Raw genomic sequence first — 111,161 nt, 5'->3', positions numbered from 1 at the left:
GCCAGCGCGGTGCCCGGGTCGCCGAAGGCGATCTGTGCGCGCAGCGCGGCCGGGTCGGTCTCCGAGCTCGCCCAGTAGTAGTGGTTGATCAGGCCGAGGTCGGCCGCACCGGTGTTGACCGCCTCCAGGATCGCCCCGTTGCCCTGCATGATCTGCGGCTCGTTGGCGATCAGCCCCTGCAGCCACGCCCGCGCCGCGTCCTCGCCCTGCAGCACCCGCAGCGCGGTGACGAACGCCTGGAACGAGGCGTTGGTCGGCGCGATGGCCACCTGCCCGCGCCAGCGCGGGTCGAGCAGCTCCTGGGGGTCGCCGGGCACCTGGTCGGCGGGTACCTCCTGGCTGTCGTAGGCCACGACCCTGGCTCGCCCGGTCAGCCCGACCCAGGACCCGTCGGTGGAGCTGAACTGCCGCTCGACCGCGCCGGTGATCTCCGCGGGCAGCGGCGCCAGCCTGCCCTGCGCGGCCAGCGCGCCGAGGGCGCCCGCGTCCTGGGACAGGAACACCTGCGCGGGCGTCGCGTCCCCCTCCTCGAGCAGCTGGGCCGCCATCTCGGTGGTGGAGCCGTAGCGGGTCTCCACGGTGATGCCGGACGCCTGCTCGAACTGCTCGATCAGCGGTCCGACCAGCTCCTCGTCGCGACCGGAGTAGAGCACCAGGGTGCGCTCGCCCTCCGCGGCGGGGCTCGGCGCGGCGGCCTGCTCGGCGGCGGCGCCGCCGCACGCGGTGAGAGCGAGGACGGCGAGCGCCGCGGCGGCGCCGGACAGCACTCGGGGACGGGACGCGCGCATCGGCGGACCTCTGGTCTGTTCGTTGGTTTTGCCGGATCCGTCCGGCCGTATCGCAGGGCAGGCTAACCTTCACGGCAGACCGAGTGATGTCCCGAGAATTGAGGGGGTCGGCATGACCGGCACCGGTGGCGCCCGGCCCGACCCGGCCGCCGTCCTGCTCGTCGACGACCACCGCGTCTTCGCCGACGCGCTCGCCATCGGCGTCGCCGCCCAACCCGACCTGACCTGCGCCGCGGTCGCCTACACCGCCGCGGCGGCCCGCGCGGCGCTGGCCGGTGCGGCCATCGACGCGGCCATCGACGTCGCCCTCGTCGACCTCGACCTGCCCGACGACAGCGGCATGCGCCTGGTCGAGGAGTTCGCCGCGCGCCGGCCGGTGATCGTGCTCACCGCGCACCCGCGGCTGGACCTCGCCCGCCGCGCGGCGGCCGCGGGCGCGGCCGGGTTCCTGGCCAAGGACGCGCCGCTGCCGGAGATCCTGGCCGCCGTCCGCGCCGCGCTGGCCGGCTCGGCCGTGCGGTCGTGGGAGACCGACACCGACGTGCACCTCACCGCCCGCGAGCTGGAGGTGCTCAGCGGGCTGGGCCGCGGTCGCGACGCCACCCGCATCGCCGCCGACCTGGGCATCTCCGTGCACACCACGCGCGACCACATCCGCGCGCTGCTGGCCAAGCTCGGCGTGCACAGCCAGCTCGACGCCGTCGTCACCGCCGACCGCCTGCGGCTCATCGCCGTGGGCACCGCGATCTGACCGGCGCCGGTCCGGCATGGTCCGCACCACGCTGCGGCGCCTCGCCGCGGTCACCGTCCTGGCCGCGCTGCTGCTGGGCGGGCTGGTCGCGCTCGGCGTGCGGCTGATCGGGGAGGCCGAGGGCGAGCGCACCGCGCAACGGGTGTCGACCCAGGTCGCCGCCGCGGTGCTGGTCCGGCTGGCCGAGCACGACTTCACCGACGTCACCCCGGCCGACCGCGCGGCGCTGGTCGCCGACCTCGCCCCGTTCGTCGACTCCGGGATGGTGTTCCGGATCAAGGTGTGGCGGGTCGAGGGCGACCGGGTACGCGTCGTCTTCTCCGACGAGGAGCGCATCGAGTCCGCGCTGCGCCCGTTCGACGCGGAACTGGCCCGCAGGCTCGACGCGGGCGAGGCGGTCGTCCTCCCGGTGCCCGACGACGCCGAGCACCGCTTCGAGTCCGCCCGCGCCGACGACCTGCGCGAGGTCTTCATCGGCTTCCGGGACGCCGCCGGCGAGCCCGCCCGGTTCGAGATCTACGTCCCGGTCGACGTCGAGGGCACCGTCGGGCACGCCATGGGCGTGCTGCTCCCGCTCGCGCTGGCCGGGGTGCTGCTGCTGGCGCTGACCATGCTGCCGCTCGCGGTCGCGATCGCCCGCCGCGTCGACCGCGACCGCCGCGAGCGCCAGGACGCCCTGCACTACGGCCTGGCCGCCGCCGAGCTGGCCCGCCGCGACCTGGCCCACGAGCTGCACGACGACGTCATCCCCCACCTGGCCGGTGCCGGTCTGCTGCTCGACACCGCGGCCACCGCGGAGCCCGCGCGGGCGGGCGAGCTGGTCGCCGACGCCCGGGCCCGCATCCGCGACAACGTCCGCCGGCTCCGCGCCCTGCTCGCCGACCTGGCCCCGCCCGCCCTCGACCCGGCCTCGGCGCCCGACGAGCTCGCGCGCCTCGTCGCCGGGCTGGCCGGCGACGGCCCCCGGATCGCCCTCGACGTCGCCGACGACCTGCGACTGGGCCCCGCCGCCGCGGCGCTGGTGCACCGGGCCACCGGGGAGCTGCTGCGCAACGCGCTCGCCCACAGCGGCGCCACCGCCGTCCGGGTCGTCGTCGGCCCGGAGCCGGGCGGCCTCGTCCGGGTCACCGTCACCGACGACGGCCGCGGCTTCGACCCCGCGGCGCCCTCGCGGCCCGGCCACATCGGCCTGCTGCTGGTCCGCAGGGCGGTGGCCGAGGCGGGCGGCCGCCTGAGCGTGCGCAGCGGCCCCGGCACCACCGTCGACCTGCTCGTCCCGGCCGAGGCGCTCCCCGCTGTGCCGCCCGCGGTCAGCGCACCGGTTCCGGGACCGCCACCGGCGCGCTCGTCAACGTGACCGAGGTGCCCTGCCCGCCCTGCTCGATGTGCATGGTGGCCACGCAGGTGCTCATCATGTGCAGGCCCCGGCCGCGGTGGCCGGGGTCGGGCGGCACCGGCCGCCACCGGCCGTGGTCGGCCACCGTCACCACCACCAGCCGGTGGCCGTCCTCGACGACCACGTGCGCCCGCACCTCGACGTCCCCGGGCTCGGGCTGCTGGCGGTAGGCGTGGTCGACGACGTTGGAGACCGCCTCGTCGACCGCGGCGACGACGTCGTCGAGGTCGTCGTCGGGCCAGGACCACTCGACCAGCCAGTCGCGGAGCGCCCGGCGGACCGCGCGGGGGGCGCTGGGCAGCGCGGGCCGGACGACGTGCAGCTCGTGGTCCGGGGTGGTGACCGGGGCCGCGGCTCGGTCCGGGGTCGAGGAACAGTGGCCCTCGGTCATGCAGACTGCTCCGGGCACGCCATTTCGCCGGTCTACCCGGAGCCCGAGCCGATCAAGCGAGACCCGCGTCACACCACCCGTGCGGTGCCGTCCCGGGCGACGGGCTACCGCACTCGACCCGCGGGCGTCGCATCCGCGAGGGTGGCGTTGCGCTCCAGGTACCGGGCCAGCCCGTCGGGGTCGTCGAAGGCCTGCGGCCGCAGCACCAGCCGGTGCACGCCCAGCTGCCGGTAGCGGTCGACCGCGCCGGCGTCGACCGGCTCGAGGGGCATCGCGGTGATCTCCAGCTCCCCCAGCCGCCCGGGGCGCTCCACCTCCCCGGCCGCGCGCCGCAGCCCGGCGAGGTCGCCGGCGATGTCGTCCGGGGTCCCGTTGCCGTAGAAGCCGTGGCCGCGGCTCACCGCCCGGCGGTAGGCCCCGGCGCTGCGCCCGCCGACGACCACCCGCAGCCCGGTCGGGCGCGGGTGCGCGTCGACACCGGCGAAGTCGACGTGGCGGCCGTGGAACTCGGGGGCAGGGGCGTCCCACAGGGAGGCCATGGCGTCGAGGTACTCGTCGGTGCGCGACCCGCGGTCGGTGAAGGTCGCGCCGACCGCGGTCATCTCCGCGGCGAGCCACCCGGCACCCACCCCGAGCACGAACCGGCCGCCGCTGAGCGCGTCCAGGCTCGCGGCCTGCTTCGCCAGCACGAGCGGGTTGCGCTGCGGGAGGATGATCACCGCGGTGCCCAGCGCGATCCGCGAGGTGACCGCCGCGACGTGCGCGAGGTGCACGAGCGGGTCGACGATCGGGGTCCGCGCGTCGAGCTGCGCCCCCTCGCCGGTGGGGAGCACGACGTGGTCGTGCGCCCACCACGAGCCGTAGCCCAGGTCCTCGGCCAGCCGGGCCAGCCGGGAGGTCGCGTCGAACCGGGTGATCGAGTTGAGGCCCTGCACCCCGAGCTCCACCTCAGCCCCCCGCCCGGCTGATCTCGACCACGGCCTTGCCCGGCACCCGGCGCCCGCGCAGGGCCTCGGCGGCCTCCGCGGTCCGCTCCCACGACCCCCGCCAGCCGATCTGCGGATCGAGGCGGTGCGCCGCGACGAGCGCGAGCAGGTCCTCGATGTCGGCGCCGAAGCCGCGGTGGCCGGTGTCGACGGTGAAGACCTCGACCGCCCGCCGCCCGCCCCGGCGCCGCTCGGCCTCGAAGTCGATCGTCGTGGGCAGGCCGGACGCCTGCCCGACGGCGAGCGCGACGCCGTCCTCGGCGAGCACCGCCACCGCGGCGGCCAGCACCGGCCCGCCGACGTTGTCGATGACGCCGTGCACGGGGGCCAGGTCGGCGGGCACCGCGGAGACGATCACGTCGGCGGCGCCCAGCTCGCGCAGACCGGCCGCGCGGGCGGGCGCGCCGACCTGGGCCACGACGTGGGCGCCCGCCGCGGCGGCGAGCTGCACCGCGTAGCGCCCCACCCCACCGGCCGCCCCGGTCACCAGCACCCGGCGGCCGAGCACCGACCCCAGCCTGCGCACGGCGCGCAGCGCCGTCACCCCGGCGGCGGGCAGGGCCGCGGCGACGGCGTCCTCCACGCCGTCCGGGACGACGGCGAGGTCGTCGGTCGCCACCGCGCGCAGCGTGGCCAGCGCGCCGCCCATGGAGAACGAGCTGACCCGGGTGCCTGCCGGGGGACCGGAGCCGTCGGCGGCCGCGGTGACCACCGTGCCGGCGGCGTCGACCCCCGGCACGGCCCCGACGGCGTACATCGCGTCGGCGTAGGCCACGTCGAGGAAGTTCAGGGACGCCGCGGAGACGGCGAGGAGGGCCTCGCCGGGGGCGGGCACCGGGTCGGGGAGTTCGGTGCGGCGCAGCGCGGCCGGCGCGGTGGGGTCGTGGACCAGAGCGAGCATGCGTCCAGGCTGCGCCGCTGCTCAGGGCCTGTCGAAGACCCGTTCGGATAACCTGGCGGAATGCCAGGTCCGGGGGATCCGCACGTGCGCGACCTGCGGTACTTCCTCGCGGTGGCCGAGGAGCTGAGCTTCACCCGGGCCGCCGCGCGGATGCACGTCTCCCAACCCGCGCTGTCCAAGCAGGTGCGGGCGCTGGAGACCCGGCTCGGCGCGGAGCTGTTCACCCGCGGGCACCGCAGCATCGCGCTCACCGCCGCCGGGACGGCGCTGCTGCCCCGCGCGCGGGGCATCGTGGTCGAGTGGGAGCGAGCGGGCGCCGAGGTGCGCGCGGTCGCCGGAACCACCCGTCGGACGATCACCGTCGGCTTCCACACCCGGATCGGCCGCGGGCTGGTCCCGGCCATCACCGCCGCTCTGGCGGAGCGGATGCCCGGCTGGCGGCTGCGGTTCCGCCAGGTCGACTGGGGCGACCCGAGCGTCGGGCTGCGGGACGGCTCGGTCGACGTGGCAGTCGGCTGGCTGCCGGTCCCGGGTCCGGGCATCGCCCACCGGGTCGCGGCCACCGAGGCGCGCTGGGTGGCGCTGCCGGTCGAGCACCGGCTGGCCGGTCGGGACGTGGTCCCGTTCGCCGAGCTGACCGGTGAGCCGTTCGTCGCGCTGCCCGCCTCGGCCGGCCCGATGCGCGAGTTCTGGTTGGCCGCCGAGCAGCGGCGGGCACCCGCCGCGATCGGCGCCGAGGCCGCCACCGCCGACGAGGCGTTCGAGGCCGTCGCCTCCGGCCTCGGCGTGGTCCTGCTCGCGGCCGGCAACGCCGCCATCTACCGGCGCGACGACATCGTCTGCCGCCCGGTCCCCGACCTGCCCGCGTGCGAGCTGGCCGTCCTCTGGCGCGCCGACGACCGCCGCCCGGCGGTCCGCGTGGTGACCGACGCCTGCTGTCGGTCCGTCGCCACCGACGCGGCAGCGCGTGATCGTCGCCCTGGCGGCGACAGCCCCTCAGGCCTCTGACGCCGAGCGCGGGGCGGGCTCGGGGGTGCCCGCGCCGGTCCGGACGAACAGGAAGCCCGCGGCCAGCGCGATCGGGAACATGATCACGCCGTACACCGCGGCCGGCACCGCGAGCCGCTCGTTGCCCAGCACGCTCAACGCCACCGCGATCGCGAGGGTGCTGTTGTGGATCCCCACCTCGAACGACGAGGCGATCGCCTGCCGGCGCCCCACCCGCACCAGCCGGGGCAGCAGGTAGCCCACGGCCAGGCTGCACACGCAGAACAGCGCCGCGACGAGCCCGATGTCGGCCAGGTAGCCGCCGATCGACTCGCGCTCGGCCAGGATCGCGCCGACGATCACCGCCACCAGCACCACCGCCGACAGCACCCGCACCGGCCCCTCCGCGCGCTCGGCGAAACCGGGCGCCATGCGCCGGACCACCATGCCGATCGCGACCGGCACCAGCACCACCGCGAACACCTGCAGCGTCTTGCCGAACTCCAGACCGACCGCCCCGGCCGCGGCCGGCGGCTCGAGCACGGCGACCGCCAGGTTCACCACCAGCGGCAGCGTCAGCACGGCCAGCACGGAGTTGATCGCGGTCAGGGTGATGTTGAGCGCGACGTCGCCGCGGAACAGGTGGCTGAACAGGTTGGCCGTCGTACCGCCGGGGGAGGCGGCGAGCAGCATCATGCCCACCGCGAGCAGCGGGTCCAGCCCGAGCGCCACGACGAGCCCGAGGCAGATCGCCGGCAGCAGCACCACCTGCGCGGCCAGCGCGACCCCGACCGCGCGGGGCTGGCGGGCCGTGCGGCGGAAGTCCTCGGTGGTGAGCGTCAGGCCGAGCCCGAACATGATCACCGCGAGGGCGACCGGCAGCCCAACGCTCGTCAGGACCGAGTCCACGGCGCGCCTCCGTAACCCCGCCCGGGACGGGCGGTTCGCCCGGATCCTGCCTGGTCGCCGGGTCCGGGGGAAGGTCGAATGCTGTGCATCCGCAACGGTGGCGGCGGGGTGCTCCTACCGGGCGGTTCTTGCGGGGTGCCGGGGTCTCCGGCGGTCGCTTTGCAGCGGTGCCTGCGTGCTGGGCTTTGTGCGGTGGGGCCTGCGCTGCCGGGCTCCGTTCCTGCCTCCGGCGGCGCCTACGCGGCGGGCGACCTCCGATCGAGCAGGGGGTCGCCCCTGCCGTCACGTCGACCCGCTCAGGTTGGCACGGCCACCGGCGCCCCCGCCGGGTTGGCCGGATGGCTGGGTTTCGGGGGGCGGTGGGGGCACCGGTGTCCGTGCACGCTGCGCGTGCCGACGTGACGGCAGGGGCTTCGGGACCGGGATGGGCACCGGTGCCCACGGGGTCAGCGCGGAACACGGGACACACTCCGGCCGGGGTTGGTGTTCTGTGTTGGTCGAGTCGAGTCGAGGCGTCCGGGTGGTCCGGTTCTGGGGTGGCACCGGGGTTTGCGATCTTTGTCGAGCCACGCGGGCGGAATGAATTCAGGTAGTCCGTCGCGGGCGATGCGTACGAGCCATTCCGTGGAGTGGATCTCTTGGTGGTGCGTCCAGCACAGCATGACGAGGTTGTCGGTTTGGTGTGGCCGCCGCGGGCCCATTCTTTGATGTGGTGGATTTCGCACCAGCTGGGTGGGCGGTCGCAGCCGGGGTGGGCGCATCCGTGGTCGCGGGCGACGATCGCGCGGCGGATCGCAAGCGGGATGGTGCGGGCTTCTCGCCCGATGTCGAGGGGTTGGCTGTCGCCGTCGAGGACGATGGGGATGACCTTGGCGTCGCAGCACAGTGCCCGGAGTGCGGCGGGGGTGGGGGTGCCACCGAGGTCGAGGCAGGCGGCGCGGGCGCGGTTCTCCAGGTCGGTCAGGGCCATCGTGATCGCCACGCGGGGGCGTTCCCCGGCGGTGGTGGGGAGGATGGTGTCGCCGTGGGTGGCGGCGAACCCGCAGATCTCGGTGAGGGCGTCGGCGTTGCGTTCGGCGGCGCTGCGCGGGTCTTGGGCGGTGCTCGGGGTGGCTTTGGCGTCGATGACGGTGGCGATCATGGCGTAGCGGACGGGGTCGGTGAACACTCCGCTGATCTTCCCGCCGCCCCCGGGCAGTGGGGTCAGGCGTAGCTCGTTGACCTGCACGGGTTCCCGCTCGTCGGGTTCGGCGCCGTCCTGGTCGTAGGCCCGCACCAGTTCGGCTCCGAACCTGGCCAACTCCGTCGGGGTGCAGGTGTCGGCGACGGCGGCGATCTGTTCTTCGATGCCCGCCCAGGCGTAGGGCGGGATCCGCCGCGCCGCGGGCGAGTCGAGGAGTCGGGCGATCAGATCGACGTGCTGCAAGCTTGCCGCACCGCTGCTGAACGCCGCAGCCATCGCGGGCAGCACCGGCGGCAGCACCTGCCCCTGCAGATCCACTCGGGCGGCGACGTGCTCGGCAGCCCGCACGATTTCCCGCGCCCGCCCCCGATCGACAGTCAGTACCGAGGCCACCGCGGAGTCGGGTCGCCGGTGTCCGGCGGCGGCGAACGCGCCGCTGCGCTGCAACACGGCCACGGCCTCGACCTGCACCTGCGATATGGCCTGGGTCAATTCCCGGGTAGCGGCGAGTGCGTTCAGCGCGTCTTGATCGGAACCGTTCTCGCGCAGTCCGGCGGCGACCGCGCGAATGCGGTCTGCCGTGGCGGCGAGTTCGGTCGGGGTCATGCCTTGATTCTACTCGAACATTTGTGTGGAGTCGAGGAGGAATCGGGCCCACTGGATAGTCGCCGCGCTCGCAGGTGAAGCGTTCACAATCGCAACCGGCACCTCGGATCGGGGACGGCCGCCAACGCAACCCCACTATTCGTTGTTACCGCAACGGAACCACCTGCGCACCGAACCCGCCCTGCTCAACGAGAGTGAGTCAGTCGACGAACGCCAAGGGAAGCGTCCTCGGCGACGCGCGGGCTCGGCCCGGCCGTGGACGGGCACCGCTGAGGTGCGCAGCGCCGACGCCGACGTGCGGGTTGATCACAGTGCTGGAGCGGGTGAGCCGGGCGCATCGCACGCTGGTGATCCTGCGGATGGACTCGGCCTGAGCGGGCTCAGGGCGCTGTCGGGGCCGTGGGCGTCGCGGGCGTCAGCACGGCGTCGACCAGGAAGACCGTCGCGTTCGCGGACCGGACGTTCCCGCGGCCCACCGCGGTGGTGCCCTCGTCGGTGCTGGTGTGGGTGAGCATCTCGGGTGTGCCGCCCACCGTCACCTCGCCCCAGGCCGGCTGGGTCGTACCGCCGGAATCCCCGACCGCCCGCTCTACCGGAGCAGCGCCAGGAGTTGGGCGGTGTGGCCAGGCAGCTCCACCTCGGCGAGCCCGGTGAGGATGTCCCGCAGCGACAAGGGCTGGTCGACGAGGACCTTCCCGCCGGACAGGAGTCGGGTGGGCACGAGCGTGTCGAGCTCGCGCTCGCTCAACGCCGGTCCGCCGAAGGCGCACAGCGCCTCGCCCTGGAGTCGGATGCGGTCGCGCAGGCCCGCGCGGTCGCCGGTGAGTGCGATGACGTGGTCGAGGGTCCAGGGGTCCTGGGCGAGGCGGTTGTCGTAGGTGGTGTTCGCGCCGGAGGCGATGCCGGCGGCGGTGGCGAGGGCCGCGGCGCCGACGAGGGAGACGTGGGCCAGGATCCGGTCGGTGTCCCAACCGCCGTCCGGTGGGGCGGGGGCGTCGGCCGCGGTGGTGGCCGCGTCCAGGAGGGTGCGGTAGGCGTCGCGGAGCGCGGTGGTGTCCATCGTCGTCCTCACAGCTCGTCGGGCAGGCGCACGCCGGGGCCTCCGACGTGTATGCCGAGGGGCCGCCTCGGTGCGGACCCCCGTCGTCCATGTCGACTCCCCGGTCGGTGCAACCAGTGGGTTGCGAATGAACGTATGGCAACTGGTCGGTTGCGGCAAATCTCCTGGAGGAGGGTGCGAAGTTCGGCTAATCGGCTTACGCTTGGTCTGCACCGCCCCTGACCCCGGCGGAGACCGCGTCCCGCTCCCGCGAAGGGGTCCCGCCATGGCCCAGCTCCCCGGTGACTCGTTCCACTGCACCCTCTGCCCGGTCGGCGATGTCGACGTGCTGCGGATCGTCGGCGACATCGACACCCTGACCACGTCCGCGTTCACCGGCGCGCTCGCCGAGGCCCTCGCGCGCGGACCGCGGGACGGGCCCGGCCAACTGGTGCTCGACCTGGGCGGCGTCGGGTTCGTCAGCGTCGCCGGGATGCGCTCGATCGTCGAGGCCGCCCAGGCCGCGGCCGAGGCCGGCATCGTGTTCCGGGTCGCCGGGCTGGCCGCCCTGCAGCGCAGCCTCGCCGAGCTCATCTGGCCCGGAACCCTGCGGCACGGGTTCCCGACCGCGCAGGACGCCGGCGCCGCCCCCTGACCGGCGAGGGCATGTTTCCCGGCGGCCCGGATCGGCCATCCGGGGAGATGACGCTCTTCAGCCGGCCGCTGCCCCGATTCGACGCCCCGGTGGTGGACGGCGGGCTGGAGGCCGAGGTCCGCCGGACCTCCGGCGTGCCGACGAGCTGACGGCCGTGGCGACGTCGAACGCGGCGCCGGTGGCGCTGGTGCTGCGCGCCCTCGGGCTGGGCGACCTGCTGGTCGCGGTGCCCGCGCTGCGGGGTCTGCGCAAGGCCCGTCCCGAGCACCGGATCGTGCTGGCCACACCGGCGCCGCTGGTCGGGTTGGCCGAGCTGACCGGGGCGGTGGACGAGGTCCTGCCCACGGCCGCCCCGCACGAGCTGCGTCCGACGTGGGACGGCCCACCGGACCTGGCGGTGAACCTGCACGGCGCCGGACCGCAGAGCCACCACGCCCTCGACGCCCTGCGCCCGCGCGCCCGGATCGGCTTCGGCGGTCCGCCCGGCTGGGACGGACCGACCCACGCACAGGTCTCGGCCGGGCACCCGCACGAGCGGGAGCTGTGGTGCACGATGCTCGCCCACCACGGCATCCCCGCCGACCCCCTCGACCTGCGGCTGGATCCGCAGGCGCGGGCGGCCCCGGCGGTGGTGGTGCACCCGGGGGCGGCGTTCGGGGCCAAGCGGTGGCCCGCGGAGCGGTTCGCCGCGGTCGCCGCCGCGCTGGAGGGGCCGGTGCCGGTGGTCGTCACCGGCTCCGCCGAGGAGCGGGAGAGCGCTCAGCGGGTGGCCGGGGCCGCGGGCCTGCCCGCGGAGCGGGTGCTGGCCGGGCGCACCTCGATCCGCGAGCTGTGCGACGTCGTGGCCGGGGCCGCGCTGGTGGTCAGCGGCGACACCGGGATCGCGCACCTGGCCGCGGCGTTCGGCACGCCGTCGGTGGTGCTGTTCGGGCCGGCCGAGCCGCGCCGGTGGGGCCCGCCGCCGGGCCCGCACCGGGTGCTGACCGCCCCGCAGCTGCGCCGCGGCGACCCGTTCGCCGACGACCCGGACCCCGCGCTCCTGGCCGTCGGGGTCGAGGAGGTGCTCGACGCGGCGGCGCGGGTGCGCCGCTGACAGCGGTCACCCCCGCTCGTCACACCTGCATGCTGACCTGCCGCCAGGCGCCGTCGCGCCAGGCGACGCTGCGGGCCCCGCCGTCGGCGACGAACCGGGCCGCGACCTCGTTGGCCGAGCGCAGCGCGTCCGGCAGCGGCGCGGCGGCGCCCAACCGCGCGGCGAGCGCGCCGGCGAAGGCGTCGCCCGCCCCGCACGGGTCGCCGTGCGCGACGGCGGGTGCGGGCACCGGGTGGGGGTCGAGCCCCGCGCGCACCAGCACGGCGCCCTCCGCCCCCACGGTCACCGCGACCGCGACGCACGCCCAGCGCTCCAGCAGCGCGCCACCGGTCCCGCTCGCCGACCCCGTCGAGTGGCCGGCCGCCCGCCGGGCCTCGGCCAGGTTCGGGGTGGCCACCGCGACGCCGGGGACCGGCGGCGCGCCCTGCGGGTGCGGGTCCCAGACGACCGGGGTGCCGCGCTCGACGGCGCGGGCGAGCGCGTCGCGCACCGACGGGTCGGCGGTCATCCCGCGGCCGTAGTCGGACACCAGGACCGCGCCCGCACCGGCCAGCGCGTCGGCCAGGCCGGCGGGCGCGAACCCCTCCGCGGTCGGTCGGCCCGAGCCGGTGTCCGTGCGCAGCAGCGGCCGGTCGCCGTCGAACCACCGGCGCTTCACCGGGGTGCCGCCGGTGGCCGGGGCGGCCACCAGCCGCAGCGCGGGCTCCAGCAGCTCGCGCAGCCGCGTCCCCCCGCCGTCGCCGTCCAGGGCGGTGACCAGCGTGACCGGGACGCCGCGGGCGGCCAGCAGCGCGGCGGCCAGCGCCGCACCGCCGGGACGGTCGGTCTCGTCGGCGACGTCCAGCACGGGCACCCCGGCGTCGGGACTGGTCCCGCGCACCTTCCCCACGACGTCCACGTCGAGCAGCGCATCGCCGACCACCACGACCGGCCGGGCGCTCACGCCTGCTCCGCGGGGCTGTGCCGGACCCGGTCGACGATGGCGGTGGTGGAGTGGTCGGACAGGTAGTCCAGGATGCGCACCTCGCCGCCCTGCGCCTCGATCACCGGGGTCTCCGGCAGCATCTGGGCGGTGTAGTCGCCGCCCTTGGCGTAGACGTCGGGGCGGGCCTGCTCCAGCAGCGGCACGGGGCTGTCGGTGTCGAACCAGGTGACCAGGTCGACCGCGGCCAGCGCCCCGATCACCCCGGCCCGGTCGGCCAGCGGGTTGATCGGGCGGGTCGGACCCTTGAGCCGCGACACGCTCGCGTCGCTGTTCAGCGCCACGACCAGCAGGTCGCCCAGTTCCCGTGCCTGCTGCAGGTAGGCCACGTGCCCGCGGTGCAGCACGTCGAAGCAGCCGTTGGTGAACACGATCCGGTCCCCGGCCGCGCGGCGCTCGGCGAGCACCGCGAGCAGGTCGGCGTGGTCGAGCAGCCGCCCGCGGTCGACCGTGGCCAGCCGGGCGACCAGCGCCCCGGTACCGCACACCGCCGTCGCCGGCCGCCCGACGACGACGTCGGCGGCGGCCTGGGCCAGCGCGGTGGCCGGACCGGGGTCGACGTCGCAGGCCCGGGCCGCGGTCCAGGCCGCGGCGAACTCGTCGCCCGCCCCGCAGGCCCGCGCGGCGGGCGCGGGCGCGGCGGCGGGCGCGCGCCGCGGCGGACCCTCCGGCGGCAGCCACAGCACGCCGTCGACGTCCAGGGTGAGCAGGACGTGCCCGCCCCCGGCCGCCGACACCAGCCGGTGCTGCCGGGCGGCCCCCCAGGACGCGCGGTCGTGGTCGGGGACCGGTTCGCCGAGCAGCCCGGCGGCCTCCTCGACGCTGGGGGTGACCGCGTCCGGGGCCAGCTCGGCCCAGCGGCCGAGCTCGTGGGCGTCGACGACCAGCAGCGGGATCCGCTCCCGGGCCCGGCGCACCCGGCGCCGGACCGGCCCGTCGAGGGCGCCGAGCCCGTAGTCGGCGACCAGCACCGCGTCCCACGGCTCGTCCAGGGCCGTGCTGGCCTGGTCGGCGAGCGCCCGGGTGACCGCCTTGTCCGGGGCCGGGGGCAGCACGTCGTAGCGGGCCACCAGCTGCTCGTCCGGCTCGCCCGCCAGCACCCGGTGCTTGGCCGCGGTCGGCCGGGCCGGATCGATGACCCACCGGTCGGTCCGCACCCCCGCCTCGGTGAGTGCGCGGCGCAGCGTGCGGCCCGTCCGATCGTCGCCGACGGAGGTCACCAGCTCGGTGCGGGCGCCCAGGGCGGCCAGGGCGGCGGCGACGTTGGCCGCGCCGCCCGGGGCGGTGCGGCGCCTGCCCACCTCGACCACCGGCACCGGGCCGTCGCGGCCGGTGCGGTGGACCTGGCCGCTGTCCCAGCTGTCCAGCAGGGCGTCGCCGAGCACCAGCACCCGGGGCGCGCGCTCGGCGATCAGGCGGGCCAGCCGCGGCTCGGCCGGGTCCAGGCGGACCGCCCGCTCGTCGGTGGGCGCGGCGGTCACGGCCACGACGGCTCGACGGACGGGGTGACCACCAGCTCGCGCAGCTCGACGCCGGCCGGGCGGCCCAGCGCGAACAGCACGGCCGCCGCCACCTGCGCGGGGTCGTTGAGCACGGCGTCCGGGCCCGGCTTGTACTGCTCGGTGCGCCCGTCGAAGAACGCGGTGTCCATGCCGCCGGGCACCAGCAGCGTGACCCCGACCTCGCCGGCCAGCTCGGCGGCCAGCGCGCGCGTCATGCCGACCACGCCGAACTTCGACGCGCAGTACGCGCTGGCGTCGGGGAGCGCGCGCAGCCCCAGCGTCGAGGCGACGGTGACGATCCGGCCGCGGGTCTCCCGCAGCGCCGGCAGCGCCGCGCGGACCACCGCCGCGGTGCCGAACAGGTTCACCCGCACGACGTTCTCCCAGTCGTCGGCGGGCACGTCCTCCAGCCGCCCGCAGGCGTCGGTCCCGGCGGCGGTGACGACGCCGTCCAGCCGGCCGGCGCGCTCGATCACGGAGGTCACGGCGGCCTCGGCGGCGCGGGTGTCGGCCAGGTCGGTCACGGCGGTGAGGGCGTCGGCGAGCGCGGGGTCGGATTCCCGCGGGTCGACGCGGTCGAGCAGCAGGGGGGTGCCCCCGGCGGCCGCGACGGCGCGGGCGACGGCCCGGCCCAGGCCGGACGCGGCCCCGGTTACCAGCACCGTGCCGACGGATGGTGGGGCGGTGGGGGTGGCCCCCGGGTGCGTGCGGATGTCGGAGGAGGTCGAAGTGGTCAAGAGCTGTCTCCGCTCGGTCGTCGGGGATCGTCGGGTGGTCAGGACGCGGCCAGCGGGGCGCCGGTCTGCCGCGCGGGCAGCGCCGCCTCCAGCGCGCGGCAGAGCATGTGGATCGCGGCCAGGTGCGTCTCCTGCACGGTGGCCGTGTCGCCGGGCACGCTCACCGCATCGGTGCACAACCGGGCGAGCGGGTTGGGACCGGGGCCGGTCAGCGCCCAGGTCAGCGCCCCGCAGCCGCGCCCGGCCCGCGCGGCCTCGAGCAGGTTGGGGCTGCGCCCGCTGGTGGACATCAGCAGCAGCACGTCCTCGGGACGGGCGTGGGCGCGCACCTGGCGGGCGTAGACCTCGTCGTATCCGTAGTCGTTGGCGATCGCCGTCATCGCCGAGGTGTCGCCGTGCAGGACGATCGCCGGCAGCGGCACCCGCTCGCCCTCGAACCGGCCCACCAGCTCCGCGGTCAGGTGCTGCGCCTGCGAGGCGCTGCCGCCGTTGCCCGCGGCGAGCAGCCGTCCGCCGGTGGTCAGCCGGGTGGCCAGCTCGGCGCCCCACCGGGAGAGCGTCCCGCTCGCCGCGCGCAGCGCGGGCAGCGCCGCGGCGAGCCGGTCGACGTGGTCGATGAGCAGCTGGGGGCCGTCCTGCACGGCCGTCGGGGGGGTCACCGGTCCCACCCGTCCGCCCCGGCGCCCGCCAGGTCCGCCTCGTGGTCCAGCCCGCGGTCGACGTGGGCGCCCTGGCCGACCAGCACGTCGCGGTAGACGGCCTCGGTGGCCGTGGCGATGCGCGGCCAGCTGTAGCGGGCCAGCGCCCGGTCGCGACCGGCGATGCCGAAGGAGTCGCGGGCGCTCCGGCTGCCCAGGAGCTCGCGCAGCGCCTGGGCGAGCGCCCGGGGCCGCCGCGGCGGGACGTGCACACCGGTCACCCCGTCGACCACGGTGTCGCGGATGCCGCCGACCGCGGTGCCGACCACCGGCCGCCCGCACGCCATGGCCTCCAGCGGCACCATCCCGAACGGCTCGTACCACGGCGCGCAGACCACGACGTCGGCCGAGCGCAGCAGCGCGGGCACGTCGGCGCGGGCCACGGCGCCGAGGAAGCGCACCCGGTCGGCCACCCCCGCCCGGGCCGCCACGCGGCGGAGCCGGACCAGCTCCGGGTCGGTGGTCGGGTCCTGCCCCGGCGGTGGACCACCGCCGACGAGCAGCTCGGCTTCGGGCACCCGGGCCAGCGCGGCGATCACGTCGTCGACGCCCTTGCGGGGCACCAGCCGTCCGACGGTCACCACCCGGGGCCGGTCGCCGCGGGCGAGCGCGGGGCCGTGCGGGGTGAAGGTGTCGACGTCGACGCCGCAGGGCACCACCGAGATGTGCCGGCGGGACCCGCCGAGGCGCAGCAGTTCGAACACCTCGTCCTCGCAGGTCGCGATGATCCGGTCGGCCCGGCGGGTGATCACCTGCTCGGCCGGGGTCCGCCCGTTCGGGCTGGTGTCCTGCTCGCCCTGGTGGCGGCGCTTGACGTGGCCGAGCGCGTGGAAGGTCTGCACCAGCGGCACGTCCAGCCCGCGCACCGCGGCCGACGCGGCCAGCCCGGACATCCAGAAGTGGGCGTGCGCCAGGTCCGGTGGATCGGCCCGCCACGCCCGCTGCAGCTCCTCGGCCAGCTGCGGCACGTGGCCGACCAGCCGGTCCTTGGGCAGCGGTCTGGCCGGACCGGCGGTCACGTGGTGCACCTCGACGCCGTCCATGTCGACGACGTCGGGCAGGTCGGGGTCGTCGCGGCGGGTGTGCACCCGCACCCGGTGCCCGGCCGCGGCCAGGGCCCGGCTCAGCTCCCGGACGTGCACGTTCTGCCCGCCGGCGTCCGGTCCTCCCGGTCCGGCCAGCGGGCTCGCGTGCTCGGACACCATCGCGATGTGCATGCTCAGCTCCTTGCGGGGACGGGGTGGGTGGACCCGGCGGAGGCGGGGTGGCGGAGCGGGGCGGACGCGACCTCGGGCAGCAACGCGTCCCAGTCGGCCAGGAACCGGTCCAGCCCGTAGCGGCGCAGGACGGCGTCGCGGGCGCGCCCACCGGCGGCGGTCGCGGCGGCGGGGTCGGCCATCAGCTCGCGCAGCCCGGCGCGCAGCCGGGCCGGGTCGGTGGAGCGCACGCCGACGCCGTCGGGGACGGCCTCGGCGGCCTCGGTCGTGTCCAGCACGACCACCGGCATGCCCAGCGCCATGGCCTCGAGCAGCGACAGGCCCAGCGACGTCCACCGGGCCGTGTGCAGGTAGGCGCGGCGGCGGGCCAGCTCGTCGTGCAGGCGGTGCTGCGGCAGGTCGGCGACGGCCCGGACCCGGGCCGCGACCGCCGGGTCGACCCCGACGTCGCGCAGGTGGTCGGGCAGGGCGTCGACGCCGATGCCGAACACGTCGATCGGCGCCGCCGCGGCCAGTCCGGGCAGCAGGTCGGTCCCGGTGATCCGGCCGCGGCGGACCGGTTCGTTGATCACCGCGGCGGCCGCGTCCAGCTCACCGGTGTAGCGGTGGCCGGGGTCGATGATCCCGTGCTCGACCACCGCGGTGCGGGTCGAGCCCGCGTCCCACATCAGCGCGTTGAACGGGGTGACGTGCACCAGCAGCAGGTCGTCGCGGTCGGCGACGGGGTGCCGGCTGGTGGCGGCGTGCCCGCGGGGGGCGTTGTGCTCGAGGTAGAGCGCGGGCACGTCGCGGCCGGGGACGCGGCCCAGCCAGCGGGCGGCCAGCTCGATCTCCTCGGGGCGCTGCAGCACCACGACGTCGACGTCGGCGTCGGCCAGGTCCTCCGGCGCCACCTCGACCGCGTTCGCCGGCCAGTCCCACGCCGCGGGCCTGCCGCCGCCCCACGGGCCGCGCTCGGGCAGCGTGGGGATGAGGTAGTCGTGCCCGCCCTGGACGAACGAGGTCGTCCAGGAGCCGTGCACGTGCCAGATCAGGATGCGCACGCGGGAACCTCCGGGTCGTCGATCAGCTGCTCGACGGCGGCCAGCACGTCGGTGGGGCGCACCCCCGCCAGGCAGGGGTGGCCGGGCACCGGGCACTCCCGGGCGCGGGTGTCGCGGCACGGCGCGCCCTGGTCGCCGAGCAGCACCTGGGGCACCCGGTGGGGGCGCCAGCGCACCGCGGGCACGACCGGCGCGAACAGCGACACCACCGGGGTGCCGACCGCCGCGGCCAGGTGCGCGGCCGCGGTGTTGCCCACCACCACCGCCGACGCCCCGGCCAGCACGCCGGCCAGCTCGGCGAGGCCCGTGCGCCCGCCCAGGTCGGTGCCGCGCCGTCCGGCGACCTCCGCGGTGAGCGCGCGCTCGTCGGGACCGCCGGTGACCAGCACCGGGCGACCCGCGGCGACCAGCAGCTCGACCGCTTGCGCGGCCAGCGGTGCGGGCCAGCGCCGGGCCGGTACCGCGGCCCCTGGGTGCACCACGACGTAGGGCCCGGCCGGGCGCAGGTGGGCGACGTCCGGGGGTCGGCGCACGGCGAGCGCGCCGTCGTCGCCGGGCGGGGCGGGGAACCCGGCGGCCCGGGCGATCGCCAGCATCCGCTCCGGCTCGGGCTGGTCCTCGTCGAGGGTCTCGCCCGGGCGCAGCCGCACGTCCAGCAGTGAACCGGGGTAGTCGACCGACGCGCCGGAGATCCGCCTGACCCCGGCCAGCCGCAGCGCCACCGCCGTCGGCAGCGGGGACTGGTGGAACGAGGTGAGCACGACGGCCTCGTCGAACCGGCGGGCGGCGATCGTCGCGACCACCTCGGCGAAGTCCTCCGGTCGCAGCGGGGGCGGGTCGCCGAGCACCCACGGGCAGGCCCAGGTCAGCACCTCGTCGACGCCGGGCAGCAGCCGAGCCGCCGGCGCGCCCGCCGGTCCGCACAGCATGGTCACCGAGGCGCGGGCGGCGATGGCGCGGACCGCGGGCCCGGCCAGCAGCACGTCGCCCGCACCGTCCAGCCGGACCACCAGCGCGCGGCTCATCCGGCGGCCCGCACCGGGTCGGCCGCGCCGTGGAGCAGGTACTCGACCGCGCTGACCAGGTCGGGCCGCACGACGGGGGCCCTGCGGATCTCCTCGGGCCGGGTGACCGCGGTCGGCACCAGGACGGCCGCGGCGCCGATGGCCAGCGCGGCGTCGACGTCGGCGCCGATGTCGCCGACCACCGCCATCCGCTCCGGCGCCACGCCCAGCTCCTCCGCGGCGTCGAGCAGCATCCCCGGGCGCGGCTTGCGGCAGCGGCACCCGTCCTCGGGGGCGTGCGGGCAGTACCGCACCGTGTCGAACGGACCGAGCAGCCGCTCGACCTCGTCGAAGACCGCCGCGGCGGCGTCGGGGCTGATGAGCCCCCGACCGATCCCGGACTGGTTGCTCACGATCCCGATGGGTATGCCCGCCGCACGCACCATGGCCAGCGCCGCGGGTGCGGTCGGCATCACCTGGACGAGACGGGGGTCAGCGCAGTAGGGCACGTCGAGGACGAGCGTGCCGTCCTTGTCGAACAGCACGGCTTCGTACCCCGGGCGGCGGGGAGCGGAGCTCATCACGTCGACCGTGTCGCCGCCCCCGACTGCTTCAAACGCGCGCGCGCTGACTACTACTCAGAGTAGGGGTTTGCTACGAATCGTGACTGGCTGCAACGGAACCGAGAACCGGGGCCTGACCAGGCAGGGAGCTCCGTGCGCCGGCCCGGACCCGGACAGTCCGGACAGGACGGTGCCGCGAGTGCCCGACGGCCCTGGTCGGACGGGATCGGGAGATCGCCCCCGGCGCGTGTCCGGCGACCGCGGCCCCGGCTCTACCATCCCGTGGTGCACGCCAGCGACGACCTCGATCCGTTCGGCCACCTGGACACCTCGGCGCTGCCGCCGCGCCAGCAGCGGATCCTGGTCGCGATCCGGGACTTCGTGGTCCGCCACGGGTACGCGCCGGGCACGCGCGAGATCGGCGACGCCGTCGGCCTGCGGTCGGCGTCGTCGGTGTCCCGGCACGTGGCGAGCCTGGAGGAGAAGGGCTTCCTGCGGCGGGGCGCTGCCGTGTGCCGGCCGATCGACGTGCGGCTCTTCCTGCGCGAGCCCGGGCAGCGGGCGGCCGCGGCCGACTCGGTGGCCGTCCCGGTGGTCGGCGACATCGCCGCCGGCTCCCCGATCGTGGCCGAGCAGCACGTCGACGACGTCCTGACGCTGCCCCGCGAGCTGGCCGGGCGCGGCACCGCGTTCGCGCTGCGGGTGCGCGGCGACTCGATGGTCGACGCGGCGATCTGCGACGGCGACACCGTCGTGGTGCGCCAGCAGTCGGAGGCCCACTCGGGCCAGATCGTCGCCGCGATGATCGACGGCGAGGCGACGGTGAAGGTGTTCCGCCGCCGCAACGGGCACATCTACCTGGAGCCGCGCAACCCCGCCTACGACGTCATCGACGGCGACGAGTGCGTCGTGCTGGGGATCGTCGTCTCGGTGCTGCGCAGCATCTGAGGGGAGGGGACCACTAGGGTCACGCTCCGTGGTGAGCGAGGCGCTGACGGCGTGGCTGCACGAGTCCGACCCGGCGCTGCGCTGGCAGGTCGAGCGCGACCTGCTGGGCGAGGAGCCCGGCGTCTGGCGGGCGACGCGAGCGCGGGTCGCGACCGAGGGCTTCGGCGCGCGGCTGCTCGCGCTGCAGGACCCGGACGGCCGGTGGGCCGGTGGCGCGTACTTCCCGGCGGGCCACGACGAGGCGGCCGAGGACGGCCAGCCCTGGACGGCGACCACCTGGACGTTGAACTCGCTGCGGGAGTGGGGCCTGGACCCGGCCGTCCTGCGCGAGCGCCGCACGGCCGAGCTGCTCGCCCAGAACTGTCGCTGGGAGTACGACGACCTGCCCTACTGGGGCGGCGAGGTCGACTGCTGCATCAACGGCTGGACGCTCGCGAACGGCGTGTGGCTCGGCGTGGACGTCACCGCCGTCGCCGACTGGTTCGTCGAGCACCGGCTGCCCGACGGCGGCTGGAACTGCGAGTGGGTCGAGGGGTCGACGCGCTCGTCGTTCCACTCGACGCTCAACGCGCTCAAGGGCCTGCTGGCCCACGAGGTCGCCACCGGCGGCACCGACGCCACCCGCGCCGCCCGGCGCTCCGGGGAGGAGTACCTGCTGCGGCGCGGGCTGTTCCGCAAGCTCTCCACGGGCGAACCGGTGGCGCCCTGGGTCGACCACTTCGCCTACCCGTTCCGCTGGTTCTACAGCGTGCTCAACGCGGCGGAGTACTTCCGGGAGGCGTCGCTGCGCGACGACGTGCCGCCGGACCCGCGGCTGGCCGAGGCGATGGAGATCGTCCGGGCCGCCCGCCGCCCCGACGGCACCTGGCTGCAGGACCGCAGGCACCCCGGGCGGGTGTGGTTCGAGGTCGACGCGGCGGCGGGGGAGCCGTCGAAGTGGCTGACCCTGTCCGGGACCCGGGTGCTCGGCTGGTGGGACTCCCGCACGCCGTAGGGGCGCCTACCTCCGGGTGATCGTCAGTGGGTGCGGGCTGAGCGCGGCGAGGCCGTCCTCGCCGTCGAGCACCTCGCCCGGCGCCGCCACCCCGACCACCGCCGACCGCCCGTCGACGAGGCGGGCCGCCACCTCCACGACGATCGGCGCCGAGACGGCGTAGATGTCGCGCCCGCCCGCCGCCACCCGGCGCTCCTCGGTGCCGCGGCGGGCGACGACCTCGACCAGGAACCGCTGCGCGGAGCGCCCCGAGTCGTCGACCGCGCGCGGCGGCGGGGTCGCGGGGTCGCGCAGGTCCTCCAGCGCGGCGAGGTCCAGGTAGGTCCGGATGGTCGACGCCGGGAGGTGCCGGGCCATCGTGATGATCTCGGAGAAGGAGGTCGCCACCACCTGCCGCGGCCCGAGCGGGTCCGGGAACGGCCAGGTCCGGGCGGGTGGCGAGAGCGGAGCCGGGGCCAGCCGACCATCGCTGACCACCAGCCGCGGCGCGGTGTTGCGCCGTCCGGTGGTGCGGGTGCCAGCGGTCGGCCACCACCGGTCCAGCCCGATCCCCACGGTGATCTCGTCGGCGCCCTCCCAGCCCGCGGTGGCCGCGGTGGCCAGCAGGTCGGGCAGCCCGCCGTAGAAGGCCGCGGCGGGGACGACGGCGACACCGGCCGCGCGGGCGCCCTCGTCGGCGTCCCGGTAGAGGGCCTGCACCGAAGACTGCTCGGCGGTGACGTCGAGGTAGTGGGCCCGGCCGGCGACGGCCGCCGCGGCCACCGGCCCGGCGGTGTCCGCGAACGGGCCGGCGCAGTTGACGACGGCCGCGGCGCCGGCGAACGCCCGCCCCAGCGCCACCGGGTCGTCGACGGCCGCCGGGCGCGCGTCGAGGTCGGGGGAGTCGGCGGCGAGCGCGGCGAGCCGGTCGGGGTCGCGCCCGGACAGCACCGGCACGAGCCCGCGCCGGAGCAGCTCGGCGGTGACGAACCGGCCGGTGTGGCCGTAGGCCCCGTACACGACGACGGACCGCGCGGGCTGGTCCCGCCGCGTCGAGGGGGCCGGGCTGGGGAGTCCTTCCACGCCGATGAGCCTGGTCGCGGGCGTGCGCGGGCTCCACCGCCGGACGCGACGTCTCTCGTACAGTTCCCGACATGCGCCGGGTAGCGCTCGTCGTGCACGAGCACACGATGCTGTTCGAGCTGGCGATCGCCGCGGAGGTGTTCGGCGTGGACCGCGCCGACCTGTCCCCGAGCGGGCGGTGGTACGACCTGACGGTCTGCACGCCGGACGGGGCGCCGTCGCCGTGGCTGCCCGACGTCCCCACTGCGGACCTCTCCGCGCTGCGCGACACCGACACCGTCGTCGTCCCCTCCACCAGCGACCCGGACGCCGCACCCGACCCGGCCCTGCTGGCCGCGCTGGTCGCCGCGCACGACCGCGGCGCGCGCGTCGTATCGCTGTGCACGGGCGCGTTCCTGCTGGCCGCCGCGGGCCTGCTGGACGGGCGCGAGGCCGCGACCCACTGGCAGCACGCCGACCAGCTGGCCGCCCGCCACCCGCGCGTGCGGGTCCGCGACGACGTCCTCTACGTCGTCGACGGGCGGGTGCTGACCTCGGCGGGCAAGACGGCCGCCCTGGACCTGTGCGTGCACCTGGTGCGCGCCGACCACGGCGACGCCGCGGCCAACGGCCTGGTCCGGCGGTTGGTCGGGCCGGGGCCCCGGACCGGCGGGCAGGTGCAGTTCATCGCCCGCCCGCACACCCCGGACGGCCTCGCGACGGCGCTGGAACGGGTCCGGGCGCGCCTCGACCGCCCCTTCTCCGTCGCCGACCTCGCCCGCGAGGCCGGGCTGAGCAGCCGCCAGCTGGCCCGGCGCATGCGCGCCGAGGTCGGGACCGGCCCCCTGTCCTGGCTGCTCCAGCAGCGGCTCGCGCTGGCCAGGGAGCTGCTGGAGGACACCGACGCCAGCGTCGAGCAGATCGCGGCGCGCTGCGGCCTCGGCACCGCCACCACCCTGCGCCGGCACTTCCGGCGCAGCGTCGGGACCAGCCCGACCGCGTACCGGGCCGCGGTCGACCGGGCTCGGCCGGCGGCCCGTGGCCACTAGTCTCGGACCGGTGGACGACTCGCCCCCGCCTCCCGGGGACCGCCGACCCGGCGTGAACCGCCCGATCCTGCTGGGAATCCTGCTGCTCGCCGCGGGTGTCCTCGCCCTCGACCAGCTCACCAAGTGGTGGGCGGAGTCGACGATGGCACCGGGGGAGGCGACGCCGGTGCTGGGCACGTTCATCCAGTGGCGGTTGATCTACAACCCGGGTGCCGCCTTCGGCCTGGCCTCCGAGCTGACCTGGATCCTCACCTGCATCGCCGCCGTCGCGGTCGTGGGGCTGGCGGTGTTCGCCCCGCGGGTCGTCACCGTGAGCTGGGCGATCGGGGTGGGGGCGCTGCTCGGCGGCGCCACCAGCCACCTGGGCGACCGGTTGCTGCGCGAGCCGGGGTTCGCGCGCGGCCACATCGTCGACTTCATCGACTACAACGGCTGGTTCGTCGGCAACGTCGCCGACATCGCGCTGGTGGGCGGGGCCGTCTACCTCGTGCTGCTGACGTTCCTCGGGATCGACCACCGCCCCGCGGCGGAGCCGGTCGCGCAGAACTGACGGTGGTCGGCGTTAGCCTCAGCAGATGACCAGCGTGATCACGACGTCCGCCGAGCTGCGGAGCCTGGTGGCCGAGCCCCACCCCGCGGTCGCAGGCAAGGCCGTCTCGCGCATCGACGACACCTCGCGGCGGTTCCTCGAGTCCAGCCCGTTCTTCCTGCTCGCGACGACCGCCGCCGACGGCACCTGCGACGTCTCGCCCCGCGGCGACCCGCCCGGCCGCGGGGCGCTGGTCCTGGACGAGCACACGATCGCCATCGCCGACCGCAAGGGCAACCGGCGCCTGGACAGCCTGACCAACATCCTGCAGAACCCGCGCGTCGGCCTGCTGTTCCTGGTCCCCGGGTACGGCGACACGCTGCGGCTCAACGGCACGGCGCGGATCGTCACCGGGGCTCCGTACCTGGAGCGGATGGCCGTGCGCGGCAGCGTCCCGGTGCTCGCGGTCGAGGTGCTGGTCGAGGAGCTGTTCCTGCACTGCGCGAAGGCGTTCGCGCGCTCGTCGCTGTGGAACGCCGCGAGCTGGCCCGAGCGCGCGGCGGTGCCCACGGCGGGGGAGATCGTGCGGGGTCAGCGCGGCGCCGAGGTGTCCGCGGCGGCCGTCGACGAGATGCTGGCCCGCGACGTGGCGACCAACCAGTACTGATCCCGCGGCCGTCGGTGCCCGCACCCCGCGGGCCGCCGGCTCACAGCGGCTCGACGACCTGCGCCTCGTCGGGGATGCCCACCTCGACGGCGTCGGGCGGACCGCCCGAGCGCGACCACCCCCGGTACCCCCGGAAGGCCATCGGGAGCCCCTGGGCGACGCGCGCGTCGGCGGCGTCCATGACCTGGACGTGCACGTGCGGCTGGGTCGAGTTGCCCGAGTTGCCGCACTCGCCCAGCTCCTGCCCGACCGCGACGGCCTCGCCCTCCCGCACCCGGACCGTGCCGGCGCGCAGGTGGGCCAGCAGCACGTACCCCGCCCACCGGCCAGTTCCACGATCACGTGGTTGCCGGCGACGGCGCCGCGCCCGCGCGGACCCGCGACGCCTCGGTCAGCGCGTAGGGCAGCAGCGCGAGCTGCGAGCGCCGCGCCTCGTGGTCGGTCTCGCCGTCGTGCGCGGTCACCACCCGCCCGGCCGCGGGCGCCAGCACGGGCAGCCCGAACGCGTAGAACCGCTCGGGCGGCTCGGTGGCCAGCACGGTGCGATCCAGGTGCCGCGGAACGGCAGCTCCAGCACGATCCGGTCGGCGGACATCGCGGCCCCTCGGCGTCGTCTGCCTGGTGTCGTCTGCTCGGGCCGACGCTACCGCCGCCGCGGCCGGGGCCCACCCGCACGACGGACTCGGGCCCGTCCGCGGGAGCGAACCCGTAGGTTGCCGGTGACGGGGTGATGCGGACGGCCAGGAGGACGTGGATGGAGCCGGTGCGGTTCGGGCTGGTCGGGTACGGCTTCGGCGGGCGGTACTTCCACGCCCCGCTGATCGCCTCGGCGGCGGGGTGCGAGCTGGTCGCGGTGGCGACCGGGTCGGCGCAGCGGCGGGAGCAGGTGGCCGCGGAGCTGCCCGGCACGGCCACGGTGGCCGGGCTGGAGGAGCTGGCGGCCGCGGGCGTGCGGGCGGTGGCGATCTCGACCCCCGCCGACACCCACACCGCGCTCACCGAGCGGGCCCTGCGCCTCGAGCTGGCCGTGGTGTGCGACAAGCCCTTCGCGCTGGACGCCCGGGCCGCCCGGGGCAGCGCCGAGCTGGCCGAGGAGCTCGGCCTCGCGCTCAGCCCGTACCAGAACCGGCGGTGGGACTCGGAGTTCCGGACCGTGCGCCGGCTGGTCGAGGAGGGTGCGCTGGGCGAGGTGACCCGGTTCGAGTCGCGGTTCGAGCGGTTCGCCCCGCAGGCCGGCCCGCCCGCCGCGGGCGGCGGCACCCTGCTCGACTTCGGCAGCCACCTGGTCGACCAGGCGCTCGTGCTGCTGGGCCCGGTCGAGTCCGTCTACGCCGAGCTCCGCCGCCGGGAGTCCGGCCTCGACGACGACGTGTTCGTCGCGCTCACCCACCGCGGCGGCGCGCGCTCGCACCTGTGGGGCAGCTGGAGCCAGGCCGCCCCCGGCCCGCGCTACCGGGTCACCGGCACCACCGGCAGCTGCGTGATCGTCGACGGCGACGGCCAGGAGGAGGCCCTGGTCGCCGGCCGGACGCCGGACGACGATACCTGGGGGACCGAGCCGCCCGGGTTCCGCGCCCGGCTGCACCGCGGCGACACCGACGAGCCGCTGCGCCCGGAGCGGGGTCGCTGGGACACCTTCTACCCGGCGTTCGCCGCGGCGGTGCGGGGCGAGGGCCCGGTGCCCGTCGCCGCGCGGGACGCGGTGGCCACCGCGACCGTCCTGGACGCGGGGGGGGGCCGGCCCCCCGCCCGGGCGGGCCGCCGCGGCGGCGGGGGGGGGGGGCGGCCGGCGCCCGCCGCCGCGCGGGCCGGGCTCCCCCCCGCCCCCGGCCTGGCCGCGGCGCTGCGCCGCGCCACCACCGGGGAGGTCGTCCGGATCGGCGGTTGAGCGGTCCTCGCCGGCGCCCGGCGATCCGACCGATGAGTTCCGCGCCGCACTACCGTCTACCCCGCTGAGCCCACGGCCGAGGCCCACTGGAGGACCGTCCGGATGACCCGAGCACTCGACGCGACCCGCGGCGCCGACGCCACCGCCGACGCCACCGCCGACGCCACCGCCGACCTGGAGCAGTTCCGCGGCGAGCTGATCGGCTACTGCTACCGGATGCTCGGCTCGGTGTTCGACGCCGAGGACGCCGTGCAGGACACGCTGGTGCGGGCGTGGCGGGCCCACGACCGGTTCGACGGGCGCTCCAGCCTGCGCACCTGGCTGTACCGCATCGCCACCAACGTGTGCATCGACCTCGGCAAGGCCCGCGGCCGGCGCGCCCTGCCGATGGACCTCACGGCGGCCTCGACCGCCGACGCCCTGGTCGGGGACCGGCTGCCGGGCCGGACGTGGGTGGAGCCGGTTCCCGACGGCCGCGTCCTGCCGCCCGTCCCGCAGGACCCGGCCGAGGAGGTGGCCACCCGCGAGTCGGTCCGCCTCGCCTTCGTCGCGGCCCTGCAGCACCTCCCGGCCCGCCAGCGGGCCGCGCTGATCCTGCGCGACGTGCTGCGGTGGTCGGCCGCCGAGGTGGCCGAGCTGCTCGACTCGTCCACCGCCGGGATCAACAGCGCGCTGCAGCGCTCCCGCTCGACGCTGGCCGAGCGCGGTGGCGGCTCCGGCGACGGGCTTCGCGGCGACGGTGGAGGCGGGGACGGGCAGCACGCGCTGCTGGCCCGCTACGTCGAGGCGTTCGAGCGGTTCGACCTCGACGCGCTGACCGCGCTGCTGCACCTCGACGTGACGCTGTCGATGGCGCCCTACGCCACCTGGCTGCACGGGCCGGCCGAGCTGCGGCGGTGGTGGTCGGGGCAGGGCAGCGGCTGCCAGGGTTCGATGCTGTGCCGGGTCACCGCGAACGGTTCGGCCGCGTTCGGCCAGTACCGGCCGGGCGGGGTGCCGTGGGCGCTGCAGGTGGTCGAGGTGGCCGACGGGCGGATCTCGAGCATCACCTCGTTCCTGGACACCGAGCGGCTCTTCCCGCTCTTCGACCTGCCCCCGCGCGTCGAGGCCTGAGCGCCGGGCCGGTGCGGCCCCCGCGGGGGGCCGCACCGGGTCCGTCAGGACTTCGGGGGCATCCGGATGGCGCCGTCGAGGCGGATCGTCTCGCCGTTCATGTAGTCGTTGGTGAGCACCTCGACCGCCATCGACGCGTACTCCTCGGCCTTCCCGAGCCGGTTCGGGTAGACCACGCTCTGGCCGAGCGCGGCCTTGAACGCCTCGGCCCGCTCGCCCTCGCCGTAGATCGGGGTGTCGATCAGGCCCGGGGCGATCGTGTTGACCCGGATGCCGTGGCGGGCCAGGTCGCGGGCCAGCGGCAGGGTCATGCCCACCACGCCGCCCTTGGACGCCGAGTACGGCGTCTGGCCGATCTGGCCGTCGAAGGCCGCGGCCGATGCGGTGTTCAGGATCGAGCCCCGGGAGGTGCCGTCGGCCAGCGGCTCGGTCTTCGCCATCGCCGAGGCGGCCAGCCGGGTGCAGTTGTAGGTGCCGACCAGGTTGACCCGCAGCACGAACTCGAAGGTCTCCAGCGGGATCGGCTCCAGGTCGCGGCCGATGACCCGGCCCGCGCGCCCGAGGCCGGCGCTGTTGACCAGCACCCGCAGCGGGCCGAGCTCCGACGCCGCCTCGACCGCGGCGCGCACCTGCGCCTCGTCGGCCACGTCGGCCTTGGCGAACACGCCGCCCACCTCGGCGGCGACCTTCTCGCCCTTCTCCTCCTGCAGGTCGAGCACGACGACCTTCGCCCCCCGCTGGGCCAGCAGTCGCGCGGTCGCCTCCCCGAGCCCGGACGCGCCGCCGGTGACGATGGCCGAGGCCCCCGTGATGTCCATGAACGCTCTCCTCCCCACAGCGGCCGCGGTGCCACCGTGAACTCCCTGCATTCTCGGGGCCAGCGCGCCGATCGGCCCGCGTGCCGTCGGCCACACCGAGTCGGCGCCGGGCCGAGCCGCCTACGGCAACCGCAGGCGGGTCACCACGGCGCGGTGGTCGCTGCCCTCGACGTCGTGCACGGTGAACGTCTCCGCGGCGATGCCCGCGGTGCTGAGCACGTGGTCGATCTGCGGCCCGAACAGCTGGGTGCGGTCGGTGGGGCTCCACGTGGGCACCAGACCCTCGCCGCGCTGGTCGGCGGCGTCGGAGCAGCCCGCCATGCCCGAGCGCAGCGCGGAGTGGTCGAGGGTGGCGTTGAGGTCGCCGGCCACGATCGCCGGGGTGGCGGCCGTGCACCAGCGCGAGAGCAGCGCGAGGTCGCCCTCCCACTGGCGCAGCTGGCCGCGCAGCGGCGCCGCCGCGTGGTAGGCGACGAACCGCAGGTCGCCCAGCTCGCCGCCGGTCGCCTCGACGTAGGGGAAGTAGGCGGGCTCGTCGCCGGTCCGGAACGTGACGTCGCCGAGCCGCTCGGACACCAGCGCGGTGACGCTGTTGACGTCCTCCGCGTCGGTCGAGGCCTCGACCCGGTAGCCGAGGGGCTCGACCAGCGGCGCGAGGTCGACGCGGTAGTCCTCGCCCGCCTCGGGGATCGAGACCAGGTCGGGCCGCTGCTCGGCGACCAGCGCGGCGAGCGCGGCCGGGTCGGCGTGGCCCTCGAAGGTGTTGAACGCGAGCACGGTCAGCGGGGTGCCGGTGGTGGGCAGGGGGTCGGGCACCACCCGGGGCAGCACCATCGCGGCCCCGACCAGCACCACGGCGACCACCCCCGCCAGCAGCGGCGCCACGAACGGCCGCACCGGCCGGACGAACCGCCACACCATGGCCAGCACGAGCGCCGCTCCCAGCCCGCCGACCAGCGTCCACGGCCGGAACGCCAGCAGCTGGACGAACGGGGTGCGCCGGTCCAGGCCGAGCAGGTCGGGCAGGGCCACCCCGGCGAAGGCCAGGGTGCACAGCAGCGCCGCGACGTGGGCGAGGACGGCTCCGGGCCGCAGCCGGCGACGGGGACGGGGCCGGCGGTGCCGGGGAGCGGCCGGGCGCAACTGGCCGGGTGGTGCGGTCATCGCCGTCGATTCTGCCCGATCGGGGGCGCGCGCCTACGTCACCTGTCCCGGATCGGGCGGGACGGGGAGCCGGGGCAGGACCGGTCATCCGCGTCATCCCCGTGACGGCTGCGTTGCCTAGCGTTCCGGTGTAGGTCGGGAGCCCGGTGCGCGGCTCGGCGCTCCGACCGCCGACCGCACGCGATGGTCCCGGAGGCGTCATGACCGGCTCGACCGAGGTCCAGCACGGCGTCCTGCTGCTGCACTGCCCGGACCAGCCGGGCATCGTGCACGCGGTGTCCGAGGTGCTGGTGCAGGAGAAGTGCACGATCGTGCAGAGCCAGCAGTTCGGCAGCTCCACCACCGGCTCCTTCTTCATGCGCGTGGAGTTCGCCCACATCGACGGCACGCCGCTCGACCTGCCGGCGCTGCGCGGGCGGATGGAGGTGGTCGCCGAGCGGTTCGCGATGACCTGGCGGCTGGCCGACGCCGCGCGCCGGCAGCGGGCCGTGATCATGGTGAGCCGGTTCGCGCACTGCCTGAACGACCTGCTGTTCCGCACCTCCATCGGCGAGCTCAACCTCGACGTCGTCGCGGTCGTGTCGAACCACACCGACCTGCGCCGCATCGCCGACAACTACGGCGTGCCGTTCCGCCACATCCCGGTCACCCCCGACACCAAGGCCGACGCCGAGGCCGCGCTGCTCGACCTCGTCCGGGACGAGGGCGTGGAGCTGGTCGTGCTGGCCCGCTACATGCAGATCCTCTCCGACGGGCTGTGCCGCAGGCTGTCCGGCCGGGCGATCAACATCCACCACTCGATGCTGCCCAGCTTCAAGGGCGCCCGGCCCTACCACCAGGCCCACGCCCGCGGCGTGAAGTTCATCGGCGCGACCGCCCACTACGTCACCGCCGACCTGGACGAGGGCCCGATCATCGAGCAGGAGCTGATCCGCGTCGACCACTCCCTGAGCCCCGAGGAGCTCGCCGCGCGCGGGCGGGAGGCGGAGAGCCGGGCGCTGGCCCGCGCCGTGCGCTGGCACACCGAGAACCGGATCGCCGTGGTCGGCAACCGGACGGTCGTCTTCCCCTGACGGGCCGTCTCCTTCTGATACGTCCGCCGCGGCCCGGAAGCCGCACACTGCCCGGATGCGCACCATGCGGGTGATCCGGCTCGTCGTGCACGTCGGGACGCGCCAGCCGGTGCTGGTGCTCGGGGAGGCCGACGGCGAGCGCTGCCTGCCGGTGTTCCTGCGCCGCCCGCAGGCCGACGTGATCGCCGTCGGCCCGCGCGGTGCCGAGGACCCGCTGCTCCCGCAGGACGTGCTGGTGCCCGTGCTGCGCGGGCTCGGCCACCGCCTCGACGGGGCCGAGCTGACCGAGCTGACCGACGGGGTGTTCAGCGCCGTGCTCGTCCTCGACGGCGACACGCGGGTAGCCGTGCTGCCCAGCGACGCGCTGGCCGTCGCCGTGCGGGAGCGGCTGCCGATCGCCGTGGCCGAGGACATCCTCGACGCCGTCGGGCAGCCGGTCGAGGAGGTGTTCCCGAACGGGACCGGCGCGCCGGCGCAGCAGCAGGTCGAGGAGTTCCGCAGCTTCCTCGACGGCGTCACGCCCGACGACTTCGGCGCCCCCGGCCGGTGAGGCCGCGGCTCAGCGCACCGACCGGATCCGGAACACCAGCACCGCCCCGGCCAGCCCGACCGCCCCGGCGACGCCGTAGAGCACCGGGTAGCCGCCCAGCCCGGTGACGATCGGGGCGGCGACGACGGGGGCGATCACCTGCGGCAGCGAGCTGGCGATGTTGAGCACGCCGAGGTCGCGGGCGCGGTCGGTCGAGCTGGGCAGGACCTGGGTGAGCAGCGCGAAGTCGACCGAGGTGTAGGTGCCGAAGCCCAGGCCCAGCACGGCGGCGGCGACCAGCACGCCGGTCCAGGTCGGCCAGACGGCGATGGTGAACGCCGCGCCCGCCATCAGCAGGCCGCCGCCCGTCACGAACACCCGGCGGCGCCCGACGCGGTCGGACCACATCCCGGTGAGCACGACGGCGATCAGCATGAAGCCGAGGTCGACCGCGGTCGCGATCAGCACGCCGGTCGCCGGGTCGGGCACGCCGACGGCGTCCTTGAGGTAGAAGAACAGGTACAGCAGGGCGATCGAGTTGCCGAGGTTGATCAGGAACCGGGTCAGCCAGGCCCAGCCGAAGTCGGGGTACCGGCGCGGGTCGACCCAGAAGCCGCGCAGGAACGCACCCCAGTTCCAGGGCGGGCGGTGCGCCGGGTCGAGCGCGGTGTCGCGGCGCAGCAGCAGGTACGGCACGGCGGCGATGAGCATGAACGCCGCGCAGGCGAGGTAGCCGGCGGTGGTGCTGCCGGCCAGGACGGCCAGGCCGGTGCCGACGGCGACACCGACGATCAGCGCGAGGCCGACGTAGCCGGCGGCGGTGCCGCGCTGCTCGGGCGGCACCTGGTCGGGGACCCCCGCGCTGAGCGCCGCGGCCGAGGCGTTGAGCAGGGTCTGCGCCAGGCACCAACCGATGATCACCACGGTGATCGTCGGCGAGACGGCCAGCACGCCCAGCGCCACCGCGCCGCCGACGAACCCGATCGCCATCCACGGCGCGCGCCGCCCCCACCGCGAGGTGGTGCGGTCGGACAGCGCCCCGAACAGCGGGTTGGCGACCAGCGAGAACGCCGCGCCGAAGCCCAGCACCACGGCCAGCGCCGCCTCCTTGTCCGCGGGGGCGAGCGCCTCGGTCTGCTGGGGCAGCAGGATCTGGATGGCCCCGAAGAGCCCGACGTGCAGCCCGACCCAGGCCAGGGAGAACGCGCCGATCCAGCCGGCGCCCACCCGCCGCGTCGGCTCCGCGAGGGCGTCGGGAGGACCGGTCTCCGGCGTCAGGCTCATGGCTACCCCCGTCGTCGGGCGCACCGTATCCCGACGGGGGTCACGGCCCCGCGAACTGATCGCGTCCGGGCCCGGGCCACGTCGCAGGGTCTCCGTGGTCCTCGCAGATGCGGTGGCCCCTGCGAGAGCCACGGCGACTCTGCGAAGAGCGCGACGCCGGATGGGCGCGAACGTCTGTCGCCGCGTGAGAAGGTGCGGGGAACCGTCGATGATCGAGGAGGCGCGATGAGCGACCGGAACCCGACCGCCGAGCAGGCCAACAAGGACCGCGTGGGCGCGGCGTTCGAGCAGTGGGCGAACGGCACCGGCACCCCGTTCGACATCCTCGCCGACGACGCCACGTGGACGATCACCGGCAACAGCCCGGCTGCGGGCAGCTACGCGGGGCGCCAGGCCTTCCTGGACGCGGTGATCGGACCCTTCAACGCGCGGATGTCCGCGCCGCTGCGCCCGGTCGTGCGGGGTCTGTACGCCGACGGCGACTGGGTCATCGCGCTGTTCGACGCCGCTGGGACGGCCGTCGACGGGCAGCCCTACCGCAACACCTACACCTGGTACATGCGGCTCGCGGGGGAGCGGATCGTCGAGGTGATCGCCTTCTTCGACTCGATCGAGTTCACCGATCTGTGGACGCGGGTGGCGCCGCGGTGACGTCGGGGCGCGACCGGCTCCGGTGCAGCAGCCAGGTCACGACCGCCGCGGAGACCATGCAGATGCCGACCACCCACAGCCCGAGCCGGTTGTCGCCGGTGGCGTCGGACAGGGCGCCGGTGACGTAGGGCGCGGCGAAGCCGGACAGGTTGCCCAGCGAGTTGACCAGCCCGATGCCGGCGGCCGCGGCGGCGCCGGTCAGGTAGGCGGTGGGCAGCGACCAGAAGCCGGGCAGCGCGGCCAGCACGCCGCAGGCGCAGATCGTCACGGCGACCATCGCCAGCCACGGGTCGGCCAGGTAGAGCGCCACCGGGATGGCCAGGCCGCCGACCAGCGCGGGCACCGCGACGCGGATCGTGGGGTCGGTGGCCCGTCGCGTCCAGACGATCATCGCGATCAGCCCGACTGCGTACGGGATGGCGTTGATCATGCCCTGCTGCACGGTGGAGAACGAGGTGCCGTACTGCTCGGAGAACCCCTTGATGATCGTCGGCAGGAAGAAGCCCAGCGCGTAGAGGCCGTAGACGATGCCGAAGTAGACCCACGACAGCGCCAGCACCCGCGGGCTGCGCAGCGCGCCGAGCACGGACTTCGGGCCGGCCTCGGCCACCTGTTCGCTCTCCGCGGCCAGCGCGCGCTCCAGCGCGTCGCGCTCGGGCTGGGGCATCCAGCGGGCCTGGGCGGGCCGGTCGGTCAGCAGGAACCACACGACGAAGGCGAGCAGGATCGCGGGGATGCCCTCGAGCAGGAACATGACCCGCCAGCCGGAGAGCCCGAACCACCCGGCGGCGTGCTGGATGATCAGGGTGGAGACCACGGCGCCGAGCGCGGTGGAGACCGGGATGGCGGTCATGAACCAGGCGGTCATCCTGGCCCGCTGCGCGGCCGGGAACCAGTAGGTCAGGTACAGGATGATCCCGGGGAAGAAGCCGGCCTCGGCCACGCCGAGCAGGAACCGCAGGACGATCAGCACGGTCGCGTTCGGGACGAACGCCATGGCCGTGGCGACCACGCCCCAGGTGATCATGATGCGGGCGATCCACCGGCGGGCGCCGAAGCGGTGCAGCAGCAGGTTGCTGGGCACCTCCAGCAGCAGGTAGCCGACGAAGAACACCCCGGCCGCGACGCCGAACAGGGTGGCCGACAGGCCCAGCTCCTCGTTCATGCCGTTCGGGCCGGCGAAGCCGATGTTGACCCGGTCCAGGTAGTTCACGAAGTACAGCAGGATCAGCAGCGGGACGAGGCGCCGACCGGCCCGGCGCACACCGGAGCGGACGAGGTGCTCGTCGGACCCGACGGCGGTGTCGGAGTTCATGGTCGCGCTCCCTGGTCGGCGGCGGTGCCGGGACGAGGATGACCGAACGGTCGCGCGCCCGCCGGGTGGAGGGCGCGGCTGATTTGCACGACGTTCTTCGTGTTAATTAGGCTGCCGTTGTGGACGAGGACGGGCGGGACGCGGCGCACGCGGCACTCGCCGCCCCGGCCCGCCGCGCGCTGCTGCGGGCGCTGCGCGACAGCGACCGGCCGCTGGAGCTGCGCGAGCTGGCCGCCGCCACCGGGTCGCACCCCAACACGGTGCGGTTCCACCTCGCGGCGCTGACCGGGGCGGGGCTGGTGACCGGGCGCGCCGAGGCGTCCGGCGCGCGGGGCAGGCCGCGGATGCGCTACCGCCCCGCGGCCGCGCCGGCCGCGCTGGGGACCGGCTACGAGCTGCTGGCCGCCGCGCTCGCCGCCGGCTGGGACCGCGCCGACCCCGACCCGGTCGCGGCCGCCGAGCGGACCGGCCGGGCCACCGCCGCCCGGCTGGTGCCCTCGCGCGAGCCGGAGGACGGCTCGTCGGAGCTCGCCCCGCTGGTCGGCCTGCTGGCCGAGCTCGGCTTCGCCCCGGACGTCCCCGGCCCGCCGGACGAGGGCCCGACGGAGATCCGGCTGCACGCGTGCCCGTTCCTCTCCGTGGCCGCGGCCCACCCCGAGGTCGTGTGCACCCTGCACCTGGGCCTGCTGCGCGGGGCGCTGGACCGCCTCGGCATCGCCGCCACCGCCCCCGAGCTGCGCCCGTTCGTCGACCCCGGGGTCTGCGTGGCCCGGATCGTCCCCACCCCCCGAGGAGATCGCTGATGAGCGAGCATGCGAGCCAATCCTGGACACAGCGCGTGCGCGAAGCGCCGGCCGAGCCCTGCGAGGCCGTGCGTTGAGCTGGTCGGTGCTGGTGCAGGTGGCGGCGCCGTTCCTGTGGTGCGGGGCGGTGCTGGGCATCTCCTTCCTGGAGGCGCCGCTGAAGTTCCGGGCGCCCGGGATCACCGTGGCGCTGGGCGTCGGCATCGGGCGCCTGGTGTTCCGCGCGCTCAACGCGCTGGAGGCACTGCTGGCCCTCGTCCTGACCGCCGCCGTGCTGGCCGCGCCGACGGCCCCGGCGGTGCCGCTCCTGCTGGGCGGGCTCTGGGCGCTGCTGCTGTGGCAGGTGCTGGTGGTCCGGCGGCGGCTCGACCGGCGCGCGGTGGCGGTGGCCGCAGGCACGGGGGCACCGGGGTCGCGCTGGCACCTGGTCTACATCGGACTGGAGGCCGTCAAGGTCGTCGCGCTGCCCGTGCTCGGCGGGTTGGCGTTGGCCGGGGCGCTGTCGTGACCGCGGAGCCGGTGCCGGGGGTTGGCCCGGAGCCGGCGGTTCCGCGAGGCGGGGTCACGGCCGCAGGACGACCCGGCCGCGCAGGCCCCCGGCCTCCAGCAGCGCGTGCGCCCGCGCGGCCTCGGTCAGCGGCAGCTGCTCGGCCACTCGCGGCGTCAGCCGGCCCGCGGCGGCCAGCGCGGAGAGCTCCCGCAGCCGCGCGCCGTCGGCCGGCACCTCCTGCACCACCACCCGGGTGCCGCGGATCGGCGGCGGCGCGAACGGCGCGACGAGCGCGACGAGCGTGCCACCGCCGCGCAGGGCGTCGTGCGCGGCGATGCCCAGCACGGCCGCGTCGACTACGCGCTCACCGCGCTCGGCGAGAGCCTGCTGCCGGTGCAGCTGGCGGTGAAGCGGTGGGCCGAGTCGCACATCGCCGAGGTGCACGCCGCCCGCGACGCCTACGACACCACGGATCGGTAGGGATCCTGTCGGGGTCGCACGGCATGCTGGCGCCATGGCCTACGTCTTCGACGCCGAGGTGATGCTGTGGGACGCTCGCAAGGACGAGACCTGGACGTTGATCAGCCTCCCGGTCGACGACGCCGAGGAGATCCGGCACCGCACCGAGGGCATGGCCAACGGCTTCGGCTCGGTGCGGGTCACGGCGACCATCGGCTCGTCGACCTGGCAGACGTCGATCTTCCCGGACGCCGGGCAGCGGACCTACGTGCTGCCGGTCAAGAAGGCGGTGCGCACGGCGGAAGGGCTCACCGCGGGCGACACCGCCCGCGTCGCGGTCGAGCTGCGCGACTTCTGACCCGGGCTCAGCCGAGCTGCGCGAGCTGGCGGCTCATCGCGACCAGCCCGCCGTCCTCGTCCCACAGCTCGACCTCCTCCTCGACCAGGCCGTGCAGCAGCGCCCGGCTGCGGATGCCGGCCTGCAACCAGCCCGGCCGGGGCGGGCGCCGCAGGTGCACGGTGAGCTCGAGGGTGGACATCCGCACGCCGTCGAGCACCCCGAGCACGGCGGGCGGGAAGCAGTCGACCACCAGCGGCACGGCCGCCAGGTCCGGGTCGCGCCCGTCGGCGAACCGGACCCAGCCCCGCACCCCGGCGCCCCCCGTCGGCACCAGGCGGTAGTCGAAGCGCCGCCGGACGCTCGCCGAACCCACCACCTCCGGCCCCGACGGGGCGCACCCCCGCGGCCGGGGCAGCGGCGGAGCGGACGGGGCGAAGTCGGGCGGCCCGCCGTCCGGACCGCCCAGGGTGACCAGGGTCCGCACCCGCTCCTTGCCGCCCTGCACCAGCGCCACGCCCGCCGTGCTCGTCGTCCGGCCGCGCTTGACGACCTCGACGTCCAGCCGGGCCGGGCCGACCAGCCCGGGGCGCAGGAAGTGGGCGGTCGCGGTGATCGGCTCGATCCCGGGCAGCGCGCAGGTCGCGGCCCGCAGCGCCAGGCTCATCAGGTAGCCGCCGTTGGGCACGCCGCTCAGCGAGACCCAGCCGTCGCCGACCCCGGCGGTCCAGCTGAGCCCGCCCGCGGGGCGCAGCTCGGTGTCGGCGTCGAACCGGTGGGGCGTGGTCGTCATGGGGTCATCGTCGCGCGGCCCGGGCACCCCGGGGGCACCGCCGCAGCGGTGCCCCCGGGGTGCGTGCCCGTCAGCCGGCCGCGACCCGACCGGACACCGGCGCGTACCCCGCGGGCCGCGCGGCGACGGTGCCCCCGCCCTGGGTGCGGCTGCGCAGGCGCGTCGCGTAGCCGAACAGCTCGACCAGCGGCACGACCGCCGTCACCACCGCGGTGGCCCCGCGCCGGCGGGAGTCGGTGATGCGACCGCGGCGGGCGGCGAGGTCGCCGAGCACGCCGCCGACCGTCTCGGCGGGCACCGTGACGGTGACCTCGGCGACCGGCTCCAGCCGCACCATCCCGCACGCCCGCAGCGCCTCGCGCAGGCCCAGGCGGCCGGCCGCGCGGAACGCCGTCTCCGAGGAGTCGCGCACGTGGGTGCGGCCGTCGGTCAGGGTGACCCGCAGGCCGGTCACCGGGTCGCCGCCGAGGGGGCCCTCGGCGAGGGCGTCGCGGCAGCCCGCCTCCACGGCCCGGACGTACTCGGCCGGGACGTGGGCGCCGGTCACGGTCGCCGCGAACTCGAACTCCCCCGCGTGCAGGGGCTCGACGTCCAGCACGACGTGCGCGAACTGGCCGGGCCCGCCGTCCTGGCGGACGTGGCGGTAGAGCAGCTCGGTCACCCCGCGCACCACCGCCTCGCGGTGGGCCACCCGCGGCCTGCCGACCGCGACGTCGAGGCCGTGATCGCGCCGGATGCGCGCCACGGCGACCTCCAGGTGCAGTTCGCCCAGCCCGGACAGCAGCGTCTGGCCGGTCTCCCGGTCGGTGCGCACGGCCAGCGACGGGTCCTCGTCGACCAGCCGGGCCAGCGCCGTGGCCAGCCGGTCGAGGTCGGTGCCCCGGCGGGCCTCGACCGCGACCGAGACCACGGGTTCGGGCCGGTCGGGCGGTTCGAGCAGCACGGGAGCGCCGGGGTGGCACACCGTGGTCCCGGGGCCGGCCGCCTTGAGGCCGGCCACCGCGACGATTTCGCCCGCGACGGCCCGGTCGACCTCGACGAACCGGTCGGCCTGCACCCGCAGGACGCGCCCGACCCGCTCGGTGCGCCGCGAGACCGCGTCCAGCACGACGTCCCCCTTCCGCAGCGTTCCCCTGTAGAGCCGCAGTGTGCACAGGCGCCCGCGCTCGGACGAGCCGACCTTGAACACCAGCGCGACCAGGTCGGCGTCCGGGTCGGCCGGCAGCGCCGGGGCGTCCAGCGGCGAGGGCAGGTACGCCACCACCGCGTCGAGCAGCGGCTCGACACCGCGGTTGCGGTAGGCCGAGCCGCAGAGCACGACCAGGCCCTGGCCGTCCAGGGTCAGCTCGCGCAGCGCCGCCGCGAGCGTGCCGGGGGAGACCTCCGGTCGCCCGGCGTACTCCTCCAGCGCGCCGACGTGCAGCTCGGCCACCGCCTCGGCCAGGGCGCGACGCCGTCGCCCGGCCTCGGCCAGCAGCTCGGCGGGCACCGGGCCCTCGACGGCGGGGCCGCCGTCGTCCGGCCAGACCAGCGACCGCATCCGGACCAGGTCGACCACGCCGGTGAACGCACCCTCGCGGCCGATGGGCAGCTGCACCACCAGCGGCCGCGGGTGCAGCCGCTCGCGGATCGAGTCGACCGCGGCGTCCAGGTCGGCGCCGACGCGGTCCATCTTGTTGACGAACGCGATCCGGGCCACCCGGTGCCGGTCGGCCTGCCGCCACACCGCCGCGCTCTGCGGCTCCACGCCGGCGACGGCGTCGAACACCGCGACCGCGCCGTCGAGCACCCGCAGCGAGCGCTCCACCTCGGCGGAGAAGTCGACGTGCCCGGGGGTGTCGATCAGCGTGAGGCGGTGGCCCGCCCAGTCGCAGCTGACCGCGGCCGCGAAGATGGTGATCCCGCGGTCGCGCTCCATCGCGTCGAAGTCGGTGACGGTGGTCCCGTCGTGCACCTCGCCGCGGCGGTGCACGGCGCCGGTGGCGAACAGGATCCGTTCGGTGGTGGTGGTCTTGCCCGCGTCGACGTGGGCGAGCACGCCGAGGTTGCGGACGCGGGACAGGGCTGTCGCGGTGGTTGCGGCGGTGGTTGTGGCGGTGCGCATGGCCTTGGGGTCCTTCTGCCGGATCCGGGCGGGAAGCGCGATGGACCGGGGCGACGCCGGAGGCGGCCGCGGGTGCGGCGGTGGACCTACCGGGTCGTCACGGCGTCCGGTGCCGGGCGCGGAGCCGGCGACCGGACGACGGGGACACCAGGATCACGTCACGACGGCACGGGGCGACGGCGGCGGCGCTGCGGTGGCGCACGGCCGGCTCCCCTCGGTCGTCGGGCCCCGCGGCGGCGGGGCGTGATCGTGGCCGAAGCGTAGGGAGCGCGCCGACCGCGGCCAACCGGTTTCCCGCACCCGGTGAACCCGTCAGGAATCGAGAAGCACCGGTCCACGGGGCGCCCCTAGCGTCATCCGCACCGAACCGGAGCCGACGACCGGTCGCCCCGCCTCCGCGCGACGGGCGGCCGGTACCCGGTGCTGCTCGACCACAGGGAGACCCCGATGAACCGGAGCAAGCGGATCCGCCAGTTCCACCGCTGGACGTCGATCGTCTTCACGGTGACGGTGCTCATCGACACCGTCGCCGCCGTGACCCTGGAGGCGCCCCCGACCTGGGTGTTCCTGCTGCCCGTGCCACCGGTGCTGCTGCTCATGGCGACCGGCCTGTACATGTTCGCCCTGCCCTACACCGCGAAGCGGCGGGTCCGGTCGGCCTGAGCGGCCCGGCGGTCCGGGGCGCCGCCAGCAGGCGGCCGGTGTCGCCCCCCGACCCTGCTGGCGACGCACCCCCGGACCACCCGGACCGGGGCCACCCGCGCCCGATCCCCCACGGTGCGGCGGCCCTCCTCCGCCGGCACCCCGATCGCGGCCCGACCAGTATCGACCGGGTGACCCGACCCGCGACAGGACAGCAATCCGGCGCAGCGGGGCGGGTTTACCCTCACTCGAAGAGACCTCCCGCCCGGCCCCTGTCGTCCGTCCGTCTCCGTCCGATAACGCCGGGTGACCGACGACCGACGAACCGCACGTGCACCCCAATCGCGGAGGCCGCCACAGCGCACCCGGCCGAGTGCCGTTCGGCCAGCGGCTGGCACTGGTGCTCGCAGTCGCCGGCGCCACCACCGTGGCCGTCGAGCTGCCCGCCGCGCTGACCGAGCCGTTCTTCCTCGGCGTCACCACCGTCGTGGTGCTCTCGTTCGTCGGGTTGGGCTACTACCTGTCCGCCGAGCACGCCGAGCGGCTGTCCGGCGGGTGCTTCATCGCGGCCGCGGCCGGCTGGGTGGTGCTCAACCTCGACGTGCACCGGCCGTGGGGCGCGCTGCCGGCGTGGGTGCTCGGCGGGGTCGTGCTCGGCACCGCGATCGGCTGGGGCGTGCTGCGCTACGGCCGCGCCCGGCTCGACCGCGGGGCGCGCTGGTGGGTGGCGGCCTGCGCGGTCGGGACCGCGGGCTCGGCCGCGGCCGTCGTGCTCGTCTCGCGCCCGGAGTGGCTCGGCTACCCCGCGGAGGCGTTCTGGCCCTCGCTCTGGGCCGACCCGGGGGCGCTGCTGGTGGCCCGGGGCGCGCAGGCCTGGGCGCCGTGCGCACCGCTGAACGGCTCGCGTTCGAACGGGCGCGCGAGCAGTTCCGCCGCGACCTGCACGACGGCGTCCAGCAGACCATCGCCGCCGCCCGGATGGACCTGGACGGCATCCTCGACCCGGACGCGCCCGTCGACGTGGCGGTGGCCGACCTGGACGGCAAGCTCACGCTCGCGCTCGAGCAGATCCGCAGCCTCAAGCGCGGCGCCCTGCCGCCGGAGCTGTCCGCCGGGCTCGGCACGGCCGTCGAGCGCACCATCGCCGAGCTGCGGATGAACGCGACCGCCCGGATCGGCGTCGACCAGCTGGGCGTGCTGACCCTTCCCGTCTACTACCTGGTCCGCGAGGCGCTGACCAACGCCCACAAGTACGCGGGCGAGGCCGCGGCGCAGGTCATGGTGGCCGCGCAGGGCGGGTTCGTCGAGGTCACCGTGCGCGACAACGGCACCGGTGGGGCGGCCGTGCGGCCGGGCGGCGGGCTGGCCGGGCTGCGCGACCGCGTGGTCGAGCTGGGCGGGCGGCTCGACGTGCACAGCCCGCCCGGGATGGGGACGACGCTGCACGCCGTCATCCCGGTCGTGGCGGCCTGATCCCGGCGGTGGAGGGGCGGTAGAGGGTTAGCCCTCCTTGTCGGCCTGCCGTCGTGGCCCGACCATGCCAGGGTGAGCACGGCTGCGGCCGCGGCGCCCTCGGAACAGCCGCGGGCGCCGTCCAGGGCGAGGTGGCGCACCGCGGGTGTCGGGACCGCGGTGGCACTGGTCGCGCTGCTGATCCAGCTGCCCCTGCTGCCGACCCACCCGTGGTTCGTGCTGGTCACGATCGGGGTGGCCGCGTCGGCGAGCGTGCTGGCGTGCTCGTTGGCGCTGTCGGGCGAGCGGGTGAGCGGGGCGGCGTTCGGCGCGGCCGGGCTGGCCTGGTTGACGTTCGCCCTGGACGTGTACGTGCCGTGGGGGCCGGTCGTGTCCTGGGTGGCGACCGGGATCCCGGCGGTGGCGCTGGGCCTGGGCGTCGTGCACTACGGCCGTCGCCCGCCGTCGACACGGCTCGAGCGGGTGTTCCCGCTGGTGGGGCTGCTGCTCGCGGTGGGCGTGCGGATCGCGATGGTGCCGTTCGTGGACCCCGTGGACATCGGGTTCCCGGCGGAGGGTTGGTGGCCGGCGCCGTGGGCCGGGACGCTGCCCGCGGTCACCGCGCTGGAGGTCGCGCGCGCGACGCTGTGCCTGCTGGCCGGCTACGTGGCCGTGCTGGGCTGGCGGGCCGTGCACCCGCCGGGTGGCGCCCGCCGCCGCCACCAGCCGATCCTGCTCGCCGGCACCGGCATGGCCATGGGGGTGACCGCGGTGCAGCTGGTCTCGCTGCTGATGGCCGGCTCGGTCGACCGCCGCACCTCCGCCACGACGACCGGTGCCCTGGTGGTCGCGGTGCTCGTCGGCATACCGCTGCTGCGAGCGGCCCGGCGCTGGTTCGGCGCAGGCTCCGCGCACCGGCTGCCCCGGGTGCGCACGCCCGAGACGGTCTCGGCCTACATCCAGGAGGTCACCGCCGACCCCACCGCCGAGCTGCTGTACTGCTCGCCAGACGGCGGCCTGCTGGACGCGACCGGCCACCGCCGCAGCGCCGCGGAGGAGACCCGACCGGGCCGGTTCTGGGCGCTGGTCCCGGGGGCCGACGGCGCCCGCATCGCGCTGTTCACCGGCCGGAGCGAGCTGGGCGACGACGACGAGGCGCTGCGCGAGTGGCTGCGCGCCGCCGCGCTGCTGGCCGAGAGCGTCCGCCCGACCGTGCTGCTGCGCACCCGGCTCGCCCGGCTGACCGCGCTGCGCGTGGCCGAGGAGCTGGCCCGCACCGAGGAGCGCGAGCGGTTCCGCCGCGACCTGCACGACGGCCTGCACCAGACCATCGCGGCCGCCCGGATGGACCTCGACGGCCTGCACGAGGTCGCCCTGGAGGGCGCCGAGGCGGTGATCGCGGGCCTGGAGGCGAAGATGACCGTCGCCCTCGACCAGGTGCGCTCCCTCGGCGGCGTCGCCGCGCCCCCCGAGCCGGACGCCGAGCTGGACACCGCGATCGACGGCGCCGCCACCGCACTGCGCCTCGCGCCCAGGGTCGTCGTCACCGGCACCCGCCTCGGCGTCCTGGCCCTGCCGGTCTTCCTGCTCGTGCGGGAGGCCCTGACGAACGTGGCCAAGCACGCCGGACCCGCCGCCGCGGTGGAGGTGCGCGTCCACTCCGACGGGCGCACCGTCGAGATCGCGGTGTGCGACGACGGGCGCGGCGGCGCGGTGATGGGCGTCGAGGGCGGGTTCGGCGGGATGCGCCGGCGCGTCGAGGAGCTGGGCGGCACCCTGGTCCTGGACAGCCCGCCCGACCGCGGGACGACGCTGCGGGCCAGCATCCCCTGCGTGTAGGCCGCTCAGGCCGCCGCGACCACCTCGATCTCCACCAGCCACTCGCTCACCAGGGTCTGCACGACGATCGCGGTCGTCGGCACCGCCCGTCCGCGCAGCGCGACGCGCCGGGCCTCGGCGTTGGCCCCGGCGTGCGCCGGGTCGGTGAGGTAGCTGGTGAGCCGGACGATGTCGTCGACGGTCATCCCGGCCGAGGCGAGGATCGTGGCGATGTTGGCCCAGATGAGGTCGAGCTGCTCGGCGAGGGTCGAGCCGGGGGTGCCGTCGGGGTGCAGGCCCATGGTCCCGGCGACGTAGAGCACGCGCTCGTGCCCGCGGACCTCCATGGCGTGCACGTAGTCGGCGCTCGCGGGGTAGATGCCGTCGGACGGGTTGTGCGCGATCGTCTCCACGGCACGACACTGGCGGTGCCGGCGACGACCCGCCAACGGTTTTCCCGCTCGCCGGTCCGGGTCGTCCGCCGGTGGCTCGGCGCGCGGCCCGGTCGGAGGGCCGGGCGCGACTCGGGCGGCGCGGCCCGGGCCGCCCCGAACCGGCGAACACCAGCGGAAATCGCCGAATGCCTGATCGGTCCACCGCTGATTGCGCACGCAATCGTCGGTACCTGACCTCCCGGTGCGGACCGACCGCGCGCATTCGCCTTTCCGGCGTAGTGTCGAGAGCGCACGACGCTGGTCCGTTCGCGGACGAACTCCCCGGTAGCGGTCCCGTGCGACGTCCGTCGCGGCCACCGTCGCCGTTGCGGCCGATCCGCGCGCGACATTCCCGGAATCGCGGTCGCGTCATTCATCCCGGGCCGTTCCCCGGCTTCCGCCCGGCGAAAGCGGCGTGGTGGCGCGCGCCACCGCGTTCGTACGTTCTCGACGTTCCACTCCGTCATCCGGAGCCGTTCCGCGCCGCGAGGGGAAGCCCGAGATGTTCGAATCGATGATCGATCCCACCGGGGGGTGGGCCGCGTCCGCCACCGACGGGGCGCCGCGCGCCGCGCGTCCCGACCGGCTCGACGGGCTCACGGTCGGGCTGCTGGCGAACACCAAGCGCAACGCCGAGGCCTTCCTGGAGGCGGTGGGCGAGCTGCTGGCCGGCGAGCACGCCACGGCGGGCGTGGTGCGGCGCACGAAGGCGAGCATCGTCGACCCGGTCCCGGCCGCGACGCTGGCCGAGATGGTCGAGCTCTGCGACGTCGTCGTGATCGGGGTCGGCGACTGCGGCTCCTGCAGCGCGTCCGCCGTCGCCGACGGGATCGCCTTCGAGGCCGCCGGGGTGCCCGCCGCGGTCATCTGCTCCGACGCCTTCCGGGTCACCGCCGAGGCCATGGCCGGTCTGCGCGACAGCCCCGGCTACGAGTTCGCCCTCACCCCGCACCCGGTGGCCCCGCTGGACGCCGACGGCGTGCGCGAGCGGGCCGTCGCCGTGCTGCCCCGGCTGGTCGGCCTGCTCACGGGGGCGTCCGCGGTCCCGGAGCGGGCGGTGGCCGGGTGAGCGCGGGCACGACCACCGACGACGCCGTCCTCCTCGACCACGCGCGCGCGGCGGCCGAGCACGCGTACGCGCGGGGGTGGACCGACGGGCTGCCCGTCGTGCCCGTCACCGCGTCCGTGCTGGAGGAGTTCCTGGCCGCGACGCCACGGGCGCGCGACGAGGTCGTCGCGCGGATGCCGAACCTCGGCCGGGAGGCCACCGTCGAGCTGGTCGCGGTGAACGCCGCGATGGCCGGCTGCCGCCCGGAGCACCTGCCCGTCGTGCTGGCCGCGTGGGACGCGCTGATGGCCCAGCGGGTCGTCACCGGCGGCGCGTGGCAGTCCACCAGCGGGCCGGCCCCGCTGATCGTCGTGAACGGCCCGGTGCGCACGGCGCTGGGCATCAACTCCGCCGGCGGCGTGCTCGGTCCGGGCTTCCGGGCGAACGCGACCATCGCCCGCGCCGTCGGCCTGGTGGTGCGCAACGCGTTCGGCGTGCGCCCGCACGAGCTGGAGCAGGCGACCCAGGGCGTGCCCGGGCGGTTCACGCTGTGCATCGGCGAGAACGAGGAGGAGAGCCCCTGGGAGCCGCTGGCCGTCGAGCTGGGGCTCCCGCCCGGCTCCGACGCGGTGTCCGCGCTGCTCCTGCGGACCTGCGAGTTCATCGACAACCGGCACACCGACGACCCCGAGCGGCTGCTGTGGGACATCGCCGACACCGCCGCCCGCACCGGCGCGGCGATCGGGCACCGCTCCTCGGCGGGGCTCGTGCTGGGCGTCGAGCACGCCCAGCACCTGGCCGCCGCGGGCTTCACCAAGGCCGACGTGCAGCAGTGGCTCTACGACCACGCCGTGCGCACCCGCGCCGACCTGGACCGGGCGGGCAAGGACGAGAGCGGCCCCGACGCCGACCCCGACGAGCCGGTGCACCTGCTGCCCGCCCCCGAGCAGATCCCGATCGTCGTCGCCGGCGCCCGCAACGCGGCCATGTCGATGCTCGTCCGGCCGTTCGGGTTCACCGGGTGGTCGCGCACCGCGCACCCGGTCCAGCTGCGCTGACACCCCGCCCAGCCGCGTCGCCCCACCACGTCGCCCCACCACGTCGCCCCACCACGTCGCCCCACCACGTCGCCCCACCACGTCACAGCCGACGAACGGAGTCCCGACGGTGCCGAGCCCCCCGCTGCTCGAGGTCGACGACCTGCAGGTCAGGTTCCCGACCCCGGCCGGCCCGATCGACGCCGTGTCCGGCGTGTCCTTCAGCGTCTCGCCCGGGGAGACCGTCGCGGTGGTCGGCGAGTCCGGCTCCGGCAAGAGCGTGTCCGCGCTGGCCGTGCTGGGCCTGCTCGGGGCGGGCCGGGTCGCGGGCGGCTCGGTCCGCTTCCGCGGCGAGGAGCTCGTCGGCGCCGCCCCCGACCGGCTGCGCCGGCTGCGCGGCGCCGACATCGCGATGATCTTCCAGAACCCGATGAGCTCGCTGGACCCGCTGTTCACCGTGGGCGACCAGGTCGCCGAGGCGCTGCGGGAGCACCGCCGGACGCCGCGGAGGACGGCGAAGGCGCGCGCGGTCGAGCTGCTGCGCGAGGTCGGGCTGCCCGACCCCGAGCGGCGGGTGCGCTCCTACCCGCACGAGCTGTCCGGCGGCCAGCAGCAGCGGGTGATGATCGCCATCGGGCTGGCCTGCGAGCCCGCCCTGCTGATCTGCGACGAGCCCACCACGGCGCTGGACGTCACGGTCGAGGCGCAGATCCTCGACCTGCTGCGCCGCGTGCAGCGCGACCACGGCACCGCGCTGCTGTTCATCACCCACGACATGGGGGTGGTCTCCGAGCTGGCCGACCGGGTGCTGGTCATGTACGCGGGACGGGTCGTCGAGCACGGGTCGGTGGCCGAGGTGCTGGGCGCGCCCGGCAACCCGTACACCCGGGCGCTGATCGACTCCATCCCGACGCCCGCCACCCCGCGCGACGTACCGATGCCCGCCATCGCCGGCAGCGTCCCGCACGCCTCGGACATGCCGTCGGGCTGCCGGTTCCACCCGCGCTGCCCGCGGGTGCACGACCGGTGCGCGACCGAGCCGCCGCTGCACGACATCGGGCCGGGTCGGGCCAGCCGCTGCTGGCTGCACGCCGCCGGGACCGCGGGGTCGACCGTGGCGGGGGTGCGCGGTGTCGGCTGAGCCGGGAGCCGGCGCGGCGGGGGCGGTGGCCGTCACCGATCCCGCCCCGCTGTTCGAGGCCCGCGACCTGGTCAAGCACTTCCGGTCGCGGGGCAGCACGGTGCGCGCGGTCGACGGCGTCTCGTTCACGATCCCGCGCGGGCGCACGGTCGGGCTGGTCGGCGAGTCCGGCTCGGGCAAGTCGACGGTGGCCCGGCTCGCGCTGCGGCTGCTGGAGCCGACGTCGGGCGAGCTGAGCTTCGACGGCGTCGACCTGCGCGGCGCCGGGCGCGGCGAGCTGCGGGCGCTGCGGCGCCGGATGCAGATCGTCTTCCAGGACCCGTTCGGCTCGCTCAACCCGCGCATGCGGGTGCTCGACGCCGTGGGCGAGCCGCTGTCGGTGCACGGGCTGGCCCGCGGCCGGGCCCGCCGCGACCGGGTAGTCGAGCTGCTGGAGCGGGTCGGGCTGAGCGCGAAGGACCTGACCAAGTTCGCCCACCAGTTCTCCGGCGGGCAGGCCCAGCGCATCGGCATCGCCCGCGCGCTGGCCACCGACCCCGACCTCATCGTCTGCGACGAGGCGGTGTCCGCGCTGGACGTCTCGGTGCAGGCGCAGGTGCTGAACCTGCTCAAGCGGCTGCAGGCCGAGCTGGGACTGTCCTACCTGTTCATCGCCCACGACCTGAACGTCGTGCGCTACATGTCCGACGAGGTCTGCGTCATGTACCTGGGGCGGATCGTGGAGCGCGGCGACGGCGACGCCCTGTTCGCCGACCCGCGCCACCCCTACAGCGAGATGCTGGTCTCGGCCGTGCCGGAGTTCGACCCGGCGAACACCGGGCGGGCGCGCCCGGCCCCGCGCGGGGAGGCGCCCAGCCCCAGCCGGCCGCCGTCGGGCTGCCGGTTCCACCCGCGCTGCCCGCGCGCCTTCGACCGCTGCTCCACCGACGAACCGGTGGTGCACCCGGTAGCGCCGGGTCGGACCGCGGCCTGCCACCTGCTGGAGGTCGACCGGTGACCCTCTACGTGCTGCGCAGGCTCGGGTACGGCGCCGTGGTGATGCTGCTGGTCACCGTGTTCGTGTTCGTGATCATGCGGCTGGTGCCGGGCGACGCGGTGAGCCTGCAGCTGCAGGACACCGGGGTCAGCGCCGCCGAGGCCGATGCGCTGCGCGCCGACTTCGGCCTGGACGCGCCGGTGTGGACGCAACTGTGGCTGTGGCTCGGCGACGCCGCGCGCGGCGACCTGGGTACCTCCTTCTACAGCGGCGCCCCGGTCACCGAGCTCTTCCTGGAGCGCGTCCCGGTGACCGTGCAGCTCGGGTTGCTCGCGATGGTCATCGGCGCGCTGCTGGGTGTGGCGTTCGGCGTGGTCGCGGCGCTGACCCGCGGCTCGCTCGTCGACGGCGGGGTGCGGCTGTTCGCGGTGGCGTTCCTGTCGGTGCCCAACTTCGTCGTCGCGCTGCTGCTGCTCACCGGGCTGGCGATCTGGTTCGCCTGGTCGCCGCCCATCGTCTACACCGGACCCGGCGAGGACGTCACCGGCTGGCTGCAGCAGATCGCGATCCCGGTGCTGGCGCTGGGCACCGGCGGCATGGCCGCGATCGCCCGGATGACCCGCTCGTCGATGCTGGAGTCGCTGGGCTCGGACTACATCCGCACCGTCCGCGCCAAGGGCGCCCGGCAGCGGACGGTGGTGCTCAAGCACGCCCTGCGCAACTCCACCACCGCGGTGCTCACGCTGCTCGGCCTGGAGCTGGCCACGGTGCTGGGCGGCACCGTGATCCTCGAGCAGATGTTCGCCATCCCGGGCACCGGACAGCTGATCTACCAGGCCGTCCTCGACCGCGACTACCCCGTGGTGGTGGCCTGCACGATCTTCTACGCCGGCCTGTTCGTGCTCACGATCATCGTCCTCGACCTGCTGTACGCGCTGGTCGACCCGCGCATCCGGACCGGGAAGGCCCTGTCATGAAGGCACCGTCATGAAGGCACCGTCATGACCACCACGGTCCCCACCTCGGCGGTCGGCAGGACCGCCCCGACCGGCCTGCGGGCCTTCGTCCGGGCCCAGCCGCTGGGCGCGACCGCGCTGCTGCTGATCACCGTGTTCGTGCTGGCCGCGGTCCTGGCGCCGGTGCTGGCCCCGCACGACCCGCTGGAGCAGTTCCGCCGCGACATCCTCGCCGAGCCCTCCGCGCAGTTCCTGCTGGGCACCGACGACCTGGGCCGCGACGTGCTCAGCCGCACCCTCTACGGCGCCCGGACCTCGCTGCTGATCGGGGTCTCGACCACGGCCGTCAGCCTCGTCCTGGGCACCGCGATCGGCGTCGTGTCCGGCTACCTCGGCCGCGGCGTCGACGTGGTGGTCCAGCGCGTGATGGACGCGGTGCAGGCCGTCCCCGGCATCGTGCTGCTGCTGTTCATCGCGGTCATCCTGGGCCCGTCGGCGCGCAACACGGTGATCGCGCTGACCGTGGTGATCACCCCGTCGTTCAACCGGATCGCCAGGGCCGAGACCCTGCGCATCCGCCAGGAGCCCTACGTCGAGGCGGCCAGGGCGACCGGGGCGGGGCTGCCCCGGATCATGGCCCGGCACGTGCTGCCCAACCTGTTCGCCCCGGTGCTCACGCTGGGCAGCCTGATCTTCGCCGGGGTGATCATCGCCGAGTCGGCGCTGAGCTTCCTGGGCATCGGCGCACCGCCGCCCACGCCGTCCTGGGGGCTGATGCTGTCCGAGGGCGTGCGCTACGTGACCCGCGCCCCCTGGCTGATCATCGTGCCGTCGGTGCTGCTGTCGCTGGCGGTGTTCAGCTTCAACCTGCTCGGCGACGCGCTGCGCGACCACCTCGACCCCCGCCTGCAGCGCCCCGTCGGCGAGGCGTCCGGGCGCGTGTGGGGCCGCAAGCGCATCCCGACCGGGCTCGCACCGAGCCTCGCGAAGGCCGCGGAGGACGAGCCGGACTCCCGATGACCGATCGAGACAGGAGCAGCGTGGAGATCTCACTGGAGGGCAGGGTCGCCCTGGTCACCGGGGCGGGCCCGAACATCGGCAGCGGCATCTCGTTGGCGCTCGCCCGCTACGGGGCGTCCGTGGCCTGCAACGACATCGACGCCGGGGCCGCGAAGGCGTCGGTGGAGCGCATCGAGCGCAACGGCGGCACCGCCGTCGCGGTGCCCGGCGACGTCACCGACGAGGAGCAGGTCCTCGCGGCCATCACCCGCACGGTCGACCGGTTCGGGAAGATCGACATCCTGGTCAACAACGCGGCCGTGCTGGGCGGGCGTGGCGTGCTCGACGAGAGCACCGAGTTCTTCAAGCGGGCCGTCGAGGTGGCGGCGATGGGCAACTTCCTGTTCACCAAGCACGTCGGGCGGCACATGGCCGAGCGCGGCATCCGCGGCTCGGTCGTGGCGATCTCCTCGTCCAACGGCTGGTCGGGCTCGGCCGGGGTGATCGCCTACGCGTTCCACAAGGGCGGGGTGAACAACTTCGTCCGGGCCGCGGCGATGGACCTGGCGCCCTACGGCATCCGGGTCAACACCGTCACGCCCACCGCGCCCACGCCGGACAACCCCGACCTCATCGCCGCGCAGGGCCCCGGCGGGGTGCTGGAGCGCCCGCGCAAGGCCGGCATCGGCGGCGCCACCGGCGACGAGGAGTGGCGACGGCCGTCGCGCTGGACTGGCGAGCGACCGCCGATGGTGCCGATGGGCACCACCGGCACCCCGACCGACCTGGGGCACATGGTCGCCTGGCTGTGCTCGGACTACGCCCGCCTCGTCACCGGCTGCGACTTCGTCGTCGACGGCGGCGCGCGGGCCAAGAACTTCGCCTACCACCCCGCGCCCGGCGCCGACCTCGTCGGCCCCGCCCCGCTGATCCCGCTCGACGTGACCGGGGACCTCGACACCGACGTGAACCGGGAGATGCCGTGAAGCGACGCGCGCTGCTGGGTGCCGCCCTCGCCGCCGTGCTGGCGCTGTCCGCCTGCGGCGGCGGTGGCGGCGGGGACCGCAGCGCCCCGGCCGCCGACGCCGGGCCCCCGCGACCCGGCGGGACCCTGGTGATGCAGCTGCCCGCGGAGATCACCAACGGGCTCAACCCGCTGGTGTCCAGCGACCCCACCGCGATGACGCTGATCTCGGGCTCGGTCTACGGCAAGCTCGTCGAGTTCAGGACCGGGCCCGACGTGCGGGGCCTGGAGGTCGTGCCGGACCTGGCCGAGTCCTGGGAGATCAGCCCGGACGGCCTCACCTACACGTTCAACCTGCGCAAGGACGTCAGGTGGCAGGACATCGCGCCGGTCGACGGGCGCCCGTTCGTCGCCGACGACGTGGTCGCCACGTTCACCGCGCTCAAGCAGGCCACCCGCGTGCACCAGTGGATGGTCCAGCCGGTCACCTCGATCGAGGCGCCCGACGCGCACACCGCGGTGTTCCGGCTCAGCCAGCCCTACGCCCCGCTGCTGGAGTACCTGGCCTACCACTTCAACATGATCCTGCCCAGGGAGGGGATCGAGGGGCAGTTCGACCTGGCCACGACGGCCATCGGGACCGGGCCGTTCATCCTGGCCGAGCACACCCCGAACGTGGAGTGGGTGCTGCGCAAGAACCCCGACTACCACGTCCCGGACCGCCCCTACGTCGACGAGATCCGCCGCCCGATCATGACCGATACCGCGGCGGTCACCGCGGCGCTGCGCAGCGGCCGCCTCGACGTGGGCACCACCAGCGACGTCAACGTGGCCGACGAACTGGCCAGGGCCGGCGGGTTCGTCGTCGAGGAGACCCCGGGCGCGCCGATCAGCTTCTACATGAACCCCACCGTGGAGCCCTTCGACGACCCGCGGGTGCGCCAGGCCGTCATGCAGGCCATCGACTGGCAGGGCATGGGCGAGAACATCCGGGGCAACTTCAACCTGACCTCGCTGCTGCGCCCGGACACCAGCTCCGCGGCGCTCACCCCGGACCGGGTGCGGGAGCTGCGCCCGTTCGACCCGGAGGGGGCCAGGGCGCTGCTCGCGCAGGCCGGCCTGCCCACCGGCTTCGCCACGAGCCTGGTGGTCCAGCGCGTCGACGACGAGGACGTGCGCGAGGCCCAGTGGATGCAGGCCGACCTGGCCGAGGTGGGCATCCAGATGGAGATCGAGGTGGTCGACCCGGGCACCGGCATCGCCCGCCGCCGCGACCACCAGTTCCCGATGGCCAAGGCGCTGCGCGGGGTGCACCTGCCCGACCAGGTCTGGCGCGACTTCCAGAAGGAGTCGATCGAGAACTACGCGCTGATCGACGACCCGGAGCTGGAGGCCATGCTGGCCGAGTCGCGGGCGGCGCTGGACCCCGCCGCGCGCGACGACGTCTTCCGCCGCATGCAGGAGCGGATGGAGACGGTGATCCGCCAGGCCGAGTACCCGATCCAGAAGTTCGACTACTCGATCCAGAACGACCGCGTGCACGACCTCTGGCCCAGCCCGATCTACCAGGGCAAGCGCCTGGCCGACCTCTGGCTCTCCGAGGACTGACGGGTGGGGGCTAGAGCGGGGGGAGCTCTTGGGGTTGCCCGACCAGGGGGGCCAGCGGGTCGCCCGCCTCGCGGACGCGGTCGAGGGCGGTGCGCAGCGTCCAGCGGTCGGGGCGCAGGTCGGGGTCGTCCAGCTCCTCCCAGGTGATCGGCACCGACACCGGGGCGCCGGGGGCGGGACGGACGCTGAACGGGGCCACGAGGGTCTTGTTGATCGCGTTCTGGGTGTAGTCCAACCGGGCCCGGCCGCGTCGCCGCTCGCGCTGCCACTCCCAGCTGACCAGGTCGGGCACGGTCTGCCCGATCGCCCGCGACACCTTCTCCACCCAGGTCCGGGTCTCGGCGAACGTGTAGCCGGGGCGCACCGGCACCCAGATCTGCACCCCGCGCTGCCCGGTGACCTTGGGCGCCGCGGCCACCCCGAGGTGCTGCAGCGCCGTGCGGTACAGCCGGGCGAGCACCAGCACGTCGGCGAAGTCGCTGTCGGTACCCGGGTCGATGTCGATCAGCGCCCAGGTGGGCCGCCGCACGTCGGGCAGCGCGGAGGTCCACGGGTGCAGTTCGAGCGCGCCGAAGTTGGCCAGCCAGACCAGTGCCGCGACCCCGTCGGGGACCGCGTAGCACTCCGTCTCGCCCGGGTCGGCGGCGTCGTTGTGCCAGCGCGGCAGCCACTGGGGCGCGTGGTCGGGGACCTCCTTCTGCCAGAACCCGGGCCGGCCGACGCCGTCGGGGTAGCGGTGCATGTTCACCGGCCTGCCCACGAGGTAGGGCAGCATGTGCGGGGCGATGGCGGCGTAGTAGCGGACGAGCTCGCCCTTGGTCACCGGCGGCTCGCCGTCGCGGCCGGGGAACAGCGGCTTGCCGAGGTTGGTGAGCTTGAGGTCGCGGCCGCGCACGGTCCAGCGGCCGCCGCGGCCGAGTTCGTCGAGCGCCGCCAACTCCTCTTCGGACGCCGCCCAGGCGGCGGTGGGCTCGCGACCCAGCCGGACGGACGCCTCGGCCGCGGGCACCCCGCTCTGCCAGAGGGCGTCGGGCGCCGCGGCGACCTCGTCGTTGGTGCGGCCGCTGAGCACCGAGCGCGGGTGCTCCTCGGGGTCCCAGCCGGGTTCGGCGGCGTCGTCGTCCTTGTGCAGGAGCAGCCAGTCCTTCTCGCCGTCGCGGCCGCGGCGGACCAGCACGAACCGGCCGGCGAGCTTGTCGCCGCGCAGGTCGAAGTGCAGCTCGCCGCGGGCGACGGCGGCGGCGGGGTCGTCGGTGCCGGACGGCTCCCAGCTGCCGGTGTCCCAGACGATCACGTCTCCGCCGCCGTACTCGCCGCGCGGGATGACGCCCTCGAAGTCGATGTACTCCAGCGGGTGGTCCTCGACGTGCACGGCGAGCTGGCGGGCCTTCGGGTCCAGCGTCGGGCCGCGCGGCACCGCCCAGCTGACCAGCACGCCGTCGAGCTCGAGGCGCAGGTCGTAGTGCAGGCGGCGGGCGCGGTGGCGCTGCACGACGAACCGGCGCCCCGGCGGGGGCGGCTCGCCGCCCGCCGGCTCCGGGGTGACGTCGAAGTCGCGCTTGGTCCGGTACGGGGCCAGCCGCTCCCGCACCGCTCCGCCGCTGCTCATGGCGGGGGAGTACCCGCTCGACCGCGGATCGTGCGCGGCCCGGCCGGTCGTCAGGGCGCCTCCTGCCGGGTGAGGCGTTCGATCGACGGGACCCCTTCCGCGCCGAGGCGCAGGGCGAACCGCTCGGTCCGGGTCCGGTCGGCCTGGTGGGCGTTGCGCGGGTGCAGCGTGACGTCGAGCCGGATCACGTCCGGCTCGGCCTCCGGTCGCGCGAACCGCAGGGTGGAGAAGCCCGGGCACCGGTCGGGCAGCGAGGCGAGGCACCTGGCGACGTCCGACCGGTCCGGGGCGTCGCCGTCCGGTGGGGTGAGGAGGTCGGCCATGGCGACCAGGGGCGCGCCGGGCTCGTAGTCGTCGGTGCCGCCGATCGAGCGCCAGAGGCCGACCACCCGGTCGAACACCCCCAGGCCGTGGACGAGCGACATGGGTGAGGCCACCACCTCCAGCAGGGACTCGGTCTCGGCGAAGCCGACGTAGCTGCGGTGGATGTCCCCGCCGACGGTGATGGTCGGGCGCCCCATCCGCCCGCGCAGCAGCTCGCTCCACAGCCGGTGGTACTGGTGGCCGTAGTCCTCGATGCCCCGGTCGGGGACGAGGCCGAGCCGGTCGGCGAGCCCGCGGTGCAGGTGGGCGGGCCGCTTCAGCGCCGGCTGCGCCATGACCAGGACGAACACCTCCGCCGCCGCGGCCACCTGCAGCACGCGATCGAGTTCGGGTTCGTCGACGAAGGCGGACCAGCCGGGCTCGTCGTGCTTGCGCACGCGACGGGTGCGGGTGTCGAGCAGCACGACCTGCACCGGGTCGAGGCGGATGTGCTGCACGACGCGGTTCAGCGGAGCGTGCGCGCCGTGCGGCGGCACGGTCGCGGTCGGGGGGCGCTCGGGGTCCGGGCGCTCGCCCAGGGTGATCCGCCCCGTCGCGCGGTCGCGCTCGGTGCGGGTCTGGAACGAACCGAACAGGTCGAACGCCCCGCGGCTCCAGTCGTCCCACTCGTCGGGGTGCACCGGCAGCAGGTTCTGGTGCGAGGTGTCGGTGGGCGCCCGCTGCGGGTCGAGCGGCCGGGCGGCTTCGCCCTCGTCGCTCGCGCCGGGGGCGTTGCGCTTGGCCGCGTTGACCGCCGTCCGGCCGATGTGCGCCCACGAGTGGTGCGCGGTGACCGACCGGTGCGGCCAGTTGTTCCAGAACTCGTGGTCGTCGGGCAGGAACCAGGTGGGGCCCGCGGCCAGCAGCGGGCGCAGGCCGGGGCGCCCCTGGCCGCCCCAGGTGGTCCAGTACTCCTGCAGGTAGTAGGTGCGGGGGGTGTGCCGGGCGAGGGTGCCGTAGTGCCACCAGGGTGCGTCGAGGTAGACCGCGTCCCCGCACAGCCACGTCAGGTCGGGCCCGGGTCCCTCCCCGAACACCCGCGCGTAGCCCGACGCGAACTCGTCGGCGCGATCGGTGTCGACGTCGTAGCAGGAGGCCGCGAACACCGTCAGCTCGCGACCGGGGGCCAGGGCGGTGGGCAGGGTGCGGACCAGGCACGTCGCCGTGTGCGGCGCGTCCCGCACCTCGACCGAGGCCCGGTACCGGCGATCGGGTTCGAGCCCGTCGCGGACCTCGCAGTGGGCGTGGAAGAACCGGTTGCCGAACGGCCGCCCGGTGGTCTCGCGCTCGGCCTCGATGCCGAACCACCGCAGCTCGACCGACCCGCTCCAGACCACCGCACCCCCGTCCACCGTGGTCAGGACGATCTCGGCCACGGTCGAGTCCTGCGGGAGGTCGTGCAGGTAGCACCCGATCCACAGGTCCGCGCCGTCCGGGAACGCGTCCTTCTGCACGACCAGCACCCCCGGGCGCAGGTCGTCGACGGGCTCGACGGGTGCGCGCAGGCTGCGCAGGAACGCCCCGGGCGCCACGAGGTGACCGCTGTCCAGCGCGGCTTGGCCGTAGCGGAAGAGCCAGCGCTGGAACCGCGTCCTCAGCGGAGTCCCGCCGGGAGTCGTGCGCCGCGGCGGCGCACCGGTCCTCGTCGTCCCCACCATGGCGGACACCTCCGTGAGCCGTGCGGCATCGGTACGGGCGTAGGACCGCCGCCCGGGCCGGGCGGATACCCGGCCCAGCCGGTTCACCCGTCCGCGCGGGAACCGCCGTCGCCGCTCGCGTCGTCCCCGAGCACGGCGAGCAGCCCGGCCAGCGGGGCGGAGTCGTGGTCGGGACGCCAGAACGCGGCGAGCCGCACGGTGCGGTGCGCGCCGCGGATGGGGCGCAGCACCACCCCGTGCCGGCCCAGCGCCCCCACCGACGACGGCACGACCGCCAGGCCCAGCCCGGCGGCGACCAGGCCGAGCACGGTCTGGAACAGCCACACCCCGCGCTGGGCCACCCGGGGGGCCAGGCCGGCGTCGGCGAAGGTGGCGGTGACGGCGGCGTGGATGCTGGGCAGGTCGTGCTGCTCGGGGAGGATGAACGGCTCGTCGCGCACGTCGAGCAGGTCGACGGCCTGCGCGCGCGCCGCCGGGTGCCCCTCGGGCAGCGCCAGCAGCAGCGACTCGTCGGCCAGCCGGCGCCGGGCCAGCGCGGCGTCGGCGACCGGGAGGTAGAGCACGCCGAGGTCGACGCGGCGCTCGTCCACCGCGCGCAGCAGCGGGTCGGGCGGCATCTCCCGCAGCGCCAGCTCCACGTCGGGGTGGCGCTCCCGGAACCGGCGCAGCAGGTCGGGTAGCACGCTGTTGACCGCGGACGGGACGAACCCGATCGCCAGCCTGCCGGTCGCGCCCTCGCCGATCCGGCGGACCATCCGGGCGGTGTCGTCGAGGTCGGCGAGCAGCCTGCGGGCCTCGGGCAGCAGCGCGGCACCGGCCGCGGTGAGCCGGATCGCCCGCTGCGAGCGGTCGAACAGGACGGCGCCGAGGTCCTTCTCCAGCTGCGCGATCTGCTGGCTGAGCGGCGGCTGGGCCATGTGCAGCCGGGCCGCGGCCCGGGTGAAGCTCAGCTCCTCGGCGACCGCGACGAAGTAGGTGAGCCTGCGGAAGCGCATGCGGTATCCATATCGCACAGCTCTGAGTCGCAACAGAACAGATGTTGGACATCTCGGTCGCGCGGTGCTGTGCTGGGACCATGACCGCTCCCGTCACCCCGACCCGCCCGCTGGTGCGCGAGGTCGCCGAGGCGCTGGCGCCCGTCCGCGACGGCGCCACGCTCATGGTCGGCGGCTTCGGCCTGGTCGGCGCCCCGCTCACGCTGATCGAGGGCCTGCTGCGGTACACGTCGGTCGCCGGCCTCACCGTCATCAGCAACAACCTCGGCGAGCCCGGCCGCGGCCTGGGCCGGCTGCTGCTGGAGGGCCGCGTGCGCAAGGCCGTGGGCTCCTACTTCACCAGCAACCCCGACGTCGTCGCGGCCTACCAGGCCGGCACCCTGGAGATCGACCTGCTGGCGCAGGGCACGCTGTCCGAGGCGATCCGCGCGGGCGGCGCCGGCATCGGCGGCTTCTACACCCGCACCGGCTGGGGCACCGCGCTCGGCGAGGGCCGCGAGGAGCGGGTCATCCGGGGCGAGCCGCACATCTACCACGAGAGCCTGCGCGCCGACGTCGCGCTCGTGCGCGCCCGCAAGGCCGACGAGCTGGGCAACCTCGTCTACGCCAAGACAGCCCGCAACTTCAACCCGGACATGGCCACCGCGGCCGACCTGGTGATCGCCGAGGTCGACGAGGTGGTGCCGGTCGGCGCGCTGGACCCGGAGGAGATCGTGACCCCGCACCTGTTCGTGGACACCCTGGTGCTGAGCGGAGCCACCCGATGAGCGACGTCCAGCAGCGCATCGCGGCCCGGGTCGTCCCGCACATCCCGCACGGCGCCGTCGTCAACCTCGGCATCGGCATCCCGACCCTGGTCGCCGACCACCTGCCCGAGCACGCCGCGCACCTGCAGACCGAGAACGGGCTGCTCGGCGTCGGACCCACCCCGGGACCGGGGGAGGTCGACCCCGACCTGGTGCACGCGGGCAAGCAGCCGGTCACCGCCCGGCCGGGCGCCTCCTACTTCGCCAGCTCGGCGTCGTTCGGGATGATCCGCGGCGGGCACGTCGAGGTCGCGGTGCTGGGCGCCCTGCAGATCGACGCCCGCGGCCGCATCGCGAACTGGGCGATCCCGGGCAAGCCCGTGCTGGGCGTGGGCGGGGCGATGGACCTGCTGGTCGGGGCCCGCACCGTCGTCATCGCGACGACGCACACCGCCAAGGACGGCTCGGCGAAGATCGTCGAGGAGTGCACCTTCCCGCTCACCGCGCGCCGGCCCGTCGACGTGGTGGTCACCGAGGCGGCCACCTTCCGCGTCGACGACGGGGGACTGGAGCTCGTCGACCTGGCCGAGGGCGTCACCCTGGAGTGGGTCCGCGAGCACACCGCCGCCCCCTTCCGGGTCGCCGCCGAGCTGGGGGCGCCGGTCTGACCCTCAGCCCCGGCGCGGCAGCTCGCCCAGCCCCAGCACCCGGTCCAGCACCTTCCACCGGTAGGTGGCGCTGAGCACGGCGAACCACGACGCCAGCGCCGGCAGCACCGCGGTGAACACCGGTGCCGCCGGTCCGGTCAGCCCGAAGTAGTCCGACAGGGCGGGCACGAACAGCACGGCGGCGAAGGCGACGAGCAGCGCCGCGACCAGGACGGTCGGGCGCCGGTCGGCCGTTGGCGGGGTCCACGCGGCGAAGAACCGCGTCGGCGGGACCAGGAACAGGATCAGGATGAACGAGGCCAGCACGACGAACGTCGACAACCCGGTCTGCGCGCCGATCGTCGCCGCGGCTTCGGTGAAGTCGGTGTCGGCGCCGTAGGTCAGCCCCGTGTAGCTCTCGAACTCCGCGATCACCTCCGCAGGCGTGCGGTCGTCGCTGAGGCCCTGCGAGAGGCGCTGGTAGAGGAAGGCGTAGACGGCCGTGCCGAACGCGGCGGTGACCAGCGCGGCCGGGATGACGAACCGGGCGAGGTCGCCCAGCAGATCGGGGTCGGGCTCGTCGGAGCGGGCCCAGAACGTCAGGAACAGCGTCGGGACGCCCACGGTGAGCAGGGTGAGCCCGACCTGCGTCGGGGAGTACGGGAAGCCCAGCCCGAGCATGGTCACCGCGAGGATCACCACGCCCTGGGTGGCCACCCGGGCCAGGAACACGTGCATCGACACCGCGATGCCGTTGATGATCCGCCTGCCCTCCCGGCGGGCCGGCAGCAGCGCCGCGAACGAGTCGTCGACCAGCACGATGTCGGCCACGTCGCGGCAGACGGCGCTGCCGCTGCGCATCGCCACCCCGACGTGGGCGCGCTTGAGCGCGCGGGCGTCGTTGACGCCGTCGCCGATCATCGCCACGTAGCCCCCGGTGCGGCGCAGGGCGGTCACGATCCGCTCCTTCTGCTCGGGCGCGACCCGGCCGAAGACCGTGCTGCGGGCGACGAGGCGGTCGAGGGCGGCGTCGTCGAGTGCGTCGAGGTCGGCGCCGGCCACCGGTTCGCCCGCGTCCAGCCCGGCGCGTCGGGCCAGCGCGGCGACCGTGGCGGGGTCGTCGCCGGAGAGCACCAGGACCCGCACCCCCTCGGCGCCGAACCGCTCGATGCTCTCCACGACCTCGGGGCGCAGCTCGTCGGCGAGCGCGACGACGGCGACCGGCTCCAGCGGGGGCAGCTCCGGGCGGCCGTCGTCGTCGCGCAGCGCGGTGCCGCCGGCGGCGCGGGCCAGCACGAGCACCCGCAGGCCGCGCGCGGTCCGCTCGGCCACCACGGCCGCCAGCTCGGGGCCCGACAGCCGGGCGGCGAGCGCGTCGGGGGCGCCGAGCACCCAGGTGCCCTCCGCGGCGACCACCCCGGACCAGCGCAGCGCGGACGCGAACGGCACCTCGTCGCGCACGGTCAGCGGCGCGCCGGGCAGCGCGTCGGCCAGGGCCGCCGAGGTCAGGTTGGGCGTGCCCGCGCTGTGCGCGAACGCGCCGACTGCGGCCCGGGCCGCGGCGGCGTCCCACCCGCCGACCGGCACCACCTCGTCGAGGGTGAGCCGGCCGGTGGTGAGGGTGCCGGTCTTGTCGGTGCACACGACGTCGACGTTGCTGACCGACTCCACCGCGTTGACCTGCTGCACCACCGCGCCGCGCGCGCCGATCGCGGCCGCGCCCGCGGTGTAGGCGACGGCGATGAGGAAGAACAGCCCGTAGGGCACCAGGCCGGACAGCACGGCGGTGATCTGCACCGTGCGCAGCAGCGTGAAGCCCTCCAGCGCGGCCTGCGCCAGTATCGCCCCGCTCATCAGCACGACCAGCGCGATGACCAGCCGGACGACGAACTCGATGCGCCGCTGCAGCGGGGTCCGGTCGGTGCTGGCCCGGCGGGCGTCGGCGGTGAGCCGCCCGGCGTAGCTGTGCGCCCCCACGTCGCGGGCCAGCTGGTGCCCGGCGCCGCGCACGCACAGGCTGCCCGAGCGCAGGTCGTCGCCGGGCTCCTTGGCCACCGGCTCGGACTCGCCGGTCAGCAGCGACTCGTCGGTCTCGACGCGGCCGTCGGCGTCGAGCAGCGGCCCGTCGACGACGACCTGGTCGCCTGCCCGCACCCGCAGGACGTCGCCGCGCACGACCTCCTCGGGAGTCAGCTCGACCTCGGCGCCGTCGCGCAGGACCAGCACCGGCGCGCGGTCGAGCAGCTGGAGCCGGTCGAGCTTGCGCTTGGCCCGGATCTCCTGCACCGCGCTGATCATCGCGTTGATCAGGCCGAGGCCGACGCTGATCAGCGCGTCGCTGTAGCGGCCCAGGCCCAGCAGGGCGACGCCGATGACGAACAGCACCAGGTTGAAGAACGAGAAGACGTTCGTCCGCAGGATGGTGGCGTAGCTGCGCGAGGTGCCGGCGACGGCGGCGTTCGACTCGCCGCGGCGGGCGCGCCTGAGCGCCTCGGCGCTGGTCAGGCCCGCGGCGGGGGGCCGGTCGGTGTCGACGGCCATCGGTGTTCCTGTCGTCGGGCCACTTCGGCGTACGGGTTGCGCCGCACGAGGGAGGGGGTTGGAGCATCCGCGCGAGCGCCGGGCGCCGCCACCCTTCCACCGCGGCGACGAGCCCGCTGCCGGGGGCGACCGATCGGCTCGCGGGCGCCGTGCGGCATCCCCGACGGCCGTGCGGCACGGCCTCCGGATCATGTCCCCCGATCGGGTGCGCTACCCTTCCGCCCGATAAGTCCGTTTCGAGCGTTATGGAGGCTGACCGAGTGATCGCGCCCCCCGCGCCCCCGCCACCCGCGTCCCGGCGACCGATGGCCCTGGTCGCCGGCCTGCTGTCGGCGGCCCTCGTGGCGACCCTGGTGGTCGTGGCCGTGCGGACCGCGTCGGGACCGGGCGAGTCGGCGCGGACGAGCGCGGGGGCGGACACCAGCGCGGGCGTCCTGCTGGGCTGGGGCGAGCCGACCGTCGTCGAGGAGTTCGACGGCCCGCTCGGCCCCCAATGGCGCCTCTACGACGGGCCGGGCCACGTCGGCAACGGCATCCGCTCGCCGGAGGCCATCGGGGTCGACGACGGCCTGCTGACCATCACCGGCGACTCCCGGGGTACCACCGGTGGGATGGCCCTGTTCCCCGGCCAGCTGCACGGCCGCTGGGAGGCCAGGGTGCGGGTCCCGGCCGGCGACGAGACCTACCACGCCCTGCTGCTGCTCTGGCCCGACGCCGAGGACTGGCCGGTCGGCGGCGAGATCGACTTCATGGAGATGCTCGAACCGACGCGGCAGAAGACCAAGATCTTCGTCCACTACGGCGAGGACAACTCCCAGGTGCAGGGCGAGGTCTTCGCCGACGGCACGCAGTGGCGCAACTGGGCGGTGGAGTGGTCGCCCGAGCACGTCGTCGCCTACCTCGACGGCCGCGAGTGGTACCGGACGAGCGACCCGGAGGTGCTGCCGCCGGGCCCGATGCACCTGGCGATCCAGCTCGACTGGTTCCCCGAGGAGGGCGAGGACGGCGAGGTGCGGGAGTCGGAGATGCTCGTCGACTGGGTGAAGGTCTACCCGTTCTGAGCGCGACCGTGTGACGGTGGTCGGCAGGGGTCCGGGGTGGCGACCGGCGGGTTATCGTCCGCCGGTGAGCGCCGTTCCCGAAGCCCTCCCCCCGGTGCCGCCGCTGTGGCTCGAGCTCGACGGCGCGCACAACGTCCGCGACCTGGGCGGCCTGCGGGCCGGTGAGCGCACCGTGCGCCCCGGCGTGCTGCTGCGCGGCGACCACCTCGAGGACCTGTCGGACGCCGCGGCCGCGCAGCTGTGCGACGTCACCGGGCTGCGCGCCGTCGTCGACCTGCGGGCGGTCGAGGAGGGGCCGGAGCCCGGCGGGTGGATGGCCGGGCGGTCGGTCGAGCGGCTGCACCTGCCGCTGGTCGACCTGACCCGGGTCGGCGCCGACGCGCCGCTGCAGCGACCGGACGGCGGCCTCGACTTCACCGCCGCCTACGGCCGGATGCTCGCCGGCGCCGGACCCGCCCTCGTGGAGATCCTGCGGTTCGTCGTCGCGGCCCGTCGCGTCCCGGTGCTCGTGCACTGCGCGGCGGGCAAGGACCGCACGGGGATCGCGGTGGCGCTGCTGCTGGCCGCGGCCGGCGTCGACGAGGACGACATCGCCGCCGACTACGCGGCGACCGGGCTGCGGATCGCCCGGGTCCGCCGGGCCATGCTGGCCCGTGGCGGGTACGCCGACATCCCGGTCCCGGCCGCGTCGCCGCCGCTGGACGAGGCGCCGATCCGGGCCGTGCTGGCCGCCGTGCGCGAGGACGGCGGGAGCACGGGGTACCTGCGCCGCCACGGCGCCACCGACGGCGAGCTGGCCCGCTGGCGCGAGGTGCTGCTCGGCTGACCGCGGGCGGGTGCCGAGACGCTCCACCACCGGGTCCGAGCCACTGCCGTCGCGACACCCCGCAGCGGCCCGGAACCGGGGAGACTGGGGGAGTGCCGAGCGACCCCCGTCCCACCGAGGCGCAGATCCGCCGCGCGCTGGCGGAGTGCATGACGGTCGGCGACATCGACGACGCGATGGGCTGGAAGGCGGGCACCGCCCGCAGGCGCCGGTGGCGCGACGCGGCCAGGGGCGGGCTGCCCTTCGCCGACGCCGAGCTCGGCGGCGTGGCGCTGTGGTTCCGGTCGACGGTCGAGGCGTGGCGGGAGCGGACCGCGGGCCGGGACGCCGAAGGCGCGCCCGACGAGGACGCACTCGACGAGGACACGGACGACGAGGACACGGACGACGAGGACACGGACGACGAGGACACGGACGACGAGGACGCGCTCGACGGGGACGACGGGGACGACGGGGACGACGGGGACGAGCCCGCTGACGAGGGCGCCGACGAGCCGGAGCCCGAGGCCGCGCCGGAGCCGGAGGCCACGCCGGAGCCCGCGCCGGAGCCGGATCGGCCCGCCCTCGTCTCGGGCTACGCGCTGGAGCCGGGCCAGCGGGTGCTGGTGGACGTGCGCGGGCGCTGGCGGGAGGCGCACGTCCGCCACCGCGACCGGGCCACCGTCGCCGTCGACTACACCCTCGACGGCACCCCGTCGGGCCTGCGCCGCCAGCGGGTCGGGCTGGACCGGATCCGCCTCCCCGACGAATGATCGGGGCGGGGCGCGATGCGCTCGTCGAAGGAGGTCGGTCGCCAGTGCTCGATCCGCGCGTCCAGCGCCGCCACCGGCTGCGCAACGCGAGCCAGGCCGTGCTGATCGTCGGCGGGATGGTGGCGGTGCTCGCGCTGCTGGCGTGGGCGTTCTTCGGGCCGGTCGGGCTGCTGGTGGCGCTCGGTGCGGCCGTGGTGGTGCTCGCGTTCCGCCCGGTGCCCTCCCCGCGGCTGGTGCTGTCGATGTACCGGGCCCGGGAGGTGCCGCCCTGGGTGCTGCCCGAGCTGCACCGCTTCGTCCGGGTGCTGGCCGAGCGGGGTGGGCTGCCCGCGGTGCCCCGGCTGTACTACGTGGCCAGCCCGATGCTCAACGCGTTCGCCGTCGGTCGCGGCGACGAGGCCGCCATCGCGGTGACCGACGGCCTGCTGCGCAGCCTGCCCGGCCGCGAGCTGGCCGGGGTACTGGCGCACGAGGTGAGCCACATCCGGGCAGGCGACCTGTGGATCATGAACCTGTCCGACGTGCTCGGCCGGGTCACCCACGCGCTGGCCTACGGCGGGTTGCTGGCGGTGCTGGTCAGCCTGCCGGTGACGCTCGGCGGCGACTACCCGTCGCTGTGGCTGCTGGCGCTGCTCGGGGCGCTGCCGACGGTGGTCAGCCTGCTGCAGCTGGCGCTGTCGCGCTCCCGCGAGTACGACGCCGACCTGGAGGCCGCCGTGCTCACCGGCGACCCGGACGGCCTGGCCGACGGGCTGGAGCGGCTGGAGCGCGCGACCGGTCGCATCTGGGAGCGGGTGGTGGTGCCGCACCGGCGGGCCCCCGACCCGCTGCTGCTGCGCACCCACCCGGCGACCGAGGAGCGGGTGCGGCGGCTGCGCCGGCTGGTGCCGCGCACCGACCGCGACCGCCTGGGCGGCCACGCGCCCCTGCGCCCGAGCGCGTACCGGCCGGTGGCGGCCCCGGTCCGGCTGCGCTTCCCCGGGGTGCGCTGGTAGCGGCGCCGGGCCAGGCTGGCCCGGTGGCGCCGCCGGTGATCATCGAGTTGGCCGTGAACGGACCGACCCCGCGCTCGGTCAACCCGCACGTCCCGCGCAGCCCGGAGGAGATCGCCGAGGCCGCGCTGGAGGGCATCGCCCGCGGCGCGTCGATCGTGCACAACCACAACGACGAGCCGATGTTCACCGCCGACGGGGTGCACGCCGTCGAGCCCTACCTGCAGGCCTGGGGGCCGGTGCTGGAGCGCCACCCCGACGCGCTGCTCTACCCGACGATGGCCGCCGGCGCGCGGGGGATCGACGTGCGCGACCGGTGGGGGCACGTGGAGGAGCTGGCCCGGCGGGGGATGGGCGGGATGACGCTGGTCGACCCGGGCTCGGTCAACGTCGGCATGACCAGCCGCGCCGGGGTCCCGGCGGCCGCGGCGGACGGGCCTTACCAGAACTCCTACGCCGACATCGAGCACATGCTCGCCCGCACGGCCGAGCTGGGCGCCGCGCCCAGCATCTCGATCTTCGAGCCGGGGTTCCTGCGCACCGCGCTGGCGCTGCACCGGGCCGGGCGGGTGCCGCCCGGCGCGATCGTGAAGCTGTACTTCGGCGGCGCGCTGGAGTTCGGCCTGCCGCCCACCGCGGCCGCGCTCGACGCCTACCTGGAGCTGCTGGAGCCCTCCGGGCTGCCGTGGTCGGTCGCGGTGCTCGGCGGCGACGTCGTCGCCTGTGGACTCGCTGAGCGCGCCGTCCGCAGGGGCGGGCACGTCCGCGTCGGGCTGGAGGACCACGCCGGCCCGGCCACGCCGACCAACCGCGAGCTGGTCGACGGGGTGGTGGCACTGGTCGAGCGGCTGGGGCGCAGCCCGGCGAGCATCGTCGAGGCGCGCGCCCTGCTCGGCGTGCCGGCCCGGCGCGGCGCCGCGGGCTGAGACCTTCCTGTGACCCGCCTCTCGCGGGTCCCACCCCGGCCGGGCCACACTGCACGCCAGTAGCCGGCGGAGGGGGGTCGCATGGGACGCGACTGGGACGGGCACGACCACCACTGGTTCGGCCCGCACGGCGGCCCCGGCCCGCGCGGCGGCCCGGGCTGGCACGACGCGCCGGGCTTCTGGCCCGTCCTGCCCGCGCTGCTGGCGACGCTGCTGGCCGCCGTCGTCGTGCTCGCGGTGCTGTGGCGCAGCGGGTGGCTCGACCGACTGGTCGACCGGGCGCGGCCGCGGCCGGTCGCGGCCGCCCCGACCGCCGACTGGGACGACGCGGTGCGCCGGTTCGGCGACGTGGCCGCGGAGTACGCGGCCTTCGAGTGCGACCCGCGCTCGGTGCTCGACCTGCCGGCCCTGGTGGACGTGCGCCGGCCCGCCACGGCCCGGTTCGTCGACGCCTTCGCCGAGGTCTCGGCGCTGCTCACCGACGACCACCCGGGCGCGCCGCACGCGGGGGAGTTCGTCGCCGCGGTGGAGCGCGCGGAGCGGTCGTGGACGGCCGCGGTCGACGCCGCCCGCCGCCACGGCGCCTCCGGGTTCAGCGACGACGAGCGCGCCCTGATCGACCAGGTGCGCACGCTGCTCGAGGTGGTGGCGTCCTCGCCGTTCGACGCCGAGCGCCGCACGGCCTTCGAGCAGGCCCGCGGCCGGTTCGCCGAGCTGGAGAAGCGCACGGGCTGGCGGCTGCCCGCCCCCGCGGCCGTGGCGATCGAGGACCGGGCCCGCGGGGCCCTGGTCGGCTCGGCCGACTGAGGCCGGGGCGGGGACCGGGCGCGGTGCGGATCGCCTCCCTGCTGCCGGCGGCCACCGAGATCGTCATGGCGCTGGGCCTGGACGACCAGCTGGCCTGCGTGACGTTCGAGTGCGCGGCGGCGGCGCGGGCCCGCCGCCCGGTGGTCGTCGACACCGCCATCCCGCCCGACCTCACCCCCGGCGAGATCGACGCCTGGGTGCGCGACCGGACCGCGCGCGGGCTGGCGGTGTACGAGCTGGACCGGGCCGCGCTGGCCGCGCTCGACCCCGACCTCATCCTCACCCAGGACCTCTGCCGCGTCTGCGCGCTGCCGGCGGGCACGGTCGCCGACGCCTGCCGGGCGATCGGCACCGACGCCGAGGTGCTCTCCCTCGACCCGCACACCCTCGACGAGGTGCTCGACTCGATCACCGCCGTCGGGCGGGCCGCGGGTGTCGACGCGGTGGCGGCCGCGCTGGTCGCCGGCCTGCGGGCGCGGCTGGCGGCCGTGGCCCGGGCGGTGGCGGGCCGGCCCCGCCCGCGCGTGCTCGTCCTGGAGTGGACCGACCCGCCCTTCCTGCCCGGCCACTGGGTGCCCGAGCTGGTCCGCCGGGCGGGCGGCGAGCCCGTCGGCGCGGTCGAGGGCGGGCGCAGCACGGCGGCGTCGTGGGCCGAGCTGCCCGCGGCGGACGTGGTGGTCGTGGCCCCGTGCGGGATGGACCTGGCCGCCGCGCTCGCGCAGTGCCCGGCGGTGGCCGCGCGGCTGCCCGGGGTGTCGCTGGTCGCGATCGACTCGGCCGGCTACGTGGTGCAGGCCGGCCCCGCGCTGGTCGACGGGGTGGAGGCGCTGGCCTGGGCGCTGCACCCGGCGACCGTGGCGCGTCCACCGGCGGGCCGGATCGCCCACCACCGCGGGTGATCGATCCGAGCCGGATCGGGTACGTGGGTGGACGGGAGCGGCCCTCATCCCGTGGAGGGGGACGAGAGCCGCTCCCACCCGCCGGTCAGTGCGCGGCGGACCCCTCGGGACGTCGCGACACCGGAGCGGCCGCGGTCGGGTCGTCGGCGGTCAGGTCGACCGACGACGTCTCCCGCAGGGCGAGGGTGCAGGCGATCGACAGCACGCAGCAGGCGGCGATCACCGCCGACACGGCGAACGTGCCGCCGCCCCCGGCCAGCACCGAGGCGAAGATCAGCGGGCCGATGCCCGCACCGATGCCGGCGATCTGGTAGCCCAGCGCGGAGCCGGTGTAGCGGGTGCGGGTGGAGAACAGCTCGCTGTAGAGCGCGCCCAGCGGCCCGTACCAGCACGCGTGCACGACGCCCTGGCCCACGACCACGGCGACGATCAGCAGGAAGCCCGAGCCCGAGTCGATGAGCGGGAAGAGCGCGAACGCCCAGATCGTCATGCCGATCGCCCCGGCCAGGACCATCGGACGGCGCCCGAAGCGGTCGGACAGGTGCGAGAAGAACAGCGTGCCGAAGATCGCCACCACCGACGACAGGGTGAGCGCGTTGAGCACCTCCGGGCGCGGGAAGCCGACCTGCACCGCGTAGGAGATGACGAAGACGGTGAGCGTGCCCTGGGCGACGAACGCCCCGAAGCCGACGCCGATCGAGAGCAGCAGGTTGCGCGGGTGGTTGCGCAGGACCTCCAGCACCGGCGGGCGCGAGTGCTCGGCGGCCGCCGCGGCCTCGCGGAACACCGGGGTCTCGGTGACCCGCAGCCGGACGAACAGGCCGACGCCCAGCAGTGCGATGCTCAGGATGAACGGGATGCGCCAGCCCCAGACCAGGAAGCCCTCCTCGCCGGAGATCGCCGCCGAGGCGGCCAGCACGAGGGTCGACAGGACCATGCCGCTGGGCGCGCCCGCCCCGGTGAAGCTGGCCCACAGCCCGCGCCGGGAGGTGGCGTGCTCGGCGGACATCAGCACCGCGCCGCTCCACTCGCCGCCGATGGCCACGCCCTGCAGGACGCGCAGCAGGATCAGCAGGATCGGCGCCCAGGCCCCGATCTGGGCGTTGGTGGGCAGCAGGCCGATCAGCGTGCTGCCCACGCCCATGATCGTCATGCTCAGCACGAGCATCCGCTTGCGACCGAGCCGGTCGCCGAAGTGGCCGAAGAGCAGCCCGCCGATGGGGCGCGCGAAGTAGCCGGTGGCCAGGGTGCCGAAGCTGGCCACGGTGCCGACGACCGGGTCGAGGTCGGAGAAGAAGACCCGGTTGAACACCACCGCCGACGCGGTCGCGTAGAGCAGGAAGTCGTAGTACTCGATCACGCTGCCGAGGTAGCTGGACAGCACGGCGCGCCGGAGCTGGATGCCCGACTTGTCGGGTTGCGTCATTGCGGTGCCCTGTCTGCTGGAGAGCTGGATCTGGGGGACGGGCCGGTCCACTCGCCCATCGGTCAGCGAGCTGCGTCACAATCGAGCAGAATGTTAGGCACTTTCCTGACCGTCGGCAATGTTCTCGCCCAACATCATCGGAGCTAGAGTGTCTGTCGTGCACGCCGCGGGTCAGCCGGAACCCGACCTCGACGGGCCCACCCCCGACGGCGCCCCGCGTCCGCAGGCCATCCTGCTGACCTTCTTCGGCAGCTACCTGCTCGGTCGCGACGTCCAGGTGGCCACCAGCAGCGTCATCGAGGTGCTCGACCGCGTCGGGGTCTCCGAGCACGCCACCCGCTCCACGCTCAGCCGGATGGCCCGCCGCGACCTGCTGCGCCGGGTCCGCCGCGGCCGCCAGGTCTACCTCGGGCTGACCACGCGCAGCCAGGAGATCCTGCGCGACGGGGAGACCCGGGTCTGGCACACCGGCGCGGTGAACGAGCAGTGGGACGGCACCTGGACGCTGCTGGGCTTCTCGCTGCCCGAGTCCTGGCAGCGCCAGCGCCACGAGCTGCGCTCGCGGCTGCTGTGGGCCGGCTTCGGCCCGCTGCAGAACGGGCTGTGGATCTCCCCGTCGCACGCCGACGTCGCCGCGGTCACCGAGGGACTGCAGGCGGCCCGGCACATCCGCGCGTTCGAGGCGCGCGCCCTCGCCCCGACCGACCTCGACGGCCTGCTGTGCGACGCGTGGGACCTCGACGCCATCGCCGCGCGCTACCGCGGTTTCGTCGAGCGCTGGCAGGAGGCCGGGCGGCGCCCCCCGCTGCCCGACCGCCTCGCCCAGCACCTCGCGCTGCAGACCGACTGGCTGCAGGTGATCCGCCAGGACCCGCGGCTGCCGGCGCGCCACCTGCCGCGCGACTGGCCCGCCGCGCACGCCCAGGAGGTCTTCCGGACGTTCTACTCCGAGCTCGACCCGGAGGCGCGCACGATCGCCGCGCGGATCCTCGACCTCGTCCCCGACCTCGACGCCGGGCCGGGCTGAGCCGCACCGGCCACGACGTCGCACCGGCTCAGCGCGACGGGCCGCCGCCGCCGGACGGCTCGGTGCCGGTGTCCACCCCGACCGCCAGCGAGACGGCGTAGCCGGCGGTCACGTCGCCGGTGGCGGTGGCCAGCTGCAGCGCCCCGCCGTCGTCGCCGAAGACGTTGTCGCCGCTCAGGCTGACGTCGGCCAGGTTGCCCACCGAGTCCTCGTAGCCCGGCTCGGCGTAGACGACCTCGCACACGTCCTGCGGCAGCGCCACCTGCGAGGTGGCCACGGCGTTCGCGGCGTCGGCGATGGCCGCCTCGTCCGGGTAGACCTCGAAGTGGACGTGCGGCCAGCGCCCGGCGTAGCAGGCCGGGAAGATGCTGGTGAAGCGGACCTTCCCGGAGGCGTCGGCGATCTGCACGCCGCGCAGGAAGTTCTGGTCCTCGACCCCCTCCGAGTAGAGCGAGTAGCCGCCCTCGCGGCTGCAGTGCCACACGTAGACGGCCGCACCGGCGAACGCCGACCCGCCCGCGGCCAGGTCGGAGATCGTCAGGTCGAGCGTCATCGGCACGCCCTCCGCGGTGCCGCTCGACGACCCGAAGCTCGACCGGATGTCGCTGCGCACGACCCCGCTCTCGGAGAGCACGTCCGGGCCGTTGGACCCGTCGCCGGGGTACGGGCCCGCCGTCTCGTCCGGGACCTCACCGGTCGAGGTCGTCGCGGTCGCGCTCCCGGCGCCCGCGCCGCACGCCGCCAACCCGACCGCCACCGTCCCCAACCCGAGCGCCCTGAGCACCCGGCGCCGCCCGACCATCGTCGCCATGTCGAAGCCCAGGCCCTGGTCGACGACGTCCTCGTGCGGCCTGGGCAGGGCACGACCGCGGTAGGTCGGCACGCGACCGTCTTCCTGGTTCCGCTTCACAGTTCCTCCGTGCAACTCGGGTACGACCCGACGGTAGGCAGCGGGTCGATCCAGGACCTGTGCGTCACCTGAGTGCGCGCTGTGAGCGAGGATCCGCCGGGCGGGGCTGCGACGTGGCTGAGGGACCCGCTGCGGCTCGGCCGACCCGGACGCTATCGCGCGTCTGGTGGTGGGCTCAGGACGAGCCGGCGCAGGTCGGCGGTGATGTCGGCGGCGTCACGGGTGTCGGGCCAGTGGTGCGCCGGGCGGCCCCGCGGGTCGACCAGGTACGTGATCGCGGTGTGCGGTACCGCGTAGCCGTCGGGGTCGTCGGGGTCGGGGCGGCGCCGGGCGAAGACCAGGAACGCCCGCTTCGCCTCCTCGATCCGCTCGGGCGGGCCGGTCAGGCCGGTGAACCGCGGGTGCGCGGCCTCCAGGTGGGCGCGCAGGACGTCGGGGGTGTCGCGCTCGGGGTCGACCGTGACGTAGAGCGGGACGACGAGGCCGGGCGGCGGGTCGAGGGCGTCCAGCGCGGCCGACAGCTTCGCCAGCGCCCGCGGGCAGACCACCCGGCACGACGTGAAGCCGAACTGCACCAGCAGCCACGAGCCCCGGTAGGTGCGCTCGGTGACCTCCCGCCCGTGGTGGTCGACCAGGTCGAACGCGGCCCGGATCGGCGGGGCGGTCACGGCACCAGCGCCAGGTCGACGGCCGGGCCGTCGGGCACGCGCACCACGACGCCGCCGTCGACGGCGGGAGCGTCGAGCTCGGTGCCGCCGAGCAGCAGGCGGGCCCCCGCCGGAACCCGCCCGATCGTCACCGCGCCGTCGCCGGGCACGGCCGTCTCCCGGCGCAACCGGGCGTGCAGCACGCCGTCGACGACCTCGGCCCGGCTCACCTCGACGTCCCGGTCGACCTCGACGAGCGCGGGCTCGGCGTGGTGCGCGGCGCTCCACGGCTCGTTGTAGAGCCCCCACAGCCCGTCCGCGACGTTGAGCCGGGCGTAGCCGAGCAGCACGTTGCCGGTCATCGGCTCGATCTCGGTGCGGTGGCCGCAGGCGTCGGCGGGGGTGTCGTTGCGGGGGTAGTGGAGCGCGCCGTCGCGCCAGGTCGGGGCCATGAACCGGTCGGCGTGCGCGAGCAGCCCGTCGAGGGTGGCGCGGTCGCCCATCTCCGAGGCCCACGCCGCGACCCAGCCCGTGTCGCAGGTGTCGGTCACGACCGGCTGCCCCATGACCTGGCGGGCGGGGGCCGACCGCACCGACAGGGTGCCGTCCGGGCCGGGGACGAGGAAGTCGGCGACCTGGCGCGGGTAGTTCTCCCGGACGAAGTCGCGGTTCCAGGTGTTCATCAGCGTCCCGCACCAGGCGTCGACCCACGGCGAGGGCGCCTCGTTGGGCCGCACGGCGCGGCTGTCCTCGGCCAGCATCATGTTGTAGTGGCCGCCGGCGTCCAGGCGGCCGAACTCGGCCCAGGCCCGCTCGTAGCCGGCCACGACGTCGTCGGCGCGGGTGCCGCCGGTGAGCAGGTCGTGCAGCCGGAAGCCGAGGATGGCCGGCTGGTTGCAGATCTGGAAGACGCAGTTGGGCTCGCACGCGATGCCGACGTAGCCGTTGCGCACCATCTGCCAGTACAGGTGCTCGGTGAGCGAGTCGCGGTCGTAGGCGAAGCGCTTCTCGCCGCCGCCCCAGAAGAACGACCAGTGCCGGAAGGTCAGCGAGCCCGGCCGGGCGTACCGGTCGTCGGCGAAGAGGTGGTCGTGCAGCAGCGCGCAGGACTGCACGTAGGCGCTGTACATGATGTTGTCGCGGACGACCGGGTCCCACTCCTCGCCCAGCCGGTCGGCCAGGTGGGCGTTGAACACCGAGCCGCCCCGGCTCACGTCGCGCCAGTACATCCACACCTCGGGCAGCAGCAGCTTGTCGATCAGCCGCTGCATCATCGGGCGGAACAGGCCCGGCGCGGCCGGGAGCCGGTGGCGGTGGGTCAGCGCGAGGCCGTAGACCATGTAGGCGAGCTGGAAGCGGTAGCCGCCGAAGTCGTCCTGGCCGGTGCCCTTGCCCTGCATCAGCGACCAGTCGTTGGGCTGGCGGCGCGACAGCTCGTCCCAGTGGCGCAGGTGGCCCGACTGCTCGCGGTCGAGTTGGCGCATGCCACCACAATGGTCCTGGGCGCAAGACGGGGCCAGGCCCCCGGTCCCCGCGCCCGACCTTCGATCAGGCCACGAGCGCTGATCGGCGCGGCGTGGTTCGGTGTCCGCACCGCGGATGTGATCGGAGGGCGCGATGGAGCGGGTCTACACGGCCGAGGCGACGGCGTACGGGGCGCGGCTGGGGGCGGTGGTGTCCTCCGACGAGCGGCTGGACCTCCAGCTCTCGCGGCCGGCCGAGATGGGCGGCGACGGCGGCCCCGGCACGAACCCCGAGCAGCTGTTCGCCGCCGGGTACGCGGCCTGCTTCCACAGCGCCATGCGCTTCGCGGTGCCGGCTCTCGACCTGCCCGCCGACGCCCTGCAGGACTCGCACGTCACGGCGCGGGTGACGTTCCTGCGCGACGGGGTCCCGAACTTCGGGCTGGCCGTGGAGCTGGCGCTGCACGCGCCGCGGCTCACCCGGGAGCAGGCGACGGCGGCGATGGAGAAGACCCACACGATCTGCCCGTACTCGAAGGCGACCGCGGGCAACATCCAGGTCGACCTCCGCGTGGAGTAGCCCCACCTCTCCGCACCCGCCCCTCCGTCCCCCCGGCCCGGAACGTCAGGAAAGCCACCATCAGGACACCTGGCGTCCTGATGGTGGCTTTCCTGTCACGTGGGTGCGGGGCTCAGCCCTTCGCGGGGCCGTAGGTCAGGTGGACCACGCCGTTGTCGAGGCCCTCGGCGCCGATCAGCGCCATGGTGGTCTGCGGGCCGCCCTCGGGGAACAGGCGCGGGCCCTCGCCGACGGCGACGGGGTAGACGAACAGGTGCAGCTCGTCGACCAGGCCGTCGGCGATCAGCGCCCGGACCAGGGTGCCGCTGCCGCTGATGTAGATGCCGCCGTCGATGCCGTCCTTGAACTCGCGGATCATGTCGGCGTCGTAGCCGCCGAGGATGGTCGCGGGCTCCCAGTCGCCCTTCTCGAGCGTGCTGGACACGACGTACTTGTGGGTCTCGTTGAAGAACGGGGCGCCCGGGTCGTCCTCGACGGTGCGGCTCGACCACGCCGGGCCGAACATCTCGTAGGTGGTGCGACCCAGCAGGATCGCCGAGCTCGACGCGGTCAGCGGGCCGACGGCGCCGATCATCTGCTCGGTGAACGGGTAGTCCATCGTCCACATCGGAGCGCCGATGACGCCGTCGAGGGTGGTGAACTCGTGCACCTTGATCGTGCCCATGGTGGTGCTCCTGCTCGCTCGTTCCGGTGCGGCCGGGCCGCCTTCCGGGTGCATCGTGGTGGTGTCGAGGTGTGGGACCGCACCCGGGTGGTGGGCTCATCGACGCGCGGTCATGCCCTGCGTCACACGAGCTCGGCCGCGGCCTCGTGCAGCGCCCTGGCCAGCTCCCGGACGGGGGGCGAGGGCTGCCCGGGTCTGCGGGCCAGCACCGAGCGGCGGCGCTCCACCGGTCCGCCCTGCACGGTGAGCAGCCGGACCCCGGCCGGGACCGCGGCGACCAGGCTGGCCGGCACGGTTGTGACGCCGCAGCCCGCGGCGACCAGGCGCAGCTTCGTCAGCCAGTCGCGGGCGGTGTGCGCGACCCGGGGCCGCCCGGCCAGCCCCGGCCACACGCCCAGCAGCGGCTCGGCGCCGCTGTCGGGGCTGGCGATCCAGGCCAGCTCGGTCAGGTCCTCGACGGGCACGGTGTCGTGCGCGGCGAGCGGGCTGCCCGCCGGCACCGCGAGCCGCAGCGTCGACTCGACCAGCGTCGCCAGCTCCAGGCGGGGCGTCTCGTCGTCCGGCGGGCGGAAGGGCGGCCGCGACGACAGCACGGCCAGGTCGAGCGTGCCCGCGCGCAGGGACCTGACCAGCGCGGGCGTGGTGCCCTCCCGGGTCGTGACGGCGATGTCGGGCCGGGACCGGCGCAGCGTGGCCAGCGCCCGCGGCACCAGGACGGCCCCGGCGCTGATGAACATCCCCAGCCGGACGACGCCGCCGCTCGCGGCCAGGCCGCGCAGCTCGCGCTCGGCCGCGTCCAGGGCGTCCAGCGCGACGCCGGCGTGGCCCAGGAGCGCCAGCCCGGCGGGGGTGAGCCGCACGCCGTCGCGGCGGCGCTCGAACAGGGCGCCGCCCGCCGCCCGCTCCAGCACGGCCACCTGCCGGGACACCGCCGACTGCGTGTAGCCGAGCGCGGCCGCGGCGGCGGTGAAGGTGCCGCGCTCGGCGACCTCGCGCAGCACGCGCAGGCCGGTCACGGTCAGGTCCATGAGGCACAGGCATACCACCGGCGCTCGACTCTCGTCGGTCGCATGGCTGCTGCTCGCCGCCGGGTTCGGTCGGGAGACGGCAGCACCGTCCGGGCTCGCCCGCCTGCCGGTCGGCGGGGCAGGATCGGCCCATGCCCGTCTTCGCCGTGACCTACGCCTACCCCGACGACACCGCCGACGCCCGCGCGGCCGTCCGCCCGACGCACCGCGAGTTCCTGCGCGGGCTGGCCGACGAGGGCGTGCTGCTGGTCTCCGGCCCCTACGCGCAGGGGGAGGCGGCGGGCGCGCTGCTGATCTTCCGCAGCTCCACGAAGGACGAGCTGCTCGCTCTGCTCAAGCAGGATCCGTTCCAGGTCGAGGGCCTGGTCTCGGAGGTGGTCGCGACCGAGTGGGACGTGGTGACCGGCTCGCTCGCCCCGCACTTCTAGTCGGGCTCGCGCAACCGACCGGTGCGGCGCAGCCACTCCAGCACCGCGAGCACGCGGCGGTTGTCGCGGCGCGGCTCCGGGCCGGCCTCGGCGCTCTCGGGCAGCATCCGGCGGAAGATCCGGGTCAGGTGCCGCTCGGCGACCGGCAGCGAGATGTAGAGGCTGTCGGCGATCTCCCGGTTGGACAGGCCCTGGGCGAGCAGGTCGAGCACCTCGACCTCGCGCGCGGTGAAGTCGGTCGCGCCCTCGTTGCGCCGGCGCCACTCCTCGGCGGCCTCCTGGGAGAACATCGGGTCGACGACGACGCGCCCCGCCGCGACGCGCTGCACCGCCTCCTTGAGCATGGCCCGGTTCACCCGGTCCTTGAACAGGTAGCCCACGCCCCCGGTGCCGCCGAGGTCGCCGAGGGCGCGGGTGGCGTAGCGCAGCTGCACGTCCTGCTCGTAGCCGGACAGGATGATGATCCCGACGTCGCCGAGGCGCTCGCGCAGCGTCCGGCCGAGGGTGAGGCCCTCGTCGGACCAGGTGGGCGGCAGGCGCAGATCGAGGACGGCGACGTCGATCGGGCCGATCCGGTCGAGGCGGTCGAGCAGCTCGTCGCCGTCGGTGGTGTCGGCCGCGACCTCGATGCCGCGGCTGTTCAGGGCGGACACCAGGCTGCCGCGCCACAGCTCGTTGTCGTCGACCAGGGCGACTCGCACGCCGGTGCTCGCTTTCGGGTCGTCGGCGCCCGGGTGGGCACCCTCCACGGTGCGTCACCGGGAGGATATCGACCGTAGCCCCCGATCGGGCGATCAGGCCGGCACCGACGGGAGCAGCGCGCGCAGCGTGGTGCCGGTGCCGGTGGGGCTCTCGACGGTGAGCGTGCCGCCCAGCTCGGCCACCCGGTCGCGCAGCCCGGCGAGCCCGCGCCCGGCGCGCACCGCGGCCCCGCCGCTGCCGCCGTCGCGCACGACCACCTCGAGGACCCCGTCCGACGGCTCGACGACGATCTCCACGTGGGACGCGCCCGCGTGCTTGTGGACGTTGGTCAGCGCCTCGCGCAGCAGGTAGTAGGCGGGCAGGGTGAGCACGCCGAGGTCCTCGGCGGTGATCCGGCGGGTCGCGTCCAGGCGCAGCTCGGTGGCCATCCGGGCGACCGCGGCGTCCAGGCCGGAGGACAGCTCGGGCGGCGCGGTGCCGCGCTCGAGGCCGCGGATCTGGTCGAGCGCGAGGCGCAGCTTGCCGGCCAGCTCCTCGGCGGCGTCCCCGCCCCGGTCGGGCAGGTCGTCGAGCAGGCCGTCGAGGTCCATGCGGGCGGCGGCGATGGTCTGCTGGACTCCGTCGTGCAGGTCGCGGCGGAACTGGGCGCGGGCGCGGTCCAGGGCCAGCCGCTCGCCCGCGCGGGCCGCGTTCAGCTGGGCCAGCCGCATCCGCAGCACGGCGTGCAGCTGCTGGTTCTCGGCCACGATCGACAGCACCGCGGCGAACGACCGGACCGCGGCCGGGTCGTCGCGCAGGGCCGGCCCGCCGACCAGCGCCGCCACCGGCTCGCCCCCGGTGCCGGTGATCCACTGCACGAACCGGTCGCCGCGGGTGGTGTCGGGCAGCTCGCGCAGCCGCCCGGCTCCGTCGATCACGATCGGCCTGCCGGGCACCACGAACAGCAGCTCGGCGGTCGGGTCGGACAGCGCGCTGCGGGCGTAGGCGGTCAGCGACTCGGGCGTCCGCTCGGTGGGCAGCGCGTCGACGAACGTCGCGGCCAGGATGCGGCCGCGGTTGATCGCGGTGGCCAGCGCGGCGGTGACGCCGATCGAGAGCAGGCCGACGACCGTGGAGTTGGCGTGCAGCGGCAGCAGGCCGGGCGACATCGCGCCCACCGCGTTGACGACGGCCGCGGCGCCGCCCCACCCGGCCGCGGCCAGGCTCAGCGGGCGCAGGATCCGCCGCTGCGCCGGGGTCGCCGAGCGCAGCCGCCGCAGGGCGACCCGGGCGAACCAGGCGCCCACCACCACGAAGCCGGCCGACGCCACGACCGCCAGCGCGGTGCTGGCGGTCGGGTCCGGCCACGGCGCGGGCCAGAACGCGGCGGGGGAGAAGCCCAGCCACTCCGGCCGCGACACCAGCGCGATCGGGATGGTCGCGCCGGTCGTCCCGATCAGCGCGACCGCCACCCACCGGCGGCCGTCGGCGTCCAGGCGCGAGCGCCCCCAGCGCAGGACCCCGCAGCCCAGCGAGGTGTAGACGATCGCGCTGCCGAACAGCCACGAGGGCAGCGAGCCCCACGTGGGGTGCACGTCGAGGCTGAGCACGATCCACCCGGCCGCCGCCGCGACGAAGCACAGCCCCGTGAAGCGCTCCTCGTGCTGGGCGACGAGGTAGTGGCCCAGCGCCACCAGCGACATCACCACCGTGGCGTTGACGCCGACGAAGAACGGCTCGTCGCGCACGGCGGGCAGCTGGATCAGTACGGTCAGCGCGCCCGCGCCGACCACGCCCATGGCCCACCGGTAGCCGAACGCGAGGCGGTGCCCGCGCAGGCTGCGCACCGGTTCGGAGGCCACTCCCTGGTGTCGGTCGTCGATCACGCGGTGTTAGCCGGACCGACCACACCCGGGCGCGTCCGTCGAGCCGGTCGACCCTCGAACCGTGAGGGGAAACCCTCGGCTTTCCGCCGGGTTGCCGGTCTGCCCGCGGACCGCGGGCGCGACGACAATTCGGGTACCGCGGCCGAGGTGAGGGCGGTGGAGGGGCCGTTACCTCGCCGATGGACCGCGCGGTACCCGGCCGGCGCAGCCCCCCGTGCCGGCCCGGGGATGCGCCGCCGGCGGGCTGGTCCTGCCGGCGGCGCTACCGGCCGTCCGACGGCGGTCGGCGCGCTCGGGCGGCGCTGGACCCGTCGGGTGTTCGGGTGGCGCCCGCCGGCGGGAACGCAGGCACCCGCCCACCGCCGCCGGGCATCAGAGGTTGACGCCGCGGTCGCGCAGCCAGGGGCGGGGGTCGATCTTCTGGCCGCCCGGCGTGGTGACCTCGATGTGCAGGTGCGGGCCCGTCGAGCGGCCGCGGTTGCCGACCTCGGCGATCACCTCGCCCGCCGCGACCCGGTCGCCGACCTTGACGAACGAGCGGTTGACGTGGCCGTAGGTGGTGACCGTGCCGTCGCCGTGGCGGACGCGCACCCACAGCCCGAAGCCGGAGGCGGGGCCGGAGTCGATGACGGTGCCGGCCAGCGGGACGTGGATCGGGGTGCCGATCGGGGCGGCGATGTCCAGGCCCTGGTGCTGGCGCCCGCCGCGGGCGCCGAACCCGGAGCTGACCCGGCCGGCGACGAGCTGGGCGGACCCCGCCCTCGCCGCGGGCGCGGCCGGCTCAGCGGGCTTCGGAGCAGCGGCGGGCTTCGGGGCGGCGGCGGGCGGTGCGGCGGGCCTCGCGGGCTCCGCGGCCGGCTTCGCGGCCTCCTCGGCCCGGCGGGCGACCTCGGCGTCGCGGGCGGCCTGCGCCTCGGCCTCGCGCGCGGCCTGGGCCTCCTGCACCCGGCGGGCCTCCTCGGCCACCCGGGCCGCTTCGGCCAGCCGGGCCTCCTCAGCGGCCCGCGCTGCGGCGGCGGCCTGCAGGTCGGCCGCCTTGACGAGCCCGGCGGCGTCGACGACGAGCGGTTGCACGGCGGCGATCGAGGCGACCGGCTCGGGCGCGGCGACGCCGACGACGGGATCGGTGCTGAAGAAGTCGCCCAAGGCGGTGCGCATCGCGGTCGTGCCGTCCGAGACCAGCGGGACGGCCTGGGCCAGCAGCTGCTGGCCCGCGGCGGCGACGGTGGTGCCGGCGACGGCCAGCGCCACCAGCCGTCCGGGCCGGGGGCCGGTCTCGGCCGACCCGGGCTGGGCGATGTGCACGTGCGGGATGGCCACGGCCAGCGCGCCCTCCAGCAGAGGCTGGGGGTGGGCGCGCCGGCCGTGCGGGGAGCGGTGCCGGGCCACGGATGTCCTTCCGACGATCACGTCCGGAGCCTTCGGCGCGGGAGGTTGCCCCGGATCCGCGAGCGTGATCAACTCGTTATCTCGTGCTCCGGACGCTAATCGCGCCCTTCCCCGTCCGGGTGGCCTGCGCCGTTCGGCTGAGGCCGGAGGGCCACACCCTGCGACGAACGCCGCGCACGATCGAGTGGGCACGGCCGGGTCGGGGCCCTGCCGCTCGTCCTGCCGCACGTCGCCGCGAGGGCGCCGCCCGCCCGCCGATCACCGCAGGCCGCCGGTACCCGGCACCGCGGGTACCGCAGCTCGTCGCGGCCCGGCTCCCGCGCGGCGCGATCGCGGACGGTCGCGGTCTCACCCGGGACCGTCCGCCCTCGCCTCCCACCACCCTCCCCGCCCCTCCCCGCGGACGTCAGGAGAGCCACCATGCGGACGCCGGACGTCCTGATGGTGGCTTCCCTGACATGAGCGGGCGGGGTGGGAGGAGTGGCGGGTGGGGCAGCGCGAGGGGAGAACGGCTACGGCTGCGTGGCGCGGGACTGGATGGCGGTCAGCGCGATCGTGTAGACGATGTCCTCGACCTCGGCGCCGCGGCTGAGGTCGTTCACCGGTCGGGCCAGGCCCTGCAGCATCGGCCCGATGCTGACCACGTCGGCGCTGCGCTGCACGGCCTTGTAGGTCGTGTTACCCGTGTTGAGGTCGGGGAAGACGAACACCGTCGCCCTGCCCGCGACCGGGCTGCCCGGGCGCTTGCTGTGCCCGATCGAGCCCACCGCGGCGGCGTCGTACTGCAGCGGGCCGTCGACGGCGAGGTCGGGGCGCCGCTCGCGGACCAGCGCCGTCGCCGCGGCCACCTTCTCCACGTCGGCGCCCGCGCCCGACGCCCCGGTGCTGAAGCTGATCATCGCGATGCGCGGTTCGACGCCGACGGCGGCCGCGCTCTCCGCGCTCTGCACGGCGATGTCGGCGAGCTCCTCGGCGGTGGGGTCGGGGTTGATCGCGCAGTCGCCGTAGACGACCACCTCGTCGCGCAGCAGCATGAAGAACACCGAGGACACCAGCCGGGCGCCGGGCGCCACCCTGATCAGCTCCAGCGCCGGGCGCACCGTCGCCGCCGTGGTGTGCACGGCGCCCGCGACCAGGCCGTCGACCTCCCCGGCGGCCAGCATCATGGTGCCGACGGTGATCGGGTCGCCGAGGCGCTCCTGGGCCATCGCCGGGGTCATGCCCTTGTGCGCGCGCAGCGCGACCAGCCGGTCGACGTAGTGGTCGGCCACCGTCGCCGGGTCGACGACGTCGACGTCGTCGGGGAGGGTGAGCCCGGTCGAGCGCAGGGTCGCGTCGAGCGCGGCGGGGTCGGTCAGCAGCAGCGGGCGGGCGATGCCGCGCTCGGCGCAGACGACGGCGGCCCGCACGGTGCGCGGCTCGGCGCCCTCGGGCAGCACGATCCGGGCGTCGGCGCGGCGGGCGGTCTCCACGAGGCGGTGCCGGAACGCGGCCGGGGTGAGCCGGCGGCGCCGCCCGCTCCCGGCCAGGGACTGCAGCCACTCGGGGTCGAGGGCGTCGGCGACGGCCGCGCCGACCTGGCGGGCGCGGTCGAGGTCGTCGGTGGACAGCTCCGGGTCGAGGTCGTGCAGCCGCACGGCCGTCGGGTAGGTCAGCTCGTCGACGACCAGGATCGGCAGCCCCTCCGCCGCCGACGTCAGCGCCAGCACGTCCGGGTGCGGCTCGACGCCCGCGGTCAGCAGCAGCCCGGCCAGCCGCACGCCGTTCATCGCGGCCAGGCAGGCGGCCATGACGACGTCGTGCCGGTCGCCCGGGACGAGCAGCAGCGCGCCGTCGCGCAGCAGCCGCAGCAGCCCCGGCACGGCCTGCGCGCACACCAGCACCTCCGACACCCGCCGCGAACCGTCGCCGGCGACGAGCGTGCGCGCCCCGAGCGCGTCGGCGACGTCGTCCACCCGCGGCCAGGTGGCCTCCGGCCGGAACGGGACCGCGCCCACCAGCGGGATGTCGTGGCGGCGCAGCGCGTCGGCGATGGCGGCGGGGTCGCCCGACACCCGGGACGCCACGCAGCCGACCACGCGGCGCAGCTCGCCGGAGCGGTAGGGCGCCGCGGCGATCGCCACCGACTCGGCCAGCGCGGCGGGGTCCGCCGCGGAACCGTCCGCGACCAGCAGCACGTCGGCATCCAGGGCACCGGCGAGCACCGAGTCGACCCGGGTGGACCACACGTGCTCCGGCGAGGGCACCAGCCCCTCGACGACCAGCACGTCGCTGCCGGTCTGCGGCTCGGCCAGGGCGACGACCCGCTCCATCAGCTCGTCCTGGCGCCCGGCGCCCAGCAGCCTGGCCGCCTGGTCGGCGGGGACGGGGTCGGGCGGGCGCAACCGGGTGAGCGCCCGCACGAGCGCGGCCGACCCGTCCCCGGACGGGCCCGCCCGGCGCGGCTGGGCGATGGGCTTGACGAAGCCGACCTCGACGCCCGCCCGGTCGAGTGCGGTGACCAGGCCGAGGCAGGTCGAGGTCAGGCCGACGCGGCGGCCGGTCGGGACCGCCAGCAGGGTGCGCGTCACGCGGCACACGCTACGGGCGGGCCGGGGCGCGAGCGCCGACCCGGCCGACGCCCTGCCCGGACCGCCACCGGGAAGGTGATGAAGGCGCGGTTGCGGGAACCCCACCGGCGCGGACACGATCGCCGGATCAGCTGAGGGGGGCGGGCGATGGCGGGTGCGACGGGCGTGGGAGCGCCGTCGACCAGCAAGGGCGACCGCACCCGCCGCCGCCTGCTCGACGCCGCCGCCGCGGAGGTCGCCCGGGTGGGCGCGGCCGGGGCGAGCCTGTCGGGCATCGCCGCGGCGGCCGGGCTGAAGACCGGCAGCATCTACTTCCACTTCGCGTCCAAGGACGAGCTGATCGCCACGATGCTGGAGGAGGGGCTGCGCGAGTCGCTGCGGCTGCTGGATGAGGCGCTGGCCGCGGTGGCCGACCTCGACGCCGGGGCCCGGCTGCGCGCCGGTGTGCGCGCCCACCTGCGCGCCCTCCACGAGCTCGGCGACTACGCCGCCGTCGTGCTCGCGCAGGGCGCCGCAGAGGTCCCGGCCGCCGCGGCGTTCCCGCGGTTGCGCCGCGCCCACGTCGGCCGGTGGACCGAGCTGGTGGCCGACGCTCAGGCCGCCGGGGTCCTGGCCGGCGGGCTCGACCCGCGCGACGCGCGCGACCTGCTGTTCGGGGCGATGAACAGCGCGCTGGGCCGGCCCGGGTGGTCGCCGGAGGGCACGGCGTCGGCGTTGTGCCGGATGCTGCGCCTGGACGGCTGATCCGCGCCGAGCCCGAGCACGCGCAGCGTCTCCGGGCCGATGACGCCGTCGGCGGTCAGCCCCGTGCGCCGCTGCAGCTCCCGCACCGCGACCTCGGTCGCCGGGCCGAACACGCCGTCGACGGCCAGGCGCAGGTACGGGCACCAGGCGTCCAGCAGCCGTTGCGCCTCGTGGACCAGCCCGTCCCGCGCGCCCCGGCGCAGCACCGGTCCCTGCTCGGGTGGCGGGGGTGTCGAGCACTGCGCCGCGAGCGCGGCGACGAACTCGGACGCCCGCTGCGCCGGCGCGATCACCTCGACGTGCATCTCGTCCGGCCGGCGGTGCAGCGCGCCGCTGCGCAGCCCGAGCGAGGCCGCCTTCCGCGTCACCGCGACCCGGTGCGGGCCCAGCGTCCCCGCCCGCCCCGCCGGGTGCAGCGGGACGTTGAAGTCGACCGCCGTGCCGCTCGCGTGGCTGGACAGCGCGCCGCCGCCGTGCACGCGGCGGTAGGAGTAGCCCCGGCACCAGTCGGCCCGCAGCGGTTCCACCTCGTGGTGCCACCACCGGCCCATCTCCAGCAGCAGCGGGGCGATGTCGGCGCGCAGCGGCAGCCGGACGTCGGTGTCGGGCACGACGAACGTGCGGATGTCCAGCTCGGCCGGGTCGGGCGAGGCGGGCCAGCCGTTCTGCGATGTCGCCATGTCGAAGCTCCGCGGATCGTCCGTCAACTCCTGTCCACAAGACCGCGCGGGCCTCCGCGATGTACAGCGGGTACGTAGAACTGCGTACGTGCTCCGCCGGAGTCGGGCGCCCCCTCCGCCCTGCGATGCTCCCGGCGTGATCGACCCCCCGCGGGACGCCGCCCGTCCCCGCCCGCGCCGTCGCGTCGCCCGCGTACTGGTGGCGGCGGTGGTGGTGCTGAGCCTGCTGGGCGCGGGCCGGGTGGCGTGGGTGGTCGCCGTCCCGGCCGGCGACGGCGTGCGCGCCGAGCAGCTGCGGTTCCTCGAGTCGGCGCTGGCCGACGGGGCCGGCCAGGACATGCAGGAGCTCTTCCCGGAGGGCTACTTCTTCTCCCACGTGCTCACCGGTCTCGCCGCCGCGCAGCCCGCCGCCGCGGGCGACGCCGACGCCCTGCGCGTGGCGCGCACGGCCCTGGACGCGCTCGGTTCGCCTGCCGGGACGGCGCCGTTCCCGGACACCGCCGCGCCGGCCCACGGCGTGTTCTGGGCGGGGTGGTCGCTGGCGCTGGCCGTGGAGGTGGCCCGGCTGTCGGGTCTGCCCGCCGACCGGGCCGACGTGGCCCGTCGTGCGGGGGAGATCCGCGACGCCCTGGTCGCAGACGACGACGGGTTCCTGGAGGCCTACCCGGGCCAGGTCTGGCCGTGCGACACGGTCGTCGCGGTGGCCGCGCTGGCCAGGTCGCGGGCGCTGGGGCCGGTGCCCGGGGTCGACGAGGTGGTCGCGGGCTGGACGGACCGGACGCGCGCGGTGCGCGACCAGGCGACCGGCCTGCTGCCGCACCGGCTCGACGCCGGCGGCGCGGTGCTGGACGGGCCGCGGGCGTCGTCGCAGGCGCTGATGCTGTCGTTCCTGCCCGACATCGACCCGGGGTCCGCGGCCGCCGACTACCGCCGCTTCGTCGACGCGTTCGTCGTGCGGGAGCTCGGGCTGGTGGGCGTGCGCGAGTACCCGGTCGGGATGGAGGGGGAGGGCGACGTCGACTCCGGGCCGCTGATCGCCGGAGTCTCGCTGAGCGCGTCGGCGGTGGCCCTCGGGGCCGCGACCAGGCAAGGTGACGCGGCGCTGGCCGCGACGCTGGACGCGCAGGCCGAGCTGTTCGCGCTCCCCGTGCCGTGGTTCGACGGCCGCCGCTACGCGTTCGGGCTGCTGCCGGTGGCCGACGCGTTCCTGGCCTGGGCGCGGGCGCAGTCCGCGGCCACCGGCGCCACCGGGTCGAGCGGTGCGCCGGGGTGGCTGTGGCCGGGGTGGCTGCTGCTCGCGCTGGTCCCGGCCGCGGTGGTGCTGGCGGTGCCGCGCACGCGGCGACTGCTGCTCACGACCCCGGCCGCAGGTCGCGCGGGAAGCCCAGCAGCGCGGCGTTGAACCCGTCGGGGCGCACGCGCAGTGGCCAGATCCGAGGTGAGTCCCGTCGGGGCACCGACATCGAGCCTGCCGGTGCTCCACCCGGGAGCACCACCGACGAACGCTCACAGATCCGAGGTCGCTCGCCGCGCGGGTGTCTTCCCGATCCGGAGGTGGGCGCGTCGCCCACGACAGCCACTGCTCAAGACGCCTCCGGCGGCGCCTACGCGGCCCTTCCCGGGGGTGGGGTGGGGGCGTAGCGCCCCCCCGGGCGCGCCCCCGCGCGCCGCGCGGGGCCCCCCCCCCCCCCCGGGGGCGCCCCCCCCCCCCCCCCCGCCCCCCCCGGGGGGGGGGGGGGCCCCCCCCCCCCGCCCGCCCCCCCACCTCCCGGGTGCGCTCAGGCGGTGCCGGGCTGCTGCTGCTTGTTCAGCTGCGGCGCCGGGGCCGGCTGGGTGGCCTGCTCGCCCGCGGTGACCTGCGGGGCGACCGGACCGCCGTGCAGCGAGGCCCGGATCTGCTCCAGCCGGCTCGCTCCGGCCATGTCGACCGAGGCCTGCTGGACCTCCAGCATCCGGCCCTGGACCGAGTTCTGCGCCAGCTCGGCCGAGCCGATCGCGTTGGCGTAGCGGCGCTCGATCTTGTCGCGCACCTCCTCCAGGGAGGGCGTGTTGCCGGGCGCGGAGAGCTCGGTCATCTGCCGCAACGACGCGGCCGCCTGCTCCTGCATCTTGGCCTGCTCGAGCTGGCTGAGCAGCTTCGTGCGCTCGGCGATCTTCTGCTGCAGCATCATCGAGTTGCGCTCGACGGCCTGCTTGGCCTGCCCCGCCGCCTGGATCGACTGGTCGTGCAGGGTCTTGAGGTCCTCGACCGACTGCTCGCCGGTGACCAGCTGGCTGGCGAAGGCCTGCGCGGACTGCTCGTACTGCTGGGCCTTCACCTCGTCACCGGACGCGCGGGCCTGGTCGGCCATGACCAGCGCCTGCCGGGCCGACGCCTGCAGCTTCTCGATCTCCCCCAACTGGCGGTTCAGCTTCATCTCCAGCTGGCGCTGGTTGCCGATCACCGCCGCCGCCTGCTGCGAGAGCGCCTGGTGCTGGCGCTGCGCCTCTTCGATGGCCTGCTGGATCTGCACCTTCGGGTCCGCGTACTCGTCGACCTTGGACGAGAACAGCGCCATCAGGTACTTCCAGGCCTTCGTGAAACCGTTGGCCATCTGCTCCGCCTACCTCCGAGTGCGACACCACGTATCGCGCCTGCGATCCGTCGAGGGACCGACGGCGCGTTCCCCCACCTGCAGCGCCGTCCGACCCGGATGCCGGTGCGCTGACCCCATCGTGGCATCGCAGACGCCCGGCTTCCACCGATGACCGACGATATCGGGGATCATCCCGATCTCGCCGTCGGGGGAACCCGGAACTCGGGATACCGCCTGCCCTACCGCCGAACGGCCGATCCACCCCGAGCACACCACAGGGCGGGCCGCCGTGGAGGCGACCCGCCGGGCTGCGGATGCTCGTGGAGGGGACGGGCTCATGCGGCCGCGCGCACGGCCCCCACGCGGCTCGGGGTCGGCTGCGGGGCAGGCGCCACCGGGGCGACCGGGGTCAGCGGGACGCCCGGGTGCAGCGGCCCGGTGACGACGTCCTCCGCGCCGGCCAGGCGCAGGTCCATGTGGCGCAGACCGACCAGGCGCTGCGGGCGTGCCGCGGCCGCGTCGGCCGCGGCGGCGGCGTCGAGCGTCTCGGCCGCGTCGGACAGCAGATCGGACAGGGCGACGTCGAGCGCGTCGCAGATGGCCGCCAGCAGCTCGCTGGAGGGCTCCTTGCGCCCCCGCTCCACCTCGGACAGGTAGCCCAGGCTCACCCGCGCCCGCCGGGACACGTCGCGCAGCGTTCGCCGCCGCGCGGTCCGCATGCGCCGCAGGCTGCCGCCGATCGCCTCCCGCATCAGCACCGCCATGCGACCCTCCTCGTGGACGTCCGTCGGGCACTCCCGACCGTGAGATCACCGTACCGACAACCGCGCCCGCGCGGCGCCGGCAGCGCCGTGCGGGCGCGTCCGCCCAGGGCGAACACGCGGCCCGTCGATCCCCGGACGGGGCGGTCCCGGGGCGTGGCAGCCTGGGCCGGTGGACCGCCCCCTCGAACCCGACGACGCGCAGTGGCGAACGATGGCCGGGCAGGTCGTCGACTACCTGAGCGGGTTCCTCACCGCGCTCCCCGACGCGCCGCTGGCCGATCTCTCGGTCCCGCACGAGCTGCTGGCCGACCCCGACCTGCGCCGCCCCCCGCCCGAGGACGGGCGGGCGCTGGGCGAGCTGCTGGCCGTGGTCGACCGGGCCGCCCGCCCCGGGCTGAACCCGGCCAGCCCGGGCTACTTCGCGTTCATCCCGGGCAGCGGGCTGGTGAGCGCGGGGCTGGCCGACCTCGTCGCCGACGTGCTCAACCGCTACACCGGGATGGCCGCGCCCGCCCCCGGCCTGGTGGCGCTGGAGACCGACGTGCTGCGCTGGCTGGCCGACGTGGTCGGGCTGCCCACCAGCGCCGGGGGCCTGCTGACCTCCGGCGGGTCGATCGCCACCCTCTCGGCGCTGATCACCGCCCGGCACGCCCGGCTGGGCGAGGACTTCCTGGCCGGCACCCTCTACGCCACCGACCAGGTGCACCACGCGGTGGTCAAGGCCGCCCGGCTGGCCGGCTTCCCGACCGGCGCCGTGCGGATCGTGCCCACCGACGCCGGCCTGCACATGGACGTCGGGGCGCTCGCCGCGGCCGTCGCCGCCGACCGGGCCGCGGGCCGGGTGCCGTTCTGCGTGGTCGGGAGCGCGGGCACGACCAACACCGGCACGGTCGACCCGCTGCCGCAGATCGCCGACCTCTGCGCCCGCGAGGACCTGTGGTTCCACGTCGACGGCGCCTACGGCGGGGCGTTCGCGCTGACCGAGCGCGGGGCCCGCAGGCTGCGGGGCATGGAGCGGGCCGACTCGGTGGTCCTCGACCCGCACAAGAGCCTGTTCCTGCCCTTCGGCACCGGGGCCCTGCTCGTCCGCGACGTCGCCGCGCTGCGCGCCGCGCACTCCGGCGACCAGGACGAGGCCGGCTACCTGCACGACCTCGACGAGCTGGAGCTGCCCGACTTCGCCGCGCTCGGCCCCGAGCTCACCCGCGACACCCGCGGGCTGCGCCTGTGGCTGCCGCTGCACCTGCACGGCGTCGCGGCGTTCCGGGCCGCGCTCGACGAGAAGCTCGACCTCGCCGCGGCGGCCTACGCCCTGCTCCGCGACGTCGACGCGCTGACGCTGCTGGGCCCGCCGGAGCTGTCGACCATCGCATTCCACTGCTCGGGCCCCGGCACTCCGGAGGAGGTCGACGCGCGGACGGCGGAGCTGCTGCGCCGGGTGAACGCCGAGGGTCGGGTGTTCCTGGCCAGCACCCGGGTGCGCGGACGGCGGCTGGGCCGGCTCTGCGTGCTGAACCACCGCACCGACCGGGCCCGGCTCGACGAGGCCGTGTCCGCGCTGACCCGGCACGCGAAGGCGCTCGCCGCGCCCTGACCCGGACGGGCCCGCGCCGGGCGCTCAGCTCGTGTCGCGGACGGTGGCGGTGGCCGTCGAGCGCAGCCGCATCGCGCGCAGCACGTAGTCGACGCCGGTGACCAGGGTGAGCGCCAGCGCCACCGCCATGATCACCCAGCGCAGCGCGTCGGCCGGGCCGGCGATGTCGGGCACCGACTCCAGCGGCAGCACGAACAGCCCGATCGCGACCGTCTGCACCAGCGTCTTGGCCTTTCCGCCGCGACTGGCCGGGATGATCCCGTGGCGCAGCACGAAGAACCGCAGCAGCGTGATGCCGATCTCCCGGCCCATGATCACCACGGTGACCCACCAGTGCAGCTGCCCCAGCAGCGACAGCCCGATCAGCGCCGAGCCGATCAGCGCCTTGTCGGCGATCGGGTCGGCGATGGTGCCGAACGCGGTGACCAGGCCGCGGCTGCGGGCGAGCTCGCCGTCGAAGCGGTCGGTGATGGCGGCCACGGCGAACACCGCGAAGGCGCCCAGGCGCCAGCCGCCGTCCGTGCCGTCGCCGTGCATCAGCAGCACCAGGAACACCGGCACCAGCACCAGGCGCAGCCCGGTGAGCACGTTGGCGATGTTGAGCAGGGGCGGTGGACCGGCCGGCGCGGCGCTCATCGGGCGCTCATGGGGCTGTCCGCTGCGGGCTCATCGGGCGCTCCGTGCGACCGCGGGCGCCAGGCCCGACCGCGCGATCAGCTCGCGCGGCGAGACGATCAGGTCGGCGCCCTCGGTGCCGACCACGACGGCCCGCACCATGTCGCCGACCCCCAGGCCCGAACCCCGCTCCAGCACGCACTCGCCGTCGACCTCGGGGGCCTGGTGCGCCGCGCGCCCGGTGCACTCCATGTCCTCGTCCTCGGCCGCCTCGATCAGCACCTCGACCTCGGTGCCGACGCGGTCCTCCGCGCGCTGGGCCATCAGCTCCTCGGCCAGCCCCACGATCCGCGCCACCCGCTCGGCCACCACCTCGGGCGCCAGCTTGCCCTCGTAGCCCGCGGCCTCGGTGCCGTCCTCGTCGGAGTAGCCGAACACGCCGACCGCGTCCAGCCGGGCGCCGGTCAGGAACGCCTCCAGCTCGGCGAGGTCGTCCTCGGTCTCGCCGGGGAAGCCGACGATGAAGTTGCTGCGGATGCCCGCCTCGGGGGCCAGCGCGCGGATGCGCCCGCAGAGGTCGAGGAAGTCGGCGCGGGAGCCGAAGCGGCGCATCCGGCGCAGCACCGCCGGGCTGGCGTGCTGGAAGGACAGGTCGAAGTAGGGCGCCACGCCCGGCGTCGTGGCGATGGCGCTGATCAGGTCGGGGCGCATCTCGGCCGGCTGCAGGTAGCTGACCCGGATGCGGTCGATGCCCGGCACGTTCGCCATCCGCGGCAGCAGCCGGGCCAGTGCGCCCTGGCCGCCGGGCAGGTCCTTGCCGTAGGACGTCGAGTTCTCGCTGACCAGCACCAGCTCGCGCACGCCCTGCATGCCCAGCCAGGCCGCCTCGGCCACCACGTCGTCCTGCGGGCGGGAGACGAACGAGCCGCGGAACGACGGGATCGCGCAGAAGGCGCAGCGCCGGTCGCAGCCCGAGGCCAGCTTCAGCGACGCGACCGGGGCGTCGGACAGGCGCGTGCGGGTGAGGTCGGGCACCCAGGCGTGGCCGGGCACCGCGACGTCGCCCGCCGCGGCCGGCCGGTCGACCGGGCTGATCGGCAGCAGCGTGCGCCGGTCGACCGGGACGTGCGGGGCCGGGGCGTGCCCGCCGAGCACGTCGCCGAGGCGCTCGGCCAGCTCCGGGTAGTGGTCGAAGCCGAGCACGGCGTCGGCCTCGGGCAGGCTCTCGGCCAGCTCGGCGCCGTAGCGCTCGGCCAGGCAGCCGACCGCGACCACCTTGCCGCCGCTCTGCTTCACCACGTCGGAGGCGGCCAGCAGGGTGTCGATCGAGTCCTTCTTGGCCTGCTCGATGAAGCCGCAGGTGTTGACGACGATGACGTCCGGGGCGGGGCCGTCGCCCCCGGGGCCGCCGTCGGCGTCGACCAGCTCCCACCCGCTGCCCGCCAACCGGCCGGCCAGCTCCTCGGAGTCGACCTCGTTCCGGGCGCAACCGAGGGTGAGCAGGGCCGCACGGCGCGGAGGTGCGGGGGGGTCACTGGGGTCGGGCACGGTCACCAGGGTATCCGCCGCCCTGTGATCTACTGCCCCGCGTGGTTACGGTGGCCGTGCGGCGGGCCAGGACCGCCGACGTGAGAACGATCAAGGACCTGGTCGACGGGTACGCCGGACGGGTCCTGCTGGCCAAGGAGATCGTCACCCTCTACGAGGCCGTGCCCGAGTTCCTGGTGGCCGAGCTGGACGGCGAGGTCGTCGGCTGCGGGGCGCTGCACGTGCTGTGGGAGGACCTCGGCGAGATCCGCACGGTGGCCGTGCACCCGTCCGCCGTCGGGCGCGGGGTGGGCCACGCGCTGGTCTCCGCCCTCATCGACGGCGCCCGCGAGCTGGGCCTGCGCCGGCTGTTCGTGCTGACCTTCGAGAAGCAGTTCTTCGCCCGGCACGGCTTCGCCGAGATCGACGGCACGCCGGTCGCCCCGGACGTGTTCGCCGCGATGCTGCGCTCCTACGACGCGGGCGTGGCGGAGTTCCTGGACCTGGCCCACGTGAAGCCGAACACGCTGGGCAACGTGCGGATGCTGCTGCACCTGTAATCCGGTTCACCGCGGCACCCGCGCGGACCGATCCTGCCCCCGTGCGGGAAGTCGACACCGTCCGCGCGTTCCTGCGCTGGACCGGGCTGCGCGCGGGGTTGCACCGCGGCTGGTGGCTGGTCACCAGCGTGTACCTCGTCGTCGACGCGCGCCTGGACGCGGCCGGACCGGTGGGCGTGGCGGTGGCGCAGAGCGCCGCGGCGCTGGTGGCCGAGGTGCCGGCCGGGGTGCTCGCCGACGTGGTGGGGCGCAAGTGGTCGCTGGTCGTCTCGCACGCCCTGATGGGGACCGCGATGCTGGCCACGGGCCTGGTGACGGACCTGCCCGCGGTGCTCGCCACGCAGATGCTGTGGGGCCTGGCGTGGAGCTTCGCCAGCGGCGCGGACGTGGCCTGGGTCAGCGACGAGCTGGGCCGGCCGCGGGAGGTGGCGGCGGTGCTGGTGCGGGCGGGGCGGGTCGAGCTCCTCGGGTCCGCACTCGGCATGGCCGGGCTCGGGCTGCTCGCCTCGGCGGTCGGCCGCGGCCCGACGATGGTGCTGGCCGGGGCCGCGGTGCTGGCGCTCGGTGGCTGGGTCGCGACGCGGTTGCGGGAGCAGCGGGTACCGACCGCCCGCCGGGGCCGGGCCGTCCTGCTCGATGCGATGGCGCTGGTGCGCCGCAGCCGGGTGCTGCCGGTCGTCTTCGCGGCGGCCTCGCTGGTCGGGGCCGCGCTGGACGTGTCGGGGCGGCTGCAGCCGCAGCGGCTCGTCGCGGTCGGGTTCCCGACCGAGCCGCTGCTCTGGTTCAGCGCGCTCGGCATCGCCGCGCTGCTGCTGGGCGCGCTCGCGATGCGACGGCGCACCGCCGGCGCGGCGGGCCCCTGGTACGCGGCCGCGTGCGGCGGTGCGGCCGTGGGCGTGGCCGGGCTGGCCGTGGCGACCGCGGCGCCGGTCGCCGTCGCCGCGGTGCTGCTCCTCGGCGGTGCCGCGCCCATGACCCGGACCCTGGCCGTGGTCCGGGTCAACGCGGAGGCCCGCGACGACAGCCGCGCCACGGTGCTCTCGCTGCTCGCCCAGGCCGAGTACGCCGGGAAGATCGGCCTCGGAACCGGCCTGGCCGCGCTCGCCGGGGTCGCCGGGCCCGGCGGGGCGCTGCTCGCGGCCGCCGCCCTGCTGGCCCTCGCCGCCTGCCTGACGGTCCTCGGGCCGAACGGGCGGGGAGCGGACGTGGGTGGGCGGCCCTAACCTGGACCCGTGCCCGCGCCGACGATCGAGGGGCCGCAGCTGCGCTCCCGCCCGCCCGCGGCCGCGCTGCGCCCCTACGTCAGCGCCTACGCGGGGTACCGCACCCCGGCGGGGCCGCGCGCCGTGCACCAGGGGGTGGCGTCCGGGCACCTGACGTTCATCGTGTGCCTCGACGGCGCGGTCGAGGTGCTCGCGAACGCCGACCCCAGCCGTCCACCGGGCACCTTCACCGCACTGGTGGCCGGGCTGCACGACGGCCCGGCCGAGATCGCCGCGGGCGAGCCGCAGACCGGCCTGCAGCTGCAGCTCACCTGGCGCGGCGCGCGCGCCCTGCTCGGCCTGCCCGCCGCCGAGCTGGCCGGCGACACGGTCGACCTCGCCGCCGTACTGGGCCGCCGGGTCGGGCCGCTGCGGGAGCGGCTGGCCGAGCTGCCGGACTGGTCGAGCCGGTTCGACCTGCTCGACGCCGTGCTCACCCGGCTCGCCGCCGACGGGCCCGGCGAGCACGGCATCCGCCCGGAGGTCGGCTACGCGTGGGACCGGCTCGTCGAGACCGGCGGCACCCTGCGCATCGACGAGCTGGCCCGCGAGGTCGGCTGGAGCCGGCGGCACCTGGCCGGGCTGTTCCGCGCCGAGACCGGCGTCGCCCCCAAGGCGGCCGCCCGGCTGATCCGCTTCGAAGGCGCGCTCGACCGGCTGCGCGCACCCCACCGGCCGTCGCTGGCCGCGGTGGCGGCCGAGGCAGGCTACGTCGACCAGGCCCATCTGTCCCGCGACTTCCGCGACCTGGCCGGCACCACCGCCACGGAGTGGCTCGCCGAGCGCGCCCTGCGCTGACTGCGGCTGCCGGTCCCCGTCACACCCAGCCCCAGTGCCGGCGGTGGGCGTCGACGAGCCAGGCGTCCAGGGCCGCCGTGTCGGGCCGCTCGGGCAGTGGTGAGGTCACCGTGAGCCGCTCGATCTCGGCCTCCAGCTCGGCCGCCCGCTCCAACGCCTCCTCCTTGGTGCGCTCGCCGCGGCGCAGCTCCAGCAGCCAGGTCCGGTCGGGCTCGGGGACCGGGAGCGTGATCGTGCCGGTGCGCAGCAGCTCGGCGCCCTGCAGCCCGAGCCGGACCATGTGCGCGGCGAACTTGACGTCGAAACCGAAGCGTTCGCGGATGTCGGCGCGGCCCTGGTTGCGGGTGCCGCCCGAGCGCAGCCCCATCAGCCCGCGGCGCTGGGACTGCAGGTAGCCCCGGAACCGGGCGCCGGCCTGCCGGGACAGGAACAGGTGCCGGCCTGCCCGCAGCTCGCGGCCGAGCTCGTCGAGGTAGCAGACGTGCTCGTCGGGCACGAACAGCGGCAGCAGCACCGTGGGGTTGCCGCGGGCGGCGAGGGTCGCGAACTTGCGCAGGCCGTAGACGACCAGGTCGAGGTCGCCGGGGCCCGAGCAGGCGCCGTCGGGCTGGGTGCGGAACTGGTAGTGCTCGAACCGGGAGAGCCCGGCGACCGTCTCCGGCGGCTCGACGCACACGCCCATCTCGTCGCGGTCGCCCTGCCCGGCCAGCGAGATGCCGTGCACCTCGGAGCCGACCACGACGCGCAGGATCATGCCGCGCTCGGCGATGCGCTGGCGCCTGCTGCCCGCCACGACCGGGACCATCGGCCCGAGCCGGGACGCGTGTCCGACCGCCTCCATGGTCACCACCCCCGGTCGCCATCCTGGCGGCGGGTGACGGGCGGTCACCATCGATTTGCGCGCTCAGCCCTCGTCGTCGTCGGGGTCGGGCTCGGCTCCCCCGCCGCCGCGCATCATCCAGATGACGCCGTCGAGCTCGTCGGGCTTGATCAGCACCTCGCGCGCCTTGGAGCCCTCGGACGGTCCGACCACGCCGCGGGTCTCCAGCAGGTCCATCAGCCGCCCCGCCTTGGCGAACCCGACGCGCAGCTTGCGCTGCAGCATCGAGGTCGACCCGAACTGCGAGGTCACGATCAGCTCCGTGGCCTGCACCAGCAGCTCCAGGTCGTCGCCGATCTCCGGGTCGACCTCCTTGGCCTCGCCGGCCTTCTGCGCGGTCACGCCCTCGGTGTAGGTGGGCTCGGCCTGGTCCTTGGTGAACGCCACCACCGAGGAGATCTCGTCGTCGCCGACGTAAGCGCCCTGCATGCGGACCGGCTTGCCGGCGCCCATCGGCAGGTAGAGCCCGTCGCCCATGCCGATCAGCTTCTCCGCACCCGGCTGGTCGAGGATGACCCGCGAATCGGTCAGTGACGAGGTGGCGAACGCCAGCCGGGACGGCACGTTGGTCTTGATCAGCCCGGTGACCACGTCGACCGACGGGCGCTGGGTGGCCAGCACCAGGTGGATGCCGGCGGCCCGGGCCTTCTGGGTGATCCGCACGACCGCGTCCTCGACGTCGCGCGGCGCGGTCATCATCAGGTCGGCCAGCTCGTCGACGATGCACAGGATGTAGGGGTAGGGGCGGTACTCGCGCTCGCTGCCCAGCGGCGCGGTGATCTCCCCCGATGCCACCTTGCGGTTGAAGTCGTCGACGTGGCGGACCTTGTTGACCTGCATGTCCTGGTAGCGCTGCTCCATCTCCTCGACCAGCCAGGCCAGCGCCGACGCCGCCTTCTTCGGCTGGGTGATGATGGGCGTGATCAGGTGCGGGATGCCCTCGTACGGCGTCAGCTCGACCATCTTCGGGTCGATCAGGATCATCCGGACCTCGTCCGGGGTGGCCCGCGACAGCAGCGAGACCAGCATCGAGTTGACGAAGCTCGACTTACCCGAACCGGTGGAGCCGGCCACCAGCAGGTGCGGCATCTTGGCCAGGTTGGCGCACAGGAAGTGACCCTCGATGTCCTTGCCCAGCCCGATCACCAGCGGGTGCTGCTCCGCCCGGGCGGTGGAGCTGCGCAGCACATCACCCAGGCGCACCATCTCCCGGTCGGTGTTGGGCACCTCGATGCCCACCGCCGACTTGCCCGGGATCGGGGCCAGGATCCGCACGTTGTCGGTGGCCACCGCGTAGGAGATGTTCTTGGTCAGCGCGGTGATCTTCTCCACCTTCACCGCCGGGCCGAGCTCGATCTCGTAGCGGGTGACGGTCGGGCCCCGGGTGAAGCCGGTGACCTGCGCGTCGACCGAGAACTGGTCGAGCACACCGGTGATCGACTCGATCATGGCGTCGTTGGCCCGGCTGCGGGTCTTGGGCACCGGGCCGGTGGGCAGCAGGTCGCTGGGGGGCAGCTGGTAGGGCGGCTCGCCCTCGCGGCTCTGCACGGTCAGCCGCAGCTGCTCGCCGACGTCGCCCTCCGGCTCCGGCTCGGCGGGCGGGGTGGCCGGGATCGCCGCGGGCGGGGTGCGGCGGGACTTCGCCGGGGACGGCACCGCCTCGGCGGGCGCCGCCTCGATCGCCGGGACGGGCGGGCCGTCCGCGGCGTCGTCCGCGGCCTCCACGAGGTCGGCGACCCTGGTCGCCTGGCGGCGCCGGGACGGCCGGCGCAGGGCGGCGGGCGGCGCCTCGGCGACCTCGTCGGTCGCCGGCTCGACGACCGCCCCGTCGGCCGGCTCCCAGCCGGCCGCGACGGCGTCCTCGTCCAGGCCCCGGCCGAGCAGCCGGCCCAGCCGCGCGGGCACGGCGCGCACCGGGGTGCCGGTGAGCACCAGCAGCGCGTAGCACGACAGCAGCACCAGCACCGGCACGGCCACCCACGCGGTCAGCCCGGTGGCCAGCGGCGTCGCCGCCAGGTAGCCGATCGCGCCGCCGCCCTCGTTCCACCGCTCGGGCTCGGACGGGCTGCCCGAGCCCAGGTGCACCAGCCCGAGCGCGCCCAGCGCCAGCAGGGGCGTCCCGACGGCCACCCGAGGGCGTGACTCCGGGCTCGGCTCGGTGGCCATCAGCACGATCCCGGCGCCGAGCAGCAGCACCGGCAGCACGACCGCGCCGTGGCCGATGACGTAGCTGATCGCCGTGGACAGCCACTGCCCGACCGGTCCGCCCGCGGCCCACCAGATGCCGGCCGCGCTGACCACGGCCAGCACCATCAGCACGACGCCCACGCCGTCGCGGCGGTGGGCCGGGTCGAGCTCGCGGGTGCGCCCGACGGCCTTGCCCATCGAGCGCCCCATCCGGGCGACGCCGCGCCCGACCCCGTCGATGGCGCGGTCGAGCAGGTCGGGGCCGCGCTTGGGCGCCGGCTTGCGGGCGGCCGGGCGGCGGGTGGAGCCCGACGGCCGGCGCGCGGGCGTGCGCGGGCTCGCCCCCCGCGAGCCGGACGCACCGCTCGACCGGGGCGCGCCGCTCTTCCCGGTGCCACTCCGGCCGGTGGTCGCGCGTCCTGCCATCCACTCACGGTATCGGCAACCGGTGATCGACTCCGGCTGCGACGCACGAGGGGATCGACCCGTGGCGCGTCCCCGGGACGGTCCGTGAGCCAGCTCACCCTATTTCCGGGTCCCGTCGGCCCTCAGGAGACACGAGGCACCGAACCCGTGCCGGAGCACAGCCGACCCGGAGGACTCGACCACCATGGCGACGCCCGCACCCGCGCGACGGACCACGGCGGTAGCGCCGTGGACCTGACGCTGCTGGCCGTGGCCGTCGTGGTGGCCGCCGCACTCACCTGGTGGTTCATGAACCCGCCGCACCGCGACGCCCCGACCGAGCAGCGCTCCCCCGGCTCGGCCGCGGGCACCGCCGACCCCACGCCGACCCGACGCCCCGACGCCCCGCCGTCCGGACCACCGGACGACCGCACCCGCCGCCGGATCCTCGGCGCGGCCGCCGGTCTGCTGCTGGTGCTGGTCGTGGTGCTGGCGTTCGTGCTGGCCCGCTACGGGTGAGGGCTCACCGGTAGCGGCGCAGCACGACCCACGTCGTGGTGCGCACGGTCTCCGACCAGCCGGAGATCAGGTCGAGCACGGTGTCGAGCTCCTCGGCGCTGCCCGCGGCCAGCAGGACGACCAGGTCGTACTCGCCGGCGACCGTCTCGATCTCGCTGACGCCGTCCAGGGCCATCAGCCGCCGCACGTACCCGGCGACGTCGGGGGTGCGGATGACGACGCCGACCCGGGCCCGGTGGGCGTGCGGCTCGTCGGGCAGCACCACCTCGGCCCGGTAGCCGCGGATCACCCCGGCCCGCTCCAGCCGCTGGACGCGGGCCAGCACGGCCGTGCGCGACAGCCCCACCCCGCGGCCGAGCTCCGCCATCGTGGCGCGCCCGTGAGCGGCCAGCAGGGCGAGCAGGGCCCGGTCGAGATCGTCGATCTGACGGTTCGTCGGCGCCACGGGGCAATCGTGGCAGTTCGTCGGCCGATGCCGACGCTCTGCCCGCTGCGCGGCGACGCGCCCGCTCCCGACACTTCTCCCATGACCTCACCGGGCCCGCTCACCGCCGCGGACGTCCACGAGACGCTGCGCCGCCACATGCTCGTCGACGGTTTCGACCTGGTCCTCGACACCCGGGCCAGCCGGGGCTCCTGGCTGGTCGACGCCCGCGACGGGACGCGCCACCTCGACCTGTTCAGCTTCTTCGCCTCGGCGCCGCTGGGCATGAACCCGCCCGCGCTGACCGGCGACCCGGCGTTCCTGGCCGAGCTGACCGAGATCGCGGTGAACAAGCCGTCGAACTCCGACATCGCGACCGTCGCGCAGGCGGCGTTCCTGCGGACCTTCGCCCGGGTGCTGGGCGACCCGGCGCTGCCGCACCTGTTCCTGGTCGAGGGCGGCGCGCTGGCGGTGGAGAACGCGCTGAAGACCGCGTTCGACTGGAAGCGGCTGCACAACGCGGCCAACGGGCGCCCGCCCGAGCGGGGGACGAAGGTGCTGCACCTGCGCAAGGCCTTCCACGGCCGCAGCGGCTACACCATGTCGCTGACCAACACCGACCCGCGCAAGACCGAGCGCTTCCCGATCTTCGACTGGCCGCGGATCGACGTGCCGGCGATCCGGTTCCCGCTCGACGACAGTGCAGCGGGCAGAGCCAACCTGGCCGCCGTCGTCGCGGCCGAGGAGCGCGCGCTGGAGCAGGCGCGGGCCGCGTTCGCCGCGCACCCGCACGACATCGCCTGCTTCATCGCCGAGCCGATCCAGGGCGAGGGCGGCGACAACCACCTGCGGGCGGAGTTCCTGCAGGCGGTGCAGGCGCTCTGCCGCGCGCACGACGCCCTGTTCGTGCTCGACGAGGTGCAGACCGGCTGCGGGATGACCGGCTCGGCCTGGGCCTACCAGCAGCTGGGCCTGGAGCCCGACGTGGTGGCGTTCGGCAAGAAGCTGCAGGTCTGCGGGATCATGGCCGGCCGCCGCGTGGACGACGTGGCGGGCGGCGTGTTCGAGGTGCCCTCGCGGATCAACTCCACCTGGGGCGGCAACCTCACCGACATGGTCCGCTCCCGGCGCTACCTCGAGGTCATCGAGGCCGAGGGCCTGGTCGAGCGGGCCGCGGTGCTGGGCAAGCGGCTGCTCGACGACCTGCGCGCGGTGCCGGGCATCGACAACGTCCGCGGCCGCGGCCTGTTCGTGGCCTTCGACCTGCCCACGCCCGGGGAGCGCGACGCGGTGGTGGCGCGGCTGCACGCGGGGCGCGTGCTGGTGCTGCCCAACGGCGAGCGCTCGATCAGGCTGCGCCCCGCGCTGTCGATCGGCGAGGATGAGCTGGGCCTCGCGGTCTCGGCGATCACCGCCGCCGCGGCCGGGTCCGATGTCGTCCTTCCGGGGGTCGACCAGTGACGACGACCGCAGCGACGACGACCGGAGTTCCCTCCACCACCCGGCTGACCTCGGTCAACCCGGCTCGCACGGACGAGGTGGTCGGCGAGGCCGAGCCGGTCGACGCGGCCGCCTTCGTCGACGCCTGCCGCACCGCCCGCGGAGCCCAGCGCGGGTGGGCCGCCGTGCCCGCCCCGGTGCGCGGGCGCGTGGTCGAGCAGATCGGGCGGCTGTTCGAGGCCAACAAGGAGGCGCTGGCGCGGCTGGTGACGCGCGAGATCGGCAAGCCGCTGGCGGAGTCGCGCGGGGAGGTCCAGGAGGTCATCGACACCTGCACGTTCTTCGCCGGCGAGGGCAGGCGCCTCTACGGGCAGACCGTGCCCAGCGAGATGTCGGACAAGCAGCTGTTCACCTTCCGCACCCCGGTCGGGGTGGCGGTGATCGTGACCGCGGGCAACTTCCCGGTCGCGGTGCCGTCCTGGTACCTGGTCCCGGCGCTGCTGTGCGGGAACACGGTGGTCTGGAAGCCGGCCGAGTACACCCCCGCCATCGCCGCCGCCTTCACCGAGCTGTTCCAGCGCGGCGGGCTGCCCGACGGCGTGCTGCAGACGGTGCCGGCCGACGGACCGACCACCTTCGAGGGGCTGTCCGCGGCCCTGGACGCCGGCCTGGTCGACAAGATCGGGTTCACCGGCTCGTCGGCGGTCGGGGTGCGGATCGGCGAGCTGGCCGGGCGCCACCTGCAGGTCCCCTGCCTGGAGCTGGGCGGCAAGAACCCGCTGGTCGTGATGCCCGACGCCGACCTCGACCTGGCCGTGGAGGGCGCGCTCTTCTCCGGCTTCGGCACCGCGGGGCAGCGCTGCACCTCGCTGGGGACGGTCGTCGTGCACCGCGACGTGCACGACGAGTTCCTGCGCCGCTTCGACGCCGCCGTGCGCGCCGCCGCCGTCGGCGACCCGACCGCCGACGTGCTGTACGGCCCGATGATCTCGGCCCGGTTCCTGGAGTCGTTCGAGCGCCACCTCGACCTCGTGCGCCCGCACCACACCCTGCACGGCTCCACCGGCACCGGCCGGATCACCGCGGACAACCCGCGCGAGGGCTTCGTGGGCGACCCCGACGCCGGGCTGTTCGCCCACCCGACGATCGTCGACGGCGTCCGCGCCGACGACGAGATCTACCGGACCGAGACCTTCGGCCCGATCGTGGGCGTGGCCGCGTTCGACACCTTCGACGAGGCGCTGGCGCTGGCGAACGACCACGGCTACGGCCTGTCCGCGTCGATCTACACCTCCACGCTGGCGCACGCGTTCCGGTTCCGCGAGGGGGTCCGCGCCGGGATGGTCAGCGTGAACAACTCGACCTCGGGCGCGGAGGCCCACCTGCCCTTCGGCGGCAACGGCCGCTCGGGCAACGGCAGCCGCCAGTCCGGGGTGTGGGTGCTCGACCAGTTCACCCGCTGGCAGTCGATGAACTGGGACTACGCGGGCACGCTGCAGAAGGCCCAGATGGACACCGCGGTGCTGCCCGCCGACCAGGACTTCCGCCTCTGATCACTCATGGAGCGGCGGTGTCGTAGGTGGCGACTCCGGCCTTGCTCCACGCCGCGAGCAGGCGCTGGTCGCCGGCCGCGGCCACCAGGTCGTCATCGGCCAGGTGTGCCGCGGCCGCGCAGTGCACGGCGTCGTACCGCCGCAGGGCGAGCAGGTCGGCCATGTCGGCGGCGGTCGCGGTGAGCGGCTCATCGACCTCGATCACGTCCATCTCCGCCCACAGCCGGTCCAGCTGGTGCAGTGCTCGGCCGTGGGCGGCGCCGTCGAGGCGGTCCATCCGCTTCGCCTGCGCGAGCGCCGCCGCCGCCTCGACGTGGGCGAGCCGCACGGACACGACCGCGTCCGAATCGTCCCAGAACCGGCGGCAGGCCGCGCTCGTGGGCTCGGCGACGAGCAGCGGCACCAGTGCTGAGGTGTCCAGATAGCCGATCATCGACGCTGGTCGTCGATGAGGTCGCTGACCTCGCCGGCGGTCGGAACCGGCTCGGGTGCCACGCGCTTGCGATGACGTGCCGGCTGCACCCGGCCCTCGACGAGGAGCTGCTCGAGGCGTGTCGGCCGCTCGATGGGCACGATCCTCGCGATCGGCCGGCCATGGTCGGTCACGGTGACGCTGTGGCCGCGGCGCACTTCGGCCAGGTGCGCACTGAGTCCGTCGCGAAGCTCACGGATGCCGATCTCCATGTCCCCTCCGTAGCCACATCGGAAGGACTCGTTGAGCCACATGATCTGGATCGCGGCAGCCGTCGATCACAGACGGTCGGACGGACCAGCCGGACCGGGGAAGGCGAGGGCGCGGTGGATCGCGGCGAGCCAGGCCGGGTCGTGCGGGAAGTCCTGGTCGATCCACCAGCGCAGCAGGCCCACGGTGGCGCTGGCGTGGAACTCCGCGACGACCTCGACCGGGAGATCGGGCCGGCGCGTCCGCAGCGGGCCGAGCAGCAGCTCGCGGGTCATCCCGTGCAGGTGCCGCAGCACGACCTCGCCACCGCGCCGCCCGCACAGCGCCCGGTAGACCCGCTGGTTGCGGTGGGCGTGCTCGAAGAGCAGCTCGGCCGGGCGCGCCGGGTCGAGGGGGTCGTCGGGCGCCCGCGCGTCGACCTCGCCCTGCAACTGCGCGCGCATGTCGTCGAAGACGGCGGTGAGCAGGGCCTCCTTGTCGCGGTAGTGGGCGTAGAAGGTCGAGCGGCCGACGTCGGCCCGGTCGAGGACGTCCTGCACGGTCAGCCGGTCGTAGCCGCGTTCGAGCACCAGCGCGATCAGCGCCTCGTGCAGCGCCCGGCGGGTGCGCCGGACGCGGCGGTCCTGGTCGGCCACGTGCGCCTCCGGTTCCCGGACGGTTCCGCCGATCCGTCCCGAACCGCACGTCCGGGCGGCATTGGTCGTGGTCAGCCTACCGCCGCAACCGAACACTGTGTTCAGGATTGGACACGTCGTTCGAAGGAGTCGGCGATGGACGTCATCGTGTGGACCGTGATCGTGGTCGGGTTCGCGGCCTTCGCCCTGGTCATCGCGACCGGCCTGTACCGGGCGTCGCTCACCGCGGGCTCGCCGCGCTCGACGGCGGTGGCCGTCGGCTCGGTCTTCGCGCTGGTGTGGCTCGGCTGGGTGGTGGTGAGCGGCATGCTGGGCGCCGCGGGGGTCTACCGGCAGGACGCGTCGGCCGTGCGGCCGTGGCTCGTGGTGGCCTTCGCCGGGGTGCTGGGGGCCGCGCTGCTCGCCGCCCGGCTCCCGGTCGTGGCCCGCGCCCTCGCCGTGCCGCACGCGCCCGCGCTGCTGGTGGCGCCGCAGGCGCTGCGGGTGGTGGGCGGGGTGTTCCTGCTGGTGATGGCCGTGGGCGAGCTGCCCCCGGTGTTCGCGCTGCCCGCCGGCATCGGCGACGTCGCCGTCGGGGTGGCGGCGGTGTTCGTGGCCCGGCGGCTGCGCGCCGGCACCGCCGGCCGCGGCGCCGTGTGGTTCAACCGGCTCGGCATCCTCGACCTGGTCGTGGCCCTGACCATCGGCACGGTCGCCGGGCTGCTGGGCGCGGAGCCGTCGACGGCGCCGGTCGGGCTGCTGCCGCTGGTGCTGATCCCGACCGCGGCCGTCCCGCTGGCACTGGCCCTGCACGTGCTGGCCCTGGCCCGGCTGCGGGACGACGCCGCGGCGCCGCGGGGACGCGCCGCCGGTCAGCCCGCCGGCACCTCGTAGACGATCTCCAGCCCGTCCTCGTCGTCCCACCGCGTCCCGACCTCGACGAAGCCGTACTGCTCGGCCAGCCGGCGAGAGGGCGAGTTGTCGGGGCCGATGGTGACCCGCACCGTGCCCACCTCGGGCTCGTCGGCGGCGCGGCGCAGCAGGAGCTCCAGCGCGGCGCGGGCGTAGCCGCGGCGGCGGTGCACGGGCTCGACCGCGTAGCCGATCTCCACCATGCCCGAGGCGTCGGGAGGTCCGTGGTAGCCGGCCCGCCCGACGGCCACCGCCCGCCGCTGGTCCCAGATGACGCCGGTGACCCAGGCGGCGCCGGCCGGGTCGGCCTCGACCTGCTCGGTGCGCATCCGCCACACCCCCCGCCAGTCCGGGCCGGCGAAGTAGGGCGGCAGCGGCACGGGACCGACCCGGTTGGCGGTGGCGAGGTCGCCGTCGGCGAGGGCCCGGAAGGTCGGCCCGTCGAGGTGCACGATGCGCACGTCCGGGATCGCGGCCTCCGGCGGGCCCGGCGGACCGGACGGGCGGCGGGGTTCGGGCGTCATCGCTCGATGCTCCCGCAGGGGCTCAGCCGCCGAGGGCCCGGGACAGGGTGGTGGCGATGACGCTCGGGCGCCGCTTCAGCCGTTCCTCGGTGTCGGCCAGCGTCATCAGCCGCAACCCGGCGTTGACCAGCAGCCAGCGCAGCGGCTCTGGCTCCCAGCGCCGGGAGCGGTGCCCGACCCAGGGCAACCGGGTGATCGGGTCGTCGCGGCCGAGGATCAGCGCGGCGAGCGTGCGCCCGGCGAGGTTGGCCGTGCCGACGCCGTCGCCGACGTAGCCGCCCGCCCGGCCGAGGCCGTCGCCGTCGAGCCCGACGCCGGCGTGCCAGTCGCGCGGGATGGCGAGCGGTCCGCCCCAGGCGTGGGTGAAGTCCGCCGGGGCCAGCGCCGGGAACAGCTCCCGGGCGGCCGAGCGCAGACCGGCGAAGACCCGCGGCTCGTGGTCGTACTCGGCGCGGATCCGGGAGCGCCAGTGGTAGGGCGCCCCGCGCCCGCCGAAGACCAGGCGGTCGTCGGCGGTGCGCTGGCCGTAGACGACGAGGTGGCGGTGGTCGGAGAACGTCTGCCCACCGGCCAACCCCGCGCCGTCCCAGAACGAGGACGGCAGCGGCCGGGTGGCCACGATCAGCGAGTACACCGGCACCACCGACCGGGCGGCCAGCGCCGAGCTCCACGCCTCGGTGGCCCGCACGACGTAGCGGGCGCGCACGACCCCGCGCTCGGTGACCACGCGGCCCGGCGCGATCGAGTGGGCCGCCGTGGCCTCGACGATGCGGCCCCCGCGCCGCTCGACGGCGCGGGCCAGCCCGCGCACCAGCCGGGCCGGTTGCACGCGCGCGCAGTCGGGGGTGAACGTCGCGCCCAGCACCCCGCTCGCCCCGACCAGCGCCGCGGCCTCGTCCCGGTCGAGCAGCCGCTCCTCGTCGGAGGCCGCCGCCTCGGACCGCGCCCTGGCGAGCTGGGCGGGGGTGCGGGCCAGGACGACGGTGCCGCCCTTGACCCAGTCGCAGGCGATCCCCTCCTCGGCGACCACCCCGCCGACCTCGTCGACGGCGTCGCGCATGGCCGCCCGCATCGCCGCGGCGGCGGCGGGACCGTGCCTGCGCGCCAGCGCCGCTGCCGAGGCCGGGAACAGCGCCGAGCACCACCCGCCGTTGCGACCGCTCGCCCCGAACCCGGCGATCCGCCGCTCGACGACGAGCACCCGGATCGTCGGGTCGGCGCGCAGCAGCGAGTGCGCCGTCCACAGGCCGGTGTAGCCGGCGCCCACGACGCAGACGTCGACGTCGGTGTCGCCGTCGAGGGCCGGGCGCGGCGCCAGGTCGTCGCCGTCCGCGCGGACCTGGTCGAACCAGAGCCCCGGCGGCCCGCTCACCGCGGTGCCCGCCCTCGGCGGACGCACCCCGCGGGATCCGGTCCACCGGCCGTGCGGATCACCTCGACCGCAGATCGGCCAGCGCGATCCGCAGCCCGGGCAGCAGGGGGCTGGTGAGCACGCCGTCCGCGTCGAGGTCCTCGGCGGCGCTCATCCACGCGGAGCCCGTCGCCCGGAACACCAGGGCCTGCGGGCCGTTCGCCACGTCGACCACCCAGAGCTCGCGGACCCCGGCGACGGCGTACTCGTGCTGCTTGTGCAGCACCTCGAAGTGGTGCGTCGACCGGTGCGGCACCTCGACGACCAGATCGGGCACCCCGGTGCCCGGATCGGCCGTCGGGTACCAGGCCAGCGAGGGCCGGTGGTGGCGCCCGCCCTGGACCGCCACCTCCGGCTCCGGCCGGACGGCGCCGCGGCCGGTGCCGCCCACGACCCAGGCCCGGAACGCGTCGTGGAGGCGCTCGACGGCCCTCTCCTGCGTCATCGTCGCCGTTCGCCCCGCCCGCTCAGACCGCGAGGACGGTGGGCACGATCATCGGGCGGCGCCGGTAGGTCTCGCCCACCCAGCGCCCGACGACCCGCCGCACGGACTGCGCGATGCGGTGCGGGTCGGTGATGCCCTCCTGCTCGGTGCGGCTGAGCTCGTCCTCCACCAGCGGCAGCACCGCGTCGAGCGCCTTGGGGTCGTCGGAGAACCCGCGGCCCGACAGCGTCGGGCGCGAGACCGCGCGCCCGGTGGTGGCGTCGACGGCGACCGAGATCGAGATGAAGCCGCCCTCCCCCAGCACGAGCCGGTCGCCCAGGGTGGACTCGCCGATGTCGCCGACGGCGAGCCCGTCGACGTACACCCGGCCCACCTCGACCCGCCCGGTGATCGTCGCGCGGCCGTCGACGAGGTCGACGACGACGCCGTCCTCGGCGATGACGACGTTGTCCTCGGGGACCCCGGTGCGGATGGCGAGGTCGGCGTTGGCGCGCAGGTGGCGCCACTCGCCGTGCACCGGCATCACGTTGCTCGGCCGCACCGCGTTGTAGAGGAACAGCAGCTCACCGGCCGGCGAGTGGCCCGAGACGTGCACCTTGGCGGTGCCCTGGTGGACCACCGAGGCGCCGAGCCGGTTGAGCCCGTTGATCACCGCGAAGACGGCGGTCTCGTTGCCCGGGATCAGCGAGCTGGCCAGGATGATCGTGTCCTCCGGCATGATCCGCACCGAGCGGTGGTCGCCGCGGGCCATCCGGGCCAGCGCCGAGAGCGGCTCGCCCTGCGACCCGGTGGACACGATGACCAGCTGGTCGTCGGGCAGGTCGAGGGCCTGGTCGATGTCGATGAGCAGGCCCTCGGGCACGTTGAGGAACCCGAGGTCGGCCGCCAGGCCCATGTTGCGCACCATCGACCGGCCCACGAGCGCGACCCGGCGCCCGTGCGCGACCGCGGCGTCGAGGACCTGCTGCACGCGGTGCACGTGGCTGGCGAAGCAGGCCACGATGATCCGCGACGGCGAGCGGTGGAACACGCCGTCCAGCACGGGCCCGATCTCCCGCTCGGCGATCACGAAGCCGGGCACGTCGGAGTTGGTGGAGTCGACCAGGAACAGGTCGACGCCCTCGTCGCCGAGCCGGGAGAAGCCGGCCAGGTCGGTCAGCCGCCCGTCGAGCGGGAGCTGGTCGAGCTTGATGTCGCCGGTGTGCAGCACGATGCCGGCGGGCGTGCGGATGGCGACGGCCAGCGCGTCGGGGATGGAGTGGTTGACCGCGAAGTACTCGCAGTCGAACGCGCCGTGGGCGTGCCGGTCGCCCTCCTTGACCTCGTGCAGGCGCGGGGTGAGCCGGTGCTCGCGGCACTTCTCCGCGACCAGGGCCAGGGTGAACCGCGACCCGACGATGGGCAGGTCGGGCCGCAGGCGCAGCAGGAACGGCACGGCGCCGATGTGGTCCTCGTGGCCGTGGGTGAGCACGAGGGCCTCGACGTCGTCGAGGCGGTCCTCGATGGCCCGGAAGTCGGGCAGGATCAGGTCGACGCCCGGGGAGTCCTCCGAGGGGAACAGCACGCCGCAGTCGACGATCAGCAGCCGGCCGTCGAACTCGAAGACGGTCATGTTGCGACCGATCTCGCCGATGCCGCCCAGCGCCACGACGCGCAGCGCGCCAGCGGGCAGCTGGGGAGGGGGCCCGGCGGGCAGCTCCTCGCGGTTGACCTCCTCGGGCGGGGCCGGGCTGGGCCGGCGCTGGTCGCGCCGGGGCGGCCGGGAGCGGCGGTCGGACCGGGGCCGGTCGGACCGTGCGGGAGGGCGACTCACAGATAGTCCTCGCAAAGTGGTCTCGCGGCGCCTGCGCGGCACCGCATCGGGAACGGGCGGACGATCACCGGTAGGCGATCTCCGCACCCAGGTCGGCCGCGGCGCGGGCGCCGAGCGCGCCCCGACCGCGCTCTGCCCGGCGGCGGCCGAGGGTGTCGGTGGCGACCTGGTCCAGCGGGACCCCGGCCGCGGCGAGCCCGGCGGCGACGAGCTCGACCTGCTCGTCGGTGGCCGGCGGGAGCGGGAGGCGGGTGCTGCCGACGTCGAGGCCGCGCAGCCGCAGGGCGATCTTGGAGAACACCGCGCCGCCGACCGCGCCCATCGCGTGGATCAGCGGCACGCAGCCGGCGTGCAGCGTGCGCGCGGTGGTGTTGTCGCCCGCCTCGAAGGCGGCGAGCATGTCGCGCAGGCGGTCGGCGATGACGTGGCCCAGCACGCTGACGAACCCGACCGCGCCGACCGAGAGCCACGGCAGGTTCACCGGGTCGTCGCCGGAGTAGTAGGCCAGCGACGTGGTCGAGATGGCCTCGGTGCCGACGCGCAGGTCGTTGCGGGCGTCCTTGACCCCGAGGATGCGCGGGTGCTCGGCGAGCTTCTGCAGCGTCTCGATCTCGATCGGGATGACGCTGCGCGGCGGGATGTCGTAGAGCATGACGGGCAGGTCGGTGGCGTCGGCGACCGCGGTGAAGTGCAGCAGCAGGCCGGACTGCGGCGGGCGCGAGTAGTACGGGGTGACCACGAGCAGGCCGTGGGCGCCCGCCTTCTCCGCCTCGCGGGCGAGGTGGACGCTGTGGGCCGTGTCGTAGGTGCCGGCGCCGGCGACGACCGTGGCGCGGTCGCCCACCGCGCTGACGACGGCCCGCACGAGCGCCGCCTTCTCCCCGTCGGTCGTGGTGGGCCCCTCGCCGGTGGTGCCGTTGACGACGAGCCCGTCGTTGCCCAGCTCGACGAGGTGGTCGGCGAGCTCCTCGGCGCGGGCCAGGTCGAGCCGCCCCTCCGCGTCGAACGGCGTGACCATGGCCGTCAGGACCCGACCGAAAGGTGCCCGAGCGGGGTCGGCGGTGGCGGGGCTCATGGGTCTGACGGTACCGCTCGCGGCCGCGGCGACGCCCCCCGCGCCGGTCGAGGTCTCGGCTATCGGGCGAACTGCCCCATGCGCACCGCCGAGACGAAGGACGACCACTGGACGGCGGCGCGGCTCTCCGGCGTGCGGTCGCGATCCCGCGGGGCCGGCGCGCGGACCGTGCCGTCGGGCCGGAACGCCGCCTCGGGGTTCGGGTCCGCGCCGATGCCGGTGGCGCTGCCGGCCCGCCAGCCCGCGGTGATCGCGTCCATCCCGGTCACCGCCGGGTGAAGCGGTCGGCGCGGACGTCGCCCAGGAAGGACGCCCAGGCCGTCGCGGAGTAGCGCTGCGGCGGTCGGGAGCGGTCCTTGGTGTCCCGGAGCCCGATCGAGCTGTCGGGGAGGAACGCCACCTCGACGCAGCTGTTGCCGCTGAAACCGCTGGTGCGCCAGAGCACCTCGGACTGGTCCACGGCTGCCTCCGCTCAGGTCTGCTCGGCGGCCCTCCGGATCAGCGCCAGCGATTGCTCGGGGCTGAGTGCGATGGACCGCAGCCGGTCGAAAGACAGCGTAGCCCTCCGCACCTCGCGTCCCTTCTCGATGAACAAGGAACCCAGCGAATGCTCCATGTAGGCCAGGTCGGGTTCGCCCAGACCGCCGTAGTTCAAGATCGTGAATCCCGAGCCCATGGCGACGTGGACACCGACCGGGCGGTACAACACGTCTTCGTTGACCACCGCGTCGAGCGTGATCGGATCCGCGACGGAGGTGAGCCGCCGCTGTCGGGTCGTCCGCACCGCGATCTGGTCGGCCAATTGGTCAGGACTGCGCTGCACCGCTGATCCGAGGAACATCGCGCGGCTGTACTCGGTCGTCTGCAGCAGCCCCGGCAGGAAATCGACCGTGTACTCGCGCACCGACACCGCCTCGACCTCGAAGTCGACGTAGGAGTTGTTGCCCACCCCGTACGCCCGCCACCACCCCGGCGCCCGCGCCTCGCGGGTGAGGTCGAGCACCTCCTCCCAGCGGTCGCTCTCCTGGTCGAGGCCCATCATCGAGCGCACCGAGTGGACGTCGACCGACTGCCGGCCGCCCTCGATGCGCCCGAGCTTGCTCACCGACCACTCCAGCCGCGGTGCCGCCGTCTCCAGCGTGAAGCCCGCGCGCTCCCGCAACCTGCGCAGCTCCCGGCCGAGGATCCGGCGCCGCACCACCTATCCCTTACCGCTCACACCCGCTCACCGTCCGTCATGGGTGAGCGATGTGGCAGTGCGGGTGCGGGGGTGGGATCCCGTCCGGGTCAGATCCCCCGATCGGACGTGACGACCGATTCCACCGCGGCCGGGTCGCCCTCGTACCGCACGCGCGCGGCCGAGCGCCCGAAGGCGACCAGCAGCAGCTCGCCCGGCTCGCCGATGATCGTGACCACGCCGGGGCCGGTCCGGACGACCTGCTGCTCACCCGACGGCCGGCTCAGCACGATCCCGGCCGGGCTCCGGCGGAACATCATCCGGCCGGTGCGGGCGAGCATGTCCCAGATCAGGTCGTCGCGCTCCTTCGCGGGCGGGCGCGGCTCCCAGCCGGGCTCACCGCGGCGGACGTCCTCGTGGTGGACGAAGAGCTCGGCGCCGTTGGCCATCTCGTCGACCTTGCCGATGCGGAACGGCGACCACGCCGGCGGCCCGTCGCGCAGCTGGTCGATCATCTCCGGCCACGGCGTGTCGGCGTAGCCGCGCATGGCCTTGTCCACGACCGGCCCGAGCGCGGGCACCACCAGGCCCGGCGCCGTCCACGGCTGGCGCTCGCGGACCAGCAGGTGGGCCAGCAGGTCGCGGGTGTTCCAGCCGGCGCACAGGGTCGGCTTGTCGGGGCCGGACCGCTCGAACTCGGCGCAGATGGCGGCCCGCTCGTCGGTGGCGAGGTTCATGGGCCCGAACGTACGCGGGGCGGCCGGGCGACGCCTCAGCCCTCGGTCACGAACGGGCTGGAGGCGATCTCGGTGCCGTCCTCCAGGCTGCCGATCTCGAAGTCGTTGAACACGTTCGGCACCTCGCGCTGCAGGTGGCGCAGGCACTCGATGGCCAGGGCCCGGATCTCGACGTCGGCGTGCTCGGTGGCGCGCATGGCGATGAAGTGGCGCCATGCCCGGTAGTTGCCGGTGACGACGATGCGGGTCTCGGTGGCGTTGGGCAGGATCGCCCGCGCCGCCTGGCGGGCCTGCTTGCGCCGCAGGGTGCCGTTCGGGACGTCGGCGAAGCGCTTCTCCAGGCCCTCCAGCAGCTCCTCGTAGGCCTTCACCGCGGTGGCCGAGGCGTCCAGGAACTTCTGGTGCAGCTCGGGGTCGGAGGCGATGACCTCGGGCTCGACCATGGCCGCGTCGCGCTCGGGCACGTAGCGCTGGGAGAGCTGGCTGTAGGAGAAGTGCCGGTGGCGGATCAGCTCGTGGGTGAGGCTGCGCGACAGCCCGGTCAGGTAGAAGCTGACCGTCCCGTGCTCGAGCACCGACAGGTGCCCGACCTCCAGGATGTGGCGCAGGTAGCCGGCGTTGGTCGCGGTCGCGGGGTTGGGCTTGCTCCAGGACTGGTAGCAGGCCCGGCCGGCGAACTCGGCCAATGCCTGGCCGCCGTCGGCGTCGGTGCTCCACGGGACGTCCGGCGGGGCGACGAACTCGGTCTTGGCCACGATCTGGACGCCAAGGGGCACGGTCTCCGGCATGGTGGGGAGCCTAAACCGCGACGCTGGGTGCCCGCGTGTGAGCTAGCCGGGTCCCCGGGGAGCCGCCGATGACATCACGACCGCCGCCAGATTGACGCCACCGATTCCTTGACTGGCGTCACCGCTGACGCCACAGTGGTGTCATGGACCTGAGCAAGTACGTCACACAGCTGCGGGAGGACCTCGCGTCCGCCGCCGCGGCCGGCGACGAGCAGACGCGAAACACCGCTGCCCTGCTCGGTTCGGCCATCGAGCCCGCCGCCCGGCTGGCGATCATGAGCGCTCTGTCCGACCTGGCCGCCGAGGTCACCGTCGCGCTGGAGGACCGCGAGGTCGAGGTGCGCCTGGACGGTCGCGACGTGCGCGTCGCCGTCAGCGC

113 protein-coding genes and 2 pseudogenes (2 of these 115 cut by a window edge) are annotated in these 111,161 nt (G+C 75.5%); 53 read left to right on the top strand and 62 right to left on the bottom strand.

The features are described from left to right. Positions 1 to 788: the 5' portion of an iron ABC transporter substrate-binding protein gene (locus KDL28_RS05950; RefSeq protein ID WP_252436195.1), read on the bottom strand. The gene continues 262 nt to the left of window position 1, outside the view; only the first 788 of its 1,050 coding nucleotides appear in the window; its start codon is at positions 786 to 788; its stop codon lies off the left edge, out of view. Between the two features lie 112 nt (positions 789 to 900). Here KDL28_RS05950 and KDL28_RS05945 point away from each other — a divergent pair, with 112 nt between their 5' ends. Together KDL28_RS05945 and KDL28_RS05940 are read left to right on the top strand one after the other, a co-directional pair. Continuing rightward, a complete protein-coding gene (locus KDL28_RS05945) occupies positions 901 to 1,539 on the top strand; it encodes a response regulator (RefSeq protein WP_252436194.1) in 639 nt (212 codons plus the stop codon). A gap of 16 nt (positions 1,540 to 1,555) precedes the next feature. Continuing rightward, positions 1,556 to 2,896 carry a sensor histidine kinase gene (locus tag KDL28_RS05940; RefSeq protein WP_252436193.1) on the top strand — a complete coding sequence of 447 codons (1,341 nt, stop codon included), beginning with the start codon at positions 1,556 to 1,558 and terminating at the stop codon, positions 2,894 to 2,896. Here the strand turns inward: KDL28_RS05940 and KDL28_RS05935 are convergent. The 3 genes from KDL28_RS05935 to KDL28_RS05925 form a co-directional block, all read right to left on the bottom strand. Further along, the gene (locus KDL28_RS05935; RefSeq protein WP_252436192.1) at positions 2,850 to 3,326 is read right to left on the bottom strand and encodes an ATP-binding protein; all 477 of its coding nucleotides are present in this window, start codon (positions 3,324 to 3,326) and stop codon (positions 2,850 to 2,852) included. The two genes, KDL28_RS05940 and KDL28_RS05935, sit on opposite strands and share 47 nt — an antisense overlap. Positions 3,327 to 3,430: 104 nt before the next feature. Further along, positions 3,431 to 4,273, bottom strand: a complete 843-nt coding sequence (locus tag KDL28_RS05930; RefSeq protein ID WP_252436191.1) for a TIGR03619 family F420-dependent LLM class oxidoreductase — start codon at positions 4,271 to 4,273, stop codon at positions 3,431 to 3,433. A gap of 1 nt (position 4,274) precedes the next feature. Beyond that, the gene (locus KDL28_RS05925; protein ID WP_252436190.1) at positions 4,275 to 5,213 is read right to left on the bottom strand and encodes a zinc-binding dehydrogenase; all 939 of its coding nucleotides are present in this window, start codon (positions 5,211 to 5,213) and stop codon (positions 4,275 to 4,277) included. A gap of 84 nt (positions 5,214 to 5,297) precedes the next feature. Between KDL28_RS05925 and KDL28_RS05920 the strand changes: the two genes are divergently transcribed. Then, positions 5,298 to 6,221, top strand: a complete 924-nt coding sequence (locus KDL28_RS05920; protein WP_252436189.1) for a LysR family transcriptional regulator — start codon at positions 5,298 to 5,300, stop codon at positions 6,219 to 6,221. On the opposite strand, the gene KDL28_RS05915 is transcribed toward KDL28_RS05920, so the two are convergent. The 4 genes and pseudogenes from KDL28_RS05915 to KDL28_RS41065 form a co-directional block, all read right to left on the bottom strand. Next, positions 6,210 to 7,109 carry a bile acid:sodium symporter family protein gene (locus KDL28_RS05915; RefSeq protein ID WP_252436188.1) on the bottom strand — a complete coding sequence of 300 codons (900 nt, stop codon included), beginning with the start codon at positions 7,107 to 7,109 and terminating at the stop codon, positions 6,210 to 6,212. The two genes, KDL28_RS05920 and KDL28_RS05915, sit on opposite strands and share 12 nt — an antisense overlap. 826 nt (positions 7,110 to 7,935) lie before the next feature. Further along, positions 7,936 to 8,898 (bottom strand): annotated as a pseudogene (locus tag KDL28_RS42045) (DUF222 domain-containing protein); the annotation flags it as partial. A gap of 380 nt (positions 8,899 to 9,278) precedes the next feature. After that, a complete protein-coding gene (locus KDL28_RS05905) occupies positions 9,279 to 9,431 on the bottom strand; it encodes a hypothetical protein (protein WP_252436186.1) in 153 nt (50 codons plus the stop codon). Between the two features lie 56 nt (positions 9,432 to 9,487). After that, on the bottom strand, positions 9,488 to 9,958 hold the full coding sequence (locus KDL28_RS41065) for a hypothetical protein (protein WP_305882183.1): 471 nt from the start codon (positions 9,956 to 9,958) through the stop codon (positions 9,488 to 9,490). Positions 9,959 to 10,223: 265 nt separating this feature from the next. Between KDL28_RS41065 and KDL28_RS05895 the strand changes: the two genes are divergently transcribed. Further along, positions 10,224 to 10,592, top strand: coding sequence for an STAS domain-containing protein (locus KDL28_RS05895; protein ID WP_252436185.1), 369 nt, complete (start codon positions 10,224 to 10,226; stop codon positions 10,590 to 10,592). Positions 10,593 to 10,746: 154 nt separating this feature from the next. Then, positions 10,747 to 11,685 (top strand): glycosyltransferase family 9 protein, encoded by a 939-nt coding sequence (locus KDL28_RS05890; RefSeq protein WP_252436184.1) that lies wholly within the window; start codon positions 10,747 to 10,749, stop codon positions 11,683 to 11,685. A gap of 19 nt (positions 11,686 to 11,704) precedes the next feature. On the opposite strand, the gene KDL28_RS05885 is transcribed toward KDL28_RS05890, so the two are convergent. The 8 genes from KDL28_RS05885 to KDL28_RS05850 form a co-directional block, all read right to left on the bottom strand. After that, positions 11,705 to 12,628, bottom strand: a complete 924-nt coding sequence (locus tag KDL28_RS05885) for a PfkB family carbohydrate kinase (protein WP_252436183.1) — start codon at positions 12,626 to 12,628, stop codon at positions 11,705 to 11,707. Then, positions 12,625 to 14,154, bottom strand: a complete 1,530-nt coding sequence (gene rfaE2, locus KDL28_RS05880; RefSeq protein ID WP_252436182.1) for a D-glycero-beta-D-manno-heptose 1-phosphate adenylyltransferase — start codon at positions 14,152 to 14,154, stop codon at positions 12,625 to 12,627. The genes KDL28_RS05885 and rfaE2 overlap by 4 nt, the downstream gene beginning before the upstream one ends. Further along, on the bottom strand, positions 14,145 to 14,882 hold the full coding sequence (locus KDL28_RS05875; RefSeq protein WP_252436281.1) for an SDR family oxidoreductase: 738 nt from the start codon (positions 14,880 to 14,882) through the stop codon (positions 14,145 to 14,147). Before KDL28_RS05875 ends, rfaE2 begins: the two co-directional genes overlap by 10 nt. Positions 14,883 to 14,944: 62 nt before the next feature. After that, on the bottom strand, positions 14,945 to 15,529 hold the full coding sequence (locus KDL28_RS05870) for a D-sedoheptulose-7-phosphate isomerase (protein ID WP_372496899.1): 585 nt from the start codon (positions 15,527 to 15,529) through the stop codon (positions 14,945 to 14,947). A gap of 32 nt (positions 15,530 to 15,561) precedes the next feature. Then, positions 15,562 to 16,821 carry a glycosyltransferase gene (locus KDL28_RS05865; RefSeq protein WP_252436181.1) on the bottom strand — a complete coding sequence of 420 codons (1,260 nt, stop codon included), beginning with the start codon at positions 16,819 to 16,821 and terminating at the stop codon, positions 15,562 to 15,564. A 2-nt stretch (positions 16,822 to 16,823) separates the two neighbouring features. Continuing rightward, on the bottom strand, positions 16,824 to 17,864 hold the full coding sequence (locus KDL28_RS05860) for a glycosyltransferase (protein ID WP_252436180.1): 1,041 nt from the start codon (positions 17,862 to 17,864) through the stop codon (positions 16,824 to 16,826). Continuing rightward, positions 17,852 to 18,889 carry a glycosyltransferase family 9 protein gene (locus KDL28_RS05855; RefSeq protein ID WP_252436179.1) on the bottom strand — a complete coding sequence of 346 codons (1,038 nt, stop codon included), beginning with the start codon at positions 18,887 to 18,889 and terminating at the stop codon, positions 17,852 to 17,854. Before KDL28_RS05855 ends, KDL28_RS05860 begins: the two co-directional genes overlap by 13 nt. After that, on the bottom strand, positions 18,886 to 19,449 hold the full coding sequence (locus tag KDL28_RS05850; RefSeq protein ID WP_252436178.1) for a D-glycero-alpha-D-manno-heptose-1,7-bisphosphate 7-phosphatase: 564 nt from the start codon (positions 19,447 to 19,449) through the stop codon (positions 18,886 to 18,888). The genes KDL28_RS05855 and KDL28_RS05850 overlap by 4 nt, the downstream gene beginning before the upstream one ends. A gap of 267 nt (positions 19,450 to 19,716) precedes the next feature. Between KDL28_RS05850 and lexA the strand changes: the two genes are divergently transcribed. Next, positions 19,717 to 20,379, top strand: coding sequence for a transcriptional repressor LexA (gene lexA, locus KDL28_RS05845; RefSeq protein WP_252436177.1), 663 nt, complete (start codon positions 19,717 to 19,719; stop codon positions 20,377 to 20,379). A 28-nt stretch (positions 20,380 to 20,407) separates the two neighbouring features. Further along, a complete protein-coding gene (locus KDL28_RS05840; protein ID WP_372496893.1) occupies positions 20,408 to 21,373 on the top strand; it encodes a prenyltransferase/squalene oxidase repeat-containing protein in 966 nt (321 codons plus the stop codon). A gap of 6 nt (positions 21,374 to 21,379) precedes the next feature. Here the strand turns inward: KDL28_RS05840 and KDL28_RS05835 are convergent, their stop codons facing one another. Further along, positions 21,380 to 22,435, bottom strand: coding sequence for a saccharopine dehydrogenase NADP-binding domain-containing protein (locus tag KDL28_RS05835; RefSeq protein WP_252436176.1), 1,056 nt, complete (start codon positions 22,433 to 22,435; stop codon positions 21,380 to 21,382). A gap of 71 nt (positions 22,436 to 22,506) precedes the next feature. Here KDL28_RS05835 and KDL28_RS05830 point away from each other — a divergent pair, with 71 nt between their 5' ends. Genes KDL28_RS05830 through KDL28_RS05820 form a run of 3 tightly spaced genes read left to right on the top strand, consistent with a single transcriptional unit; the run spans position 22,507 to position 24,659 of the window. Continuing rightward, entirely contained in the window at positions 22,507 to 23,463 is a 957-nt protein-coding gene (locus KDL28_RS05830; RefSeq protein ID WP_252436175.1) for a GlxA family transcriptional regulator, read from the top strand. Between the two features lie 52 nt (positions 23,464 to 23,515). Next, on the top strand, positions 23,516 to 24,013 hold the full coding sequence (locus KDL28_RS05825; RefSeq protein ID WP_252436174.1) for a signal peptidase II: 498 nt from the start codon (positions 23,516 to 23,518) through the stop codon (positions 24,011 to 24,013). 25 nt (positions 24,014 to 24,038) lie between these two features. Then, complete coding sequence (locus tag KDL28_RS05820) at positions 24,039 to 24,659, top strand: MSMEG_1061 family FMN-dependent PPOX-type flavoprotein (RefSeq protein ID WP_252436173.1); 621 nt, start codon at positions 24,039 to 24,041, stop codon at positions 24,657 to 24,659. A 40-nt stretch (positions 24,660 to 24,699) separates the two neighbouring features. On the opposite strand, the gene KDL28_RS05815 is transcribed toward KDL28_RS05820, so the two are convergent. Continuing rightward, a complete protein-coding gene (locus KDL28_RS05815; RefSeq protein ID WP_252436172.1) occupies positions 24,700 to 24,969 on the bottom strand; it encodes a M23 family metallopeptidase in 270 nt (89 codons plus the stop codon). A 28-nt stretch (positions 24,970 to 24,997) separates the two neighbouring features. Next, the gene (locus tag KDL28_RS05810) at positions 24,998 to 25,198 is read right to left on the bottom strand and encodes a hypothetical protein (protein ID WP_252436171.1); all 201 of its coding nucleotides are present in this window, start codon (positions 25,196 to 25,198) and stop codon (positions 24,998 to 25,000) included. A gap of 215 nt (positions 25,199 to 25,413) precedes the next feature. Between KDL28_RS05810 and KDL28_RS05805 the strand changes: the two genes are divergently transcribed. Both KDL28_RS05805 and KDL28_RS05800 read left to right on the top strand, forming a co-directional pair. Further along, positions 25,414 to 26,547 carry a Gfo/Idh/MocA family protein gene (locus tag KDL28_RS05805; protein ID WP_252436170.1) on the top strand — a complete coding sequence of 378 codons (1,134 nt, stop codon included), beginning with the start codon at positions 25,414 to 25,416 and terminating at the stop codon, positions 26,545 to 26,547. 102 nt (positions 26,548 to 26,649) lie between these two features. After that, entirely contained in the window at positions 26,650 to 27,660 is a 1,011-nt protein-coding gene (locus KDL28_RS05800; protein WP_252436169.1) for a sigma-70 family RNA polymerase sigma factor, read from the top strand. A 44-nt stretch (positions 27,661 to 27,704) separates the two neighbouring features. Here KDL28_RS05800 and KDL28_RS05795 read toward each other — a convergent pair whose 3' ends face one another. Beyond that, positions 27,705 to 28,478 (bottom strand): SDR family NAD(P)-dependent oxidoreductase, encoded by a 774-nt coding sequence (locus tag KDL28_RS05795; protein ID WP_252436168.1) that lies wholly within the window; start codon positions 28,476 to 28,478, stop codon positions 27,705 to 27,707. A gap of 120 nt (positions 28,479 to 28,598) precedes the next feature. Beyond that, complete coding sequence (locus KDL28_RS05790; protein ID WP_252436167.1) at positions 28,599 to 29,642, bottom strand: endonuclease/exonuclease/phosphatase family protein; 1,044 nt, start codon at positions 29,640 to 29,642, stop codon at positions 28,599 to 28,601. 200 nt (positions 29,643 to 29,842) lie between these two features. Here KDL28_RS05790 and purU point away from each other — a divergent pair, with 200 nt between their 5' ends. Continuing rightward, entirely contained in the window at positions 29,843 to 30,715 is an 873-nt protein-coding gene (gene purU / locus KDL28_RS05785) for a formyltetrahydrofolate deformylase (RefSeq protein ID WP_252436166.1), read from the top strand. A 55-nt stretch (positions 30,716 to 30,770) separates the two neighbouring features. Then, a complete protein-coding gene (locus KDL28_RS05780; protein ID WP_252436165.1) occupies positions 30,771 to 31,265 on the top strand; it encodes a bifunctional nuclease family protein in 495 nt (164 codons plus the stop codon). A 9-nt stretch (positions 31,266 to 31,274) separates the two neighbouring features. On the opposite strand, the gene KDL28_RS05775 is transcribed toward KDL28_RS05780, so the two are convergent. Continuing rightward, on the bottom strand, positions 31,275 to 32,528 hold the full coding sequence (locus KDL28_RS05775; RefSeq protein ID WP_252436164.1) for an MFS transporter: 1,254 nt from the start codon (positions 32,526 to 32,528) through the stop codon (positions 31,275 to 31,277). Between the two features lie 225 nt (positions 32,529 to 32,753). On the opposite strand from KDL28_RS05775, the gene KDL28_RS05770 reads away from it, so the two are divergent. Next, positions 32,754 to 33,179, top strand: coding sequence for a nuclear transport factor 2 family protein (locus KDL28_RS05770; protein WP_252436163.1), 426 nt, complete (start codon positions 32,754 to 32,756; stop codon positions 33,177 to 33,179). Here KDL28_RS05770 and KDL28_RS05765 read toward each other — a convergent pair. Then, on the bottom strand, positions 33,145 to 34,494 hold the full coding sequence (locus KDL28_RS05765; RefSeq protein WP_252436162.1) for an MFS transporter: 1,350 nt from the start codon (positions 34,492 to 34,494) through the stop codon (positions 33,145 to 33,147). The two genes, KDL28_RS05770 and KDL28_RS05765, sit on opposite strands and share 35 nt — an antisense overlap. A 119-nt stretch (positions 34,495 to 34,613) precedes the next feature. Here KDL28_RS05765 and KDL28_RS05760 point away from each other — a divergent pair, with 119 nt between their 5' ends. Both KDL28_RS05760 and KDL28_RS05755 read left to right on the top strand, forming a co-directional pair. Continuing rightward, on the top strand, positions 34,614 to 35,297 hold the full coding sequence (locus KDL28_RS05760) for a helix-turn-helix transcriptional regulator (RefSeq protein WP_252436161.1): 684 nt from the start codon (positions 34,614 to 34,616) through the stop codon (positions 35,295 to 35,297). Positions 35,298 to 35,382: 85 nt separating this feature from the next. Continuing rightward, positions 35,383 to 35,805 carry a hypothetical protein gene (locus KDL28_RS05755; RefSeq protein ID WP_252436160.1) on the top strand — a complete coding sequence of 141 codons (423 nt, stop codon included), beginning with the start codon at positions 35,383 to 35,385 and terminating at the stop codon, positions 35,803 to 35,805. 54 nt (positions 35,806 to 35,859) lie between these two features. Here KDL28_RS05755 and KDL28_RS05750 read toward each other — a convergent pair whose 3' ends face one another. Beyond that, entirely contained in the window at positions 35,860 to 36,132 is a 273-nt protein-coding gene (locus KDL28_RS05750) for a zinc-binding dehydrogenase (protein WP_252436159.1), read from the bottom strand. Between KDL28_RS05750 and KDL28_RS05745 the strand changes: the two genes are divergently transcribed. Both KDL28_RS05745 and KDL28_RS05740 read left to right on the top strand, forming a co-directional pair. Continuing rightward, on the top strand, positions 36,112 to 36,267 hold the full coding sequence (locus KDL28_RS05745) for a hypothetical protein (protein WP_252436158.1): 156 nt from the start codon (positions 36,112 to 36,114) through the stop codon (positions 36,265 to 36,267). The two genes, KDL28_RS05750 and KDL28_RS05745, sit on opposite strands and share 21 nt — an antisense overlap. Before the next feature lie 34 nt (positions 36,268 to 36,301). Then, positions 36,302 to 36,604, top strand: a complete 303-nt coding sequence (locus tag KDL28_RS05740; protein WP_252436157.1) for a DUF1905 domain-containing protein — start codon at positions 36,302 to 36,304, stop codon at positions 36,602 to 36,604. Positions 36,605 to 36,611: 7 nt separating this feature from the next. Here KDL28_RS05740 and KDL28_RS05735 read toward each other — a convergent pair whose 3' ends face one another. Together KDL28_RS05735 and fusA are read right to left on the bottom strand one after the other, a co-directional pair. Then, complete coding sequence (locus KDL28_RS05735; RefSeq protein WP_252436156.1) at positions 36,612 to 37,376, bottom strand: thioesterase family protein; 765 nt, start codon at positions 37,374 to 37,376, stop codon at positions 36,612 to 36,614. 70 nt (positions 37,377 to 37,446) lie between these two features. Further along, entirely contained in the window at positions 37,447 to 39,480 is a 2,034-nt protein-coding gene (gene fusA, locus KDL28_RS05730) for an elongation factor G (protein ID WP_252436155.1), read from the bottom strand. A 447-nt stretch (positions 39,481 to 39,927) separates the two neighbouring features. On the opposite strand from fusA, the gene KDL28_RS05725 reads away from it, so the two are divergent. From KDL28_RS05725 to KDL28_RS41365, 3 genes are all read left to right on the top strand, one after another. After that, complete coding sequence (locus tag KDL28_RS05725) at positions 39,928 to 40,143, top strand: hypothetical protein (RefSeq protein ID WP_252436154.1); 216 nt, start codon at positions 39,928 to 39,930, stop codon at positions 40,141 to 40,143. Between the two features lie 861 nt (positions 40,144 to 41,004). After that, entirely contained in the window at positions 41,005 to 41,595 is a 591-nt protein-coding gene (locus KDL28_RS05720) for a sensor histidine kinase (protein ID WP_252436153.1), read from the top strand. Positions 41,596 to 41,667: 72 nt separating this feature from the next. Further along, positions 41,668 to 43,413 carry a sensor histidine kinase gene (locus KDL28_RS41365; protein ID WP_252436152.1) on the top strand — a complete coding sequence of 582 codons (1,746 nt, stop codon included), beginning with the start codon at positions 41,668 to 41,670 and terminating at the stop codon, positions 43,411 to 43,413. 5 nt (positions 43,414 to 43,418) lie between these two features. On the opposite strand, the gene KDL28_RS05710 is transcribed toward KDL28_RS41365, so the two are convergent. After that, positions 43,419 to 43,805, bottom strand: a complete 387-nt coding sequence (locus tag KDL28_RS05710; protein WP_252436151.1) for a RidA family protein — start codon at positions 43,803 to 43,805, stop codon at positions 43,419 to 43,421. A gap of 535 nt (positions 43,806 to 44,340) precedes the next feature. Here KDL28_RS05710 and KDL28_RS05705 point away from each other — a divergent pair. From KDL28_RS05705 to KDL28_RS05670, 8 genes are all read left to right on the top strand, one after another. Next, positions 44,341 to 44,895: a UGSC family (seleno)protein gene (locus KDL28_RS05705; protein WP_252436150.1), complete on the top strand. Its 555-nt coding sequence runs from the start codon at positions 44,341 to 44,343 to the stop codon at positions 44,893 to 44,895. Further along, positions 44,892 to 45,932, top strand: coding sequence for a hypothetical protein (locus tag KDL28_RS05700; protein ID WP_252436149.1), 1,041 nt, complete (start codon positions 44,892 to 44,894; stop codon positions 45,930 to 45,932). Before KDL28_RS05705 ends, KDL28_RS05700 begins: the two co-directional genes overlap by 4 nt. A 109-nt stretch (positions 45,933 to 46,041) precedes the next feature. Further along, on the top strand, positions 46,042 to 47,052 hold the full coding sequence (locus KDL28_RS05695; protein WP_252436148.1) for an ABC transporter ATP-binding protein: 1,011 nt from the start codon (positions 46,042 to 46,044) through the stop codon (positions 47,050 to 47,052). Further along, on the top strand, positions 47,042 to 48,049 hold the full coding sequence (locus KDL28_RS05690) for an ABC transporter ATP-binding protein (protein WP_252436147.1): 1,008 nt from the start codon (positions 47,042 to 47,044) through the stop codon (positions 48,047 to 48,049). The genes KDL28_RS05695 and KDL28_RS05690 overlap by 11 nt, the downstream gene beginning before the upstream one ends. Continuing rightward, positions 48,046 to 49,005, top strand: a complete 960-nt coding sequence (locus KDL28_RS05685; RefSeq protein WP_252436146.1) for an ABC transporter permease — start codon at positions 48,046 to 48,048, stop codon at positions 49,003 to 49,005. Before KDL28_RS05690 ends, KDL28_RS05685 begins: the two co-directional genes overlap by 4 nt. A 24-nt stretch (positions 49,006 to 49,029) precedes the next feature. After that, positions 49,030 to 50,004: an ABC transporter permease gene (locus tag KDL28_RS05680; RefSeq protein WP_252436145.1), complete on the top strand. Its 975-nt coding sequence runs from the start codon at positions 49,030 to 49,032 to the stop codon at positions 50,002 to 50,004. 20 nt (positions 50,005 to 50,024) lie between these two features. Further along, complete coding sequence (locus tag KDL28_RS05675; RefSeq protein ID WP_252436144.1) at positions 50,025 to 50,969, top strand: SDR family NAD(P)-dependent oxidoreductase; 945 nt, start codon at positions 50,025 to 50,027, stop codon at positions 50,967 to 50,969. After that, a complete protein-coding gene (locus KDL28_RS05670) occupies positions 50,966 to 52,555 on the top strand; it encodes an ABC transporter substrate-binding protein (protein ID WP_252436143.1) in 1,590 nt (529 codons plus the stop codon). Before KDL28_RS05675 ends, KDL28_RS05670 begins: the two co-directional genes overlap by 4 nt. A 10-nt stretch (positions 52,556 to 52,565) precedes the next feature. Here the strand turns inward: KDL28_RS05670 and KDL28_RS05665 are convergent, their stop codons facing one another. The 3 genes from KDL28_RS05665 to KDL28_RS05655 all read right to left on the bottom strand — a co-directional run bounded on the left by KDL28_RS05665 (position 52,566) and on the right by KDL28_RS05655 (position 57,180). Further along, positions 52,566 to 54,164, bottom strand: a complete 1,599-nt coding sequence (locus tag KDL28_RS05665) for a non-homologous end-joining DNA ligase LigD (RefSeq protein WP_252436142.1) — start codon at positions 54,162 to 54,164, stop codon at positions 52,566 to 52,568. 50 nt (positions 54,165 to 54,214) lie between these two features. Continuing rightward, positions 54,215 to 56,185 (bottom strand): alkaline phosphatase D family protein, encoded by a 1,971-nt coding sequence (locus KDL28_RS05660; RefSeq protein ID WP_252436141.1) that lies wholly within the window; start codon positions 56,183 to 56,185, stop codon positions 54,215 to 54,217. An 83-nt stretch (positions 56,186 to 56,268) separates the two neighbouring features. After that, entirely contained in the window at positions 56,269 to 57,180 is a 912-nt protein-coding gene (locus KDL28_RS05655; RefSeq protein ID WP_252436140.1) for a LysR substrate-binding domain-containing protein, read from the bottom strand. Between the two features lie 80 nt (positions 57,181 to 57,260). Here KDL28_RS05655 and KDL28_RS05650 point away from each other — a divergent pair, with 80 nt between their 5' ends. Continuing rightward, a complete protein-coding gene (locus KDL28_RS05650) occupies positions 57,261 to 57,947 on the top strand; it encodes a CoA transferase subunit A (protein ID WP_252436139.1) in 687 nt (228 codons plus the stop codon). Continuing rightward, on the top strand, positions 57,944 to 58,594 hold the full coding sequence (locus tag KDL28_RS05645; protein ID WP_252436138.1) for a 3-oxoacid CoA-transferase subunit B: 651 nt from the start codon (positions 57,944 to 57,946) through the stop codon (positions 58,592 to 58,594). Before KDL28_RS05650 ends, KDL28_RS05645 begins: the two co-directional genes overlap by 4 nt. Before the next feature lie 3 nt (positions 58,595 to 58,597). Here KDL28_RS05645 and KDL28_RS05640 read toward each other — a convergent pair whose 3' ends face one another. Beyond that, positions 58,598 to 61,114 carry an HAD-IC family P-type ATPase gene (locus KDL28_RS05640; RefSeq protein WP_252436137.1) on the bottom strand — a complete coding sequence of 839 codons (2,517 nt, stop codon included), beginning with the start codon at positions 61,112 to 61,114 and terminating at the stop codon, positions 58,598 to 58,600. 260 nt (positions 61,115 to 61,374) lie between these two features. Here KDL28_RS05640 and KDL28_RS05635 point away from each other — a divergent pair, with 260 nt between their 5' ends. From KDL28_RS05635 to KDL28_RS05605, 7 genes are all read left to right on the top strand, one after another. Next, positions 61,375 to 62,175: a glycoside hydrolase family 16 protein gene (locus tag KDL28_RS05635; protein ID WP_252436136.1), complete on the top strand. Its 801-nt coding sequence runs from the start codon at positions 61,375 to 61,377 to the stop codon at positions 62,173 to 62,175. 64 nt (positions 62,176 to 62,239) lie between these two features. Beyond that, positions 62,240 to 63,001: a tyrosine-protein phosphatase gene (locus tag KDL28_RS05630; protein WP_252436135.1), complete on the top strand. Its 762-nt coding sequence runs from the start codon at positions 62,240 to 62,242 to the stop codon at positions 62,999 to 63,001. Positions 63,002 to 63,093: 92 nt separating this feature from the next. After that, positions 63,094 to 63,753, top strand: a complete 660-nt coding sequence (locus tag KDL28_RS05625) for a hypothetical protein (RefSeq protein WP_252436134.1) — start codon at positions 63,094 to 63,096, stop codon at positions 63,751 to 63,753. Between the two features lie 44 nt (positions 63,754 to 63,797). Further along, the gene (locus KDL28_RS05620) at positions 63,798 to 64,748 is read left to right on the top strand and encodes a zinc metalloprotease HtpX (RefSeq protein WP_252436133.1); all 951 of its coding nucleotides are present in this window, start codon (positions 63,798 to 63,800) and stop codon (positions 64,746 to 64,748) included. A 23-nt stretch (positions 64,749 to 64,771) separates the two neighbouring features. Beyond that, positions 64,772 to 65,671, top strand: a complete 900-nt coding sequence (locus KDL28_RS05615) for a beta-keto acid cleavage family enzyme (RefSeq protein ID WP_252436132.1) — start codon at positions 64,772 to 64,774, stop codon at positions 65,669 to 65,671. Between the two features lie 81 nt (positions 65,672 to 65,752). Next, complete coding sequence (locus KDL28_RS05610; protein WP_252436131.1) at positions 65,753 to 66,478, top strand: hypothetical protein; 726 nt, start codon at positions 65,753 to 65,755, stop codon at positions 66,476 to 66,478. A 23-nt stretch (positions 66,479 to 66,501) separates the two neighbouring features. Next, positions 66,502 to 67,377, top strand: coding sequence for an ABC transporter substrate-binding protein (locus KDL28_RS05605; protein ID WP_252436130.1), 876 nt, complete (start codon positions 66,502 to 66,504; stop codon positions 67,375 to 67,377). 85 nt (positions 67,378 to 67,462) lie between these two features. Here KDL28_RS05605 and KDL28_RS05600 read toward each other — a convergent pair whose 3' ends face one another. After that, the gene (locus KDL28_RS05600; protein WP_252436129.1) at positions 67,463 to 68,803 is read right to left on the bottom strand and encodes an MFS transporter; all 1,341 of its coding nucleotides are present in this window, start codon (positions 68,801 to 68,803) and stop codon (positions 67,463 to 67,465) included. A 157-nt stretch (positions 68,804 to 68,960) separates the two neighbouring features. Here KDL28_RS05600 and KDL28_RS05595 point away from each other — a divergent pair, with 157 nt between their 5' ends. Continuing rightward, on the top strand, positions 68,961 to 69,830 hold the full coding sequence (locus KDL28_RS05595; RefSeq protein ID WP_252436128.1) for a PaaX family transcriptional regulator: 870 nt from the start codon (positions 68,961 to 68,963) through the stop codon (positions 69,828 to 69,830). A gap of 28 nt (positions 69,831 to 69,858) precedes the next feature. On the opposite strand, the gene KDL28_RS05590 is transcribed toward KDL28_RS05595, so the two are convergent. The 3 genes from KDL28_RS05590 to KDL28_RS05580 all read right to left on the bottom strand — a co-directional run bounded on the left by KDL28_RS05590 (position 69,859) and on the right by KDL28_RS05580 (position 72,871). After that, positions 69,859 to 70,713, bottom strand: coding sequence for a dioxygenase family protein (locus KDL28_RS05590; protein ID WP_252436127.1), 855 nt, complete (start codon positions 70,711 to 70,713; stop codon positions 69,859 to 69,861). 179 nt (positions 70,714 to 70,892) lie between these two features. Further along, on the bottom strand, positions 70,893 to 71,408 hold the full coding sequence (locus KDL28_RS05585; protein WP_252436126.1) for an SCO family protein: 516 nt from the start codon (positions 71,406 to 71,408) through the stop codon (positions 70,893 to 70,895). Next, positions 71,405 to 72,871, bottom strand: coding sequence for a linalool dehydratase/isomerase domain-containing protein (locus KDL28_RS05580; protein ID WP_252436125.1), 1,467 nt, complete (start codon positions 72,869 to 72,871; stop codon positions 71,405 to 71,407). The genes KDL28_RS05585 and KDL28_RS05580 overlap by 4 nt, the downstream gene beginning before the upstream one ends. 133 nt (positions 72,872 to 73,004) lie before the next feature. On the opposite strand from KDL28_RS05580, the gene KDL28_RS05575 reads away from it, so the two are divergent. Further along, positions 73,005 to 73,430 (top strand): organic hydroperoxide resistance protein, encoded by a 426-nt coding sequence (locus tag KDL28_RS05575; protein ID WP_252436124.1) that lies wholly within the window; start codon positions 73,005 to 73,007, stop codon positions 73,428 to 73,430. Positions 73,431 to 73,542: 112 nt separating this feature from the next. On the opposite strand, the gene KDL28_RS05570 is transcribed toward KDL28_RS05575, so the two are convergent. Then, positions 73,543 to 74,094, bottom strand: coding sequence for a dihydrofolate reductase family protein (locus KDL28_RS05570; RefSeq protein ID WP_252436123.1), 552 nt, complete (start codon positions 74,092 to 74,094; stop codon positions 73,543 to 73,545). A 122-nt stretch (positions 74,095 to 74,216) separates the two neighbouring features. Next, positions 74,217 to 75,122 carry a LysR family transcriptional regulator gene (locus KDL28_RS05565; RefSeq protein ID WP_252436122.1) on the bottom strand — a complete coding sequence of 302 codons (906 nt, stop codon included), beginning with the start codon at positions 75,120 to 75,122 and terminating at the stop codon, positions 74,217 to 74,219. A gap of 131 nt (positions 75,123 to 75,253) precedes the next feature. Here KDL28_RS05565 and KDL28_RS05560 point away from each other — a divergent pair, with 131 nt between their 5' ends. Further along, a complete protein-coding gene (locus KDL28_RS05560; protein WP_252436121.1) occupies positions 75,254 to 75,550 on the top strand; it encodes a YciI family protein in 297 nt (98 codons plus the stop codon). Here the strand turns inward: KDL28_RS05560 and KDL28_RS05555 are convergent. The 4 genes from KDL28_RS05555 to pta form a co-directional block, all read right to left on the bottom strand. Beyond that, positions 75,547 to 76,251: a response regulator gene (locus tag KDL28_RS05555; RefSeq protein ID WP_252436120.1), complete on the bottom strand. Its 705-nt coding sequence runs from the start codon at positions 76,249 to 76,251 to the stop codon at positions 75,547 to 75,549. The genes KDL28_RS05560 and KDL28_RS05555 overlap by 4 nt on opposite strands. Positions 76,252 to 76,344: 93 nt before the next feature. Beyond that, positions 76,345 to 78,117: a sensor histidine kinase gene (locus tag KDL28_RS41360; protein WP_252436119.1), complete on the bottom strand. Its 1,773-nt coding sequence runs from the start codon at positions 78,115 to 78,117 to the stop codon at positions 76,345 to 76,347. A gap of 372 nt (positions 78,118 to 78,489) precedes the next feature. Next, the gene (locus KDL28_RS05545; RefSeq protein ID WP_252436118.1) at positions 78,490 to 79,506 is read right to left on the bottom strand and encodes a M23 family metallopeptidase; all 1,017 of its coding nucleotides are present in this window, start codon (positions 79,504 to 79,506) and stop codon (positions 78,490 to 78,492) included. Positions 79,507 to 80,018: 512 nt separating this feature from the next. Next, on the bottom strand, positions 80,019 to 82,076 hold the full coding sequence (gene pta / locus KDL28_RS05540; protein ID WP_252436117.1) for a phosphate acetyltransferase: 2,058 nt from the start codon (positions 82,074 to 82,076) through the stop codon (positions 80,019 to 80,021). A gap of 147 nt (positions 82,077 to 82,223) precedes the next feature. Here pta and KDL28_RS05535 point away from each other — a divergent pair, with 147 nt between their 5' ends. Next, positions 82,224 to 82,820 (top strand): TetR family transcriptional regulator, encoded by a 597-nt coding sequence (locus tag KDL28_RS05535; protein ID WP_252436116.1) that lies wholly within the window; start codon positions 82,224 to 82,226, stop codon positions 82,818 to 82,820. Positions 82,821 to 82,846: 26 nt separating this feature from the next. On the opposite strand, the pseudogene KDL28_RS05530 reads toward KDL28_RS05535, so the two are convergent. Continuing rightward, a pseudogene (locus KDL28_RS05530) lies at positions 82,847 to 83,125 on the bottom strand (peptidoglycan-binding domain-containing protein); the annotation flags it as partial. A 511-nt stretch (positions 83,126 to 83,636) separates the two neighbouring features. Between KDL28_RS05530 and KDL28_RS05525 the strand changes: the two are divergent. Then, positions 83,637 to 84,902 carry a hypothetical protein gene (locus KDL28_RS05525; RefSeq protein ID WP_252436115.1) on the top strand — a complete coding sequence of 422 codons (1,266 nt, stop codon included), beginning with the start codon at positions 83,637 to 83,639 and terminating at the stop codon, positions 84,900 to 84,902. Between the two features lie 376 nt (positions 84,903 to 85,278). Here the strand turns inward: KDL28_RS05525 and KDL28_RS05520 are convergent, their stop codons facing one another. Both KDL28_RS05520 and KDL28_RS05515 read right to left on the bottom strand, forming a co-directional pair. Beyond that, complete coding sequence (locus KDL28_RS05520; protein ID WP_252436114.1) at positions 85,279 to 86,094, bottom strand: PspA/IM30 family protein; 816 nt, start codon at positions 86,092 to 86,094, stop codon at positions 85,279 to 85,281. Positions 86,095 to 86,411: 317 nt separating this feature from the next. Further along, entirely contained in the window at positions 86,412 to 86,840 is a 429-nt protein-coding gene (locus KDL28_RS05515; RefSeq protein ID WP_252436113.1) for a helix-turn-helix domain-containing protein, read from the bottom strand. A gap of 169 nt (positions 86,841 to 87,009) precedes the next feature. Between KDL28_RS05515 and KDL28_RS05510 the strand changes: the two genes are divergently transcribed. Then, on the top strand, positions 87,010 to 88,434 hold the full coding sequence (locus KDL28_RS05510) for a pyridoxal phosphate-dependent decarboxylase family protein (RefSeq protein ID WP_252436112.1): 1,425 nt from the start codon (positions 87,010 to 87,012) through the stop codon (positions 88,432 to 88,434). Between the two features lie 24 nt (positions 88,435 to 88,458). Here the strand turns inward: KDL28_RS05510 and pgsA are convergent, their stop codons facing one another. Further along, complete coding sequence (gene pgsA, locus KDL28_RS05505; RefSeq protein WP_252436111.1) at positions 88,459 to 89,070, bottom strand: CDP-diacylglycerol--glycerol-3-phosphate 3-phosphatidyltransferase; 612 nt, start codon at positions 89,068 to 89,070, stop codon at positions 88,459 to 88,461. 30 nt (positions 89,071 to 89,100) lie between these two features. Then, positions 89,101 to 90,597 carry a 30S ribosomal protein S12 methylthiotransferase RimO gene (gene rimO, locus KDL28_RS05500; protein WP_252436110.1) on the bottom strand — a complete coding sequence of 499 codons (1,497 nt, stop codon included), beginning with the start codon at positions 90,595 to 90,597 and terminating at the stop codon, positions 89,101 to 89,103. A gap of 41 nt (positions 90,598 to 90,638) precedes the next feature. Here rimO and KDL28_RS05495 point away from each other — a divergent pair, with 41 nt between their 5' ends. Genes KDL28_RS05495 through KDL28_RS05485 form a run of 3 tightly spaced genes read left to right on the top strand, consistent with a single transcriptional unit; the run spans position 90,639 to position 93,196 of the window. Continuing rightward, positions 90,639 to 91,136 carry an amino-acid N-acetyltransferase gene (locus KDL28_RS05495; protein ID WP_252436109.1) on the top strand — a complete coding sequence of 166 codons (498 nt, stop codon included), beginning with the start codon at positions 90,639 to 90,641 and terminating at the stop codon, positions 91,134 to 91,136. Positions 91,137 to 91,177: 41 nt separating this feature from the next. After that, positions 91,178 to 92,359, top strand: a complete 1,182-nt coding sequence (locus KDL28_RS05490; protein ID WP_252436108.1) for an MFS transporter — start codon at positions 91,178 to 91,180, stop codon at positions 92,357 to 92,359. Between the two features lie 9 nt (positions 92,360 to 92,368). Then, positions 92,369 to 93,196 carry a helix-turn-helix transcriptional regulator gene (locus KDL28_RS05485; protein ID WP_252436107.1) on the top strand — a complete coding sequence of 276 codons (828 nt, stop codon included), beginning with the start codon at positions 92,369 to 92,371 and terminating at the stop codon, positions 93,194 to 93,196. A 19-nt stretch (positions 93,197 to 93,215) separates the two neighbouring features. Here the strand turns inward: KDL28_RS05485 and KDL28_RS05480 are convergent, their stop codons facing one another. Both KDL28_RS05480 and KDL28_RS05475 read right to left on the bottom strand, forming a co-directional pair. Next, complete coding sequence (locus KDL28_RS05480; protein WP_252436106.1) at positions 93,216 to 94,037, bottom strand: nucleotidyltransferase domain-containing protein; 822 nt, start codon at positions 94,035 to 94,037, stop codon at positions 93,216 to 93,218. 63 nt (positions 94,038 to 94,100) lie between these two features. Continuing rightward, positions 94,101 to 96,689, bottom strand: a complete 2,589-nt coding sequence (locus tag KDL28_RS05475) for a DNA translocase FtsK (RefSeq protein WP_252436105.1) — start codon at positions 96,687 to 96,689, stop codon at positions 94,101 to 94,103. A gap of 228 nt (positions 96,690 to 96,917) precedes the next feature. Between KDL28_RS05475 and KDL28_RS05470 the strand changes: the two genes are divergently transcribed. Continuing rightward, the gene (locus KDL28_RS05470; protein WP_252436104.1) at positions 96,918 to 97,187 is read left to right on the top strand and encodes a hypothetical protein; all 270 of its coding nucleotides are present in this window, start codon (positions 96,918 to 96,920) and stop codon (positions 97,185 to 97,187) included. Between the two features lie 4 nt (positions 97,188 to 97,191). On the opposite strand, the gene KDL28_RS41355 is transcribed toward KDL28_RS05470, so the two are convergent. Further along, positions 97,192 to 97,632: an Lrp/AsnC family transcriptional regulator gene (locus KDL28_RS41355; RefSeq protein WP_252436103.1), complete on the bottom strand. Its 441-nt coding sequence runs from the start codon at positions 97,630 to 97,632 to the stop codon at positions 97,192 to 97,194. Positions 97,633 to 97,713: 81 nt separating this feature from the next. Here KDL28_RS41355 and lat point away from each other — a divergent pair, with 81 nt between their 5' ends. Beyond that, complete coding sequence (gene lat, locus KDL28_RS05460; RefSeq protein WP_252436102.1) at positions 97,714 to 99,072, top strand: L-lysine 6-transaminase; 1,359 nt, start codon at positions 97,714 to 97,716, stop codon at positions 99,070 to 99,072. Next, on the top strand, positions 99,069 to 100,604 hold the full coding sequence (locus tag KDL28_RS05455) for an aldehyde dehydrogenase family protein (RefSeq protein WP_252436101.1): 1,536 nt from the start codon (positions 99,069 to 99,071) through the stop codon (positions 100,602 to 100,604). Before lat ends, KDL28_RS05455 begins: the two co-directional genes overlap by 4 nt. A 4-nt stretch (positions 100,605 to 100,608) precedes the next feature. Here the strand turns inward: KDL28_RS05455 and KDL28_RS05450 are convergent, their stop codons facing one another. The 3 genes from KDL28_RS05450 to KDL28_RS05440 form a co-directional block, all read right to left on the bottom strand. Then, the gene (locus KDL28_RS05450) at positions 100,609 to 101,037 is read right to left on the bottom strand and encodes a type II toxin-antitoxin system VapC family toxin (protein ID WP_252436100.1); all 429 of its coding nucleotides are present in this window, start codon (positions 101,035 to 101,037) and stop codon (positions 100,609 to 100,611) included. Beyond that, positions 101,034 to 101,288, bottom strand: coding sequence for a type II toxin-antitoxin system Phd/YefM family antitoxin (locus KDL28_RS05445; RefSeq protein WP_252436099.1), 255 nt, complete (start codon positions 101,286 to 101,288; stop codon positions 101,034 to 101,036). Before KDL28_RS05445 ends, KDL28_RS05450 begins: the two co-directional genes overlap by 4 nt. 66 nt (positions 101,289 to 101,354) lie before the next feature. After that, positions 101,355 to 101,921: a TetR/AcrR family transcriptional regulator gene (locus tag KDL28_RS05440; protein ID WP_252436098.1), complete on the bottom strand. Its 567-nt coding sequence runs from the start codon at positions 101,919 to 101,921 to the stop codon at positions 101,355 to 101,357. A gap of 135 nt (positions 101,922 to 102,056) precedes the next feature. Here KDL28_RS05440 and KDL28_RS05435 point away from each other — a divergent pair, with 135 nt between their 5' ends. After that, on the top strand, positions 102,057 to 102,794 hold the full coding sequence (locus KDL28_RS05435) for a DUF8737 domain-containing protein (protein WP_252436097.1): 738 nt from the start codon (positions 102,057 to 102,059) through the stop codon (positions 102,792 to 102,794). Here the strand turns inward: KDL28_RS05435 and KDL28_RS05430 are convergent. The 10 genes from KDL28_RS05430 to thyX form a co-directional block, all read right to left on the bottom strand. Then, positions 102,773 to 103,336 carry a GNAT family N-acetyltransferase gene (locus tag KDL28_RS05430; protein WP_252436096.1) on the bottom strand — a complete coding sequence of 188 codons (564 nt, stop codon included), beginning with the start codon at positions 103,334 to 103,336 and terminating at the stop codon, positions 102,773 to 102,775. The two genes, KDL28_RS05435 and KDL28_RS05430, sit on opposite strands and share 22 nt — an antisense overlap. Before the next feature lie 22 nt (positions 103,337 to 103,358). Then, a complete protein-coding gene (locus KDL28_RS05425) occupies positions 103,359 to 104,708 on the bottom strand; it encodes an NAD(P)/FAD-dependent oxidoreductase (protein ID WP_252436095.1) in 1,350 nt (449 codons plus the stop codon). Positions 104,709 to 104,766: 58 nt separating this feature from the next. Further along, positions 104,767 to 105,192: a Uma2 family endonuclease gene (locus tag KDL28_RS05420; RefSeq protein ID WP_252436094.1), complete on the bottom strand. Its 426-nt coding sequence runs from the start codon at positions 105,190 to 105,192 to the stop codon at positions 104,767 to 104,769. Between the two features lie 22 nt (positions 105,193 to 105,214). Then, positions 105,215 to 106,888 carry a ribonuclease J gene (locus KDL28_RS05415; protein WP_252436278.1) on the bottom strand — a complete coding sequence of 558 codons (1,674 nt, stop codon included), beginning with the start codon at positions 106,886 to 106,888 and terminating at the stop codon, positions 105,215 to 105,217. A 181-nt stretch (positions 106,889 to 107,069) separates the two neighbouring features. Then, positions 107,070 to 108,080, bottom strand: coding sequence for a 4-hydroxy-tetrahydrodipicolinate synthase (gene dapA, locus KDL28_RS05410; RefSeq protein ID WP_252436093.1), 1,011 nt, complete (start codon positions 108,078 to 108,080; stop codon positions 107,070 to 107,072). Positions 108,081 to 108,139: 59 nt separating this feature from the next. Continuing rightward, positions 108,140 to 108,340 (bottom strand): hypothetical protein, encoded by a 201-nt coding sequence (locus tag KDL28_RS05405; protein ID WP_252436092.1) that lies wholly within the window; start codon positions 108,338 to 108,340, stop codon positions 108,140 to 108,142. Between the two features lie 5 nt (positions 108,341 to 108,345). After that, positions 108,346 to 108,540 (bottom strand): DUF397 domain-containing protein, encoded by a 195-nt coding sequence (locus KDL28_RS05400; protein WP_252436091.1) that lies wholly within the window; start codon positions 108,538 to 108,540, stop codon positions 108,346 to 108,348. Between the two features lie 12 nt (positions 108,541 to 108,552). Then, positions 108,553 to 109,278 carry a DUF5753 domain-containing protein gene (locus tag KDL28_RS05395; RefSeq protein ID WP_252436090.1) on the bottom strand — a complete coding sequence of 242 codons (726 nt, stop codon included), beginning with the start codon at positions 109,276 to 109,278 and terminating at the stop codon, positions 108,553 to 108,555. Between the two features lie 89 nt (positions 109,279 to 109,367). Further along, on the bottom strand, positions 109,368 to 109,994 hold the full coding sequence (locus tag KDL28_RS05390; RefSeq protein ID WP_252436089.1) for a TIGR03085 family metal-binding protein: 627 nt from the start codon (positions 109,992 to 109,994) through the stop codon (positions 109,368 to 109,370). 35 nt (positions 109,995 to 110,029) lie between these two features. Beyond that, entirely contained in the window at positions 110,030 to 110,782 is a 753-nt protein-coding gene (thyX, locus tag KDL28_RS05385; RefSeq protein ID WP_252436088.1) for an FAD-dependent thymidylate synthase, read from the bottom strand. A gap of 143 nt (positions 110,783 to 110,925) precedes the next feature. Between thyX and KDL28_RS05380 the strand changes: the two genes are divergently transcribed. Then, positions 110,926 to 111,161 carry the 5' end (the start) of a toxin-antitoxin system HicB family antitoxin gene (locus KDL28_RS05380; RefSeq protein WP_252436087.1) on the top strand. 322 nt of this gene lie beyond the right edge of the window, so only the first 236 of its 558 coding nucleotides appear in the window; the start codon lies at positions 110,926 to 110,928; its stop codon lies off the right edge, out of view.

This window comes from Pseudonocardia humida (genome assembly GCF_023898865.1).
GTDB classification, from domain to species: Bacteria; Actinomycetota; Actinomycetes; order Mycobacteriales; family Pseudonocardiaceae; genus Pseudonocardia; species Pseudonocardia humida.
This window is presented reverse-complemented; position numbering and strand designations above follow the sequence as displayed.

Excerpts from the sequence above, each read along its gene's own strand:
- KDL28_RS05945 (WP_252436194.1), top strand. The coding sequence starts at position 901 with ATGACCGGCACCGGTGGCGCCCGGCCCGACCCGGCCGCCGTCCTGCTC.
- KDL28_RS05940 (WP_252436193.1), top strand. The coding sequence starts at position 1,556 with ATGGTCCGCACCACGCTGCGGCGCCTCGCCGCGGTCACCGTCCTGGCC.
- KDL28_RS05935 (WP_252436192.1), bottom strand. The coding sequence starts at position 3,326 with ATGACCGAGGGCCACTGTTCCTCGACCCCGGACCGAGCCGCGGCCCCG.
- KDL28_RS05925 (WP_252436190.1), bottom strand. The coding sequence starts at position 5,213 with ATGCTCGCTCTGGTCCACGACCCCACCGCGCCGGCCGCGCTGCGCCGC.
- KDL28_RS41065 (WP_305882183.1), bottom strand. The coding sequence starts at position 9,958 with ATGGACACCACCGCGCTCCGCGACGCCTACCGCACCCTCCTGGACGCG.
- KDL28_RS05895 (WP_252436185.1), top strand. The coding sequence starts at position 10,224 with ATGGCCCAGCTCCCCGGTGACTCGTTCCACTGCACCCTCTGCCCGGTC.
- KDL28_RS05865 (WP_252436181.1), bottom strand. The coding sequence starts at position 16,821 with ATGCACATCGCGATGGTGTCCGAGCACGCGAGCCCGCTGGCCGGACCG.
- KDL28_RS05855 (WP_252436179.1), bottom strand. The coding sequence starts at position 18,889 with ATGAGCCGCGCGCTGGTGGTCCGGCTGGACGGTGCGGGCGACGTGCTG.
- KDL28_RS05850 (WP_252436178.1), bottom strand. The coding sequence starts at position 19,449 with ATGAGCTCCGCTCCCCGCCGCCCGGGGTACGAAGCCGTGCTGTTCGAC.
- KDL28_RS05830 (WP_252436175.1), top strand. The coding sequence starts at position 22,507 with ATGCGCCGGGTAGCGCTCGTCGTGCACGAGCACACGATGCTGTTCGAG.
- KDL28_RS05820 (WP_252436173.1), top strand. The coding sequence starts at position 24,039 with ATGACCAGCGTGATCACGACGTCCGCCGAGCTGCGGAGCCTGGTGGCC.
- KDL28_RS05805 (WP_252436170.1), top strand. The coding sequence starts at position 25,414 with ATGGAGCCGGTGCGGTTCGGGCTGGTCGGGTACGGCTTCGGCGGGCGG.
- KDL28_RS05800 (WP_252436169.1), top strand. The coding sequence starts at position 26,650 with ATGACCCGAGCACTCGACGCGACCCGCGGCGCCGACGCCACCGCCGAC.
- KDL28_RS05795 (WP_252436168.1), bottom strand. The coding sequence starts at position 28,478 with ATGGACATCACGGGGGCCTCGGCCATCGTCACCGGCGGCGCGTCCGGG.
- KDL28_RS05790 (WP_252436167.1), bottom strand. The coding sequence starts at position 29,642 with ATGACCGCACCACCCGGCCAGTTGCGCCCGGCCGCTCCCCGGCACCGC.
- purU (WP_252436166.1), top strand. The coding sequence starts at position 29,843 with ATGACCGGCTCGACCGAGGTCCAGCACGGCGTCCTGCTGCTGCACTGC.
- KDL28_RS05780 (WP_252436165.1), top strand. The coding sequence starts at position 30,771 with ATGCGCACCATGCGGGTGATCCGGCTCGTCGTGCACGTCGGGACGCGC.
- KDL28_RS05775 (WP_252436164.1), bottom strand. The coding sequence starts at position 32,528 with ATGAGCCTGACGCCGGAGACCGGTCCTCCCGACGCCCTCGCGGAGCCG.
- KDL28_RS05770 (WP_252436163.1), top strand. The coding sequence starts at position 32,754 with ATGAGCGACCGGAACCCGACCGCCGAGCAGGCCAACAAGGACCGCGTG.
- KDL28_RS05765 (WP_252436162.1), bottom strand. The coding sequence starts at position 34,494 with ATGAACTCCGACACCGCCGTCGGGTCCGACGAGCACCTCGTCCGCTCC.
- KDL28_RS05740 (WP_252436157.1), top strand. The coding sequence starts at position 36,302 with ATGGCCTACGTCTTCGACGCCGAGGTGATGCTGTGGGACGCTCGCAAG.
- KDL28_RS05735 (WP_252436156.1), bottom strand. The coding sequence starts at position 37,376 with ATGACGACCACGCCCCACCGGTTCGACGCCGACACCGAGCTGCGCCCC.
- fusA (WP_252436155.1), bottom strand. The coding sequence starts at position 39,480 with ATGCGCACCGCCACAACCACCGCCGCAACCACCGCGACAGCCCTGTCC.
- KDL28_RS05725 (WP_252436154.1), top strand. The coding sequence starts at position 39,928 with ATGAACCGGAGCAAGCGGATCCGCCAGTTCCACCGCTGGACGTCGATC.
- KDL28_RS05705 (WP_252436150.1), top strand. The coding sequence starts at position 44,341 with ATGATCGATCCCACCGGGGGGTGGGCCGCGTCCGCCACCGACGGGGCG.
- KDL28_RS05680 (WP_252436145.1), top strand. The coding sequence starts at position 49,030 with ATGACCACCACGGTCCCCACCTCGGCGGTCGGCAGGACCGCCCCGACC.
- KDL28_RS05665 (WP_252436142.1), bottom strand. The coding sequence starts at position 54,164 with ATGAGCAGCGGCGGAGCGGTGCGGGAGCGGCTGGCCCCGTACCGGACC.
- KDL28_RS05660 (WP_252436141.1), bottom strand. The coding sequence starts at position 56,185 with ATGGTGGGGACGACGAGGACCGGTGCGCCGCCGCGGCGCACGACTCCC.
- KDL28_RS05655 (WP_252436140.1), bottom strand. The coding sequence starts at position 57,180 with ATGCGCTTCCGCAGGCTCACCTACTTCGTCGCGGTCGCCGAGGAGCTG.
- KDL28_RS05650 (WP_252436139.1), top strand. The coding sequence starts at position 57,261 with ATGACCGCTCCCGTCACCCCGACCCGCCCGCTGGTGCGCGAGGTCGCC.
- KDL28_RS05645 (WP_252436138.1), top strand. The coding sequence starts at position 57,944 with ATGAGCGACGTCCAGCAGCGCATCGCGGCCCGGGTCGTCCCGCACATC.
- KDL28_RS05640 (WP_252436137.1), bottom strand. The coding sequence starts at position 61,114 with ATGGCCGTCGACACCGACCGGCCCCCCGCCGCGGGCCTGACCAGCGCC.
- KDL28_RS05610 (WP_252436131.1), top strand. The coding sequence starts at position 65,753 with ATGGGACGCGACTGGGACGGGCACGACCACCACTGGTTCGGCCCGCAC.
- KDL28_RS05600 (WP_252436129.1), bottom strand. The coding sequence starts at position 68,803 with ATGACGCAACCCGACAAGTCGGGCATCCAGCTCCGGCGCGCCGTGCTG.
- KDL28_RS05580 (WP_252436125.1), bottom strand. The coding sequence starts at position 72,871 with ATGCGCCAACTCGACCGCGAGCAGTCGGGCCACCTGCGCCACTGGGAC.
- KDL28_RS05575 (WP_252436124.1), top strand. The coding sequence starts at position 73,005 with ATGGAGCGGGTCTACACGGCCGAGGCGACGGCGTACGGGGCGCGGCTG.
- KDL28_RS05570 (WP_252436123.1), bottom strand. The coding sequence starts at position 74,094 with ATGGGCACGATCAAGGTGCACGAGTTCACCACCCTCGACGGCGTCATC.
- KDL28_RS05565 (WP_252436122.1), bottom strand. The coding sequence starts at position 75,122 with ATGGACCTGACCGTGACCGGCCTGCGCGTGCTGCGCGAGGTCGCCGAG.
- KDL28_RS05560 (WP_252436121.1), top strand. The coding sequence starts at position 75,254 with ATGCCCGTCTTCGCCGTGACCTACGCCTACCCCGACGACACCGCCGAC.
- KDL28_RS05535 (WP_252436116.1), top strand. The coding sequence starts at position 82,224 with ATGGCGGGTGCGACGGGCGTGGGAGCGCCGTCGACCAGCAAGGGCGAC.
- KDL28_RS05520 (WP_252436114.1), bottom strand. The coding sequence starts at position 86,094 with ATGGCCAACGGTTTCACGAAGGCCTGGAAGTACCTGATGGCGCTGTTC.
- KDL28_RS05515 (WP_252436113.1), bottom strand. The coding sequence starts at position 86,840 with ATGGCGGTGCTGATGCGGGAGGCGATCGGCGGCAGCCTGCGGCGCATG.
- pgsA (WP_252436111.1), bottom strand. The coding sequence starts at position 89,070 with ATGAGCGCCGCGCCGGCCGGTCCACCGCCCCTGCTCAACATCGCCAAC.
- KDL28_RS05480 (WP_252436106.1), bottom strand. The coding sequence starts at position 94,037 with ATGGAGGCGGTCGGACACGCGTCCCGGCTCGGGCCGATGGTCCCGGTC.
- KDL28_RS05475 (WP_252436105.1), bottom strand. The coding sequence starts at position 96,689 with ATGGCAGGACGCGCGACCACCGGCCGGAGTGGCACCGGGAAGAGCGGC.
- lat (WP_252436102.1), top strand. The coding sequence starts at position 97,714 with ATGACCTCACCGGGCCCGCTCACCGCCGCGGACGTCCACGAGACGCTG.
- KDL28_RS05450 (WP_252436100.1), bottom strand. The coding sequence starts at position 101,037 with ATGATCGGCTATCTGGACACCTCAGCACTGGTGCCGCTGCTCGTCGCC.
- KDL28_RS05445 (WP_252436099.1), bottom strand. The coding sequence starts at position 101,288 with ATGGAGATCGGCATCCGTGAGCTTCGCGACGGACTCAGTGCGCACCTG.
- KDL28_RS05435 (WP_252436097.1), top strand. The coding sequence starts at position 102,057 with ATGGACGTCATCGTGTGGACCGTGATCGTGGTCGGGTTCGCGGCCTTC.
- KDL28_RS05430 (WP_252436096.1), bottom strand. The coding sequence starts at position 103,336 with ATGACGCCCGAACCCCGCCGCCCGTCCGGTCCGCCGGGCCCGCCGGAG.
- KDL28_RS05420 (WP_252436094.1), bottom strand. The coding sequence starts at position 105,192 with ATGACGCAGGAGAGGGCCGTCGAGCGCCTCCACGACGCGTTCCGGGCC.
- dapA (WP_252436093.1), bottom strand. The coding sequence starts at position 108,080 with ATGAGCCCCGCCACCGCCGACCCCGCTCGGGCACCTTTCGGTCGGGTC.
- KDL28_RS05405 (WP_252436092.1), bottom strand. The coding sequence starts at position 108,340 with ATGGACGCGATCACCGCGGGCTGGCGGGCCGGCAGCGCCACCGGCATC.
- KDL28_RS05390 (WP_252436089.1), bottom strand. The coding sequence starts at position 109,994 with ATGAACCTCGCCACCGACGAGCGGGCCGCCATCTGCGCCGAGTTCGAG.
- thyX (WP_252436088.1), bottom strand. The coding sequence starts at position 110,782 with ATGCCGGAGACCGTGCCCCTTGGCGTCCAGATCGTGGCCAAGACCGAG.